At 64.3% G+C, this 115,343-nt stretch carries 86 protein-coding genes, 7 other RNA genes and 3 pseudogenes (1 of these 96 running past the window's edge); 41 read left to right on the top strand and 55 right to left on the bottom strand.

Annotated features, from left to right (window positions below; genetic code table 11):
* The 3 genes from ASF90_RS12805 to ASF90_RS12800 all read left to right on the top strand — a co-directional run.
* Window positions 1-894: the 3' portion of a carbohydrate kinase family protein gene (locus ASF90_RS12805; protein ID WP_005990298.1), read on the top strand. 39 nt of this gene lie to the left of the window's left edge; only the last 894 of its 933 coding nucleotides appear in the window; the start codon falls outside the window, past its left edge; it ends in the stop codon at window positions 892-894.
* Window positions 895-1,220: 326 nt separating this feature from the next.
* Window positions 1,221-1,295, top strand: a non-coding RNA gene (locus tag ASF90_RS22335) — sX9 sRNA.
* Between the two features lie 225 nt (window positions 1,296-1,520).
* A complete protein-coding gene (locus tag ASF90_RS12800) occupies window positions 1,521-3,494 on the top strand; it encodes a sigma-54-dependent Fis family transcriptional regulator (RefSeq protein WP_055850605.1) in 1,974 nt (657 codons plus the stop codon).
* A gap of 622 nt (window positions 3,495-4,116) precedes the next feature.
* Here ASF90_RS12800 and ASF90_RS12795 read toward each other — a convergent pair.
* From ASF90_RS12795 to ubiE, 11 genes are all read right to left on the bottom strand, one after another.
* Window positions 4,117-6,549 carry a TonB-dependent receptor gene (locus tag ASF90_RS12795; protein ID WP_236699267.1) on the bottom strand — a complete coding sequence of 811 codons (2,433 nt, stop codon included), beginning with the start codon at window positions 6,547-6,549 and terminating at the stop codon, window positions 4,117-4,119.
* A gap of 10 nt (window positions 6,550-6,559) precedes the next feature.
* Window positions 6,560-7,666 carry an S-(hydroxymethyl)glutathione dehydrogenase/class III alcohol dehydrogenase gene (locus ASF90_RS12790; RefSeq protein ID WP_055850603.1) on the bottom strand — a complete coding sequence of 369 codons (1,107 nt, stop codon included), beginning with the start codon at window positions 7,664-7,666 and terminating at the stop codon, window positions 6,560-6,562.
* A 35-nt stretch (window positions 7,667-7,701) separates the two neighbouring features.
* Complete coding sequence (locus tag ASF90_RS12785) at window positions 7,702-8,772, bottom strand: beta-propeller fold lactonase family protein (protein ID WP_055850600.1); 1,071 nt, start codon at window positions 8,770-8,772, stop codon at window positions 7,702-7,704.
* Window positions 8,769-9,419 (bottom strand): c-type cytochrome, encoded by a 651-nt coding sequence (locus ASF90_RS12780; RefSeq protein WP_055850597.1) that lies wholly within the window; start codon window positions 9,417-9,419, stop codon window positions 8,769-8,771. The genes ASF90_RS12785 and ASF90_RS12780 overlap by 4 nt, the downstream gene beginning before the upstream one ends.
* A gap of 25 nt (window positions 9,420-9,444) precedes the next feature.
* Window positions 9,445-11,220 carry a quinoprotein dehydrogenase-associated putative ABC transporter substrate-binding protein gene (locus ASF90_RS12775; RefSeq protein WP_055850594.1) on the bottom strand — a complete coding sequence of 592 codons (1,776 nt, stop codon included), beginning with the start codon at window positions 11,218-11,220 and terminating at the stop codon, window positions 9,445-9,447.
* Window positions 11,217-13,232: a methanol/ethanol family PQQ-dependent dehydrogenase gene (locus ASF90_RS12770; RefSeq protein WP_323519027.1), complete on the bottom strand. Its 2,016-nt coding sequence runs from the start codon at window positions 13,230-13,232 to the stop codon at window positions 11,217-11,219. The genes ASF90_RS12775 and ASF90_RS12770 overlap by 4 nt, the downstream gene beginning before the upstream one ends.
* Before the next feature lie 852 nt (window positions 13,233-14,084).
* On the bottom strand, window positions 14,085-14,714 hold the full coding sequence (locus ASF90_RS12765; RefSeq protein WP_055850591.1) for an HAD family hydrolase: 630 nt from the start codon (window positions 14,712-14,714) through the stop codon (window positions 14,085-14,087).
* A gap of 3 nt (window positions 14,715-14,717) precedes the next feature.
* Entirely contained in the window at window positions 14,718-15,437 is a 720-nt protein-coding gene (locus ASF90_RS12760) for a hypothetical protein (RefSeq protein ID WP_055850589.1), read from the bottom strand.
* A gap of 442 nt (window positions 15,438-15,879) precedes the next feature.
* Window positions 15,880-17,829, bottom strand: a complete 1,950-nt coding sequence (locus tag ASF90_RS12755; RefSeq protein WP_193552582.1) for a M1 family metallopeptidase — start codon at window positions 17,827-17,829, stop codon at window positions 15,880-15,882.
* A 110-nt stretch (window positions 17,830-17,939) separates the two neighbouring features.
* Window positions 17,940-18,830 carry a GGDEF domain-containing protein gene (locus ASF90_RS12750; RefSeq protein ID WP_055850582.1) on the bottom strand — a complete coding sequence of 297 codons (891 nt, stop codon included), beginning with the start codon at window positions 18,828-18,830 and terminating at the stop codon, window positions 17,940-17,942.
* Window positions 18,831-19,026: 196 nt separating this feature from the next.
* Window positions 19,027-19,788, bottom strand: a complete 762-nt coding sequence (ubiE, locus tag ASF90_RS12745; RefSeq protein ID WP_046965330.1) for a bifunctional demethylmenaquinone methyltransferase/2-methoxy-6-polyprenyl-1,4-benzoquinol methylase UbiE — start codon at window positions 19,786-19,788, stop codon at window positions 19,027-19,029.
* An 87-nt stretch (window positions 19,789-19,875) separates the two neighbouring features.
* Here ubiE and ASF90_RS12740 point away from each other — a divergent pair, with 87 nt between their 5' ends.
* The 5 genes from ASF90_RS12740 to ASF90_RS12725 all read left to right on the top strand — a co-directional run bounded on the left by ASF90_RS12740 (window position 19,876) and on the right by ASF90_RS12725 (window position 23,881).
* Window positions 19,876-21,525, top strand: coding sequence for an MFS transporter (locus ASF90_RS12740; RefSeq protein ID WP_055850580.1), 1,650 nt, complete (start codon window positions 19,876-19,878; stop codon window positions 21,523-21,525).
* Window positions 21,522-22,610, top strand: a complete 1,089-nt coding sequence (locus tag ASF90_RS12735) for an HlyD family secretion protein (protein WP_055850578.1) — start codon at window positions 21,522-21,524, stop codon at window positions 22,608-22,610. The genes ASF90_RS12740 and ASF90_RS12735 overlap by 4 nt, the downstream gene beginning before the upstream one ends.
* 90 nt (window positions 22,611-22,700) lie before the next feature.
* Window positions 22,701-22,777, top strand: a non-coding RNA gene (locus tag ASF90_RS22325) — sX9 sRNA.
* A 151-nt stretch (window positions 22,778-22,928) separates the two neighbouring features.
* On the top strand, window positions 22,929-23,429 hold the full coding sequence (locus ASF90_RS12730) for a GNAT family N-acetyltransferase (RefSeq protein WP_055850575.1): 501 nt from the start codon (window positions 22,929-22,931) through the stop codon (window positions 23,427-23,429).
* Window positions 23,426-23,881, top strand: a complete 456-nt coding sequence (locus tag ASF90_RS12725; protein ID WP_055850572.1) for a nucleoside deaminase — start codon at window positions 23,426-23,428, stop codon at window positions 23,879-23,881. Before ASF90_RS12730 ends, ASF90_RS12725 begins: the two co-directional genes overlap by 4 nt.
* A gap of 228 nt (window positions 23,882-24,109) precedes the next feature.
* On the opposite strand, the gene hslU is transcribed toward ASF90_RS12725, so the two are convergent.
* The 8 genes from hslU to ASF90_RS12685 all read right to left on the bottom strand — a co-directional run bounded on the left by hslU (window position 24,110) and on the right by ASF90_RS12685 (window position 32,667).
* The gene (gene hslU, locus ASF90_RS12720; RefSeq protein ID WP_055850568.1) at window positions 24,110-25,477 is read right to left on the bottom strand and encodes an ATP-dependent protease ATPase subunit HslU; all 1,368 of its coding nucleotides are present in this window, start codon (window positions 25,475-25,477) and stop codon (window positions 24,110-24,112) included.
* Between the two features lie 110 nt (window positions 25,478-25,587).
* Entirely contained in the window at window positions 25,588-26,139 is a 552-nt protein-coding gene (gene hslV / locus ASF90_RS12715; protein ID WP_005997221.1) for an ATP-dependent protease subunit HslV, read from the bottom strand.
* Window positions 26,140-26,969: 830 nt separating this feature from the next.
* Window positions 26,970-27,878, bottom strand: coding sequence for a tyrosine recombinase XerC (gene xerC, locus ASF90_RS12710; protein WP_055850566.1), 909 nt, complete (start codon window positions 27,876-27,878; stop codon window positions 26,970-26,972).
* A gap of 75 nt (window positions 27,879-27,953) precedes the next feature.
* A complete protein-coding gene (locus ASF90_RS12705) occupies window positions 27,954-28,625 on the bottom strand; it encodes a DUF484 family protein (RefSeq protein WP_055850563.1) in 672 nt (223 codons plus the stop codon).
* Window positions 28,625-29,476, bottom strand: a complete 852-nt coding sequence (gene dapF, locus ASF90_RS12700) for a diaminopimelate epimerase (protein WP_055850560.1) — start codon at window positions 29,474-29,476, stop codon at window positions 28,625-28,627. Before dapF ends, ASF90_RS12705 begins: the two co-directional genes overlap by 1 nt.
* Complete coding sequence (locus ASF90_RS12695; protein ID WP_055850557.1) at window positions 29,466-29,696, bottom strand: lipoprotein; 231 nt, start codon at window positions 29,694-29,696, stop codon at window positions 29,466-29,468. The genes dapF and ASF90_RS12695 overlap by 11 nt, the downstream gene beginning before the upstream one ends.
* A 39-nt stretch (window positions 29,697-29,735) precedes the next feature.
* Window positions 29,736-30,134 carry a YbaN family protein gene (locus tag ASF90_RS12690; protein ID WP_055850555.1) on the bottom strand — a complete coding sequence of 133 codons (399 nt, stop codon included), beginning with the start codon at window positions 30,132-30,134 and terminating at the stop codon, window positions 29,736-29,738.
* Window positions 30,135-30,555: 421 nt separating this feature from the next.
* Window positions 30,556-32,667, bottom strand: coding sequence for a S9 family peptidase (locus ASF90_RS12685; RefSeq protein WP_055850552.1), 2,112 nt, complete (start codon window positions 32,665-32,667; stop codon window positions 30,556-30,558).
* A gap of 109 nt (window positions 32,668-32,776) precedes the next feature.
* On the opposite strand from ASF90_RS12685, the gene ASF90_RS12680 reads away from it, so the two are divergent.
* Window positions 32,777-33,961, top strand: a complete 1,185-nt coding sequence (locus ASF90_RS12680) for a pyridoxal phosphate-dependent aminotransferase (RefSeq protein ID WP_055850548.1) — start codon at window positions 32,777-32,779, stop codon at window positions 33,959-33,961.
* Window positions 33,962-34,458: 497 nt separating this feature from the next.
* On the opposite strand, the gene ASF90_RS12675 is transcribed toward ASF90_RS12680, so the two are convergent.
* Window positions 34,459-36,552, bottom strand: a complete 2,094-nt coding sequence (locus tag ASF90_RS12675; protein WP_055850545.1) for a prolyl oligopeptidase family serine peptidase — start codon at window positions 36,550-36,552, stop codon at window positions 34,459-34,461.
* A 69-nt stretch (window positions 36,553-36,621) separates the two neighbouring features.
* Complete coding sequence (locus ASF90_RS12670; RefSeq protein WP_055850542.1) at window positions 36,622-36,933, bottom strand: hypothetical protein; 312 nt, start codon at window positions 36,931-36,933, stop codon at window positions 36,622-36,624.
* 354 nt (window positions 36,934-37,287) lie between these two features.
* Here ASF90_RS12670 and ASF90_RS12665 point away from each other — a divergent pair, with 354 nt between their 5' ends.
* From ASF90_RS12665 to ASF90_RS24000, 3 genes are all read left to right on the top strand, one after another.
* Window positions 37,288-37,857, top strand: a complete 570-nt coding sequence (locus tag ASF90_RS12665; protein WP_055850539.1) for a lipocalin family protein — start codon at window positions 37,288-37,290, stop codon at window positions 37,855-37,857.
* A gap of 363 nt (window positions 37,858-38,220) precedes the next feature.
* Window positions 38,221-38,982, top strand: coding sequence for a hypothetical protein (locus ASF90_RS23465; RefSeq protein ID WP_153066221.1), 762 nt, complete (start codon window positions 38,221-38,223; stop codon window positions 38,980-38,982).
* A 676-nt stretch (window positions 38,983-39,658) separates the two neighbouring features.
* Complete coding sequence (locus ASF90_RS24000) at window positions 39,659-39,913, top strand: hypothetical protein (protein ID WP_201782830.1); 255 nt, start codon at window positions 39,659-39,661, stop codon at window positions 39,911-39,913.
* Window positions 39,914-40,537: 624 nt separating this feature from the next.
* Here ASF90_RS24000 and ASF90_RS12655 read toward each other — a convergent pair.
* Window positions 40,538-41,503, bottom strand: a complete 966-nt coding sequence (locus ASF90_RS12655; RefSeq protein WP_055850534.1) for a YafY family protein — start codon at window positions 41,501-41,503, stop codon at window positions 40,538-40,540.
* Window positions 41,504-41,781: 278 nt separating this feature from the next.
* On the opposite strand from ASF90_RS12655, the gene ASF90_RS12650 reads away from it, so the two are divergent.
* The gene (locus ASF90_RS12650; RefSeq protein ID WP_055850532.1) at window positions 41,782-42,582 is read left to right on the top strand and encodes a DUF481 domain-containing protein; all 801 of its coding nucleotides are present in this window, start codon (window positions 41,782-41,784) and stop codon (window positions 42,580-42,582) included.
* A 328-nt stretch (window positions 42,583-42,910) separates the two neighbouring features.
* On the opposite strand, the gene hemC is transcribed toward ASF90_RS12650, so the two are convergent.
* The 5 genes from hemC to mdoH form a co-directional block, all read right to left on the bottom strand.
* Window positions 42,911-43,825 (bottom strand): hydroxymethylbilane synthase, encoded by a 915-nt coding sequence (hemC, locus tag ASF90_RS12645; protein ID WP_055850529.1) that lies wholly within the window; start codon window positions 43,823-43,825, stop codon window positions 42,911-42,913.
* Between the two features lie 30 nt (window positions 43,826-43,855).
* The gene (locus tag ASF90_RS12640) at window positions 43,856-44,593 is read right to left on the bottom strand and encodes a LytTR family DNA-binding domain-containing protein (RefSeq protein WP_055851383.1); all 738 of its coding nucleotides are present in this window, start codon (window positions 44,591-44,593) and stop codon (window positions 43,856-43,858) included.
* A 30-nt stretch (window positions 44,594-44,623) separates the two neighbouring features.
* Complete coding sequence (locus tag ASF90_RS12635) at window positions 44,624-45,676, bottom strand: histidine kinase (RefSeq protein WP_055850527.1); 1,053 nt, start codon at window positions 45,674-45,676, stop codon at window positions 44,624-44,626.
* A 4-nt stretch (window positions 45,677-45,680) separates the two neighbouring features.
* Window positions 45,681-46,349 carry an alpha/beta hydrolase gene (locus ASF90_RS12630; RefSeq protein ID WP_055850524.1) on the bottom strand — a complete coding sequence of 223 codons (669 nt, stop codon included), beginning with the start codon at window positions 46,347-46,349 and terminating at the stop codon, window positions 45,681-45,683.
* Window positions 46,350-46,592: 243 nt separating this feature from the next.
* A complete protein-coding gene (gene mdoH, locus ASF90_RS12625) occupies window positions 46,593-48,530 on the bottom strand; it encodes a glucans biosynthesis glucosyltransferase MdoH (protein ID WP_055850522.1) in 1,938 nt (645 codons plus the stop codon).
* A gap of 152 nt (window positions 48,531-48,682) precedes the next feature.
* Here mdoH and ASF90_RS24265 point away from each other — a divergent pair, with 152 nt between their 5' ends.
* Window positions 48,683-49,090, top strand: coding sequence for a hypothetical protein (locus tag ASF90_RS24265; RefSeq protein ID WP_236699266.1), 408 nt, complete (start codon window positions 48,683-48,685; stop codon window positions 49,088-49,090).
* A 191-nt stretch (window positions 49,091-49,281) separates the two neighbouring features.
* On the opposite strand, the gene ASF90_RS12615 is transcribed toward ASF90_RS24265, so the two are convergent.
* From ASF90_RS12615 to ASF90_RS12605, 3 genes are all read right to left on the bottom strand, one after another.
* Window positions 49,282-50,931 carry a M28 family metallopeptidase gene (locus ASF90_RS12615; RefSeq protein ID WP_055850516.1) on the bottom strand — a complete coding sequence of 550 codons (1,650 nt, stop codon included), beginning with the start codon at window positions 50,929-50,931 and terminating at the stop codon, window positions 49,282-49,284.
* Between the two features lie 151 nt (window positions 50,932-51,082).
* A complete protein-coding gene (locus ASF90_RS12610; protein WP_055850513.1) occupies window positions 51,083-52,063 on the bottom strand; it encodes a GGDEF domain-containing protein in 981 nt (326 codons plus the stop codon).
* A gap of 246 nt (window positions 52,064-52,309) precedes the next feature.
* Entirely contained in the window at window positions 52,310-53,797 is a 1,488-nt protein-coding gene (locus tag ASF90_RS12605) for a SulP family inorganic anion transporter (RefSeq protein WP_055850510.1), read from the bottom strand.
* Between the two features lie 211 nt (window positions 53,798-54,008).
* Here ASF90_RS12605 and ASF90_RS12600 point away from each other — a divergent pair, with 211 nt between their 5' ends.
* Both ASF90_RS12600 and ASF90_RS12595 read left to right on the top strand, forming a co-directional pair.
* Window positions 54,009-55,454 (top strand): glycoside hydrolase family 5 protein, encoded by a 1,446-nt coding sequence (locus ASF90_RS12600; protein WP_055850508.1) that lies wholly within the window; start codon window positions 54,009-54,011, stop codon window positions 55,452-55,454.
* Window positions 55,455-55,813: 359 nt separating this feature from the next.
* Window positions 55,814-57,946, top strand: coding sequence for a methyl-accepting chemotaxis protein (locus ASF90_RS12595; protein WP_193552581.1), 2,133 nt, complete (start codon window positions 55,814-55,816; stop codon window positions 57,944-57,946).
* 186 nt (window positions 57,947-58,132) lie between these two features.
* Here the strand turns inward: ASF90_RS12595 and ASF90_RS12590 are convergent, their stop codons facing one another.
* The gene (locus ASF90_RS12590) at window positions 58,133-60,832 is read right to left on the bottom strand and encodes a PAS domain S-box protein (protein WP_082473534.1); all 2,700 of its coding nucleotides are present in this window, start codon (window positions 60,830-60,832) and stop codon (window positions 58,133-58,135) included.
* Window positions 60,833-60,839: 7 nt separating this feature from the next.
* A non-coding RNA gene (locus tag ASF90_RS22305) (sX9 sRNA) lies at window positions 60,840-60,915 on the bottom strand.
* A 515-nt stretch (window positions 60,916-61,430) separates the two neighbouring features.
* On the opposite strand from ASF90_RS22305, the gene ASF90_RS12585 reads away from it, so the two are divergent.
* Together ASF90_RS12585 and ASF90_RS12580 are read left to right on the top strand one after the other, a co-directional pair.
* Window positions 61,431-64,310: a pitrilysin family protein gene (locus ASF90_RS12585; RefSeq protein WP_055850500.1), complete on the top strand. Its 2,880-nt coding sequence runs from the start codon at window positions 61,431-61,433 to the stop codon at window positions 64,308-64,310.
* Window positions 64,311-65,091: 781 nt separating this feature from the next.
* Entirely contained in the window at window positions 65,092-66,009 is a 918-nt protein-coding gene (locus ASF90_RS12580) for a GAF domain-containing protein (RefSeq protein ID WP_055850497.1), read from the top strand.
* Window positions 66,010-66,387: 378 nt separating this feature from the next.
* On the opposite strand, the gene ASF90_RS12575 is transcribed toward ASF90_RS12580, so the two are convergent.
* Window positions 66,388-67,404: a hypothetical protein gene (locus ASF90_RS12575; RefSeq protein ID WP_055850495.1), complete on the bottom strand. Its 1,017-nt coding sequence runs from the start codon at window positions 67,402-67,404 to the stop codon at window positions 66,388-66,390.
* Between the two features lie 222 nt (window positions 67,405-67,626).
* Between ASF90_RS12575 and ASF90_RS24260 the strand changes: the two are divergent.
* Both ASF90_RS24260 and treA read left to right on the top strand, forming a co-directional pair.
* A pseudogene (locus tag ASF90_RS24260) lies at window positions 67,627-68,004 on the top strand (DUF72 domain-containing protein); the annotation flags it as partial.
* Between the two features lie 480 nt (window positions 68,005-68,484).
* Entirely contained in the window at window positions 68,485-70,158 is a 1,674-nt protein-coding gene (gene treA / locus ASF90_RS12570) for an alpha,alpha-trehalase TreA (protein ID WP_055850491.1), read from the top strand.
* 504 nt (window positions 70,159-70,662) lie between these two features.
* On the opposite strand, the gene ASF90_RS12565 is transcribed toward treA, so the two are convergent.
* On the bottom strand, window positions 70,663-72,762 hold the full coding sequence (locus tag ASF90_RS12565) for an NHL repeat-containing protein (RefSeq protein WP_055850488.1): 2,100 nt from the start codon (window positions 72,760-72,762) through the stop codon (window positions 70,663-70,665).
* A 198-nt stretch (window positions 72,763-72,960) separates the two neighbouring features.
* Between ASF90_RS12565 and ASF90_RS12560 the strand changes: the two genes are divergently transcribed.
* Entirely contained in the window at window positions 72,961-73,656 is a 696-nt protein-coding gene (locus ASF90_RS12560) for an AIM24 family protein (RefSeq protein WP_055850485.1), read from the top strand.
* A gap of 158 nt (window positions 73,657-73,814) precedes the next feature.
* On the opposite strand, the gene ASF90_RS12555 is transcribed toward ASF90_RS12560, so the two are convergent.
* Complete coding sequence (locus ASF90_RS12555; protein WP_055850483.1) at window positions 73,815-74,726, bottom strand: CorA family divalent cation transporter; 912 nt, start codon at window positions 74,724-74,726, stop codon at window positions 73,815-73,817.
* Between the two features lie 564 nt (window positions 74,727-75,290).
* Here ASF90_RS12555 and ASF90_RS12550 point away from each other — a divergent pair.
* Window positions 75,291-77,063: an expansin EXLX1 family cellulose-binding protein gene (locus ASF90_RS12550; RefSeq protein ID WP_055851380.1), complete on the top strand. Its 1,773-nt coding sequence runs from the start codon at window positions 75,291-75,293 to the stop codon at window positions 77,061-77,063.
* A gap of 437 nt (window positions 77,064-77,500) precedes the next feature.
* Here ASF90_RS12550 and ASF90_RS12545 read toward each other — a convergent pair whose 3' ends face one another.
* Window positions 77,501-77,716 carry a hypothetical protein gene (locus ASF90_RS12545; protein ID WP_055850480.1) on the bottom strand — a complete coding sequence of 72 codons (216 nt, stop codon included), beginning with the start codon at window positions 77,714-77,716 and terminating at the stop codon, window positions 77,501-77,503.
* A 299-nt stretch (window positions 77,717-78,015) separates the two neighbouring features.
* On the opposite strand from ASF90_RS12545, the gene ASF90_RS12540 reads away from it, so the two are divergent.
* Window positions 78,016-78,786, top strand: a complete 771-nt coding sequence (locus tag ASF90_RS12540; protein WP_055850477.1) for a transporter substrate-binding domain-containing protein — start codon at window positions 78,016-78,018, stop codon at window positions 78,784-78,786.
* Between the two features lie 136 nt (window positions 78,787-78,922).
* On the opposite strand, the gene ASF90_RS12535 is transcribed toward ASF90_RS12540, so the two are convergent.
* Window positions 78,923-79,798 (bottom strand): DMT family transporter, encoded by an 876-nt coding sequence (locus ASF90_RS12535; protein WP_055850474.1) that lies wholly within the window; start codon window positions 79,796-79,798, stop codon window positions 78,923-78,925.
* Window positions 79,799-80,275: 477 nt separating this feature from the next.
* Between ASF90_RS12535 and ASF90_RS12530 the strand changes: the two genes are divergently transcribed.
* A complete protein-coding gene (locus tag ASF90_RS12530; RefSeq protein ID WP_055851376.1) occupies window positions 80,276-81,127 on the top strand; it encodes an MnmC family methyltransferase in 852 nt (283 codons plus the stop codon).
* A gap of 66 nt (window positions 81,128-81,193) precedes the next feature.
* Window positions 81,194-81,727, top strand: coding sequence for a hypothetical protein (locus ASF90_RS12525; protein ID WP_055850472.1), 534 nt, complete (start codon window positions 81,194-81,196; stop codon window positions 81,725-81,727).
* Window positions 81,728-81,873: 146 nt separating this feature from the next.
* Here the strand turns inward: ASF90_RS12525 and ASF90_RS22295 are convergent, their stop codons facing one another.
* Window positions 81,874-82,203: a hypothetical protein gene (locus ASF90_RS22295; RefSeq protein ID WP_115559676.1), complete on the bottom strand. Its 330-nt coding sequence runs from the start codon at window positions 82,201-82,203 to the stop codon at window positions 81,874-81,876.
* A 308-nt stretch (window positions 82,204-82,511) separates the two neighbouring features.
* On the opposite strand from ASF90_RS22295, the gene ASF90_RS12515 reads away from it, so the two are divergent.
* Window positions 82,512-83,054 carry a hypothetical protein gene (locus ASF90_RS12515; RefSeq protein WP_055850469.1) on the top strand — a complete coding sequence of 181 codons (543 nt, stop codon included), beginning with the start codon at window positions 82,512-82,514 and terminating at the stop codon, window positions 83,052-83,054.
* A gap of 4 nt (window positions 83,055-83,058) precedes the next feature.
* Here the strand turns inward: ASF90_RS12515 and ASF90_RS22290 are convergent.
* The 4 genes from ASF90_RS22290 to ASF90_RS12500 all read right to left on the bottom strand — a co-directional run bounded on the left by ASF90_RS22290 (window position 83,059) and on the right by ASF90_RS12500 (window position 86,752).
* Window positions 83,059-83,134, bottom strand: a non-coding RNA gene (locus ASF90_RS22290) — sX9 sRNA.
* A gap of 136 nt (window positions 83,135-83,270) precedes the next feature.
* Window positions 83,271-84,170, bottom strand: a complete 900-nt coding sequence (locus tag ASF90_RS12510) for an NAD(P)/FAD-dependent oxidoreductase (protein ID WP_055850466.1) — start codon at window positions 84,168-84,170, stop codon at window positions 83,271-83,273.
* Window positions 84,171-84,281: 111 nt separating this feature from the next.
* Window positions 84,282-84,761, bottom strand: a complete 480-nt coding sequence (locus tag ASF90_RS12505; RefSeq protein ID WP_055850463.1) for an Rrf2 family transcriptional regulator — start codon at window positions 84,759-84,761, stop codon at window positions 84,282-84,284.
* Window positions 84,762-84,877: 116 nt separating this feature from the next.
* Window positions 84,878-86,752 (bottom strand): GGDEF domain-containing protein, encoded by a 1,875-nt coding sequence (locus tag ASF90_RS12500; protein ID WP_055850461.1) that lies wholly within the window; start codon window positions 86,750-86,752, stop codon window positions 84,878-84,880.
* Between the two features lie 648 nt (window positions 86,753-87,400).
* Between ASF90_RS12500 and ASF90_RS12495 the strand changes: the two genes are divergently transcribed.
* Together ASF90_RS12495 and ASF90_RS22285 are read left to right on the top strand one after the other, a co-directional pair.
* Window positions 87,401-88,492, top strand: coding sequence for a DUF1615 domain-containing protein (locus tag ASF90_RS12495; protein WP_055850458.1), 1,092 nt, complete (start codon window positions 87,401-87,403; stop codon window positions 88,490-88,492).
* Window positions 88,493-88,586: 94 nt separating this feature from the next.
* A non-coding RNA gene (locus ASF90_RS22285) (sX9 sRNA) lies at window positions 88,587-88,662 on the top strand.
* A gap of 5 nt (window positions 88,663-88,667) precedes the next feature.
* On the opposite strand, the pseudogene ASF90_RS12490 reads toward ASF90_RS22285, so the two are convergent.
* Window positions 88,668-90,089: pseudogene (locus ASF90_RS12490) on the bottom strand (GAD-like domain-containing protein); the annotation flags it as partial.
* Window positions 90,090-90,187: 98 nt separating this feature from the next.
* Between ASF90_RS12490 and ASF90_RS22280 the strand changes: the two are divergent.
* Together ASF90_RS22280 and ASF90_RS12485 are read left to right on the top strand one after the other, a co-directional pair.
* Window positions 90,188-90,264: non-coding RNA, sX9 sRNA (locus tag ASF90_RS22280), on the top strand.
* A gap of 386 nt (window positions 90,265-90,650) precedes the next feature.
* A complete protein-coding gene (locus ASF90_RS12485; RefSeq protein WP_055850452.1) occupies window positions 90,651-92,966 on the top strand; it encodes a S9 family peptidase in 2,316 nt (771 codons plus the stop codon).
* Between the two features lie 372 nt (window positions 92,967-93,338).
* Here the strand turns inward: ASF90_RS12485 and ASF90_RS12480 are convergent, their stop codons facing one another.
* Complete coding sequence (locus tag ASF90_RS12480; protein ID WP_055850451.1) at window positions 93,339-95,309, bottom strand: S9 family peptidase; 1,971 nt, start codon at window positions 95,307-95,309, stop codon at window positions 93,339-93,341.
* A 168-nt stretch (window positions 95,310-95,477) separates the two neighbouring features.
* A complete protein-coding gene (locus tag ASF90_RS12475; protein WP_055850449.1) occupies window positions 95,478-95,813 on the bottom strand; it encodes a DUF3817 domain-containing protein in 336 nt (111 codons plus the stop codon).
* Between the two features lie 211 nt (window positions 95,814-96,024).
* Between ASF90_RS12475 and ASF90_RS12470 the strand changes: the two genes are divergently transcribed.
* The 6 genes from ASF90_RS12470 (at window position 96,025) to ASF90_RS12445 (ending at window position 100,373) form a co-directional block, all read left to right on the top strand.
* Window positions 96,025-96,660 (top strand): YiiX/YebB-like N1pC/P60 family cysteine hydrolase, encoded by a 636-nt coding sequence (locus ASF90_RS12470; protein ID WP_055851370.1) that lies wholly within the window; start codon window positions 96,025-96,027, stop codon window positions 96,658-96,660.
* Window positions 96,661-96,937: 277 nt separating this feature from the next.
* A complete protein-coding gene (locus ASF90_RS12465) occupies window positions 96,938-97,894 on the top strand; it encodes an alpha/beta hydrolase-fold protein (protein WP_055851367.1) in 957 nt (318 codons plus the stop codon).
* Window positions 97,891-98,178: a hypothetical protein gene (locus ASF90_RS12460; RefSeq protein ID WP_236699265.1), complete on the top strand. Its 288-nt coding sequence runs from the start codon at window positions 97,891-97,893 to the stop codon at window positions 98,176-98,178. The genes ASF90_RS12465 and ASF90_RS12460 overlap by 4 nt, the downstream gene beginning before the upstream one ends.
* A 3-nt stretch (window positions 98,179-98,181) precedes the next feature.
* The gene (locus tag ASF90_RS12455; RefSeq protein WP_055850446.1) at window positions 98,182-98,667 is read left to right on the top strand and encodes a helix-turn-helix domain-containing protein; all 486 of its coding nucleotides are present in this window, start codon (window positions 98,182-98,184) and stop codon (window positions 98,665-98,667) included.
* A gap of 24 nt (window positions 98,668-98,691) precedes the next feature.
* Complete coding sequence (locus tag ASF90_RS12450) at window positions 98,692-99,621, top strand: CPBP family intramembrane glutamic endopeptidase (RefSeq protein WP_082473532.1); 930 nt, start codon at window positions 98,692-98,694, stop codon at window positions 99,619-99,621.
* A gap of 290 nt (window positions 99,622-99,911) precedes the next feature.
* Window positions 99,912-100,373, top strand: a complete 462-nt coding sequence (locus ASF90_RS12445; RefSeq protein WP_055850444.1) for a DUF4126 family protein — start codon at window positions 99,912-99,914, stop codon at window positions 100,371-100,373.
* Window positions 100,374-100,394: 21 nt separating this feature from the next.
* Here the strand turns inward: ASF90_RS12445 and ASF90_RS12440 are convergent, their stop codons facing one another.
* Entirely contained in the window at window positions 100,395-101,369 is a 975-nt protein-coding gene (locus tag ASF90_RS12440; protein WP_055850442.1) for a glutathione S-transferase family protein, read from the bottom strand.
* A gap of 164 nt (window positions 101,370-101,533) precedes the next feature.
* Here ASF90_RS12440 and ASF90_RS12435 point away from each other — a divergent pair, with 164 nt between their 5' ends.
* Both ASF90_RS12435 and ASF90_RS12430 read left to right on the top strand, forming a co-directional pair.
* On the top strand, window positions 101,534-102,466 hold the full coding sequence (locus ASF90_RS12435) for a hypothetical protein (protein ID WP_153066532.1): 933 nt from the start codon (window positions 101,534-101,536) through the stop codon (window positions 102,464-102,466).
* A gap of 235 nt (window positions 102,467-102,701) precedes the next feature.
* Complete coding sequence (locus tag ASF90_RS12430; protein ID WP_055850439.1) at window positions 102,702-104,291, top strand: SDR family oxidoreductase; 1,590 nt, start codon at window positions 102,702-102,704, stop codon at window positions 104,289-104,291.
* 103 nt (window positions 104,292-104,394) lie between these two features.
* On the opposite strand, the gene ASF90_RS24510 is transcribed toward ASF90_RS12430, so the two are convergent.
* The 3 genes from ASF90_RS24510 to ASF90_RS12425 form a co-directional block, all read right to left on the bottom strand.
* Window positions 104,395-104,715, bottom strand: coding sequence for an excalibur calcium-binding domain-containing protein (locus ASF90_RS24510; RefSeq protein ID WP_115526966.1), 321 nt, complete (start codon window positions 104,713-104,715; stop codon window positions 104,395-104,397).
* Between the two features lie 93 nt (window positions 104,716-104,808).
* Window positions 104,809-104,884: non-coding RNA, sX9 sRNA (locus ASF90_RS22270), on the bottom strand.
* A 90-nt stretch (window positions 104,885-104,974) separates the two neighbouring features.
* Window positions 104,975-105,565 (bottom strand): hypothetical protein, encoded by a 591-nt coding sequence (locus tag ASF90_RS12425; RefSeq protein WP_055851361.1) that lies wholly within the window; start codon window positions 105,563-105,565, stop codon window positions 104,975-104,977.
* 327 nt (window positions 105,566-105,892) lie between these two features.
* On the opposite strand from ASF90_RS12425, the gene ASF90_RS12420 reads away from it, so the two are divergent.
* Window positions 105,893-107,296 (top strand): hypothetical protein, encoded by a 1,404-nt coding sequence (locus ASF90_RS12420; protein WP_236699264.1) that lies wholly within the window; start codon window positions 105,893-105,895, stop codon window positions 107,294-107,296.
* A 168-nt stretch (window positions 107,297-107,464) separates the two neighbouring features.
* Here ASF90_RS12420 and ASF90_RS12415 read toward each other — a convergent pair whose 3' ends face one another.
* Window positions 107,465-108,385: a hypothetical protein gene (locus tag ASF90_RS12415; RefSeq protein WP_055850435.1), complete on the bottom strand. Its 921-nt coding sequence runs from the start codon at window positions 108,383-108,385 to the stop codon at window positions 107,465-107,467.
* Window positions 108,386-108,668: 283 nt separating this feature from the next.
* Here ASF90_RS12415 and ASF90_RS12410 point away from each other — a divergent pair, with 283 nt between their 5' ends.
* The gene (locus ASF90_RS12410; RefSeq protein ID WP_055850432.1) at window positions 108,669-110,798 is read left to right on the top strand and encodes an ankyrin repeat domain-containing protein; all 2,130 of its coding nucleotides are present in this window, start codon (window positions 108,669-108,671) and stop codon (window positions 110,796-110,798) included.
* A 63-nt stretch (window positions 110,799-110,861) separates the two neighbouring features.
* Window positions 110,862-111,662, top strand: coding sequence for a hypothetical protein (locus ASF90_RS12405; RefSeq protein WP_236699263.1), 801 nt, complete (start codon window positions 110,862-110,864; stop codon window positions 111,660-111,662).
* 114 nt (window positions 111,663-111,776) lie between these two features.
* On the opposite strand, the gene ASF90_RS12400 is transcribed toward ASF90_RS12405, so the two are convergent.
* From ASF90_RS12400 to ASF90_RS12380, 5 genes and pseudogenes are all read right to left on the bottom strand, one after another.
* The gene (locus tag ASF90_RS12400; RefSeq protein WP_082473530.1) at window positions 111,777-112,115 is read right to left on the bottom strand and encodes a hypothetical protein; all 339 of its coding nucleotides are present in this window, start codon (window positions 112,113-112,115) and stop codon (window positions 111,777-111,779) included.
* A gap of 759 nt (window positions 112,116-112,874) precedes the next feature.
* A pseudogene (locus tag ASF90_RS12395) lies at window positions 112,875-113,279 on the bottom strand (XVIPCD domain-containing protein); the annotation flags it as partial.
* Window positions 113,280-113,288: 9 nt separating this feature from the next.
* Window positions 113,289-113,696, bottom strand: a complete 408-nt coding sequence (locus tag ASF90_RS22260; RefSeq protein ID WP_082473529.1) for a hypothetical protein — start codon at window positions 113,694-113,696, stop codon at window positions 113,289-113,291.
* Between the two features lie 266 nt (window positions 113,697-113,962).
* Window positions 113,963-114,271: a hypothetical protein gene (locus ASF90_RS12390; protein WP_055850426.1), complete on the bottom strand. Its 309-nt coding sequence runs from the start codon at window positions 114,269-114,271 to the stop codon at window positions 113,963-113,965.
* Window positions 114,272-115,101: 830 nt separating this feature from the next.
* Window positions 115,102-115,343, bottom strand: a 242-nt coding sequence (locus ASF90_RS12380; RefSeq protein WP_156364966.1) for a SymE family type I addiction module toxin, incomplete at its 5' end; no start/stop codon positions are given.

Below are 115,343 nucleotides of genomic sequence, written 5' to 3'. Positions count from 1 at the left end.
ATCATGGTGTTCCCGGACCAGTTCAAGAATCACATCCTGCCGGACAAGGTGCACATCCTGAATGTGTCGTTCCTGGTGCCGCGCATGCGCCGCGAGTTCGGCGGCTGCGCCGGCAACATTGCCTACAACCTGCATCTGCTCGGCGGCGCGCCGATTCCGATGGGCACCGTAGGCCAGGATTTCGGCCCGTACCGCGAACATTTCGAAACGCTGGGCATCGATCTGTCGCGCGTGAAGATCATCGATGACCTGTTCACCCCGCAGGCGTTCATCACCACCGATCACGATAACAACCAGATCACCGCCTTCCATCCGGGCGCGATGATGCGCAGTTACGAGAACCACGTGCGCGACGTGCCGGGCGTGACCCTGGGCCTGGTCGGCCCGGACGGGCGCGAAGGCATGATCCAGAACGCGGAAGAGTTCGCTGCCGGCGGTATTCCTTTCATCTTCGACCCCGGCCAGGCGATGCCGTTGTTCAACGGCCCGGAACTGCGTGAATTCATCGAGCAGGCCGACTACGTGGTGGTCAACGACTACGAGTCCAACCTGCTGCAGGAACGCACCGGCTGGAACGAGAAGGACATCGTGTCGCGCGTGCAGGCCTACATCACTACGCAGGGCCCGAAGGGCGCGCTGGTGCACACGCCCGAGAAGACCTACGACATTCCGCCGGCGCATGAGCGCCGCGTGGTCGACCCCACCGGCTGCGGCGATGCGTTCCGCGCCGGCCTGATCTACGGCATCCAGCACAACTACGACTGGCTGACGATCGGGCGCATGGGCAATCTGATGGGCGCATTGAAGGTGGAACACCCCGGCACCCAGAACCAGCGCTTCGACTTCGCCGAATTCAACGATCAGTTCAAACAGCAATTCGGTTACGCGCTGTAGAAATGCCCGGAGCGGCATCGGTGCGACACCTCGGCTGCGCACCGTCAGCTCCCACGCCAGCGCTTGCTCGGCGCCCGGCCCGCATCTGCGATGCCGGCGCTGGCGCCGGCTAGGTCCCCCTTCTCTCTTCGGAAGAAGGGGCCTCGCAGCGGCAGATGCCGGTCTGCGCGATGCCTCGCGCAGCTCGAACGACACACTCGCTTCGAACGGCGCCACCGCGCCGGCCCGTACTCCGCCTCACGGCGGCCCTCGCGACGCGGGCGCCCCGCTAAAGACTGCTTGCGCAGCCGCCAGGCGGCTGGCGCGGCCAGCGCTCGGTGCGCGCCATACCGCTCGTAGAGTCCGGTTCTAAGCACGCCCTCCACACCCGCCTGACGACCGCTGGCTGCGCTTTGTTAGCCGCTCTCAGCGCTAAATGCGCACGCTCCCTCGCTCCGCCGAGCGAGCTGCGCGTCGACCGAGCTCGACCCTTATCGCCCAAAACGCCGTCATGGCCTCAGGCATCGTCGGCCCTCATCGATGCACGTATTGCGAGCAGCGCGGCGCAGTTTGCTGCAATGCGGTTTGAGCATAGGAGCAGTTTGTGCCTCTACTGACGTTTCGCGTCCACTGAGGAACGCTGGCCCATGTCCGAGCCAAGCGTTGTCGCCGCTCCTTCCATCACGCTGCCGGAGATCGAACCGGATGTACTCCGGCAGATCAGACGGCTGCGCGATATTGCGCCGCTGGCGCCACCGCTGTCGCGGTCGTGGCGGCGTTGCCTGGACGACTACGCGCTGCTGCCCGAGGCAACGCCCGAACCGTTGGTGCACGACGCCCTGCACGTGCGTGAGCGCCAGCAGCGGCTTGGCGAGGTGCTGCGCATCGCCAAGGTGGAAATGGAAAATCTGTACGAACAGATCGCCGGCAGCGGCTATGCGGTGATCTTTGGCGATGCCGACGCCACCGTGCTGCACAGCGTGCACGACTCCACCCTGCTGCGCGAGTTCCGCCAGGCGGGGCTGTTCTGTGGCGCCAGCTGGGCCGAATGCCACCAGGGAACCAACGGTCTGGGCACGTGCGCGGCAGAGCGCACGGCGGTCAGCGTGCATCGCGGCGAACACTATCTGACCCGGCATTTACCGCTGTCGTGCAGCGGCGCACCGATCCTGGACCCGCATGGGGGGCTGCTGGCGGTGCTGGATGCGTCCACCCCCAATGCGCAGGACAGCAAGCAGATCCAGCGCCATACCGTGGCCTTGGTGAGCATGTCGGCCGCACAGATTTCGCGCTCGCATTTCCTCAATCAGTTTGGTCATGCGTTCATCCTGCGCTTTCACAGCCGCCCCGAATTTGCCGGCTTGTTGCACGAGGCGTTGATCGCCATCGGTGCCGATGGCCGCGTGCTGGCGGTCAACGAAGCGGTGCTGGAGCAACTGGGCAAGATCGATCGCAGCCAGTTGGTGGGTCGCGATATCTCGCAGGTGATGCAGCTCGACTTCGACACCATCGAACACCGGGCCGGCAGCGACGCGGGCACCCTGTGGTCGATCCGCTGTGCCTGCCACGGGCGGCGTTTCTATGCGCTGGTACGCCCGCCACGCGCCCGCCCGATGCTACCGGCAGTCGGTGGGCCGGCGCAGGCCGCACCGGATTCCGAATTGCAACCAAGCGAGCACGTCGGTTCGGACCCGCGCATGCGCCACAACCTGGCCAATGCGTTGAAACTGGCCGCGCACCGCGTTTCGATCCTGCTGCGTGGCGACACCGGCACCGGCAAGGAAGAATTCGCCAAGGCGGTGCACCGTGGCTCGCCCTGGGCCAGCGGCGCGTTTGTCGCGATCAATTGCGCCGCCATTCCCGAGGCGCTGATCGAAAGCGAGTTGTTCGGTTACGCACGCGGTGCCTTCACCGATGCGGCGCGCGAAGGACGGCACGGCAAATTGCTGCAGGCCAGCGGCGGCACGCTGTTTCTGGACGAAATCGGCGATATGCCATTGCCATTACAGAGCCGCCTGCTGCGCGTGCTGGAAGAACAATGCGTGACCCCGCTGGGCAGCGAACGTGCGGTGCCGCTGGAGCTGCACGTCATCAGCGCAAGCCATCGCGACCTGGCGCAACGCGTGGCAGCAGGCGAATTTCGCGAGGACTTGTATTACCGGCTAAACGGCGTGGTGTTGCATCTGCCCCCACTGCGCGAGCGCAGCGATAAAGCGGAGTTGATCCGCACCTTGCTGCGCGAAGAAAACGCAGAGCGCAGCGTGCGCATCAGCGAAGAGGCGATGCACAAACTGCTCAGCTACGCCTGGCCAGGCAACCTGCGCCAGTTACGCAATGTGCTGCGCACCGCAGCGGTGTTATGCAGCGACGGCGTCATCCGCCTGCCGAACCTGCCGCAGGAAATCGTCGATGCCGGCAGCGCACCGTGCCTGGTCGATGGCCGTGCCGTGGCGGCCGACGACATGCCGGGCCGGGTGGCGCTGGATCAGGCCGAACGCCTGGTATTGCAGCAACAACTCGAACGCCATCGCTGGAATGTCAGCCGCACCGCCGACGCACTGGGCATCAGCCGCAATACGCTGTATCGCAAGCTGCGCAAACATGGGTTGGATACGGGCTGATGGAGGGGCGGGGATTTGGGATTGGGGATACGTCAAAGCCAAAGCGGTGGCTTGGCGCTGCTATTTAGAGCGATTAACACAATTATTTTTTCGCCATCAGGCGGCACCGCTGTGGCTTGGTGCGCCATGTGGCACGCTACCTGCCGCGATTGCGGAGCGGATGATCTGTGGCTTGGCTGCAGGGTCCTTGCCCGCCCACCATCACGAGACACACCGTGAATCCGTCCCTGGAGGCTCTTACGCGGCATCCATGCCGCGTAAGGTCCCGCGACGGTGGGCGGGCAAGGACCAGCGAAGATGGTCGGTATGCACGGTAGGAGCAGGGCTTGATGCGCGTTGTCGGATCGTGACGCGYCGGCGCAATGTTTGATGTGCAGCGCGCTACAAGCGGCTTTCACGCGACCACCGACCAACGTTCTGGTGCGGTGTCCTCGCCGCTTGCGGGACCGTGTGGCGGCATGGATACCGCCACCGAGCCCCCAGGGACGGGTTCACGGCGTGTCCCGCGAGCGGTGAGGGCACCGCGCCTCCGACCAGCGCGACGCGCGACCCTCCAGATAGCGCGGAGCGCGGCTGGTGCTGACGCCTCATGAATCTCCAATCCCGAATCCCCGCCCCAAACTCACAACGCCCAGCGCAGCCCGATCAAATACTGCCTGGTCACGCCCGGTGCCAGAAAGCGTGCCGGGCCTGTTTCGACGGGCGCGTTCTGCGGGCGGGCAAGTTCGCCATCGGGGAACACATCTTCGGCCACGGCAGCATAGGTGGCGTACTGGCGATCGAACAGGTTGTCGATACGCGCAAAGACCGACACGCGCGTGCTGATGGCCCAACGCGCCTGCAGGTCGACCAGCGCATAGCCGGCGGTGCCGATATCGATGCGCTGCGGTGCGGGCTCGCCCTCGTCGGCATTGTCGACCTGCCCATCTTCGTTGCCGCTGGCCACGCGCCCGGACACCGCGCGCACGCCGGCGCCCAGCGTCAGCGCATCGCGCTGCCACTCCACCCCGAGCTTGAGGTTATGCCGGGGTAGCGCGGCAATCCGCAAACCGGGCCGCAACGTGATCACGCGCTCGCCGGACAGCAGTTCGCCGTCGCTGCGATAGGTCGCGTCCAGATAGCTGTACCCGGCCGACCATTGCCAATCGCCGCTGCGCAGATGCAGCGCAGCGTCGAGGCCTTGATAGCGGGTGCGTCCTACATTATCGAAGTAGCCCAGCTGCGTGTCCGGCGCACGCAAAAACAAGATGTCGTCGCGATTGTCGGCGCGGTACACCGACACGGTGGCGTTGCTGTCGGCCCAGGGCGACCAACGCGCGCCCAGCTCATAGGTTCGCGACACGATCTGCTCCAGGCGCGGATCGGCCTGCAGGCCGGTCGGCAGCCGGCACGGCTGGGTGGGGTCTGCGCACCCCAGTTCGATCGCGGTCGGCGCGCGCGTGTTCTGCGCCACCGAGCCGTACACGGTGAGGCCGGAGTCGAGCCGATGGGTGAGCCCCAGCGATGGGTTGGCCTTGGCGTAGACAAAGCGCTCGCGCGGGCGGTCGCCGTCCTCGGCGGTGGACAGGATGTTGTCGACCACCACCCGGTTCCAGCGCACTGCGGCGGTGAGATGAGTGGCCGCGTCCAGCTCCCAGGTGTCTGCCACAAAGGCGCCCAGCGTTTTGGTGCTGCCGCGCACACCAGAGAAGAACGCACGCTCGACATCGGGATCTGCCAGCACCGACCGGTCCGGCTGCACCCAACCATCGCGGGCGAATTGCCGGTAACGCACATGACCGCGGTCGAAGGTGACACCGGCACTGAGCGCATGCGCTCCCCATTGCTTGCTCAGGTTGATCGCGAGTCCCTGCGCTTCCTGCCGCATCTGGGTGGTGTTGAGGGCGCCGGTATGCAGCGCATCGGCGTCGGCGCGCGCCACCTCGCAATCGGCATCCAGCGCGCTGCCGTCGGCGGCGTAACCGGAGGCGCATTCTTCGACGAATTCTTCGTAGTCCTCGCCGATATCGCCATTGACGGTATCGCGCCGGCCAACGCGCGAATACGCTAGCGCATGCAGCGCGGTGTCCGCATCGAATCGGTGATCTAGCTGCGCTGTCAGCAACGTATTGCGATTGCGGGTGAGATCGGGTGAGGTATACACCGCACGGCGGTCGGCACGGTACAGGCCTGGCTCGGGCCCCTCGTCGGTGTAGCTGGTATCGGGCAACAGTCCATTGCCGATCAGGCGGCTGCGCCCGTGCAGCAGCGACAGACTCCAGTCGGTGTCATCGCCTTGCCGACCGAGCTTGCCGAACACCGTGCCCAGACGTCCTTCGGAGGCATCGCGCCAGCCGTTTTCGTCGAAGCCGGTCACTGCGATAAAGCCATGCCAGCCATCGCCGCCGGCAATGCCATAACTGGCATCCAGCCGCTTGCGCGCGCCGCTGCCGATACTCAGTTCGCCTTGCAGTCCCGGTGCAGTGAGTCCGGATGCGGTGGACAGCACTACCGCGCCGCCGAGCGTATTCGGCCCGAATAACGGGTTGGAACCGGGCATCAGGGTGACGGCGGTGATGGCGGATTCGGGCAGCATGTCCCAGCTGACGATATCGGCGAACGGTTCGTTGACGCGGACGCCGTCCAGATACACCGACACACCTTGCGAAGCGCCCGGCAAGGCCGATGCGCGAAAGCCATGGAAGGTTAGGTCATTCTGAAATGCGCTGCCCTGCACATCGTTGCCATCCACACCGACAAACCGCCGCTGCAGCAGATCGCTGATGTTGTTGCTGCGCCCACGCGACAACTCCGCATTGGTCGCCGATTGCACCATGTACGGCAATTGCGCCGCGTCGATGGTGGTGCCGGGGATGGGCGTGGCAGTGACTTCGATGCGATCCAGCCAGGTGACTTGCGGGGTGCCGTCGGCCAGTGCGGGGCCGATCGTGCCAGCGCACAGCAGCGCTGCACAGGCGCAGGCAAGCCGATGGCGTTGCAGTGCATCGCATCCAGGGCGAGCGGTGCGAAGCGGCGAGGTACTGCGGTGGCCCAGCAAGTCATGCGTCGACGTCATGTCGTCTCCTTCAATACAGCACGATCGATTTGATGCCGCGCGCCGCGCGCAGATCCGCCAGCGCCTGATTGATGTCGTCCAATGCCAGGGTACGCGTGATCAGCGGTGCCAACTGGATCTCGCCATGCAGATAACGCTCCACATAGCCTGGCAACTCGCTGCGTCCTTTCACCCCGCCGAACGCGCTGCCACGCCACACCCGGCCGGTCACCAACTGAAACGGCCGCGTGCTGATCTCTTGCGCATCGTCGGCCACGCCGAGAATGACGCTCTCGCCCCAGCCCTTGTGGCAGCACTCCAGTGCCGCACGCATCGCACCGACATCGCCCACGCATTCGAAACTGTGGTCGGCGCCGCCATCGGTGAGGTCCACGATCACTTGCTGGATCGGTGCGCCGTAGTCGCGCGGGTCCAGGCAATCGGTGGCACCCAGCGCGCGCGCCAATGCGAACTTGCCCGGGTCGATATCCACCGCAATGATGCGCCCCGCCCGCGCCAGCACCGCGCCCTGCACCACCGACAGGCCGATCCCGCCCAGCCCGAAGACCGCCACGCAATCGCCCGGCCGTACATGCGTGCTGTTGAGCACTGCGCCAACGCCGGTGGTGACCGTGCAACCGAGCAGGCAGACCTGATCCAGTGCCGCGTCCGGATGGATGCGCGCCACCGCGATCTCCGGCAACACGGTGTATTCGGAAAACGTACTGGTGCCCATGTGGTGCAGGATCGGACGCCCGTTCAATGAAAACCGGCTGCTGCCGTCGGGCATCAAGCCACGTTCCTGACTGCTGCGAATCGCCTGGCACAGGTTGGTGCGCCCGGAGCGGCAGAACTTGCAGACGCCGCATTCGGGCATGTACAGCGGGATGACATGATCGCCGGCACGCACGCTGGTCACGCCGATGCCCACGTCTTCGACAATCCCCGCGCCCTCCTGGCCCAAAATTGCAGGAAAGCTGCTCGCATGCCCGTGCGCCAGCGCATGCGCATCGCCGTGGCAGATGCCGGTGGCAACCAGCCGCACCAGCACTTCGCCGGGGCGCGGCGGCTGCAGGTCCACCTCTTCGATGGTCAACGGCTGATGCGGGCCCCAGGCGACCGCAGCGCGTGTCTTCATCCCGCCTCCCCGGCGCGTATCGGCATGGCCGGCACTCAGCGCGCGATGACCACGCCCCACGGCAGTTCGCCGACGGGGATCTGTTTGAGTTCGCGCATGCTCGCGGTATCGATCACGCTCACGGTATTGGAGCGGCCATTGGCCACGTACAACTTGTCGCCGGCGGGAGTTAGCGCCGGATTCCAGGGCCGTAATCCGACCGGAATCTCGGCCAGACTGCGTGCAGTGGTGGTATCGATCACGCTGACCGTGCCGGCACCGCCGTTGGATGCATACAGCCGCGTGCCGTCGGCCGACAGTGTCACGCCGGCAGTGCGCACGCCGGCCGGCAAACTGGCGCGGCGCGTACGGGTCTGCAGGTCGATCACATCCACCACGTTGGCAGTTTCCTGCGCGATATAGACGCTGCGGCCATCGGGTGCGAACGCCATGCCGCGCGGATGGCCGCTGGTGGCGACCACGCCGCGCGACTGACGCGTGGCCAGCTCGATCATGTCCATGTCGTTGGAACCTTCGTTGCTGGTGAACAGCCACTTCCCATCGGGCGTGTAAGCGCAATGCTCCGGCGCCTGCCCACGCGTGGCGATGACCTGCTGCACACGGAACTGCGCCGCATCGATCAACATCACCTGGTTCTGCCCTTCCACGCACACGGCGAACTGCGTGCCATCGGGCGACAACGCGATGCCTTCGGCGTTTTCGCCGATGTCCACTTGCCGCAATACCGTGTCCTTGGCGGTGTCGAGTTCGATCAACCGGTGATGCTCGGCATCGATCAAATATAGATGCCCCTGCGGGCCGGGCAACACCTGCTGCAGACGCTTGCCGAGCTGGCCTTGCGCACTGAGCGTGCGCACCACCGTATCGGTGCCGGTGTCGATCACCGACACCGTGCCGCTGCGTTGGTTGGGCACGTACGCCAACACCGGCGATGCTGCCGGCGCCGGCGCCGCACTGGTGGGCGCAGCAGGCGATGCAGTGGCTGCAGCATCCGGTGCGGCCGCATCGCGCTGGCAACCGGCGGCCAACAGCAACGCACCCGATGCAATCACTGCACAGGTGCGCCGCCAGCGACCGATCGCCGAGCGCAGTGCGCCTTGCTTCATTGCGCCTTGCCCGCGGTCTTGTTGATCGAATGGATGAAGGCCAGCAGTTTTTCGGTGTCGCCCGGCTTGAGCACCGGTGCAAACGGCGGCATCTGCCCCACCACTCTTTCATGCCCGATGCGCGTCTTGCCGTGCGTGATCATGGCTGCGGTGCCTTCGCTGATAAGCGTGCGCAGGGTGTCGTCATCGCTGCCGTAGACCCAGATGTCATTGGTCAACGGCGGGCACATGCCGCCGCCACCGGTACCGCCGTGGCAGGCATTGCAGCCGGCAGAGAAATAGATCTTCTTGCCTTCGGCGATCAGCTCAGGAGTGACCTTGACCTCCGGTCCCTTCGGGATCGGCGTCACCGCGGCCGGGGGTGCAGGCGGCGTGGCCGGATCCGGCGCAGGGCCTGCGGCCGGATTGGGCATCGCTGCGGAGGCAGTTGCAGGCGGCGGTGGCGCTGCGGCATCGGCGGCCGGTGCGCTGGCGGCGGGCGATGGCGCCGCGTCGGGCGCCGGTGCCGGCGGAGTCTCTTTTCCGCACGCGGTCAGCAGTGTGCTCAGCAACAACGCGCAGAGCGCTGCGCGCATGGAACGATCGATACAACCCACGGTGGACTTACGCATGAACGAACCTTTCTGATCGGAGGGAACACCGCGCACCCCGTGCACGCGGTGGATGAAACGCTCAGCGTCTGGAAGGGCGCTTGGCCTCGCTGAGCAGTGCAGCCAACGCGGCATCGCCGCGGTCCTGCGCCAACGTCGCGGCGGTCTTGCCATCGCGGTTGCGCGCCGCAGGGTCGGCACCGGCCGCCAGCAGACGCTTGGCGACGTCCTCGCGCCCGGCGGCTGCGGCCAGCATCAAGGCGGTGACACCCGCCTGATTGGCATGTCTCACGTCGGCGCCGCGTGCAACCAGCGCATCGAGAATGGCGGGGTCGTCGCGCGCCACTGCGAACATCACCGGGGTGAATCCGGTGGGATTGGCACGCTTCACATTCGCCCCCGCGGCCAGCAGTGCCTGCACCACACTGGCGTCGGCATACGAGACCGCCAGATCCAGTGCGCTCCAGCCATCGCCGGACACCGTATCGATCGGCGCGCGTTTGCCCACCAGCCGGGTCACGCTATCGGCATCGTTGGCCCATGCGGCTTTCATCAGCGCAGTCCAACCGCTGGCATCGCGCGCATCCAGGCGCGCGCCGGCATCCAGCAACAACCCGACCAGATCCGGTTCCTGATTGCGGATGGCCTGATGCAATGGCGGCTCACCGAGCAGGTTGGGCGTGTTGGCATCGGCGCCATGCCGCAACAACCAGGCCGCACGCACTGCGTCGCCGGCATCCAGCGCATGCGCCAGCTCCTGGTTGGGGTCAGCACCATCGGCGATGCGTAACTGCAACTGCGCCAGCTCCTGCGACGACGCAGCAGGGCTCGGCGCAGTCGAGGCGGAGGTCGGTGTGGCGTACGGCCCATGCGACGGCAGATCGCCAGCCACGATGCACTCGCTGCAACGCACCAGCGGCACGTGATAACTGCGCAAGATCTCGGCGATCTTTACCGCATTGTCTTGCAGTGCAGTGTTCAGCGCATCGCGCAATGCGGCGTTTTTGCGCGACACCGCCCACGCCATCGAGTATTCCAGTACCGCGTCGTCGATGGTGTTCAACGGCACCACGCCCAGATTGCTACGCGCAGCGTAGTAACCGGCCACCGGGCCCCAGGATTCGGCCGCATCCAGTTCATTGGCGGCCACCCGCTCCACCAGCTTGCCCGGATGTTCTTCCGGTGCGGTGGCCGAGTCGTAGAACAGGTATTGCACTTCGCCACTGATGCCGTGCTCGTATAGAGCCTGCCGCGCGGGCGAGCTCTGAAACACGCCCAGCCGCAGTTTTTTCAACGCCGGATCATCCAGCGATGTGGGCACCAGATTCAAACCTTTGCGCGTCACCAGCACATAGGCCGAGCGATACACCGGGCGTGTGGTCAGCCCCTGCTCGAAGTCGCTGTTGAGATCCATCAGCAGATCGCAGCGGCCTGCGTTGATGGTGCTGCGCGCCAGCCCGCGCTGGTAATAGGTGCGCCATTCGTATTCCAGGCGACGGCCCATCGCATCGGCGACGACTTGTGCAATCTTGTTCTGGAAGCCTTCGCCAGCCTTGTTGGACAACGGCATGTTGCCCGGGTCGGCACACACACGCAGCACCGTCGGATCGGGCGCAGGCGGCGGCGTGTTTGCGGGCGTCTGCGCGGAGGCTGACGCTGCAGTGGATGCAGGCGCCGCTGCGGGCGCCACATCGGAATCAGAAGCGCGAGCCGTCGGTGAAGACGGCTCGCGTGTGCAGCCTGCGGCGACGAGTCCGAGGCTGCAAACCACCAGCACCTTGCGCAGGTGCCGGGTCATGCCGCACACGCCGGCAGTGATCTGCCGACGTGTGCGTCCAACGCCTTGCGTGGATCTCATCGTGCAGTCTTCGCTGCTGCATTTGCGGTGCCACCACCGGCGGCCGCAGTAGCGGTTGCCGTGGCGGTCACCGTCTTGCCGGCGCCATCGATACGGAAGGTGTGCACCATGCCACCGAGCGGGATCTTGTCGAAGCCGGCGCCGAACGCCAGCCCGGCAGCACCCAGCGCGCCGTACGGATCGGCAGGATCCAGACCGGCAGCCACCGGCAGACCGATCCAGCCACCAATGCCCGAGAACACCGCCACGTACTGGTGACCATTGGCCTTGTACGCGATCGGGTTACCGATGATGCCGGACGGCAGCTTCATCTCCCACAGCTTCTTGCCGGTGTCCTTGTCCACCGCACGGAACCAGCCGTCGAGCGTGCCGTAGAACACCAGCCCGCCATCGGTGACCAGGGTGCCGCTCCACACCGGGAACTTCTCCTTGATCTCCCACTTGGACTTGCCTTCCACCACGTCGAACGCCTTGACGATACCCAGCGCGCCCGGCTCATTGGGCTTCATCATCACGTTGGCGAACACATACGGCAGGCCCATCATGGTGTTGCCGCGTTCCTGCGGTTCCAGTTCCATGTGCCAGTTATTGGTACCGCAGAAAAACACCGCCGAATTGGCCGGATCCACCGAGCACGGCTGCTGATCCTTGCCGCCCATTGCTGACGGGAATGCCTGCACTTTCTTGCCGCGTTCCAGCGGGGAATGCGCCGCCACTTTTACCGGGCGACCGGTCTTCATGTCGATGCGTTCGGCCCAGTTGGCCGGCACGAACTTGTGTGCGCGCAGCAGGGTGCCGTCGCGACGATCGAGCACGTAGGCAAAGCCGTTGCGATCGAACTGCACCACCGATGGAACTTCCTTGCCGTCGATGGTCAGATCGACCAGGATCGGCTCGTTGATGCCGTCGTAATCCCACTGGTCGAACGGGGTCTTCTGATAGCCCCACACCGCTTCGCCGGTATCGATCTTGCGCGCGAACAGCGTCATCGACCATTTGTTGTCGTGCTCGCCGTTGTTGCACTCCTCATGCGAGGTCTTGCCGCAGCGATACGACGGGCTCCACAGACCGGGATTACCGGTGCCGTAATAGACCAGCTTCAACTTCGGGTCGTAGCTGTACCAGCCCCAGGCCGCACCGCCACCGCGCTTCCATTCGTCGTTGGGGAAGGTCTTGATGCCCAGATCGCCGAGCTGGCCGTGTTGCGGATTGGCCTTATTGAAGTCCGGCCCCAGGCAGATCGCCTTGTCGGTACCGGCGGCATCGCAGGACCATGACTGCTTGCCATCGGACAGGTTGTAAGCCGCCACGCGCCCGAGCACGCCGAACTCGTTTCCGCTGATCCCGGCCACCACTTTGCCATCGGCGATGATCGGCGCCATGGTGATGGTTTCGCCCTTGTCCGGGTGCGCGAGTTTCTGCTTCCACACTTCCTTGCCGGTCTTGGCATCGAGCGCAATCACATCGCCGCTCAGGCTGCCGAACACCAGCTTGCCATCGGCATACGACGCACCGCGGTTGACGGTATCGCAGCAGGCCACCGCCACTGAGCGTTCGTCCTGTTGCGGGGTGTATTTCCACAACACCTTGCCACCGTCCTCCTGCGCGGCCAGGTCGATCGCGAATACGTTGTTCGGATACGCGCTGACCATGTACATGATGCTGCCGATCACCAGCGGCTGGCCTTCGTGGCCGCGCGTGGCGTCGGTCTTCATTTCCCACGACATCTTCAGGTTCTTGACGTTGTCGCGATTGATTTCGGCTAGCGGGCTGTGCCGGGTCAATGCGAAATCGCGACCCACGCCACCCCAGTTGTCGGCATTGCTGGCGTTGGCGGTGAATTCGCTATCGGTATCGACCACGGCGGCGGCTGGCGCCGCGGCGGGAGTGGCTGCAGGTGCGGGCGCCGCGGTTTCTGCCGGCGTTTCTTTTTTGCAACCGGCCAACACAGCGCTCAGCGCAAGCATCAGCAGCGCGCCGCTGCGGACGCTGCGACAGGAAGATTGGTGCATATGCGTCTACCCCTCTCGGTGAACAATCCAATCGAACGAACAGCCACTGGCGTTTGATGCACGCAACGACGGCGCAAACGGGTGGGTACCGCGATAGGACAGAGCACAGCGCGTGCCAGTGCGTTGTTGCGTCGCAACACCTTGCTGTGTCAGGGCTTTGTATGGACGCAGTGAATGCGGCGCGAGAGTTGTATCGGATTTGGCACACTTTGCGTCGAGCGTGCTGTAGCAGCGATGGAACAGATTGGGCGGAGGCGCTTCGGTGGTACGCCGCGGAAACACCTGGTCGGTATGACGCCGGATGTTTTCCGGAGCCTAGGGTTTCTGGAGATGGCGGCGAATGAGATGGCAACGAATTGGCGACGTTGCTGTCCACCAGCAAAGACAAAGACTAAAGACAACGAGCCGAGCACGCCGACACCTGCGTTTGTTTCGCCGTTGGAGAAATGCGCCCGACGGGCGGACGAGGGGTGCCCTGCTACCGCCGTCGATGCGTTTGCCGTCGTGCGCTTTTGAAGCGAGATCCTGGGGATCTGACGGACGGCGCTTGGTCCGTACCCTCACCCCAACCCCTCTCCCGCGGGGAGAGGGGCTAGAGCGCGGCGCCACGCACTTATTCCTCTCCCCTCGGGAGCACGCGCCTGTTCCTTCTCCCCTCGGGAGAAGGTGCCCCGAAGGGGCGGATGAGGGTACGGGCGCAGCCTCATGCAGTTGAAGCAGCACCAGGGCTTCGCCCCCGTACCCTCACCCCAACCCCTCTCCCGCGAGGAGAGGGGCGATTGGTTGATCGACGCGTGCAAGGCGGGTCCAGCGTCATTGCTCTCCCGGCGCCGAGACGCGACTGATGCAACGTCAGCCGTCTACGCGGGCCTGCCAGCGCTGTAACAGTTCGCTGCAATCGCGCAGGCGCCAATCGGCCAGGCCGGGCCAGGGGTCGCCAGGGGTGTTGACCAGCACGGTCGCTGCGCCAGCGGCGCGGCCGCAGGCCAGGTCGTTGTGGTGGTCGCCAATCATGAGCAATGCAGTGGCGCTCACTGCCCACCGCTGCTGGAAATACTGCAGGCCGTCGGGCGCGGGCTTGGGCGCGGCCTCGTCGCGGCCGACAACGTCGTCCCAGGCGAAGGCATCGCCCAGGCCGATTGCCTCCAGCGTTATCTGCGCCAGGCTGCGTGCGTTGCGGGTCAGCACGCCGAGGCGGCAGCCATCGGCGTGCAGCGCGCGCACCACTTCTTGCGCACCGGGCGCCGGCTGCGCCGCTTCAGCCAGGGCGCGCTCGTGCTCCAGCAACCAGGCGTGCTTGGCCTGCGCCTGCTCGGAGGGCAATGCGGCCAGATGATGCAGGATGTCGTCTTCGGGTGGGATCTCCAACTCGCGCCGGATCAACGCGAAATCGTGCACCGGCACAGTGAGCGTGCCATCCATGTCGAACACCCAATGCCGGTAGGCGGACAACGGTAGTCGGGCTGCGCTTGCGCCATCCATGGATTATTTCCAGCCCGGCATCTGGGTGGTATCCAGCCCGCCCACGTCGAACTCCGCAGTCCGCGTGCCGCCGGCCTTGACCGGGAAGGCGATGCTGATGCGCTTGGCGTTGCGCACCACTTTCCACAACGCTTTGTCGTCGTCGATGAACATGGCGATCGCCTCGTCGGTGTCGGGGCGATGCGCGGCCATCGCACGTGGTGCGCCGCCATCGGCGGAGACCTGCACCTTGCAGCCGCCGTAGCAATTGAAGTCGCCGGCCTTGAGCACGAGATAGCTGTGACGCTTCCACTGCGGATGATCGCGGAACACCAGGCTCACCGGCTTGGGCCCGCTGCCATCCACATCCACGCGCTCCTTGGCATCGATCATGGCCGAGCGCTGCGTGCCGCCCTTTGCGGGCACCTGCGAGTACTGCCAGAGCGCCTGCATGCGGCGCAGCTCGCGCGCCTGTTCGCCCTTGGCCTTGATGTCGGCATACCCGGGTTCGATACGCGTTGCGGCCGCCGTACCGGCATAGCCTTCGAGCAAGGCCGCGCCATGTGCACGCGCCATGTCCCAGTTCTGCGCCTGGACGGCTTCGTCGTACTGCTTGGCGAGCGCATCGGCCTGGGTTTCTTTCGCCTGCGCCTGCGCGGTTTCCTGCGCCTTGCGTTGCGCCTCGCGGTCGGTACAGGCACTCAGGGCCGCGACGCACAAGACCGCGCTCAACAGATACTTCATCGTCGACTCCAGGGCGAATTCAGCGATAACGATACCAGCCTGTCCATGTGCGATAGATCGGCAGGGTGATAGGTGTCGCAGTGACTGCACCACCACCGGACCCGTAGGAGCGCACCCGGGTGCGATGGGGCTTTACTGGTAATGCACCATCGCGCCCGGGTGCGCTCCTACGGCGGGGTTTGCGCCGCGACGGGAGGGCGTCCGCAACGTCCTCCCTTGCCATCACGGCTGCGCTGGCATAGCTGGCTTGGCTTTTTCGAAGGCCTGTCCGGCGAATGCACTGCCGTCCGGGGTTTTCAGCACTTCGGCATCGATCGCCACACGTAGGAGCGCACCCGGGCGCGATGGGGCTTTACTGGTAATGCACCATCGCGCCCGGGTGCGCTCCTACGGCGGGGTTTGCGCCGCGACGGGAGGGCGTCCGCAACGCCCTCCCCTGTCATCACGGCTGCGCGGGCGGCGCTGCCTTGGCCTTGGCAATCATCTCGGCCACCGAGGCGGTGGTGATCGGGTGATAGCTGGGCTTGGCTTTTTCGAAGGCCTGTTCGGCAAACGCGATGCCATCCGGGGTTTTCAACAGTTCGGCGTAGATCGGCAACACCAGCTTGCGGCGGCCCACTCGCTCGATGAACTCACCGGCGGCAGGACGTGCGTCGGTGTAACCGCTGCGGATCGCCAACGGATACCAGCGCATCGCGATCTCGCCGTTCGGCGTGCCGGTAAAGTGATAGGCATCGTCCAGCTGCTTGAGCTGTTCGGGCTTCAAGGTGGCGCCCATGCCGCTGAGGAAATGCACCCATTCCTGCGTGCCCCATTCGCTGGTGACCTGCTTGTTGGGTAGCGTGCCGCTACCACTCCAGGCGATACGCGCGGTGTCCACGATCGAGAAGCTGCGCGAGCGTGCCTTGGCCGCAAAGGCCGGGATGCCCGGCTGCTTCAACCAGGCATCCACCTCAGCGGCGCTGACCGTGTTGGGATGCTTGGCGAGCAGGTTCTTCTGCAGATAATCGACGAACTGGTCGGTGGTCGCGCTCTGGAACGCGTGATCGTCGAACCAGCCACGCAGGAACGGGTCGAACACCTCGCGGCCAAAACGCTGCTCCAGGAACTGCAGGAACCACGCGCCCTTGACGTAAGCGACCTGGCTCAAGGCTTCGTCGGGGTCGCGCTGCGCCAGCGGCGGCAGGGCCAGGGTCTGGTCGGCCGGCGGCATATCTTTCACTTCGGCCAGCAGATCGCCCTGGTCGATCTCGCGCTCCATCTCGGCCATTTCCGCGCCGTACAACGCTTCGGTGATGCGGCCCTGCACGTAAGTGGTAAAGCCTTCATTGAGCCAGATGTCCTTCCAGCTGGCGTTGGTCACCAAATTGCCGGACCAGCTATGCGCCAGCTCGTGCGCGACCAGCGACACCAGCGACTTGTCGCCGACGATCACGGTGGGCGTGGCGAAAGTCAGGCGCGGATTTTCCATGCCGCCGAACGGGAACGAAGGCGGCAGCACCAGCATGTCGTAACGGCCCCAGCGATACGGGCCGTAGAGTTTTTCGGCGGCACCGATCATCTTTTCGGTGTCTTCGAATTCCTTGGCGGCCTTGTCGGCCATCGACGGCTCGGCCCACACGCCCGAGCGCGCGGAAATCGGCTTGAACACCACATCGCCGGCGGCAATGGCCAGCAGATAGGACGGAATCGGCTCGGGCATCTTGAAGCTGTAATCGCCATCGCGCGCGGCCTTGGGGTCGTTGTCGGCGCTCATCAGCACCATCACGTCCGGGCGCGAGGTCACGTGCGCGCTATAGGTGAAGCGCACGCTCGGGGTGTCCTGCAGCGGCACCCAGCTGCGCGCGTGGATCGCCTGCGACTGACTGAACATGAAAGGCAGCTGTTTGCCTTCGGTCATCGACGGCTCCAGCCACTGCAGGCCCGACGCGGTCGGCGCAGTGTGATAGGTGATCACGACCTTGCCTGGCTGGTTCGGGGTTTCGATGGTGAGCTTGCTGCCGAAGGTCTTGTCGGCCGGCGCCAGCACAAATTGCAATGGCGACAGGCCGCCCTTGCCATCGTCGGCCTGCACCTGCGCGATGCTCAGTTCGCGCGTGTCCAGCACCAGCTGTTTGGCAGCCTTGTTCTTCCACTCCAGCGTGTAGGTCGCGGTGCCGCCGATCTGCTTGCTGTCGAAATCCAGCTTCAGGTCCAGCGCCAGATCCTTGATGACCACCTGGTCGGGCTGGGCGTAGGAACTTTCGTCGTGGTTGCGGGCGTCTGCTTTCACGGGGGCCTTGGCGGTGGCGGCCGGCGCAGCGGTGGTGGCAGCCGGCGATGTGGATTCGTTGGAACAGCCGGCCAGCGCAATGGAGACGGCCAGGGACAGCGACAGGTACGGGAAGCGCATCGACGGCACCGCAGCAAGGGAATCGGACATTTTAGCGCTCCGCGCCGATGCCTGCCCGTGCAGTCGGCAACAACCGCCTGCAGATTGCCGCTGTACCGCCCCGTCGGCGCTTATGTCACCGGGTGAATGCGCGAGGTGTCGTGGCCGTCGCGCACCAGACGCCGGCCGCCGGAAAACTTGGCGCGATACATCGCCGCATCCGCGCGCCGATACAGCTCGGTGGCGTCCACGCCTTGCTCGCAGACCGCGCTGCCGGCACTCAGATGCAACGGCGCTTCTTCGCCGTCTTCGCGTTCAAGCATCGACAGCCACTGATTGAGCTTGAGCGTGGCCTCGTCTTCGCTGGCGTGCACGCCGATCAGGAATTCATCGCCGCCCCAGCGTCCGATCCAGTCCTGCGCGCCCAGCCAGCCGTAGGCCGACTCCACCAAACGCACCAGCACGCGGTCGCCGGCCAGATGCCCGAAGCGGTCGTTGATCTGCTTGAGGTTGTCCATGTCCAGCACGAACAACACGAACGGCCAACCTTCGCGTTGGGAGGCGGTGACCGAATCGCGCATCGCCTGTTCGCAGCCGCGCCGGTTCAGCGCCTCGGTGAGTGGGTCGAACAGGGCATGCTTCTTGAGATCGCGCATGCCGGCGTCGATCCCGCGCAGGCTGCGATTGATCCCGCGCAGCAGGCGCCCCAGCTCATCGTCGCCATGCTCCGGCAGGCTGGGCAGACGCTGATCGGCGTAGTAGGTATCCAGCGCATCGGCGGCGATGCGCAACGGCGCCAGCAGGCGATACAAGGCAGACAGCGTCAAGGCGGTGCCCGCCAGCGTGGCCAGCAGGGCGACGATGATCACCGACCACAACAGCTGCCCTTCCAGCTCGCTTTGCGATGCCAGCCACGCGATCAACAACAGCAGCGGCAGGTGAATCCCGACAAAGGTCACCGCCAGCAACTTGGCGCTGAAGGAACGGGGAAACACACGCGAGAGCCCGGCGTATAAGCGCATCCAACTCTCCGACAAAAGAGCGCCTAGTGTCGCCGACAGATGGTGGAGCCAACGCGACGAAAGTCTCAGAAATTCGTTGGTGCGCACGTGCCTGCGGGTAGCGAGGCCGTATCAAGCGAACACAAGCGGTGACCCTGAACTACACGACGTGGCACGTGATGCACGCGCCACGTCGGCCATCAGCCGCGGGCGGGATTCAGATCTTGTAACCGGAATGAATCGCCACGATGCCGCCGGTCAGATTCTTGTAGTGGCAGCGCGCAAATCCGGCCTCACCCATCATGCCCTTGAGCGAATCCTGCGGCGGGTGCTTGCGGATGCTTTCGGCCAGATACTGGTAGCTGTCGGCATCGCGTGCGAACAACTGGCCCAGCTTGGGCAGAATCTTGAACGAGTGGAAGTCGTATATCGGCTTGAACCACTCGGCGGTGACTTCGGAAAATTCCAGCACGCGCGCCTGGCCGCCCACCTTCAACACGCGATACATCTCGCGCAGTGCGGCGTCTTTGTCGGTGACATTGCGCAGGCCGAAGGAGATGGTCACCAGATCGAAACTCTGATCCGGGAACGGCAGCGCTTCGGCGTTGCATTGCACGTAGTCGAAGCCGGCCACCAGGCCGCGATTGGTCAGGCGGTCGCGGCCCACCGACAACATGCCGGCGTTGATGTCGCCCAGCACCACGGCACCTTCATCGCCGACGCGCTCCTTGAGCAGCACGGCGATGTCGCCGGTGCCGCCGGCCAGATCCAGCACACGGTCGCCCGGCTTCACCTGCGCGGTCGCCACGAAGTAGCGTTTCCATGCGCGGTGGACGCCCAGGCTCATCAGATCGTTCATCAGGTCGTAGTTGCGCGCGACCGAGGTGAAGACCTCGCCGACCAGCTTCTGCTTGTCCTTGGCAGCGACATCGCGAAAGCCGAAATGGGTGGTGCCGGAGGTATAGGGAGATTCGCTCATGCCTAGATTATCGCACTGCTGACGCCGCCATGACCGCAACGGGACCACAATCGCGAACTCTTCCGCAACCGGCCCTGCGAGCATTGCGTGCCCGACAAGTACGCCCCACGCGACTGGCAGCCCCACGAAAAGCCCACCCTGCCGGGGTCGGCCTCCACGCCGCTGCACCCGACCCGGCGCCGCATCCAATACGGCCTGGTCGGCGTGGTGGTGGCGCTGACCGGCGGGCTGAGCAATGCGCTGGTCACCGCCAACCTGCCGTATCTGCAGGGCACCCTGGGCGCCTACGCCACCGAAATGGCCTGGCTGCCGGCCGCCTACGTGATGACCAACATGTCGGCCAATCTGTTGCTGGTGAAGTTTCGCCAGCAGTACGGGCTGCGCCGCTTCACCGAGATTTTTCTGGCGCTGTATGCGGCCATCGCGCTGGCGCACTTGTTCGTGCACAGCCTGAGCTCGGCGATCACCGTGCGCGCGGCGCATGGGTTGGTTGGCGCGGCACTCAGCTCGCTGGGCCTGTATTACGTGATCCAGGCATTTCCCAGCAAGTACCGACTCAAGGCAGTGGTGCTGGGCCTGGGTGTGACCCAGTTGGCGTTGCCGCTGGCGCGGGTGTTCTCCACCGACCTGCTGGAATTCGGGCAGTGGCAGGGCTTGTACCTGTTCGAATTCGGGCTGGCGATCTTCGCGCTGGCCTGCGTGCTGGCGCTCAAGTTGCCGCCAAGCGACCGCTACCGTGTGTTCGAACCGCTGGATTTCGTCACCTTCCCCCTGTTTGCGGCCGGTGCGGCCGGGCTGGCTGCGGTGCTGTCGCTGGGCCGGCTGCTGTGGTGGACCAGCACGCCATGGCTGGGCGTGGTGCTGGCGCTCTCCATCGTGCTGCTATGCATGGCGGCCTGGATCGAACACAACCGCCGCAACCCGATGATCAACACGCGTTGGCTGGCCAGCGCGGACATGCTGCGGTTGGGGTTGGCGATTCTGCTGATTCGGCTGGTGCTGTCGGAACAAAGCACCGGCGCGATCGGCTTCTTCCAGACCCTGGGCCTGGCCAACGATCAGTTGCAGACGCTGTTCGCGCTGATGCTGCTGGGCGCGGTAACTGGAGTGGCCGCGAGCGCGTGGCTGATCAATCCGGCGCGCATCGCCGAGCATCTGATCATCGCCGTGGCGGCGATCTGTCTCGGCTGCTTCATGGATGCCGATGCCACCAGCCTCACTCGCCCGGAGCAGATGTACGTCAGCCAGTTCCTGCTCGCCTTCGGCAGCACGTTCTTTATCGGCCCGGCAATGGTGGCCGGGCTTGGCCGGGTGATTGCGCAACCCGGCAATCTGATCAGCTTCATCGTGCTGTTCGGCATGGCGCAGAACATGGGCGGGCTGCTCGGCAGCGCCCTGCTCGGCAGCGTGCAGATCCTGCGCGAGAAATACCATTCCAGTCAGTTGGTCGAGCATCTGGTCTTGACCGACCCGCAGGTGGCCGCGCGCGTGCAGGCGTATGCCAGCCTGTATGGCCGCAGCATCGGCGACCCCACGCTGCGCCAGGCGCAGGGCGTGCGTGCACTCGGTAGCGTGGCCACGCGCGAAGCCAATGTGCTGGCCTATAACGACGTGTTCCTGCTGATCGGCTGTATCGCCATCGCCACCGGGGTGTGGATCCTGTCCGTGCTGGTGTGGCGCCGCTATCTGCGTCCTCCCGTGTCACCCTCCCCTCCTGCTTCCACTGCGCGCCCATGAACACATCTACCGATCCCACTGCCGCCGCCGAGCGCGCCCGTCGTCGCCGCCGTCGCATCACCGGCGCGATTGGCTTTGGCGGGCTCGCCCTGATCGGCGTGGCGCTGGTGCTGTACGCATGGCGGCTGCCACCGTTCGTCAGCGCGATCGAACGCACCGAAAACGCCATGGTGCACGGACAGATCACCGTGATCGCCCCGCAGGTCAGCGGCTATGTCACCGACGTCACGGTGCAGGACTTTGCGCATGTCACACGCGGCCAGCTGCTGGCCACCATCGACAATCGCATCTACGCCCAGCAGCTCGAACAGGCCAAGGCGCAAGTGCAGACCGCGCAGGCCAATCTCGCCAACTGGGAGCAGCAACGCCATGGCGCGGACGCGAGCATTGCCGAACAACGCGCAGCGCTGAGCAGCAATCAGGCGCTGCGCGATCGCACCCGCTCGGCATATGCGCGTACGCAACAGCTGGCCAACCAGAAACTGGTATCCGAACAGGACCGCGACACCGCCTTTGCCGCGCGCGCGCAAGCCGAGGCCGGCGTGGCACAGGCGCGTGCGGCGGTGCAGGCCGCCGAAGAAAATGCGCGCAGCGTCACCGTCAATCGCGCAGCGCTGGAAGCCGCCGTTGCCAATGCGCAGGCGGCGGTGCAACTGGCGCAGATCAATCTGGACAACACGCGTATCGTGGCCCCGCGCGATGGTCAGCTCGGCCAGCTCGGCGTGCGTCAGGGCGCCTATGTCACCAACGGCACGCAGTTGATGTCGCTGGTGCCGGACACGCTGTGGATCGTGGCTAATTTCAAGGAAACCCAGATGGCGAAGATCCGCATCGGGCAGCGCGCCAGCTTTACCGTGGATGCGCTGGACAATGCGCGCCTGCATGGCCGCGTGCAGGAAATCTCTCCGGCCGCCGGCTCGGAATTCAGCGTACTGCCGGCCGACAACGCCACCGGTAATTTCGTCAAGATCGCACAGCGCATTCCGCTACGCATCAGCGTCGATCCCGGCCAATCGCTGGCGCCACGCCTGCGCCCGGGCATGTCGGTTGTGGTGGCGGTCGATACCGACAGCGCTGCCGATTGAGCGCTGCCGGCGCCACGCGCCAAGAGCGGCTAACAAACCGACTGCGCAACCTGCCAGCGTGCGCGGCCGGTGCTCGGTGCTCGGCGTGGCATGGACCACCCGTAAACTGCGGTTCTGAGCGCGCAGCCCACACCCACCTGACGACTGCTTGCTACGTGTTCTTAGCGGCTCCAAGCGATCCGACCGGCAGACGCGGCCAGCCTCGAGAACGGCACTATTTGCCTTACGTGTGACGCGCCCGTTCGCCGGCCGCGCCGGTCCTGCGTCTGGCGCGCGCGTCTGTCTGCCGCGCGCAGGCGATGCCGTTATCATGCGTCGATGCCCTCCACACCAACGCATCCCTTGCACTGGCAGCAACTGCGCTTTACGCAGCTGAGCACGATGCAGTTGTACGCGCTGCTGCAGCTGCGCACGGATGTGTTCGTGGTGGAGCAGCAATGCGCCTACCCGGAACTGGATGGCAAGGACAACGATCCCGGCGTGCTGCATGTGCTGGGCACCACCCACACCACTGCGTTGGCGGCCTACCTGCGCGTGCTTCCGCCGGGCCTGAGTTACGCCGAACCCAGCATCGGCCGCGTGGTCATCGCTGCCGCGTATCGCGGCACCGGGCTGGCCCATGCGCTGTTGCGCGAAGGCATCCGCTTGGTGCACACGCACTGGCCGGGCAGCGCGATCCAACTCGGTGCGCAGGCGCACCTGCAACCGTTCTACGCTGCGCATGGCTTCGCGCCATCGTCCGCGCCGTATCTGGAAGACGGCATCCCGCATCTCGACATGCTGCGCCCTGCCGGCGCGGCCACTTTGGAGTCCGCATGATCACCACCCCTGACTACCGCGCATTGCTCGACACCGCCATCACCGAAGCCCGCCAGGGCCTGGCCGAAGGCGGCATCCCGATTGGTGCGGCGCTGTATCACAACGACGGGCGCCTGCTCGGCTGCGGCCACAACCGCCGCGTGCAGGAAAACGACCCGTCAGTGCATGGCGAAACCGATGCCTTTCGCAAGGCCGGCCGTCAGCGCCGCTACAAAGACACCATCATGGTCACCACGCTGGCGCCATGCTGGTACTGCAGCGGACTGGTGCGACAGTTCAATATCGGCACCGTGGTGGTGGGCGAATCGGTCACCTTCCAGGGTGGCATCGCCTGGCTGCGCGAGCACGGCGTCAACGTCATCGACCTGCAAAGCCAGGAATGCATCGACCTGCTGGGCGGCTATATCGCTGCCAACCCGGATGTGTGGAACGAGGACATCGGCGAAGACTGAGCGCACCGGTCAATCGATTGCGCGGCGGCACGCGGTGACAGGCAGTGGGCAATCCAGCTGTCATGCCGAAGCGCACCTGGGCGCTGCGTTGATCCGTCGTTATCGCGCCAACCAGCGCCAAGGCATACGTTGATCTCGGTGCACTGCTAGAAACAAAAGACCCGCCAACTGGCGGGTCTTTTCCATTTGGTACGTTCCAACCAGCGCGCAGCTTGCCGTGCGCTGCGATCAGAGGATGTAGCGACTCAGATCCGGATCCTGCACCAGTTCGCCGAGCTGTGCATCGACATACGCCGCATCGACAGTCACGCTCTGGCCGTCGCGGTCCGGCGCTTCGTAACTCAGCACATCGAGCAGCCGCTCAAGCACGGTGTGCAGCCGGCGCGCGCCGATATTTTCCTGCCGTTCGTTGACCTGCGCCGCAATCTCGGCCAGCCGGTCAACAGCATCCGCACCAAAGGTCAGCGTCACGCCTTCGGTCTGCAACAAGGCTTCGTACTGTTTGATCAGCGCGGCCTTGGGCTCGGTGAGAATGCGCACGAAATCGGCCTTGGTCAGCGCGGTCAATTCCACCCGGATCGGGAAGCGACCCTGCAACTCCGGAATCAGATCGCTGGGCTTTGCCAGATGAAACGCGCCGGAAGCGATGAACAGGATATGGTCGGTCTTGACCGTGCCGTACTTGGTCGACACGTTGGAACCTTCCACCAACGGCAGCAGATCGCGCTGCACGCCTTCGCGACTCACGTCGCCGCCATTGGAGCCGGCTTCGCCACGCTTGGCGACCTTGTCGATCTCATCGATAAACACGATACCGTGCTGCTCGCAGGCTTCGATCGCCGCTGCACGCACGTCGTCTTCGTTGACCAGCTTGCCGGCTTCTTCTTCGATCAGCAGCGGGCGCGCCGCCTTGATGGTGAGCTTGCGCTTTTGCGACTTGCCGCTGCCCAGATTGGAAAACATCTGGCGCAGCTGCTGGCCCATTTCTTCCATGCCCGGCGGGGTCATGATGTCCATGCTGGCGTTGATCGCGACATCCAATTCAATTTCGCGCTCGTCCAACTCGCCATTGCGCAGCATGCGGCGGAACTTGATGCGGGTTTCGTTCTCTTGCGACGAGGGCTCGTTGCGTGCGGCTTCCGGATCAAAGCCAATACCGGCCGCGCGGCGCGGCAGCAGCGCATCCAGGATGCGATCTTCGGCACGCTCTTCGGCCTGGTTGCGCACGCGCACCTTGGCCTGCTCGCGATACAACTTGACCGAGGTGTCGGCCAGATCGCGAATGATCTGCTCGACGTCCTTGCCGACGTAGCCCACTTCGGTAAAGCGCGTGGCTTCCACCTTGACGAACGGCGCGTTGGCCAAGGTTGCCAGACGTCGCGCGATCTCGGTTTTGCCGACGCCGGTGGGGCCGATCATCAGGATGTTCTTGGGCATCACTTCGTTGCGCAGTTCTTCGGGCAACTGCATGCGCCGCCAGCGATTGCGCAGCGCAATGGCGACCGCGCGCTTGGCGTCGTGCTGGCCAACGATATGACGGTCGAGCTCCTGCACGATTTCGCGCGGAGTCATGGTTGAGCTATCGGGATTTGGCATTGGGGAATCGAGAATTGGGAATGGGGAATCGTGGGAGCAAAAATCAGCAGCCTATGTCGTTGGAGTGGAGACGAAACCGCTGTTGCGATTCCCGATTCCCCACTCCCGATTCACAGCTCTTCGACCACCACGTTGCGATTGGTATAGATGCAGATATCGCCGGCGATATTGATCGCCTCGGTGGCGATGGTCTTGGCATCCAGTTCGGTGTGCGCCAGCAGCGCGCGTGCGGCCGACAAGGCGTAGGAGCCGCCGGAACCGATCGCGATGATGCCGTCTTCCGGCTCGATCACATCGCCGGTGCCGCTGATGATCAGCGAGGTCTCTTTATCCGCCACCGCCAGCAATGCTTCGAGCTTGCCCAGGCGGCGCTCGGTGCGCCAATCCTTGGCCAGTTCCACGGCGGCGCGGGTCAACTGCCCGTGCTTGTCGAGCTTGGCCTCGAACAATTCGAACAGCGTAAACGCATCGGCCGCAGCACCGGCAAACCCGGCCAGCACCTGACCCTCGCGACCGAGCCGGCGTACCTTGCGCGCGTTGCCCTTCATGACGGTGTGGCCGAGCGTCACCTGGCCATCGCCCGCGACGGCGACATGCCCACCACGTCGAACCGAAATGATGGTGGTGGCGTGAACGATGTTGGGATTCTGGCTGGGGTCCATGGGTCCTCCGGGGGTTTCCAAAGAGGTGGGGACGCCCCTGCCGGGTTCAAGCGCGCTGCGACGATGGGACGCAGCGATGAGAGTGGTGCAGAGAGGAGTTGGTCATTGGGCCGTTGAGTACATGGGCGAACGGGCGAGGAGCAAGGTGCGTAGTGCGTAGTGCGTAGTGCGAAGTGCAAGGTGCAAGGTGCAAGGCACGAAGTGCGCACTGCGCACACGATACGAGCGGGATACACCGATCACCGCACAACCTGGTGATCGGACGCCACCCGCCTTAGCCCCTCTCCCGCCGGGAGAGGGGTTGGGGTGAGGGTACGGCCACCGCTGTTGATTGCACGCCACAGCGTCAACACGCTCTGCATGCAGGAATGTCTCGGAGCATCGGCGCTTCTCGCAGCCGCCTTTGAAACGTCGCCGTGTTTAACCGCGGTTACCTCACGCGCCGCCTCTGAAGGCTAACTGGGGCGCCCGCGAACTCTGACGCTCTCCAATACCCTTCCCAAGACGCCCAGCGGCATCTGCACAGGAACCCTCACCCCAACCCCTCTCCCGAGGGGAGAGGGGCTAGAGCAGCATTCCCACGAGTTAATTGCCACCTAGGCAACCAGCGTCTTAGCGCTGGACTGGCTTTATCGACTGTAGTGGCTTTATCAACTGCAATGACCATTGCAGCTGTAATGGCTTTACCAGCTGCAATGGCTTTACCAGCTGCAATGGCTCCACTGCACTCGCTTCATAAGCTGCAATGGCTGAACCAGCACCACCACTACCTCCATTACATCAGCCAGAAAATCATGCAGTCGCGCTGATTACATCGCTCACGCACATGCTCACTCGGCAACCTTCTTGCGCTTGGCACGCGGATGCGCGGCGTCGTAGACCTTGGCCAGATGCTGGAAATCCAGGTGCGTGTAGATTTGCGTGGTGGCGATGTCCGAGTGACCAAGCAACTCCTGCACGCCGCGCAGATCACCGGACGATTCAAGGATATGGCTGGCAAAACTGTGCCGCAGCATGTGTGGGTGCACGTCCTTGAACATGCCTTGGCGCACCGCCAATTGCTTGATGCGGATCTGCACCGCACGCTGCGAAATCGCACCGCCGGTGCGGCCGGGGAAGACATGCGTTTCCGCACGCCCGCCACTGTCGCGCTGCCATTCGCGCAAGGCCGCAATCGCATGCGAGCCCACCGGCACCAGACGCTGTTTGCCGCCCTTGCCCAGCACCATCACCAAGCCGCTGGCCAGATCCAGATCGCGCCAGCGCAGCGCGCAGAGCTCGCTCAAGCGCAGCCCCGACGAATAGAACAGTTCCAGCACTGCGCGATCGCGCAACCCCAGCGGCGCATCGGTCGGCACCTCGACCAGGCGCACGGCTTCATCGGCGTCGAGTACCTGCGGCAGCTTGCGCGGGGCCTTGGGCGCACGCAACGACGCTGCGGGGCTGGCGGCGATACGGCCGTGCTTGAGCAACCAGGCGTAATAGCTGCGGCATGCAGACAAGCGCCGCTGCAGGCTCTTGGCCGACAGCCCGCGCCGATGTTCCGACGCGACGAACTGGCGCAGCTGCGGGCTATCCAGCTGAGCGACATCCAGCGCAGTCGCAACACCCGCAGCATCCTTCTGCTCGGCCGCCCAGCTCAGCAGCGCGGCAAGATCGCGTCGATACGCATCCAGCGTGTGCGCCGACACCTGACGTTCGACCTGCAGATACGCCAGAAAGCCTTCGACCGAGGACATCTCAGCTGTCCTGCTGCGGTGGCATCCACACTACGGGACACAGCAGGCCGCGCACTGCATGGCCTGCCGCCATCATCACGCTGCGAAACGCTGCAGCGCCACGCCGAGCGATTCGCCCATCATGCGCAGGAACAAGGTGCCCATGCCCGGATAAAACCGGTTGGCATCGCTGCTGCCGACCGCGATCAAACCGACACCCGGCAATGGCAGCAACGCCGTCGACTGCACAACGTCCGCCTGGTCGGCATACAGCAGTGCGTGTTTTTCAGCCTGCAGCCGGCCGCAGATCGGCTCGCCATCGCTCAAACAATCGCGGAACGGGGCCAGGCGCGCATCGTCGGCGGCAATCACCTGCAGCCAGTCGGCTTCCAGCCCGGCGACCGGTGCGAGCAATACCAGCCGTACCAACTCGCCGTTGAAATCCTCCGCCAACGAGGCGGCCATCGCCTTGAGCGTGTCGGCAACGGTGGTCTGGCGCATCAATGCCAGCGTGAGTTGATGGGTGCGCACCGCCAGCCGTTCATTGACCTGGGCATTACTGCCCAGCTCGTGCAGGCGCCGCGACAACTCGCGGTTCTTGTCGCGCAACACTTCCAGCTGATAGGTCGCCAGCGACGCGGTGGGGCCGTCGTCGCGCGGCACCAACAGGCTCACCGCCAGATCGGGGAATTGCTTGAGAAAGGTGGGATGGCGACGCAACCACGTTGCGACCTCGTGGGCACCGAACTTGTCCGTGTTGTCGCTCATCAGTTCCACTCTCCATCGAAGACGAACACCGCAGGACCAGACATCACCACGTCCTGTGCATCGGCGGGCCAGCGGATCCGCAACTCGCCGCCGGGCAACGACACGCGTACGTCGCGCTCGACACGGCCGCGCTGCATCAGCACTACCGCAGCCGCGCACGCACCGCTGCCGCAGGCCAGCGTTTCGCCGACACCGCGCTCGAATACGCGCAAACGCACATGCGTGGGGTCCACAACCTGCGCAAACCCCACATTGACCGAATTGGGGAACGCCGCGTTTTGTTGCAGCAAGGTACCCACACGCTCCACCGGGGCAGCGTCGACACGGGCCACCTCCAGCACGGCATGCGGGTTACCCATCGACACTGCGCCAAAGCGCACCGTCTCGCCATGCACGGGCAGTGCGTATTCGTCGCGCGCATGCGCAAACCCGGCCAGCGGAATCTGCGTGGGCTCGAACTGCGGCACGCCCATGGCGACCGAATAGGTTCCTGCATCCACGTGTTCCACCGCATGTGCGGTGACCGGGCTGTCGATGATGAAGCGCTCGCCCTGCGCGGTTCCATCGCGCACCAGCCAGGCGGCGACGCAGCGTGCGCCGTTGCCGCATTGACGCGCGGCCGAGCCATCGGAATTCCAGATGCCATAGGCGGCCACGGCGCCTTCGCTGCGCGGAGCCTCGATGGTCAGGATCTGATCGCAGCCGACCCCGAAGTGGCGGTCGGCCAGACGTGCTGCCAGCGCAGCGTCCGGTGGGGGCGTGCCGTCGCGCAGGTCCAGCACTACGAAATCGTTGCCGGCGCCATGCATTTTGGTAAAACGCAGGCGCTCGCTGCGACCGTCAGCGCTCATTGCCGCTGCTAGCGGGCTGGTCGGTAGTGGATGCGGGCTTGGTGTCGGTCTCCGCCGGCGCAGGCGCAGGCGTGGACTCATCCGGCGGCACGGGCTGGGCTTCCACCGGCACCGGCTTCTGCGGCATCACCAGCGGGCCCTTGTTGCCGCAGGCGGCAAGCAGGACAAAGGTCGCACCAACCAGTGCGAGACGAACGGAAGGTCGGGACATGATGCTCATGGAGCGAAGTATAGCCAGAACACCCTGACTGCCGTGCGCTCAGTGCGGCGCTTGCAGCGCGCGCGGCGGCGGCTCCGGACGCAGCCACAACCAGATCGCCACCACCGCCATGCTGCCGATCGACAGGCATTTCACCCAGAACACCGGCACGCACCACAGCATGATGCCGGCGCAGATGGTCATCGTCAGCGTCGCCATCCACTTGGCCTTGCGACTGACCGCCCGATAGGTCTGCCACTCCACGATCGCCGGCCCGAAGCGCGGATGCGACAGCAGCCACCCATGCAAGCGCTCGGAGCCGCGCGACGCCGCCCAGGCCGAGATCAGGATGAACACGGTGGTCGGCAACCCCGGCACAAAGATCCCGACAATGCCGGTCGCCAGGCTGGCATACGCCAGCAACCACCAGGCCCAGCGAAATCGGTTCGGTCGCGTCATGCGCAAATGATACGACCAGAGCGGGGTGAGGTGGTCTGGACTGCGCGTTGCTAGTGCAGCACTGCGGGTGCGTTAGAGGCGTCGGTGACACAGCTGCACCGTTCCGCAGGGAGCCGCGCCAGGCGAGGCACGACGCCAAACTCGCCGCACCCAGAAAAGGCCGTCTGTTCGGCCAAGCGTGCCTGCGGTGCTCAGCGTGCTTTCAAACAACCGGGGAGCAATAGCGACAGCAACGAACCCAAGCGGAAGCAACGGCGGAAGACGGAAAGCGAAGACAAAAGGTCAGAAGGCAGAAGGTAGAAGCACAGGACGGAGAATGGAAACCAACCGCCCCACCCCAACGCACTGCACCAACCACCAAACCCTCAGCCATCCGCTTTGCCGAATCCCAACTCCCGACTCCCCAATCCCCGCCCCTCAGCTACTTCACGCCCAGCTGATCCAGCACAAACGCGTACGACTCCGCCAGCTCGCGGTAACGGCGGAAACGGCCGGACTTGCCGCCATGCCCGGCTTCCATGTTGGTACGGAACACGATCGGGGCCTTACCGGTGTTGTCATCGCGCAGCTTGGCCACCCACTTGGCCGGCTCCCAATACTGCACCTGCGAATCCCACAGACCGGTGCCGACAAACATCGCCGGGTAGGCCTGCTTGCGCACGTTGTCGTACGGCGAATACGACAACATGTAGTCGTAGTAATCCTTGGTTTCCGGGTTTCCCCACTCGTCGTATTCGTTGGTGGTCAACGGAATGCTGGCGTCCAGCATGGTGGTGACCACATCGACGAATGGCACCTGCGCCACCAGCACGCGATAGTCCTGCGGCGCCATGTTGGCCACCGCGCCCATCAACAAGCCACCTGCGCTGCCGCCGGACGCCGCCACACGGTCTTTCGCGGCGTAGCCCTGCGCGACCAGCCCACGGGTGACGTCGACGAAATCGTTGAAGGTATTCTTCTTGTGCAGCAGCTTGCCGTCGTCGTACCACTTGCGGCCCAGTTCCTGGCCGCCGCGGATGTGTGCGATGGCGTACACCACGCCACGGTCCATCAGGCTGATCGCCGACAGATTGAAGGCCGGGTCCATCGACATGCCGTAGCTGCCGTACGCGTACTGGAACAACGCGGCAGTGCCGTCTTTCTTGAAGCCTTTCTTGTAGACCAACGACACCGGCACCTTGACGCCGTCGCGGGCCGTGACCCAGACACGTTCGGTCACATACTTGCTCGCCTCGTAACCAATCACCGGCTGCTGCTTGAGCAACTTGCGCTCGCCGGTCTGGGTGTTGAGTTCGTAGGTGGTGGCCGGAGTGGTCAACGAGGTGTAGCTATAGCGCAGCCACGCGGTATCCGGTTCGGGATTGGTCGACAAGCCCATCGAATACGCCGGCTCGTCGGCCTTGACGTACTCGTGGCTGCCATCGCGCTTGAGCAGGCGCACGCGCTCCAGCCCGCCGGAGCGCTCTTCGATGGCCGTGAATCCATCGAACATCTCGAAGTTTTCGATGTAGACGTTGTCGTCGTGCGCCACCCAGTCGGTCCACTGCTTGCGCGTGGTGGCATCGGTGGGCGCGGTCACCAGCTTGAAGTTCTCGGCGCCATCGGCATTGGTGCGGATCACCCAACGCCCATCGAAATGTTCCACGCTGTACTCCACGTCGCGCTCGCGCTTGGCCAGCAGCTTGAAGCTGTCCGGCTTGGCAGCCAGCGCATAACGCGTCTCCGACGACACCGTGCTTTCCACGCCGATGACGATGTACTTGTCATCGCGGGTACGCCCCATGCCCATGTAGAAGCTGTCGTCCTTCTCTTCGTAGACCAGCACGTCGTCCTTGGACGCAGTGCCCAGGACGTGCTTTTTGACGCGCACGGTGAGCAGCGTTTCCGGGTCGTTTTCGATGTAGAACACCGTCTTGTTGTCGTCGGCCCAGACCACGCTCGGGGAGACGCCCTCCACGGTGTCCGGATAGACCTCACCAGTGTCCAGATTCTTGAAGCGGATCGTGTATTGGCGGCGGCCGATGGCATCGTCGGCCCAGGCAAGAATGCGGTTGTCCTGACTGACCTCCGCCTCGCCCACGTTGAAATAGCCCTTGTCCTGCGCCATCTGGTTGACGTCCAGCAGGATTTCTTCCGGCGCCTCCATGTTGCCCTTGCGACGCGCCTGGATCGGGTAATCCTTGCCGGCTTCGAAGCGGGTGTAATACCAATAGCCGCGTTTGCGATACGGCACGCTGGCATCGTCCTGCTTGATGCGCCCGACGATCTCGTTGTAAAGCGTGTCTTCCAAAGGCTTGAGCGGCGCCATCACCTGGTCGGTGTAGGCGTTCTCGGCGTTGAGATAGGCCAGCATCGCCTTGTCTTCGCGCTTGTCGTCGCGCAACCAGTAGTAGTCGTCGTTGCGGGTGGCGCCAAACGGCGCTTTGACCACATGCGGGTGCTTGGCGACGTCTGGCGGCGACGGGGGAGCGGCAAAAGAGGGAGCGGATGTGGTCATCAGGCTGGCGATCAACAAGGTCAGGACAGGCTTCATCAGATTGGGGTCCGTTGGATGAACGCAATGCCATCCCAGCCACCGAGTGTGGAAGAGCCCGCCGCCAGGCGTCATGTGTCCTAGGTCATGCTGGTCTATCATCTTCGCAATGGACTCCTTGCTTTCGCCCGCGTCGGGCTACAGCCGCCGCAGCCAGGACATCGCGCCGTTCCATGTGATGTCGCTGCTGGCCCGCGCCAATGCGCTCGAACAGGCCGGTCACGATGTGATCCACCTGGAAATCGGCGAGCCCGATTTCACCACTGCCGCGCCGATCGTGGCCGCCGGGCAGGCCGCATTGGCCGCCGGCCATACCCGCTACACCGCTGCACGCGGGCTGCCCGCACTGCGCCAGGCGATTGCCGGGTTTTACGCGCAACGCTATGGCCGCAGCGTCGACCCGGAGCGGATCCTGGTCACGCCAGGCGGCTCGGGCGCGCTGCTGTTGGCCAGCAGCCTGCTGGTGGACCCGGGCAAACACTGGCTGCTCGCCGACCCCGGATATCCGTGCAACCGGCACTTCCTGCGCCTGGTCGAAGGTGCCGCACAGCTGGTGCCGGTCGGGCCGGATACCGACTATCAACTGACCCCGGCACTGGTGGACGCGTGCTGGAACGCCGACAGCGTTGGCGCCTTGGTGGCGTCGCCGGCCAACCCCACCGGCAGCGTACTGTCGCGCGCGCAACTGGCTGCGTTATCGCAGACCCTGCGTGTGCGCGGCGGGCATCTGGTGGTGGACGAGATCTACCACGGCCTGACCTATGGCCTGGACGCGCATAGCGTGCTGGAAGTCGACGACAGCGCGTTCGTCTTGAACAGTTTTTCCAAGTACTTCGGCATGACCGGCTGGCGCCTGGGCTGGCTGATCGCCCCGCCCGACGCGGTGCCCGAGCTGGAAAAACTCGCGCAGAACCTCTACATCAGCGCCTCGACCATTGCGCAGCACGCGGCGCTTGCGTGTTTCACGCCCGAGAGCATCGCCATCTTCGAAGCGCGTCGCGCCGAGTTCCAGCAACGCCGCGACTATCTGCTGCCCGCACTACGCCAGCTTGGCTTCGACATCGCCGTCGAACCGCAAGGCGCGTTCTATCTCTACGCCGACATCAGCGCGTTTTCGGGTAACGCGCAGGCGTTCTGCGCGCATTTCCTGGAAACCGAGCACGTCGCCTTTACCCCCGGCATCGACTTCGGTTTCCACCGCGCCAATCAACACGTGCGCATCGCCTACACCCAAAGCCTGCCGCGGCTGGAACAGGCAGTGGAGCGTATTGCGCGTGGGTTACAACGCTTGTGACCGCAGATCGATCACGTGCGGTGCTCGCACTTGAAGCGAACCCTGCGACGCAACGCATGCAATAGACACCACGTAAAAAGCCTTTCCAAGCACGACGTCTGTTGCGGTTGCTGCAATTGTTGCAGCTGCTGTTTAGGCTAAAGCTAGCGCTGTTGTAGCTGTGCTCATGCATTTCTGCTGTGCACTTTCGGTTGTTGCACTTGCTATTGCTTGTGACTTTCCTCGCCTTAAAGCGAGCCGAGCACAGGTATCGCACCGGATTGCGTCAGGCGACATGGTTTCGGTTACTTTCGCCGAAACAAAAGTAACCCGCGCTGCAAGATGCGGAAGCCTTGCACTTGCTTGATGCACTTGCTTGATTCTTTGGCATACGCCATCGCTCATCGGACAAGCGTCGGCTCAGCGCGCAAGCGTACCCTCATCCGCCCTTCGGGCACCTTCTCCCGAGGGGAGAAGGGCTTGTATCCAAAGCGCGCACTACCAACCGTGACGCTGCGTCAATCGGCCAACCGCTCCCACAGGAAGCTATACGCCAGTGCCGACATATGCGCTGCCTGCGCGTTATTGGCCGCGCCGCCGTGGCCGCCTTCGATGTTCTCGTAGTAGGTCACGTCCTTGCCCGCCTCGATCATCTTGGCCGCCATCTTGCGTGCGTGGCCCGGGTGCACGCGGTCGTCGCGCGTGGAGGTCAGGAAGATCACCGGCGGGTAGGTCTTCTTCGGGTCGAACAGGTGATACGGCGAGAAGGTCTGGATGAATTTCCAGTCGTCGGTATCCGGGTTGCCGTATTCGGCCATCCACGAGGCGCCCGCCAACAGATGGCTATAGCGCTTCATGTCCAGCAGCGGCACCTGCACCACCACCGCACCGAACAGCTCCGGGTACTGGGTGAGCATGTTGCCGGTCATCAAGCCGCCGTTGCTGCCGCCCTGCACACCCAGGTGCTTGGTGGAGGTGATCTTGCGCGCGACCAGATCCTTGGCCACCGCGGCCATGTCTTCGTAGGCCTTGTGGCGGTTCTGCTTGAGCGCGGCCTGGTGCCAGCGCGGGCCGTATTCGCCACCGCCGCGGATGTTGGCCACCACGTAGACGCCGCCCTTGTCCAACCAGGCGCGGCCCAATGCACCGGAATAGTTCGGCGTCATCGAGATTTCAAACCCGCCGTAGCCATACAGCAGCGTCGGCGCGCTGCCATCGAGCTTGAGGTTCTTGGGGCGCACCAGGAAATACGGCACGCGGGTGCCGTCCTTGCTGGTGACAAAGTGCTGCTCGATGCTGTCCTTGCCGGCATCGAAAAACGCCGGCATGGTCTTGAGCGGCTGCGGCGCGCTGCCTACCTCGACCCAGGCCAGTGTGGTGGGCGTCAGGTAATCGGTGACGGTCAGCCACAGTGCGTCGCTGTCGTCGCTGTCCACGGCGCTGACATCGACCGTGCCGAATGCAGGCGCACCGACAAACGCACTCTTTTTCCAACCGTCCTGCGCTGGGGTAATAACACTGAGCCGATTCTTGACGTCTTCCAGCACGTTCAACACCAGGTGCGACTTGGTCCATGCCACGCCGGCCAGCGAGGTGGTGTCGGTGGGTTCGAACAGCACATCGAAGCTGCGCTTGCCGGCCATGAAATCGTCAAAACGCGTGGCCAGCAGCGAGCCGGCCGTGTAGGTCTTGCCACCCACCGTCCACGGCTCGCGCAGCTCCAACGTCAGCCACTGCCGCTTGACCGACTTGCTGGCCGAGTTGGGCACATCCACCTTGACCAGCTTGCCGTCGGCGCCCTTGAGATACAGCTCGTCGTTGTAGAAGGCCAGCGTACGGCTGACGAAATGGCGCTCGAACCCGGGGGTGTCATCGTGCATCGCCGCGATGTACATATCGGTCGGCTTGCCTTCGTAGACCACCGCAGCGGCACTGAGCGGGGTGCCGCGCTTCCACTGCTTGGCAATGCGCGGGTAGCCGGAGCTGGTCATGCTGCCGGCACCGAAATCGGTGAAGACGTAGACGGTGTCCTGGTCGATCCAGCCCAGCCCGCCCTTGGATTCGGGACGGAAGAAGCCGTCCTTGACCCACTGCTTGCCGGCCAGATCGAACTCACGGGTGACGTCGGCATCGGCACCGCCACGCGACAGCGCGATCAGGCAGCGCTGGTAGTCCGGGCGCAGGCAGTCGGCGCCGTGCCAGACCCAGTTCTCGCCCTCGGCCTTGTTGAGCGCATCCAGGTCCAGCACCGTCTCCCACTTGGGCGAGGCCTTGCGGTATTCGTCCAGCGTGGTGCGCCGCCACAGGCCGCGCTCGTGCTGCTTGTCCTTCCAGAAGTTGTAATAGAACTCGCCGATCTTCTGCACGCCGGGAATCTTGGCGTCCGAGTCCAGCACCTCGCGGATGCTGGTTTCCATCTGTTTGAAGGCCGGCGTGGTGGCCAGGCGCGCTTCGGTCTTGGCGTTCTGGGCCTTGACCCAGTCCAGCGGCTTGGCGCCGGTGACATCTTCCAGCCAGGCGTAGGGGTCGTTGGACACGGTGGTTTCCTCTGCAGAGACGGCGCCAGCGGTGATCAGGCCGGCAACCAGGCAGATCGAGGCGAACTTGGGCATGTATTTTTCCGGAAAAACCAATGCCGGAAAACCTACCACAGCCCTTTGCCCGGTCTCCCCTGCCGAAGGTCAGGCCGCCCGCGCCGGTGTCGCTGTCCGCGAAGCGACACGCCGACGCTGCGCCTGCGGACCACGCCGACGCGGCAAGGCCGGCCGCGCGCCCGGCCGGGTCAGCGTGGGCAGCGCGAAGCGGTGCAAGCTCCACCAGGCCAGCATCGGCATGCCCACCAGCCACAGCGGCAGCCAGCCGATCCACTCGCTGTGCCCACGCGCCGCCGGCCACACCAGCACCAGGGCAAGGCCAGCCAGGGCGATCTGCCGCACCGGGCGCAGCACCCGCGGATCGGGACGTTCGGAACGAGAGGAAGGACGATGCGACATGGCGGCACTCCGTGGCAGAAGGAATCAGGACAGGCCGGCAGAATTGCCTGTGTCCATCTCACCGATTGCGACCTGGCAGACGAAAGGTTGAGCCGTGCGGGGTCCGGCGCTGCGGGATGTGCTTTGGATTGGGGATTGGGGAGCGAGGGCTGGGAGTTAGCCGCGCCGGCTTTCAACCCTCTGCAATACCGACTTGCGCCGTACCGGCCACGCCAGACCAACGTCCGTCGCGCTCCGGCCAGCAACGATCTCCTGCCGATGACGCTGTCGACGACGCCAGACCGGGCCGTTGACGCGAACTTGCCCCCTGCATGCGGTAGTGTGCTGCTCCTACTGCCCCTTTGTGATGTTGCGATGCGCCTGACCGTTACGATCGCCCTCGCTTTTCTGCTCGTCCTTGGCCTGCCTGTGGCACACGCCAAGGACACATCAACCACCGAGCCGGCGATCGATCTGTCAAAGATCATGGGCACCTGGTACGTGATTGCGCGCATGCCCAATCCGGTCGAGCGCGGGCACGTGACCAGCCGCGACGAGTACACCCTGGACGAAGACGGCAAGGTGACGGTGCGCTATCTGTATCGCGATGGTTTCGGCGAACCGGAAAAGGAAGTAAGCGCGCGCGCGTCGGTGGATGCGGAAAGCGGCAACCGCGACTGGCGAGTGTGGTTCTACAAGGTGATCCCGGCCAAGCAGCGCATCCTGGAAATCGCACCGGATGGCTCGTGGATGCTGATTTCCTACCCGGGCCGCGACCTGGCCTGGATCTTCTCGCGCAAGCCGGACATGAGCCGCGAGCAGTACCGCACGCTGGTCGATAAGATGCGCGACGACTATTCCATCTACACCGACAAAATCAAGCGCGTGCCGCAGCTGCGCGACCAGGTGGACCGCCTGGGGTTTGAGGTGCCGAATAAGCGTTAGGTCCCAATGACAGTATCAACGCACGCCGATGGCAGCATCTGCCCCGAGGGAACATCATGCGTTCCATCAGGATTCGTTGCTTGCTGTGACGACTTTGCCCAGCAGACGACTAACTGCTACTACGACATCCGGTATGAGTGGCGGCAGGACATTGAGTGCTGGACCATCGCAATTCCAGACAGCGCTGGTGGTGGCGGCATGGAAATCTCGTTTTGCCCACATTGCGGGTTCGGGCTGCTTGGCTGCCAAGCTCCGACTGTTGAGCAGCATGCGTAATATTCATGCCGGCCTATGGTCGGGGCCTAACGACTCAATCAAGCCGAACTGGCTTCGCCAGTCGGCTTATTTCGGGCGTTAGCCCTCATGCTTACTTCCGATGAAGTCGTTGATGGCTATATCGGTGCCCGCGAGCGCTCTGGGGCTCTCCAATCAGGACCTTACGTTTACCCGGAGGATTTCGGTGGGACTGAGACACTGAGCTTCAACGCCTCATGCCCCGAAAGCCTATCAACCGCAAAGAATCGGGTACGCATCGGTCGATGGAGGGAGGCGCTGCCTTGCATGTCGGCAAAGCATTTGGTTCTAGCGGGACCACGGCTAAACCAAGAAGTCTTCGATGCGGCAACTCAAGTCAAGGGACTCGAAATTCTGGTTGTCTATCAGAGCTGCGTTGAAAGCATTGAGTCGATCTCGAACGCAACCAGTCTGGTTGCCACAAGACTTAAAAGCAGCAAGCCAATTTCAAGTTACGACTCGATTGGCCAACTGCCCAGTCTGAGATCACTAACATTGGACAATCCGAAAGGCCTGAGCAAGCTCGACTTCATGACATCCCTGCCTGCGCTTGAAGATTTTTCCATTTTTCACGGCCCAGACAGCTGGCTAACTGTCGATAGTCTTTCGCCGCTACAAGACCTGAAACGACTCCAGCGAATTTTTCTTAGCGGAGTAAAGGTTTCTAAGGGAGGCCTTTGCCCACTTCACGGTCTTCCGCGCCTTGAAAATGCCCTACTCAGTTACGTTTTCAAAGCAAGCGAGTTCGTCGATTTTCGGGCAGCCACTCCCGCGCTGCGCCAAGGGAGCCCCTTCAGAGCAGACCTCATCGCGGAGTTTTGTGATGGCTGACAGTTCATTCAAGCCGATGCCGCTTCGCGGCACCACTTAATTCAAGCGTTAGACCTCAAATGAAGCATCTGCTGCTTTCGACAAGCCTACTGATCTTAGTCGCCTGCAACCCGCAGAGCCTTGCCTCACCCGAAGCATCGGTTTCGGTTCCGCCGCCCCCAAATGTTGGTGAGATCGGTCATTTCTTAAACTGCGCGGCAAAGCCTCGGCGTGAGCTGTCGGATCGCGAGAGTTGCGAGGTGGCAGCATTTCGGTCTCGTTGCACTGTGCTTGATGACTGCTATGTCAGCTGCATCAGCAGCCCTTCGGGATCGTTCGTTGTTGGACGCTGCGCTCACATTTGCACCATGGGTCTTCATCCAGGCGCTCCACCGCCGGACACTCTGGCAGACTGCGCCAACATTGCAGGGCGCTCGGGCGTGGATGTAGAGTGAGGCCTAACAATTCATTCAAGCCGAACCCACTTCGCGGGTCGGTTTAATTCAGGCCTTAGCCACTACGAAGCCATTGGATACGAGGTCACATTACCCGCAAAGAAAACTGGTTCGATGAGGGGCCTAATATTGCCCTTGAGGAATGGCTTGAGTTTGTTCGGTCTGACTCAGAAATACGCCTGGATGGTCACGCCGAAGCAACAGTTGGCGAAGGGGCTGTTCTGAGAATGGAAGATCCAAGCATGTCTGTATGGGTCGGCTACTCCAAACACGGGCAACAGGGGAATATGGCTTGGCTTTGGCATAACCGCGGCAACGTCATAGCAAAGAACCCGGATGAAGAAATTCTTAGAAAAATGAGCCTCATCGCCACGCAATTTTCTGCCAAAGTTCAGGGTGATGAAGGCGAGTTTTATGGGGAAGATGGCAACCCCATTAGTGAAGAGGCTTCAAACCACTCCAACGCAAGTTCAAAGCCATGGTGGCGGTTTTGGTAGTCACCGTGGCGAATAACTCGGTCGAGAGGGCCAATTTGCAAGCTGCGCTTGTAGATTCCCTACCCCGCCTCGCGGCTCCGGCCGCACCTTGCGTCAACGTTAGCGTCTAAGTGAAGCATCCTGCACCCGCACAACAAGAGATCGCTGAGCTTGAGGCAACGATTGGTTATCCGTTGCCACTTGAGCTCGTTGAGCTATATGCCGAACGTGGCAATGGAGGCTTCGGATCAGACTATGGGCTGCTCGGTCTGGGATCTGGGCACGTCACGGATCAAGGTGACACTGCGCTGAGCCTCTACCGCATCTTCAGTCAGTCAGACCCAGAAGATCCAGGATGGGCTTGGCCCAAGCACCTGCTTCCCATCCTCCACGTTGGCTGCGCCATCCACTACTGCATAGACTTGGCTACACACGGCAATCCCTTCGTTCAATTTGACCCCAACGGGTACGGGCCGGGGGACGATTGGGAGGGTGCTTTTTCGGTGGTGCTCCCAAAACTGGAGTCTTGGCTGGGCGGGCTCTAACAATTCATTCAAGCCGACGTCGCTTCGCGGGTCGGCTTAATTCAGGCGTTAGGCGGATGGACCGCATCCCCACGCACAACGACCCAACGGTCGGCCAAGCTCAGTCGTAATTGCTCAGCGCCAGCGACAGCAGTGCCTTGGTCTGCTCGCGCAGCGAGATGGGTTCGACGATTTCCGCGTCCGAGCCGTAATGCAGCACGTCCATCAGCAGCTCGCGCGAGTTGCTGTACGGCAATTTGAGCTCGTAGCGGCCGTCGGGCAGAAAGCGGCCCTGCTGCTTGGAGTGCCAGTGTTCGTCGGCCACCCAGCGCGCGGCCTTGGCGCTGAACACGATGGTCGCCCAGCCCTTGGGTGCGCCCGAAAAGATGCCGTAGCTGGCGGCCAGTTGCTCATCCAGCTCGCTGTCGGGAACATCGCGCGGGGCGGTATCGAGCAGGCGCGCATGATTGATGCGGTCCACCGCAAAGCTGCGCACGCCATCGCGGCCATGGTCCCAGGCATCCAGGTACCAGTTGTCGCGGTAATGGGTGATGCGCTGCGGGGACACAGTGCGCTTGGTCGATTCGTCGGTAGAACGCGCGCGGTAGTCGAAGCTCAGTTGCTTGCGCTCCAGCACACCGGAGGCCACGGTGCGGAAGCTGGCTTCGTCCAGCTTGCGGCCGCGATGCGGGATCACCCGCACCCGGTCCACCGGCCATTGCGAAACGCCGGCCTGCGCCGCCAGCAGCCCTTCGATGCGCTGCTGCAACGGCGCCAGCATCGAGGACAACACCCCGCCGCCGGTACGCGCGAGCAATTGTTGGGACGCCAGCAGGGCATGCAGTTCTTCCGAACTCAGCCACAGGCCGGGCAGCTCGAAGCGATCGCTTTCGCCGGACAGATAGCGAAAGCCCGATTCGCCGTCGCCTTCCACCGGCGCCATCAGCGCGTCGCGCAGAAACGCCAGGTCGCGATACACGGTGGCGCGGGAGCAGCTCAGCTCATCCTGTAGCCGCGCCACCGTGACCGGGTAGCGCGCTGACTTGAGCAGGCGATGCAGGGAGTTGATGCGTTCATAGCGGTCCATGCCCCGATTATGTCCGGTTCTTCGTGCCGCGGGGTGAGCGTCGCTATGCACTCCCGTGCAGAACAAGTCCCTTCCGCGTTGGTCGGGTTGCGCTGGTTGCGAAGACGCCGCGCGCCAGGCCTGCGCGGTGCCCGCGACCGGACGCGACAGCACACTACTCAGGGGCCAGCGCCGGAACCGCCAATGAAGCGCGGCATTCACTTGGTTATGACGTGCCGCACAGTCCGTTATCATGAAATCGCTTTCACCCTCCCGCCCTGCCCTCAAGCGAGCTGCCCATGTCCCGCCGTGCCCCGTTGTCTGCCCTGCTGCCGTTGTTATTGATCACGCCTGCCGTCTGGGCCCAGGCAGTTGCACCGACGCCAGTGGACCCTGCAGCTGCGCTGATGCCCTCCCCTTGGGGCGGCAGTAGCGGCGAGCTGGGCTACGCTGCTGCCCACGGCAACAGCACCACCGATAGCCTCAATGGTCGCGTGCGCCTGCGCTACACCGACGGCGACTGGATCCACAGCCTGGATGCCACCGCGCTGCGTTCGAGCTCGGAGTACACCAATACCAACGACGACGGCAGTACCGAACGCGAGCGCCAGACCACCGCCGAGCGTTACACCGGCAGCGCCGGCAGCGCGTTGCAGTTGGGCGAGCACCGCCAGCTCACCGCCACCGGCCGCTACGAGCACGACGACTTCGCCACCTACGATCGGCTGGCCACCTTCGGTATCGGTTACGGCACGCGCCTGATCAACGCCGACCGGTTCTATCTGGACGCGCAGGTCGGCCCGGGTATCCGCCGCGCGCATAACAGCGACGAAGACCGCAACGAGACCGGCCTGATCGGGCGCGGCCTGTTCGACCTCAAGTACACCGTCACCGACAACACCGATCTGATCAACACGCTGCTGGTGGAATCGGGCGAATACAACACCTACGCGCAGAACGATTTCGGCGTGCAGGTGAGCATGAACTCGCACTTCGCGTTGAAGGCCGCCTGGCAGATGCGTCACAACAGCGACGTCAGCGACGGCGACAAGAAGACCGACACGCTGACCACGGTGAACCTGGTTTACACGTTCAAGTAAGCGATTGGGCGGTTGTGGGGCGGGTTTGATAGCGGAGGCGGGTTATCGGTAATGCCCTCGCGGCCTGGGCCGCTCCTACAGTGAGGCGGCGGCTGCCGGCGATTACGCAATTGCGCGCTTGTAGGAGCGGACCTGGCCGCGACGGGGCTTCCTCGGTAACGCCCTCGCGGCCTGGGCCGCTCCTACAGTGAGGGGAGCGGCTGCCGGCAACTACGCAATTGCGCTCTCGTAGGAGCGGACCTGGCCGCGACGGGGCTTTCCCGGTAATGCCCTCGCGGCCTGGGCCGCTCCTACGGTGCGGCGGCGGAGGCGCGGCGGCGGGTCGGCGTTACAGCTCGGCCAATAGCTGTGCGGCGCCCTTGTCGAACAGGCCTTGCGCGACGCGGCGACCTAATTCTTCGGTGTCGTCGGGGCTGCCGTGCGCATCGGCATGGATCAGGCGTCCATCGCTGGCGCTGCCGACCATGCCCTGCAGGTACAGCCCCTCGCCTTCCCAGGTGGCGAACGCGGCCACCGGTACGTGGCAGCTGCCGTGCAGCGCGCGATTCATCGCGCGCTCGGCTTCCACGCAGACGCGGGTGGCGGGCGCATCCAGCACGGCCAGCAACGCGTGGATGCGCGCATCGTCGCCACGGCATTCCACTGCTACCGCGCCCTGTGCCGGTGCCGGCAACCACTCCGGCGCGTCCAGCCGCGCACTGATGCGCGCGTCAAAACCCAGCCGCTGCAGGCCGGCGCAAGCCAGCACGATGGCGTCGTAGCCGCCGTTGTCGAGTTTGGCAAGACGCGTGTTGACGTTGCCGCGCAGGTCGATCAGTTCCAGATCCGGGCGCGCGGCACGCAACTGCGCCTGACGCCGCAACGACGAGGTGCCCACCCGCGCGCCCAGCGGCAGCGCCTGCAGGCTGGCGTAGAGGTTGGACACCAGCGCATCGGCCGGGTCGCCGCGGCCCAGGATCGCCGGCAGCACGAACGGATCGTCCAGTTCCATCGGCACGTCCTTGAGCGAATGCACCGCGCAATCGGCCTCGCCGCGCAGCATGGCCAGCTCCAGTTCCTTCAGAAACAGGCCCTTGCCGCCGATTGCCGCCAGCGAGCGGTCCAGCACTTCGTCGCCGCGAGTGCTCATCGGCACCAGCACGACCTCCAGTCCGGGATGGTGCTGGCGCAGCGCGGCGGCGACGTGTTCGCTCTGCCAAAGGGCGAGCGGGCTCTTACGGGTAGCGATGCGGAGCGTGGTCATCCGGCCATTATCGCGGACCGGACCGGTAACTCATACATGACGCAGTTGATCGCGCAGGCTGGCCACGCAACGCCGGCTCACTTCCAGGGTCTGCGGCACGTTGCGCAGCACGGCGTGCACCTGTCCATCGCCGCTGCGGCGCAGCTCCACCAGCTCGTCGCGGGCGACCAGGCAATTGCGATGGATGCGCACCAGGCGGTCGGCGAATTCGTCTTCCAGCGATTTCAGCGACTCTTCGATCAAGTCCTCGCCACGGGTGTGGTGGACGATGACGTATTTCTCTTCGGCCTGCAGATAGCGGATATCGCCGATGGCGATCAGCCGCAGACTGCCACGCAGGCGCGCGCACAGATGGGTGCGCAATGGCCGCGGTGCGGCGCCGGGTGCGCGCCCGGCCAGGAACGTGGCCACTTTTTCCAAGGCGGCGGCCAGGCGTTCCGGGCGCACCGGTTTCATCAGGTAATCCAGCGCGGCGGCGTCGAAGGCGGACAAGGCATGCTGGTCGTAGGCGGTGCAGAACACCACCGCCGGTGGCGGCTGGCTCTGGCGTAGCAGCCGCGCGGTTTCCAGGCCGTCGACGCCGGGCATGGCGATATCCAGCAACACCAGATCCGGGTGCAGGTGTTCGCACTGCTGCAGCACCTGCTGGCCGTTTTCGGCCTCGCCGATCACCTCGACCTGCGGATGCTCGCCCAGCAGCATGCGCAGGCGCTCGCGCGCCAGTGGCTCGTCATCAGCGATCAGCACCCGCACTTGCGTGGCCGTCATGGACATCCCCCTCGCTGCAGTAACTCCCCGTCACGGCAGCGGCAATGTGATCTCGCAGGCATAGTAGCCTTCAGCCCAGCTGGCCGCCATCCGTGCCCCGGCACCGAACTGAAACGCCAGCCGGTGCGAGATGCTGGCTTGCGCATGCCCGGCCCCGGCAAGCAACGGCAGCTGGGTTCCCGGTTGCGGGGCCGGGTTGACGATGCGGATCTGCAACTGGCTGCCGCGCTGACGCAGCGACAGATACAGCGTGCCGCCCTCGGGCATCCGCGAGACCCCGTGCAGCACCGCGTTTTCGACCAGCGGCTGCAATACCAGCCGCGGCATCGGCAGCTCCCACGGCAACGGCTCCTGACGGTGCCAGCGCACCTGCAGGCGCTCGCCCAGGCGCAAGGACTCGATGGCCAGATAGCGCTCGGCCAGCTCGCATTCGGCGCGCAGGGTGGACAGGCCTTCGCCGGCGCCGAGCGCGGCGCGAAACAGATCCGACAGATCCAGCACCGCCTGCTCGGCCACCACCGGGTCACGCCGCAGCAGGCTGGCAATCAGATTCATGCTGTTGAACAGAAAGTGCGGGCGGATGCGTGCCTGCAAGGCATCGGCCTCGGCACGCGCGTTGGCCTGCACCTGCGCTTCCCAGCGGTCGCTGACGTAGAAATAGCGCAGCGCCAGCGCGGTGATCAGCACCACCGTAGCCGCACTGCCCAGGGTGAAGCGCCAGAAGCCGACCAATGGGCCGAGCGGGGCCTGCTCCAGTACGGCATACAGCGCGTGCACGATGCCGGCGCCCAGCATCGCCACCAGCGCGGCGATCAGCAGCGCGGCCAGCCCACCCAGCTTGGGCGGCAGCCGCGACAGCCCCGGCCGCAGCACGCACAGCAACACGGTGACCGCCAGCGCCAGCCACAGCGCCAGGCCGCTGGCCGAGACGAAGCGCGACAAGGTGAGGCTGCGCGCGGCGCCGGCGTCGGGCACCAGGGTCACCACCAGCACCACCAGCTCGGCCAAGCCCAGCATGGCGCCCAATCGCGGTAGCCGGCACAGGTCCGGCATCCAGGTGATCTGCGGGGCGCCGGTGGCCATGGGCTCAGGCGGCGGTGAAGCGCGCCTGCATCCAGTTGCGCAGCGCTTCGATTTCTTCCAGACAGACCTGATGGCCCATCGGGTAGGTCTGCCATTCCAGGGCGAAGCCGAGCGCGCGCAGGGCCTGCATGCTGGCCTGGCCGGCAGCGAACGGCACCACCGGGTCGGCGCTGCCATGCGCCATGAACACCGGTTGGCGGATGGCGGCCGGCTGCAACTGGCTGGCGGCCGCTGCCGGGTCCGGCAGGTAGGTCGACAGCGCGATCAACCCGGCCAGCGGCACGCTGCGCTGCAGGCCCACGGCCAATGTCACTGCGCCGCCTTGCGAGAACCCCGCCAGCAGAATGCGCTCGGGCGGCGTGCCACGCGCCTGCTCATGGGCGATCAGGGCTTCGACCTGGGCGACCGATTCGGCGATGCCGACCTTGTCGGCACGGCTGGCGAAATCCATACCGACGATGTCGTACCAGCCACGCATGCGCACGCCATTGTTGATGGTGATCGGGCGGATCGGCGCATGCGGGAACACGAAGCGCAGCGCCGGCCACTGCGGGCGCACCAATTCCGGCACCATCGGCGCGAAGTCGCTGCCGTCGGCCCCCAGGCCGTGCAACCACAGCACGGTCCACTGCGGGTTGGGTCCGGTCTCGCGTTCGATCACTTCCAGCATCATCCAGCTCCGCTTGGGGGCCGGGCATTATGCCTTGCGCACCGGTCCTGACCCGATCACGTGGGCTCGAACGCGCCGGTCACCCGGAGCGCGTGCGGCGATTTGCCGTCGCGCAGTGGCCATGTGTGGGCCGCGCCCTTCGTCAATGCAGACGCTGCCGGCGTAGCACCGGTAACGGCGACACAGCGTGGCCGGCGAGCATCGGCGCAGCACGCTGGGTCCAATCAGGCCAGCAGGCCCAGCCGCTCAGATCAGCGAAGGTTCCAGCGCGGCGGCGCGGCGCAGTTCGGACGCACGCACCAGCACCTTGGGCGGGTCGAGCTCTTCGGGGATGCAGAAAATACCGGCACGGCGCAGCGCCAGGCCGCTGCGACGCAGCGAGGTCAGCGCCACCACCGGGATCGACACCGCCATGCCCACGATCACCGGCCCCATCCAGGCGGCCAGCGACGGCGAGACGGTGTACGCCACCGCGCCCATGAACAAGCCGAACACAGTCAGCCCGCCGTAGCTGCGCAACAGCGCCGGCCACGACAGCTTGCCGTCGTCGCGCACCTGCGCATCCCAACCGGAGTCCTTGCCGGCCAGCACTTCGAACACGCCGCGCGACTGCAGGTACATCACCACCGGCGCCATCAGCGCGGCCAGCACGGTTTCCAGCAGGATGCTCAGCAGCGCACGAATGGCGCCGCCGCAGGCCTTCATCTCGCGCGGGTTGAGCAACAACGCGATATAGCCCAGCAGCTTGGGCGCCAGCAGCACGAACATGGTGCAGATGAAGATCCAGATCGCATTGCCCTGGCTGCTGCCATGCCAGTAGCGCGCAGGCGAGAACGGCAGGTCGCCGGCCAGATCAATGCCGCCGCCGGCCAGCGGAATGCCGATGCCGATCAGCATCAGCAGGCCCCACATCGGCGCGGTGAAGTAATGGCCGATGCCGATCAGCATGTGCATGCGGCTGATCCAGTGCAGGCCCTTGGCGCTCACCACCTTGGCGTGCTGCAGGTTGCCCTGGCACCAGCGGCGGTCGCGGATCAACAGGTCGGTGAGCGTGGGCGGGCCTTCTTCGTAGCTGCCCTGCAGGTACGGCACCATGTGCATGGCCCAGCCGCCGCGGCGCATCAGCGCCGCTTCCACAAAGTCGTGGCTGAGCACGTGCCCGCCGAACGGCTTGCGCCCGCGCAACGACGGCAGGCCGGCGTGATCGGCGAACGCCTGGGTGCGGATGATGGCGTTATGGCCCCAGTAATTGCTTTCGGCGCCATGCCACCAGGCCACGCCGAAGGCGATGATCGGCCCATACACGCGGCCGCCGAACTGCTGCATGCGCGCAAACAGCGTCTGCCCGTTGACCACGGCGGGCAGAGTCTGGATCAGGCCCACGTCCGGGTTGTTTTCCATGCCGGCGACCAGCCGCACGATGGTGTCGCCGGTCATGACACTGTCGGCGTCCAGGATCAGCATCTGCGGGTAGCTGCCGCCGAAGCGGCGCACCCAGTCGGCCACATTGCCGGCCTTGCGCGCGGCATTGTCGGCGCGGCGGCGGTAAAAGATGCGGCCATGCCCGTCGACGCGGTCGCACAGCTCGTTGTAGACCAGTTCTTCGGCACGCCCGATGTGATCGCGGGTGGTGTCGCTGAGCACAAAGAAGTCGAAGTGCTCCAGCTGGCCGGTTTCGGCCACCGATTCGTAGATCGCCTGCAGGCCTGCCAGCAGGCGGCGCGGATCTTCGTTGTAGGTGGGCATCAACAACGCGGTACGCGAGCGCAGCGTGGGCAGCGGTTGCTCGGGGTCGATGCCGAGCTTGCGCCCGGCGCGCGCCACCACGGTGATGAAACCGGCCACGGCGCTGGCAAAGGACATCGCGATCCACGCGAACAGCAGCACGAACAGGCCAAGCAGGCAGCCTTCCAGCACGCTGACGCCGTCGGGCCACAGCACGCTGAGCATCACCCACACCGCGATGGAGGTAGTGACGAAGGTGCCGCCGATCAAATAGAAACGGCGCACGCCGATGCCGACCGGCGAGGTGCGCTGATGGCGCACCTGCAGGCTGCCTTCGCGCAAGCTCTGTTCGGGCATCGCCAACGGCGCTTCCGGTGGCAGCGTGGGCTGGCCGGCGTCGAGGGCGGATAGGGGGGGGATTGCAGTTGGTGCGGGGGGAAGGGTCACGGTGCCGTCCATCAAGGCTGCCCGTCGCACGCGTGCGACAGTGCGGTCTGCAGCGGGAGATCCATCCCCGCCACGCGTAGCGAGCGTACAAAGCGCGTCGCACGGGCAAGGTGCCCGGCGGCGTGCGACCAGGTCGCGGTATTGGCAGCTATGAAACCACTCCGATGCACAAACTCTCCTGGCGGCGACGCAACGTCGCGGCTCATCCTAAAGAATCGACCGTTAAAGGAAACGAAGGCCATCGTGCAGTCTTCGCCCCTCCCGACGAAGACCGCGCGGCAGACTACGCGGTAACGACCGAACGCAACCCCAACAGATTGCAGTCTGGGGCGCGTGCTGTCACGGCCTGCAAATCACGCAATGACCGCTATCGATGCAAACGTTGTGCCATCCGTGGCACACAGCAGTGCAACCGGTTGCAGGATGTCGGGCGTGCCGGAAACGCGATGACGCGGACTATCGAAGCGACGTGCTGCGCAGATCATGCCGCGTGGCGCGATCTCGCGTTGAGCTGCATGGGCATCGGCGCGGCGGTTGTTGGGCCGCTCTTGCGGCTTGCGCTGGAGCCATGACACGCAATGCGATGCGGCGATGCGGCGTATCCAATCCCGCGCTGCGCTGCGGCCTGCCCCACACCAGGTATCGCGTGCGACAAATTCACCGCAGCGCACGGCCTTCTACGTGCCACGTGAAAGGCGACTGCGGCAAGGATGGGCGCGGCGATGCTTGGTCGCACGCTCCTGCCCTGCCGCGTCAACATGGCTTACTTGCGCGCGGCCTCGCTGGCATCGCGGGTGGCGCGGAATTCCGAGTCGCTGCTCCAGTTCGGCCACTGGCGCGAATCGGCCAACTGCTGGCCCAGCGTGTACAGCACGCCCAGATCGCGCGCGGCACCGGCGAAGGTCCAATCCGGCTTCCACTCATCGCCTTGCTGGTGATAGCGCTTGGCGGTGTAGTCGTCCGATGCCGCCTTGCCTGCGGCAATGCCGCCCACTTCCCAATCCTGCCCGGCCGCATACGACAGCGCCGGCACACCACGCTTGGCGAAGGAGAAATGATCGGAGCGGAAGAAATAGCCCGCCTGCGGCTTGGGGTCGGGCGTGTAGCGTAGCTTGGATTGCGCCGCCACGGTCTTGAGCTGATCGAGCAACTCGAGTTTTGCGGTGCCATAGATGCCGAAATCGCGCGAAGGCACGAACGGGTTCATGCCGTCCATGTTGATCACCGCCACCGTGGTGTCCAGCGGATACAGCGGTTTGGAGGCGTAGAACTCCGAGCCCAGCAAGCCCTTTTCTTCGGCAGTGACGGCCAGAAACACCACCGAGCGCTCCGGCTTGGGGCCGCTGGCAAACCCGCGCGCCAGTTCCAGCAACGCCGCCGTGCCGCTGGCGTTATCCAGCGCACCGTTGAAGATGGTGTCACCACGCGCGTCCGGCTTGCCCACGCCGATATGGTCCCAATGCGCGCTGTAGATCAGCGTCTCGTCGGGGCGTTTGCTGCCTTCCAGGCGTGCCACCACGTTGTGCGAGGTGATCACGTCGGACTTGACCTGATAGCTGGCACTCAGGCCCTGGCCCTTGAGCTCCACCGGCTTGAAGCCGCGGGTCTGCGCCTGCTTCTTCAACGCATCGAAATCCAGCCCGGCGCGCTTGAACATCGCGGTGGCCAGATCGCGCTGGATCCAGCCTTCCACGGTGGGATGCGCGGCGCGCGGGTTGTCGCGCACCACATCGAACATGGTGTTGGTGTTGGAGCTGGCCACGGTGTCCCAGCCATAGGAGGCCGGCGCGGTTTCGTGCACCACCAGCACGCCGAGCGCGCCCTGCCGTGCGCCCTCTTCGTACTTATAGGTCCAGCGGCCGTAATAGGTCATGCCGGCGCCATCGAAGGCGCCCTTGCCTGTTTCGAAGTCGGGGTCGTTGATCAGGACCACCGCGATCTTGCCCTTCAGATCCACGCCCTTGAAGTCGTCCCAATCGCGCTCCGGCGCCTTGACGCCATAGCCGACGAACACCAGCGGCGCGTTGGCGATGTCGACCTTGGACGAACCATCCAGCGCAGCGCGGATAGCGATCTCCTTGCCTTGCGTCAGCGCCTGCAGCTTGCCGGCATTGGCCAGCGCAAGCGTCGGTGCACCGACGATATCGGCGCGGCGCAACGGCACCGCCTGGGTCCACAGGCGCTTGCCATCTTTGAGATCGCCGCCGGGCTGCAGGCCCGCGTCGGCAAATTGCTTGCTCAGGTAGGCGATGGTTTTTTCTTCGCCGGCAGTGGCCGGGCCGCGGCCTTCGTAGGCATCGGAGGCCAGCTCCTTGACGTCGCGCGAGATGCGCGCGCCATCGAACGTCGGCGCCTGCGCCATCACTGCGGTCGAGACCGCCATTGCCAAGAGTCCCACGGCAAGTCGCTTCATTGCATACCCCAGATATCAGACAGCCCTGGAGTGTAGCCACCCGCGCGTGCAAGCGGCAGCATGTCGCGGGATGGCCGCCTGCGATGACCGCGCTGCGCCGGACCGGCTGTCGGCACGCCTGCACGCGGTAGGGCGAGGGCGATGCGCGCGCTTAAAACAGGTCCACGCTGCCGGTCTGTTGCATGGTCTGCAGCAATTGCCCGCTGGCGATCAGCTCGGCGTACACCACGGCGCGATTGCGGCCGTGCTGCTTGGCCCAGTACAGCGCCTTGTCCGCTTCGTCCAGCTGCTGGCTGATCAGGCGCCCGTGCGTCAGCTCCACGATGCCGGTGCTGAGCGTGACCTGCCCGACCTGCGGGAACACATGCTCGGCAACGGCAAGCCGAAACCGCTCGAACAGGCTGATCGCAACATCGCGCTCCACGCCACGCAGCACGATCACGAATTCTTCGCCGCCGAAGCGGAACAGCAGATCGTCCTGACGGAACGCGCGCTGCATCAATTGCGCGACCAGCAATAGCACTTCGTCGCCATACAGATGACCGAACGTGTCGTTGACACGTTTGAAATGATCGATATCCACGATGCCCAGCCAGACGCTTTCGTTGGCCGGCGTCTCTGCCCCGCCTGCGAACAGCCGCAGGATCACATCGTCGAAGGTCTTGCGATTGCGCAGGCCGGTCAACGCGTCGCGCTGCGCGTCGTCGAGCAGGCTGCGGTAATTCTGGAAGAAGCGTGCAAAGCCCTGCAGCATCGCCTGTTCGGCGGCACCGGGCGGGCGTGCACCGCCCACCCGCAGGCAGGTGCGGATACCGCGCGCTTCCATCATCGGATAGACCAATAGCGCCTGGCCATTCTGGTGCAGGTGCACCACATCGCCCGGGCCATGCACATCGACCAGCTGGGCGCGCATCTGCGCATCCTTGAGCTCGGCCACCGTCAGCGACAAGCGGCCGTCGTCGTGCAGGCGGGTTTCGGCCATGGTGCGGCCATCCGGGGCGATGCGCAGCAGCGACAGCTCTTCGGCGGTGCAGAGCTCGCGCATGGTGCGCAACAGGCTCAGATCGAGCAGATCGGCATCGCGGATGGCGGTCATGTCCACCATCCGTTCCAGCAACGGCGTGGCGCTCATTGGCGGCTCGGCCGGTACGCAGATGCAGACGCAGGCCCGCCTTGCCGGACACGGCGGGCTGGCGGACAACTGGAGTGGCAATGCGCAGGCTTCACGACAACGACCGGCAATCAGGATGCCGGTTCATCGGCGCCCCAGCCGCAAACTTGAGGTCGGCAGCCGCCAAGGCTCAGCGCGCGGCCAGCCGCCGCTGAGCAGCGGACACGCCCGCCCGCGACACCGCTGGGGACGGCTGCCCTGGAATGCTCAGGGCAGCGCGGATTCCAACGCGTCTTCGCCCAGCGCATGCCGCTGCATCAGGCGGCGGCTGCCGGCATTCAGGCCCTTGACCTGCACGTCCAGGTCGTGATGCCGCAGCCGCTGCACCACTTTGTCCAACGCCGCCACGGCGGTGATGTCCCAGAAATGCGCGCGGCTCACGTCGATCACCACGCCGCGGCCGGGCACCTCGCGCGCGTCGAAGGCGTCGATGAACACATCGGCCGAGGCGAAGAACACCTGCCCGCGCACGCTGTAGGTGCGCACGCCATCTGCGCCATCGCTATGCGCGATCTGCAGCAGCCCGGCCACCTTGAAGGTAAAGAACACCCCGCTCAGCACCACGCCCACCGCCACGCCGGCAGCCAGATTGTGGGTGGCCAGAGTCACCGCCACGGTGGCCAACATCACCACGCTGGAGGTACGCGGGTGGGTGACCACGGTGCGCAGCGAACGCCAGTCGAAGGTCTCGGCCGACACCATCACCATGATCGCCACCAATGCCACCACCGGAACCTGCGATACCCACGGCTTGAGCAACACCATCAGGATCAGCAGAAACACGCCGGCGAACAACGTCGATAGCCGGCCACGACCGCCGTACTTCACGTTGCCAACGGTCTGGCCGATCATGCCGCAGCCGGCAATGCCGCCGAACAGGCTGGCGGCCGTGTTGGCGATGCCCAGCCCGGTGCACTCGCGGTTCTTGTTGCTGGGGGTATCGGTGAGTTCGTCGACCACCCGCGCGGTCATCATCGATTCGAGCAGACCCACCATGGCGATGGCCAACGCCGGCAACGCGATGATGCGCAGCGTCTCCAGCGTCATCGGCACGGCCGGCCATTGCAGGAACGGCAGCGCATTGGGCAGCTTGCCCAGATCGGCCACGGTCTTTAGCGGCAGGTGCAGGGCGCTGCCGGCGATGGTCAGCAGCAGGATGCACAACAGCGGCGAGGGAATCGCCGACAGGCCGGGCACGCGCAAGCGCGGCAGCCCGTAGATGATCGCCAGGCCCACACCGAGCATCACCCAGCTGGTGAGGTTGGCGCCCAGCAGATGCGGCAGCTGTGCGGCGAAGATCAGCACCGCCAGCGCATTGACAAACCCGGTGCGTACCGAGCTGCTGACAAAACGCATCAGCACGCCCAAGCGCAGCAGCCCGAAAAGGATTTGCACCGCGCCGGCCAGCAGCCCGGCCGCCAACAGATATGGCAGCCCGTGCGCCGCCACCAGTGGTGCGGCCACCAGCGCCACCGATCCGGCCGCGGCAGAAATCATCGCCGGGCGTCCACCGCAAAATGCAATCACGATGCCGATAACGAAGGACGCGAACAGGCCGACTTGCGGGTCGACGCCCGCCACGAAGGCGAACGCAATCACTTCGGGAATCAGGGCAAATGTTGCGACCGCACCGGCCATCAGTTCGCGCGCAGGTGAAGCGCGCCATTGCGCCAGTTCGGCACGCAGGAAAGACATTGGGGGACACTCCGGGGACAAAAAGGACAGCCTGCGGACAGCGCGCAGCGACGATAGTGTGCGGGAAAGCGACCGCGCCCGCAGCCCACCTGTGATCTGTGCGCCAATGCGCTTTTCTGTGGCTGCGATCACGCCGCGCGACGCGGACGCAGACCAAGATGCCCCCCTCACCGCGCTCGGGTGTCGAGTTCGGTTATCTAGGGAGATCACCATGTCCATTTTCAGGACCGCAAGTACGCTCGCACTGGCCACCGCGCTGGCCTTGGCCGCCGCCCCGGCGTTCAGCTATTCCATCAGCAACAACCGGGTTGTCGACGACAGCGGCAAGGTGGTGCAGCTCAAGGGCGTCAACGTGTTTGGCTTCGAAACCGGCAACCATGTCATGCATGGCCTGTGGGCGCGCAACTGGAAAGAGATGATCAATCAGATGCAGGGCCTGGGCTTCAATGCCGTGCGCCTGCCGTTCTGCCCGGCCACGCTGCGCAGCGACACCATGCCGAGCAGCATCGATTACAGCCGCAACGCCGACCTGCAGGGCCTGACCTCGCTGCAGATCCTCGACAAGGTGATCAACGAATTCAACGCGCGCGGCATGTACGTGCTGCTGGATCACCACACCCCCGATTGCGCCGGCATTTCCGAGCTCTGGTACACCGGCTCCTACACCGAAGCGCAGTGGCTGGCCGATCTGCGCTTTGTGGCCAACCGCTACAAGAACGTGCCGTACGTGCTCGGCCTGGATCTGAAGAACGAGCCGCACGGCGCCGCCACCTGGGGCACCGGCAACGCCGCTACCGACTGGAACAAGGCCGCCGAACGCGGTTCGGCCGCCGTGCTGGCAGTGGCGCCGAAGTGGATCATCGCGGTGGAAGGCATCACCGATAACCCGGTGTGCTCGACCAACGGTGGCATCTACTGGGGCGGCAACCTGCAGCCGCTGGCCTGTACCCCGTTGAACATTCCGGCCAACCGTCTGCTGCTGGCACCGCATGTGTACGGCCCGGACGTCTATGTGCAGTCGTACTTCAACGACAGCAACTTCCCCAACAACATGCCGGCTATCTGGGACCGTCATTTCGGCCAGTTTGCCGGCAAGTACGCGCTGCTGCTGGGCGAGTTCGGCGGCAAGTACGGCGAAGGCGATGCGCGCGACAAGGTGTGGCAGGACGCGCTGGTGAAGTACCTGCGCAGCAAGGGCATCAACGAAGGCTTCTACTGGTCGTGGAACCCCAACAGCGGCGATACCGGCGGCATCCTGCGCGACGACTGGACCACGGTGCGCCAGGACAAGATGACGCTGCTGCGCACCTTGTGGGGCACCGTGGGCAGCACCACGCCTACCCCGACGCCCACGCCCACTCCAACACCCACTCCGACTCCTACGCCCACGCCGACCCCGGGCACCGGCACCTTCAGCACCAAGGTCATCGTGGACAGCAGCTGGAGCGGCGGCGCATGTAACCGCGTGCAGGTCACCAACACCGGTACCGGAAGCGGTACCTGGTCGGTGACGGTGCCGGTGACCGGCACCGTCAACAACGCCTGGAATGTGGTGTGGTCGCAGAGCGGCAGCACCCTGCGCGCAAGCGGTGTGGATTTCAACCGCACGCTGGCCGCCGGTGCAACGGCCGAGTTCGGCTTCTGCGCAGCAAGCTGATGTGAAAGGCGGCCGCGCGTTGCGTGGCCGCCGTCGTATCGCGCGACCGTCCGCCTGGATGTCCAGGAGATGGCGATACGCCGCGATTGATCGACCAAGCAAATTGATCGACATGTCGTGCCTGCGATCTGTCTAACGACAGCAGGCCGTTGGTAGGAGCGCACCTGGGCGCGATGAGGCCTTATCGGTAACGCCGCATCGCGCCCAGGTGCGCTCCTACGTTGCATGGGCGCTGCGGTTTTTATAAGCAGACGCTGCCGCAATCAGTATTCAACCCGCATGTGAATCAGCCGTTATCCATGACATAGCGCCCTGCGCGGCGCGTTCTGGATGCTGTTGCCATGCCCGTTGTCTCCCTGTTGCGTCGCCATGTTGCCAATCTCCCGCTGACCCGCAAGTTCGTCCTGTTGTGCACACTGTTGACGGTGGGCGTGATCCTGCTGGCCGTTGCCGCAGCGCGTCTGCAATATCTGGATCTGGTCGAGGCGCGCAAACTCAGCGTCAGGACCGAGGTCGAGATGGGCCTCACGGTGATGCAGCATTACGCCGACAAGGTCAAAGCCGGCGAGCTCAACGTCGATCAGGCAAAAGAAGCGGCACGCACGACGCTGGCCGACATGCGCACCAACGATGGCGTGGATTACTTTTTCATCGTCGACCCGCAGATGCGCATCCTGATGCATCCCAAGCGCCCGGTCGGCACCGACATGTCCGATTACAAGAGCGATGCCGGGCAGTACGTGTACCGCGATATCAAGACCGCCATCGACAGCGGCGATGGCTTCAGCTATTACGACGCGCCCAAGCCGGGCAAGAAAGAACAGCTGCCCAAGATCAGCTATGCCAAGACGTTTCCGGCCTGGAACTGGGTGCTGGTGATGGGCGTGTACGCCGAAGACATCCAGGTGCAGGCGTGGGGCTTTACGCGGACGCTGACCTTGATCGGCGGCGCTCTGGTGGCGATGGTGATCGGCCTGTGCTGGTTGATCGCCTCGGCGATGGCCGCACCGTTACGCGCCGCCTCACGCACCGCCGAGGCGATTGCCTCGGGCCGCTTCGACAACGACATCCGGGTGGAATCGCGCGATGAAACCGGGCAGTTGATGCACAGCATGCAGCAGATGCAGAACCAGCTGCAGCGCTTCAACGGCGAGATGCAGACCATGATCCGCCTGCAGCAGGGCGAGAACATCGCGCACCGCATCCCGGAGGATTTCCCCGGCGACTACGGCAGCCTGGCGCATGGCGTGAACACGGTGGTGTTCGAACATCTGGACGCCATCAACGAGGCGATGGATGTCATGAGCGAATACGGCCGTGGCGATCTGCGCCGCGATATGCGCCGCCTGCCCGGCCAACGCGCGACATTGCATGAAGCGCTGGATACGGTGAAGAGCAACCTGTCGGCGATCAACAGCGACATCGCGCGTCTGGCCGATGCCGCCGCGCGTGGCGATTTTTCCGCACGCGGCGAGCAGGCGCGCTATCAGTTTGCGTTTGCGGAAATGGTGCAGGCCTTGAACCGTCTGATGCAGCAGGCCGATGCCGGTCTGGACGATGTGGGCCGCATCATGGCCGCCATCGCCGATGGCGATCTGTCGCAGCGGGTGGAATCGCATTACGAAGGTGCTTTTGGCCGCTTGGCAAATGCCGCCAACCGCACCGCGATCCAGCTGACCAGCATCGTGCAGGGCATCCAGCATTCGGCCGAGATGATCAATACCGCGGCCGGTGAAATCGCCAGCGGCAACACCGACCTGTCTACGCGTACCGAACATCAGGCCGCAAACCTGGAAGAAACCGCCGCATCGATGGAAGAATTGACCTCCACCGTGCGCCAGAATGCAGATAACGCGCGCCAGGCCAATCAACTGGTCAAAGGCACCGGCGATGTCGCCGAAAGCGGCGGCCGCGTGGTGCAGCAAGTGGTCACCACCATGCAGGCGATCACGCAATCGTCAGCACGCATTTCCGACATCATCGGCGTCATCGATGGCATCGCCTTCCAGACCAATATCCTGGCCTTGAATGCGGCAGTGGAAGCGGCGCGCGCCGGTGAACAAGGCCGCGGCTTTGCGGTGGTCGCAACCGAGGTCCGTGCCTTGGCGCAGCGCTCGGCCGGTGCGGCCAAGGAAATCAAACAGCTGATTTCCGACTCGGTGGAAAAGGTGGAACAAGGCTCGGCGCTGGTGCAGCAGGCCGGCAGCACCATGACCGAGGTGGTCAGTTCGGTGAAGCGCGTGACCGAGATCATGGCCGAGATTACCGCCGCCAGCACCGAGCAGAGCGCCGGGATCGAACAGGTCAGCACCACGGTGATGCAGCTGGATGAGATGACCCAGCAGAACGCGGCGCTGGTGGAAGAAGCCACTGCGGCGGCGCGCAGCCTGGAAGATCAGGCAGCGGATCTGACGCGCGCAGTGGCCATGTTCCAACTGGCACCGGCGCAGTCTGCGTCGATGCAGCGCCACGGCGTCGGGCAAGCGGCGTAGCAAGCGGAATAGCGTGTGCGGGTGCGCTTCGCGCAACGCCCCCTCATCCGCCCTTCGGGCACCTTCCCCCGAGGGGAGAAGGAACAGCGCAACACGCTTCGCTGTTCAAGCCCCTCTCCCACCGAGAGAGGGGTTGGGGTGAGGGTGCCCCATCGGCCGATAAAGGAATCGCCGTTACCGCTTTCCTCAACGCGCAGCCTCGCGGCCGTTCATCGCTGCGTCCTTGCTGAAGCGCGCATTCTTTGCGGCATACATCGCTTTGTCTGCGGCATGCATCAGGCTTGCCGCCTCGACCTGGTCGCCGTGCTGCCAGGCGATGCCGATGCTGGGTTGGATCGGTAGCCGCTGCTCGCCAAACAAGGCACCAGCGGACGCCGCATGGCGGATGCGCTCGGCAACCCGGGCGCAGTCGGCGTCGGGCGTCTGCAGATTGTCCAGCAACACCACGAATTCGTCGCCGGCCAGACGCGCCACCAGGTAACGGCCTTCCACCGCGCGCTGCAGACAATGGCCGAATTCCACCAGCACTGCGTCGCCGGCGCGGTGGCCATAGGTGTCGTTGATGCGTTTGAAGCCATCCAGATCCAGAAACATTACCGCCACCGCGCGCTGCAACCGATGCGCCTGCAGCACGGCGGTCTGCAATGCCTCGGTCCAGGCATGGCGGTTGGGCAGGCCAGTCAACGCATCGCGGGTGGCACGCTCGTGCATCAGGCGGTGCAATGTTTTGTGCGCGGTGACGTCCTGCGCCATCAGGAAAAACCCTTGTGCACCGTCCAGCATGCGTCGAGTTTCCGGCACCAGGGTGATCTCCACATCGCGTGCGCTGCCACCCACATGCAACACATGCTCGAAACTGGCGCGTTGCCCGTCGGCCACCTGCGCCAATGCGGTGCGTGCGGTCGCGCTGAGCGACGCGCCCAGCAGATGCGTGATCGGCGCGCCGACCAGGCTGGCCGGCTCCACGCCCAGCCAATCGCGGTGCGCTTCGTTGGCGAACAGGCAGCGTTGGCTGGCATCGAACTGGCTGACCAGCGCCGGGGTGGCATCGCTGATCGCGCGTAGCCGCGCTTCGCTTTCTGCCAGACGTTCGGCAGCGACATGGCGCTCGGTGACGTCCTGGATCTGCGAGACAAAATGCACCGGCGCACCGCTGCCGTCGCGCACCAGCGACACCGACAACTGCGCCCAGATCACCGCGCCTTGCTGGCTGATGTAACGCTTGGCCAGGCTGTAGCTATCGCGCTTGCCGGCGATGAGTTCCTGCACCAGTTGCAGGTCCATTTCCAGATCGTCCGGGTGGGTGATCTGCTGGAAGGTCGTACGCAGCAATTGCTCGCGCGGGTAACCGAGGATGCCGCACAAGGACGGATTGACGTCGCGCCAGGCGCCCTCCAGCGAGACGATGGCCATACCCTGCGGCGCGGTTTCGAAGGCGCCGGTGAAGCGTTCGGCGGCCAGCTGCGCGGCAGCCTGCGCCTGCAGCTCCGCAGTGACGTCGATGGCCATGGCCAGATACCCGGCCAGGCCTTGCTGCGCATCGTGGATGACGTTGAAGCACAGCCGCACTCGGCGCAGCTCGCCGTCCTTGCGCACCAGCGTCCACAGTTCTTCGGTCAGCACATTGCCGGCAGCGGCCGCAGCCAGTTCCACATATGCCGGCGGCGACAACGCCAATGTGGCCATGTGGCGCTCCAGCTCGGCCTGCAGATGGAACCGCGACGGGCAGCTGCCCAGCACTTCGTCGGCCGCGTAGCCCAGCAGTTGTTCGGCACCGGGATTGAACAGCTCGATGCGCCCCTGCGGGTCGAAGGCGATGATTGCCACGTCCTGCGAGGCATCCACCAGCGCCTGCAGCCGCGCGCGCTCGGCAGACAAGGCCGCCGACGCACCCCGGAGCTGGGTGATGTCGTGCATCACGCACACCGCGCCCAACGCAGTGCCCTTGTCGCCGACCACCGGGTCTGCATTGCATAGCACGCTGCGCGGAGGCTGACCGTTGGCACGGATCACCAGTTCGGCATTGCGCACGTGCTCGCCGCGCCAGGCACGCAGCAGCGGAATGGCCTCGGTGGGCAGCAGAGCGTTGCCGTCTGCGCTGTACAGATCGAAATGCTGCGCCCATTGCGCCGGTGGCAGCACGCGGAGGTCGGTGCCATGCCATTGCCTAGCGGCGTTGTTGAACTCGCGCAGCAGGCCGTCGGTGCCGCAGGCCACCACGCCGTCGGGCATGGCTTCCAGCAACATGCTCAACGTCTGCCGCTGCGCCTGCGCATCGCGCCGATCGCGGCGCGCTTCCAGCTGGCTGACCGCCTGCCGCGCGAGACGGATCAGCGCCTGTTTCTGATGTTCGTCGAGCACGCGCGATTTGGTGCTGAGCGTGCACAGGGTGCCGTAGGCATAGCCTTCGCGACCGATCAGCGGCACCCCGACATAGGAGCGCACACCGGGTGCGGCGGTCACCAACGGGTTGTTGACGAAGCGTGGGTCGGCCTCGGCGTCGGGGACCTCCATCAACTCGGTGCCCATCACCGCGTAGGAGCAGAACGACACGCTACGCGGCGTGCCCTCCAGGTCGGTGCCGCAGCGCGCCTTGAACCATTGCCGGTCGGCATCCAGCAGCGACACCAGTGCCATCGGGGCGCCGCTGACATGCGCCGCCAGCCAGGCGATATCGTCGAACTCGGCCTCGGCCTCGGTGTCCAGCACCCCCAGCCGGCGGACCGCGTCCACGCGCAAGGCGTCGTTGGCGGGAATCGGCACGGGCGGCAACAGGACGGTCATGGCGTGATGGGCGGGCGGCGTGTGGGCAAGGTAGGTCGCACCAGGTAACGGCGAGGCGAGGATCAACTTGAGTGCACCCAGCCGGGCGCGCTTGCGGCCGATTAAGAGTGGCTAACAAAACGTAACGAGCAGTCGTCAGGTGGTTATGGACGGCACGGAGGAGCCGACGTGTCCGAGTGGTACATGCCGCACCGCGCACCGGCCGCACGCGCCTGGCGGCTGCACAATCGCCTTGTTAGCTGCTCCAAACCCTTGGCGGTCTGTGGGAGAGAGCCGCAGTGGCGAAACGACCAAGCTGGCGTGTGCACCTGGCCGCTGCAGCCGTGCGTCGTGGGTTTACGTGCGGGCGCGTGGCGGGGCTCGGTCGCCAGCCGTCGTGGCGCCTACGCCGGATCCCGTGGTTTCCGCGTGCCGGTAGCGCTAAGCCAACACGGCCCAGGCGAGCCACTCACCGTGCGGCCTTGCTGTCCGTGGCACCTGTGATGCCAGCGTTGCCCGACCCCCGAGCCAGACGGCTGCCCGCTGCGGCCTGCACGCGCCCGATCTCACGCCACCCATTCAACTCAACATGGCATGCCGTCGCCATGCCCGCCTTCCCGGCAGCCCGCCAGCGCTGCCCACCACCCCCATGCCGAACAGCATTTGCGGCCTCGCCAAGCAGCCACTACCCTCGGTCGATTGTCCTGCTCTGGAGTGTCACATGCTGCGTCCGCTGTCCCTGTTGATCGCCGGTGTGCTCGGCGTCGCCGCCGGTACCGTTGCCCCCGCTGTCGCCGCCGCCCCGGCCAGCCTGTCCAAGACCGCGGACAGCAGCGCCATTCCGGACATCGCCTACACCCGCTTCACCCTGCCCAATGGCCTGACCGTGGTGGTGCATGAAGACCACAAGGCGCCGGTGGTGGCGGTGAGCATCTGGTACCACATCGGTTCCGGCGACGAGCCGGCCGGCAAGACCGGCTTTGCGCATCTGTTCGAGCATCTGATGTTCTCCGGCTCGGAAAACAACAAGGGCAGCTTCTTTGCACCGCTGGAACAGGTCGGCACCACCGACATGAACGGCACCACCTGGTTCGACCGCACCAACTACTTCGAAACCGTGCCGACCACCGCGCTGGATACCGCGCTATGGCTGGAATCGGACCGCATGGGCCACCTACTCGGCGCCATCGGCCAGGAGGAACTCGACACCCAGCGCGGCGTGGTGCAGAACGAAAAGCGCCAAGGCGAGAACCGCCCCTATGGCCGCGTGGACCAGAACATCCTGTCCAATCTGTTCCCGGCCAATCACCCGTACCAGCACGACACCATCGGCTCGATGGAAGATCTGGACGCGGCCTCGCTGGGCGACGTCAAACAGTGGTTCAACGACAACTACGGCGCCGCCAACACCACCCTGGTGCTGGCCGGCGACATCACCGTGGCGCAGGCGCGCGCCAAGGCACTGCAGTACTTCGGCGATATCCCGTCCGGCAAGCCGGTGGCGCGTCAGCAGCCGTGGGTCACACCGCTGGCCGCGCAGAAGCGCGGCGTGCAGCACGACCATGTCTCGCAGCCGCGCATCTACCGCACCTGGGCCGCGCCGCAACTGGGCACCGACGACATGATCCAGCTGGATCTGGCCACCACCGTGCTGGGCGGCGGCAAGACCTCGCGGCTGTATCAACGCCTGGTCTATCAGGACAAGTTGGTCGATGACGTGTCCGCCTCGGTGCAGCCGTTTGCGCTGTCCAGCCAGATGCAGATCCAGGCCGACGTCAAAGACGGCGTGGACCCGGCCAAGGTCGAGGCGGTGATCGACGAAGAACTCAAGAAATTCATCGCACAAGGCCCGACTGCCGACGAATTGCAGCGCGCGCAGGTGGCCTACCGTGCCGGCTTCGTGCGCGGGCTGGAAAAGGTCGGTGGCTTCACCGGCAAGGCCGTGCTCCTGGCCGAGGGCCAGGTCTATCGCGGCGACCCGGGTGCCTACAAAAAAGATCTGCAGCGCGGCCAGGCTGCCACCGTGGACAGCGTCAAGCAGGCCTCCGCCACCTGGTTCGGCAAGGGCGACTATCTGCTCACCGTGTTGCCGGCGAGCAAGGACTTCGACCCGGCTGCCGAAGACAAGGCGGTGGTCGCGCGCGCCGCCGAACCGGGCAAGCCGGCGCCCAAGCTGCCCGCCGCCGGCAAGTACAAGGTCACCGCTTCCACCGTGGACCGCAGCACCGGCGTGCCCAAGACCACTCAGTTCCCTGACCTGAGCTTCCCCAAACTGCAGCGCGGCAAGTTGAAGAACGGCATCGAAGTGGTACTGGCCGAGCGCCACACCATCCCGGTCACCCAGGTCGAGTTGCTGTTCGACGCCGGTTACGCCGCCGACCAGGGCAAGAAGCTCGGCACCGCCAGCTTCAGCGCCGCCCTGATGAACGAGAGCACCGCGTCGCTGGATTCGGTGGAAGTGGCGCAGCGCAAGCAGCGCCTGGGCGCGATCACCGGCGTCGGCTGCGATCTGGATAGCTGCAGCGCCTCGCTCAATGCGCTCAACGACCAGCTGCAGCCGTCGCTGCAATTGTTCTCCGACATCGTGCGCAACCCGGCATTCAAACCGTCGGACATCGAACGCATCCGTGGCCAGTGGCTGGCCGGCATTGCGCAGGAAAAGACCAAGCCCACCAGCCTGGGCCTGCGTGCGCTGCCGCCGCTGCTGTACGGCGACAAGCATCCGTACGGCATTCCGCTCACCGGCAGCGGCACCGAAGCGGCGATCAAGAGCCTCAATGCCAAGGACCTGCAGGCCTTCCACGGCCAGTGGCTGCGCCCGGACAACCTGCGCATTCTGGTCGCCGGCGACACTACGCTGGCGCAGATCATCCCGCAGCTGGATGCCGCATTTGGCGATTGGAAGGCCCCGGCCAGCCCGCTACCGAAGAAGAACCTGGTCGACGTGGCCGTGCAGCCCAAGCCGCGTGTGTACCTGATCAACCGGCCGGATGCCCCGCAGTCGGTGATCCTGGCCGGCCTGCTGGCACCGTCGACCAAGACCCAGGACAACCTGGCCATTGGCGTGGCTGACGATGCGTTCGGCGGCACCTTCACCTCGCGGTTGAACATGAACCTGCGCGAGAACAAGCGCTGGGCCTACGGTGCCGGCACTCGTCTGATGGATGCGCAGGGCCAGCGGCCGTATCTGTTCTCAGCACCGGTGCAGACCGACAAGACCGCCGAGTCGGCCAACGAAATCCTCAAGGAAGCCCGGGCCATCGTCGGCGACAAGCCGTTGACCGGCGAGGAGATCGAAAAGATCAAGAACCAGAGCATCCGCGCCCTGCCCGGCAGCTACGAAACCACCACCGCCGTGCTCGGCGCGATCGAAGGTATCGTGCAGTTCGACCGCCCCGACGACTACGTGCAGACGCTCAAGCCGCGCCTGGAAGCGATCGACCAGCCGGCCGCGCAGAAGGCCATCGCGCAGATCATCAAGCCCGACGCGATGACCTGGGTGATCGTGGGCGACCTGAAGAAGATCGAAGCCCCGGTGCGCGCGCTCAAGCTCGGCGAAGTGCAGGTGCTGGACGCCGACGGCAAGCCGGTCAAGCGCTGAGTTTTCGCTAATGCCCTGCACCCACCCGCTTGCGATGCGCAGGCGGGTGGGTGCGGGCAAGCTGGGCGAGATGCACGTGCTCGATACCGACGGCAAGCCGGTCAAGTGCTGAGTTTTCACGGCTGCCCTGCACCCACCTGCTTGCGATGCGCAGGCAGGTGGGTGCAGGGTAGCTGCGCGTTGCTGGGTGTGCGGTGGTTTGGGTGATGCGCCGATCGATTGTTCGATTGGTCGGTTGTTCGTTTGCTTGGTCGGTACTCCGGTCGATTGATTGATTGATTGATTGATCGGTCGGTCGGTCGGTCGGTCGGTCGGTCGGTCGGTCGGCAAGTTGACCGCTTGGTTGACCGAATGCACGTTGCGGACTGACCGCCGGCTCGAGTGGTCGAGCGTTTGGTTGACCGGCTGTGAACTCGCCGATTGGCCGAAAGCCGAAGATCGAATGTTGGTTATCCGGTTATTCGATTGCCCGGCTGTTCGCATGGCCGATTGATTGGTCGGCCCACGGTTTGCAGTCGGCTCGGTCCGTTGTTCGCGCTAAACCGCAACGGCTGGCCGGTTGTTTGATTGGTCGATTGATCGTTGATTGACGGTTGGCCGCAGCAACAACTGAACCATCGGCAGATGGCAACACAGTTCGCTAGGCCTGATCAACAGCCCGCAGCCCGCGCGTCACGTCAGCACGTCAATTTCCGGCGGCGGCAACTCTCATATCGACGCCATGTTATCGGCCATTCCGGTAAGGTTGGACCCTCTCCTCGACAGGTGCTTGGCTGATCCGATGAAAGAGATGCCGACGGCAGATGAAGCCTCCCGCCAGCAGGTCCTCGATGGTTACCGCATCGTCGACAGCCTGCCCGAAGATACGTATCAGGACATCGTGCAGGTGGCCGCATCGCTCTGCGATACGCCTATCGCGCTGATGTCGTTGGTAGACCGCGACCGCCAATGGTTCAAGGCGCAACTTGGCCTGGGGTTGCAACAGACCGACCGCAGCCAGGCCGTTTGCGACCACGCCATCCGCGACCCCGGCCACCTGATGGAAGTGCCGGACCTGACCCAGGACCCGCGTTTCCGCGATATTTCCGTGGTCACCGGCGACACCGGCGCACGCTTCTACGCAGGCATGCCGTTGGTGACGACCGAAGGCGTGGCGCTAGGTACTGTGTGCGTGCTCGATACCGAACCGCGCTCGCTCAACGAACTCCAGCGCACCGGTTTGCAGGCGCTGGCTCGCGTCACCATGAACCTGCTGGATGGGCGTCAGGAAGCACTGCAACAAGAACGCACCGCCATCCTGCAGCCGGCCGCTGCCGCGGATACCCAGACTCCGTACCGGCTGGTGATCCTGGAAGTGCAGGAACTGGCCGCCTTGGCAGAACGCCAGAGCGAGCGGCTGCTCGGCCGTACCTTGCAACAGCTCGACCAGGCGTTTGCCGCACTGGTGCAGGGGCCGGGCAACAGCATCGACCGGGTCACCGACAGCGCGGAATTCATCGCCGTCCTGCGCGACCCCGATGCCGAACGCACGTTGCAACACCTGCGCGACGTCGCGCAGTTGCAACATGCGCTGGGCCTGACCGTGTTACTCGGCGAAGCACAGGCCACCCGCGCCGACGAACCGATCGGCCAGGTCTTTTTACGCGCGGAAATTGCGCTGAGCGCAGAGAAGGATCGCTACCGGCAGAGTCTGGCCTAGGCCGCTGCTTCGCTGCCCGTACCCTCACCCCTCTCCCGCCGGGAGAGGGGCTTCACGGCAGCGATCGGCGGACTGCCTTCCCCCGCCTGCGGGGGAAGGTGCCCAAAGGGCGGATGGGGGCCAGCCGTTGGCCGATCCAGCCAGCTGTTCTCACCCTGATGGGCACAACACCTTTGCAAGGTGGAGTTCAGTGTTGGGTGCGCGGCTTGAGCGGTGAGGGGTGTCCTGGCGCGTTTCCAGCGCATGCCTACGCTGTGCTCAGATGGCGGTCTGTCACCGTGCCCTTACCCCGACACCATGAGCTCTCCCGCAGGCGGGAAAGTGGCTTGAAGCGTATGACGGTCTCTAACGCGGAATGGGGCACCGCAAACACCCCACCTACCCCACCGCGCACTGCTTCAATTGCCGGTCGGCATACCACAGCGCGCGGCGTGCCAGGTCGTAGGCGCTGTCGGCCTGCCGTGGCAACAGCTGCGCAGCCAATACCGGGTCGGCACCATTATTGAGCGCGTGTTCGGCACGCTCCAGGTCGGACAGATGCGTGCGGACCGGCGACAGCAACGATTTACGCTTGGACGCGTCGCAGCGTGCACTACGTTGTTCTAGCGTTGCCAATGCCTCGCGGATGCGGCGGCTGGCTTCGCCCTTGAGGTCGGGCAAGGTTTCGTGTGCGATCGGCGCAGCCTTGTACGCATCGCCTGTGGCTTCGCTGCCCATTTCGGCCTGATTTCCGGCCAATGCAGGATTGAAGCGCACGTCCGGCGGCGGCCGCGCCTTGGCCACCTGCGTCTGCGGCCCGTTGAGCATGTCGTTGAACTTTTTCATGCCGCGATTCATTTCCTGCATCGCCACATCGCCCAGCGTGCCGTCGCTCTTCCAATCCTTGGCAAAGCGCGTGTCCTGGTACTGCACCGGGTTGACCCGCTCCATCACGTTGCGCGCCTTGGCCTGCGCCCGTGCGTCGGTCATGCCCGGCGGCACTGCGTCGCCTTGCGCCATCGGGTCCACCTTGGTCTCGAGCGGCATGCGCAGACGGCCTTCGCGGGTATACAGCTGCGCTGCCATCGATGCATCGGCCGGCGCGTTGGCGGCAGCGACCTGGCGTTGCGGCGGCGGAGTGCGCGTGGGCGGTGGCGCACGACGAGCAGCCGATGCGGAAGCGGCGGTGGCGCGCTGTTGCCGCTTGGGCTGCTCCTGCGGCGGCGGCTCGACCGGCGCCGGCGGCGTCACCTGCGGACGCGGCAGGAAATACACCTGCAGGCTTTCATCCTGCTGCACGGTCAGACGCGGAGCTGGCATGTACAGCAACAGGCACGCAAGAAAAAACAGGATGGCGCCCGTGCATGCGGCTGCAGCAACATGCGGGACAAGCGCTTCCTTCCTGCGGGTAATCACAATGCGGGAGACCGATAAGAGAAGAGACGGGCACCGCACCACCAACCCCGGTCCGGAGCGCGCAAATCTAGCCGGCGCGGCGTTTACGCGCGTTTGAAATTCGTTGTCTGCTCAATAGGGACCAGCCGCCATTCACATTGAGCGCATGCCTGGGCTGAACGTAACGCCTCACCGGCTGGCGTGCGCGATTGCCGCCCAGCGCCACCTTCGATGCACGGGTGGCGGCGCTGGCAGGGCGCTGTGGTCTGCGAGCCGCGCCACGCCAGATTGTTCCTGCCACCCGCGGTGGCGCTGCTGACGCGCCACCGCATCGCGCGCTGCGCCGCCGACCCTGCGCAAGTACCCCAGGCAGCAGCACCGGACACGAGCGTCGGCCCGTCTTGATGGCGCTGGCATGGCAGCCCGCGCGTCTACTGCAGCAGCTACGAAGAGCGCGCGCTGCAGGCGCTGGACGATGCGGTGTGCGCTGCGCCACACGTTGCGCGGAAGCCGCCAGCCGGACGCTGGGTGATCTTCGACAATACCGCCGCCGGCCTGGTCGTGCCCAACGCGCGCAGGCTGCAGGCGCTGTTGGGGATAGAACAGGGGGCGTGGGTCTGAGGCAGTGCCCGCTGCATGCCGGGCGTCACCCGCCACGACGCTTCGGCGTCGTCGCCGGCCGATGCTTGTTGCATGTCGGCACGTCGGACCCAGCCGCACAGACCAGCGCGTCAGGGTGACTACCGCTCAGGTCCTACATGCGCCCGGTCACTGCCACGCAGACCACGGGTGCGGCGGATGGTCCCAGTGTCTCCATTGACGGCGCCCCCGATGCCGGCGCAGTAACGCTGGCCGCTGCCATGCCCTGGCGCGCTTCTTGCAGCGATGGCACCTAACTCAGTGCACCATCGCTGCACTCAAGCTGCCTGGATCCGCGCCGATACGCATGGATTGGCGCTCGTTGCGGCGGTGCGCCGGATCACCTTGCTGAATCCCGTTGTCACCGCGCGAAGTCTGTCGGCGTTCCGGCATCTCACGCAGTCCCGCCCGCCACTTTGGTCGTTTACCATGCCCTACGCCACTGCCCGTTCTGGAGATGCCATGAGTTCTGCCGCGCCCCCGTGTTGCACGTCGCTGCTTGGCCTGTCGCTGAGCATGTTTGTTGCGCCGTGCACGCTGACTGCCGCGCCGCTGGATACTCCGGTCGTCAACGCGCCTGCGTCCACGCCGCCGACGCCCGATGTGGCCTACCCGGAACTGTTCCAGGCGGTGCAGAGCGGCGAGCTGTTCGACGACCAGAAACATTTCGTCGACTTTTTGCCGCTGCGCGACCCGGCCCTGATCAACGCCGACTATCTGGCGCAGCACGATCACCCGGGCTTTGATCTGCGCAAGTTCGTGGATGCCAATTTCGAAGAGTCGCCGCCGGTGCAGACCGACGCCATCCGCCAGGACACCGCGCTGCGCGAGCACATCGATCTGTTGTGGCCGAAGCTGGTGCGCAGCCAGAACCACGTGCCGCCGCACAGCAGCCTGCTGGCGCTGCCGCACCCGTACGTGGTGCCGGGCGGCCGCTTCCGCGAGGTGTACTACTGGGATTCCTACTTCACCATGCTGGGCCTGGTGAAGAGCGGCGAGACCACGCTCAGCCGCCAGATGCTGGACAACTTCGCCTACCTGATCGACACCTACGGGCATATCCCCAACGGTAACCGCACCTATTATCTCAGCCGCTCCCAGCCGCCGTTTTTCTCCTACATGGTGGAACTGCAGGCCGGCGTGGAAGGCGAGGCGGTCTATCAGCGGTACTTGCCGCAGCTGCAAAAGGAATACGCGTACTGGATGCAGGGCAGCGACGGGCTCAAGCCTGGCGAAGCCGCGCGTCATGCGGTGCGCCTGGCCGACGGCAGCGTGCTCAACCGCTATTGGGACGAGCGCGACACGCCGCGCCCGGAAGCCTGGCTGCACGACACCCGCACCGCCGCCGAAGTGAAAGACCGCCCGGCCGCCGAGGTCTACCGTGACCTGCGTGCCGGCGCCGAAAGTGGCTGGGATTACACCAGCCGCTGGCTGGCCGATGGACAAAACCTGCGCACCATCCGCACCACCGCCATTATCCCGATCGATCTCAACAGCCTGCTGTATCACCTGGAGCGCACCCTGGCCCAGGCCTGCGCGCAGCCGGGCGCCGAGTGCACGCTGGATTACGCCGCACTGGCGCAGCAGCGCAAGCAGGCCATCGACGCGCATCTGTGGAATGCGGCCGGCTACTACGCCGACTACGACTGGCAGACGCGCACGCTGAGCGACCAGGTCACTGCCGCCGCGCTGTACCCGCTGTTTGCCGGCCTGGCGTCGGACACGCATGCCAAGCGCACCGCCACCGTGGTGCGCGCGCGTCTGCTGCGCCCCGGCGGCCTGGCCACTACCGCGGTGAAGACCGGACAGCAATGGGATGAGCCCAATGGCTGGGCGCCGCTGCAATGGGTGGCGGTGGACGGCCTGCGTCGCTACGGCGAAGACGCGCTGGCGCGCACCATCGGCGAACGTTTCCTCACCCAGGTGCAGGCGCTGTTCGCACGCGAGCACAAGCTGGTCGAAAAATACGGCCTGGACGCTGCTGCGGCTGGCGGCGGTGGCGGCGAATACGCACTGCAGGACGGCTTCGGCTGGACCAATGGCGTGACTTTGATGCTGTTGAATCTGTATCCGGGTACCGACAGCAAAGCCACGCCTGCAAAACGCGTGCGCAAGCCGGAAACGGCGACACGCTGAGTGTGCCGTCGTCATGCCGGGTAATGCTCGGCATGACGGCGCTATCGGGTTGTGGATCGCAAGCAGGCCAGCAGATGCTTGTCACAACCAGCCTGCACGCGCGCCTACTCTTCGCCTTGATGCGGCAACATCGCTTGAAACAGCGATTGCACGCGGCATCAGTCCGCATACCCAGGCGCTAACCAGCAATCAGACGCAGGCTTGCCGGAGCGCCGACACCTTGCAGCGGCTGTTGTCGGCATGCGTCCGGCGCGGGCCGCAGTAGCGCCACGCATCTTTCACGGGGTGCTGTTCAACGCAACATCTGCGCCCGGCAGCCAGCGGTGCAACTGCGTGCACAGAGCGACTGCATCAACGAGGCGACACCAGAGCGGGGCGAGACACCAGCGCCAAGCATTGAATTAAATCTAATTGAATTGAATTGAATTGAATTGCACTGCACTGCACTGCACTGCACTCAGATCATCCCGCGTGGCCGACGATCACCGCCGCCATCGATGCAGATCATTCCACCCGCACGCGCAGATCCCGATTGGTCATCGCTGTATTGCCGCTGTAATCGCGTGCGGTAATGCGCAGCGTGTAGTCGCCCGGTGCCAACGCACCGGCCTGCCACTGCCCGTTGCCGAGACGGCCATCGCGCACCGTGTTGCTGACCAGATAGCGGAACCGCGTCACCGCGCTGCCATGCACGGTGATGCCGCTGTCGGGCGCATAAGCGGTGAGTACCGCAGCCGGATCGGCGGGCATGCGGTCGAACACGATCGTCATGCGCGGCGCGGCCTCGCCCGGCAGTGCCACGCCCTGCGCATCCAGCACTTGATAGCCCAGTGCGTACAGCCCCAGCCGGCGCCGCGGCAGATTGCGATCCACCTGATCCCAAGCCTCCACCACGATCTGCACCGCCGCCGCGCGCGGCACCTGCACCACGCCGTTGGTCACCGGTAATGGCTGACCCGCAGCATCGAGCAGGCTCACCTTGTCGATGCGCGGCGCCACATGATCTGCGTAGCCCACAAACCCCAGCTGCACCGCATTGCGCTCGAAGCCGTTGGCGCCCACGGTCAGATGCACATGCGCCATGCCATTGAGCGTACCCAGCGCATCGCCGGCGCAAAATCGCGTGCCGCGCAGTACGCGCATGCGTTCGGGCTTGCCGTCCACATCGCTCACCAACTGGAGACGTTGCGAGTCCAGCGGCTTGCCTTGCGCGGTGCGGCCCACGCGCAGATGGATGTAGCCGATTGTGTCCAGCACCATGCCTTCGCCCAGTTGCTCAAGCCCCCAACTGGCATTGGGGCTGGACACCTTGGCATCGGCAATCGCGAAGACCGTCTGACCGACATCGCCGCGGATATCCAGGCCCGCATGCAGATGATCGCGGCTGAGTCCCTGGTAGTTGCCGCGCACTTCGCCGAGCGTGCCGACCACCTCGTGCCAGCCGGCCTGCGGTTGCAACGGCCAGCGGCCTTGGGTGATGGGCAAGGGCTGCGCGTCGGCCGGCCCGACCACGGGCGTGTCGTCAACGTTCGTCGCCGTTGCCGGCACCAGCCGATGCACGCGTGCGCTTCCCGCATCGCTGACATACACCGCGCCCTGCGCATCCACCACAATCCCCGCCGGGCGCGACAGGCGTTGCATCACATTCTCGCCGCTCATCGTCACCACATGCCCGGCGCGCGTCACCTGCAACACGCGACCGCTTGCATCGCCCACGTACAGCACGCCGTCGTGGGTGATGGCGAGTGTCATCGGTCGATACAACAGCGGGCTGAGGTCGGCAGGATCGCCGCCGACCAAGGTACTGACGCTGCCATCGGCGTCGATACGGCGGATCGCATCGTTGCGCATGTCCGCCACCCACACCACACCGTGGGCATCCACCTTGAGATCGGTCGGGGTATCGAAGCGCGCTTGGTCGCCGACGCCATCGGCCATGCCGGGCAAGGCGCCACCGGCTAGCGTGCGCACCTGACCGCCAGGCTCAATGACGCGAATGCGGTCGTTGTAGGTATCGGCGACATACACGCGCCCCTGCGCATCCACCGCCACGCCGATCGGCCCATTGAAGCGCGCCTGCGCCGCCGCACCATCGCGAAATCCTGCACTGCCGTCGCCAGCGAGGGTGGTCACCACGCCTTGCGGCGTGCGCTTGCGGATCGCGTGATTGCCGGTATCGGCGATGTACAGATTGCCGGCCGTGTCGAAGGCGATCCCCGAGGGCGTATTGAACGCTGCGGCCGTGCCGATGCCATCGGCAAAACCTTCCCGCCCGCCAGCAAGGGTCTGCACGCTGCCGTTGGCGAGCACGGTGCGGACACGGTTGTTGTCGCCACCGTCGGCGATGTACAGCGTGCCGTGCGCATCGATCGCAAGACCATAGGGGTCGGCAAACTGCGCGTCGGCCGCGCGGCCATCCTGCGCGCCACGCACTCCGTTGCCGGACACCCACTGCAGCCGTGCCGACCAACCCAACGGCGTCGCAGCCGGACCCTGTACTTGCGGCACTGCCGTTGGCGCCGGCATCCACCACCAGCTCGCCAGCACTGCGGTCGTGGTTGCTACCAGCACTGCACAGATCCACAGCTTGCGTCGTGTTGCCATGCCAGTCGCGTGCGTGAGAGGAACCGCACTTTAAACGCGTTCGGCAACGTGGAGCGCAGCGCCACGCGTGCGCCGAGGCAGCGCACTCAACGCTGCGTCGACCTGCGGCAACCGCAAGCAGCAGGCGTGCGCACGCAGAAGCCGCCGACACGCAGGCCGCGTATCATGCGCACTCTTTCACGTACTAGGGATGGACCCATGGCCGTACGCACGCTCAACGAATTTCTCGCCCACTCCAAGGAAAAGGACATCAGCCCCGATCCGTTCGAGCTGGAAAACCCGCATCTGCTGGAAGTGCGCCTGGATGGCATGGTGTGGTCCAAGGCCGGCGCCATGGTTGCGCGCACTGGCAACGTCAAGTTCACCCGCGAGGGTTTGCTGGAACAGGGGCTGGGCAACCTGCTGAAAAAAGCGGTCAGCGGCGAAGGCATGCAGCTGATGAAGGCCGAAGGCCAGGGCCGCGTGTATCTGGCCGACCTCGGCAAGCTGGTCACGCTGCTGCGTTTGAATGGCGAGGCGATCTTCGTCAACGGCAACGATGTGCTGGCGTTCGAATCCGGCGTCGAGCACAAGATCACGATGATGCGCAAAGTGGCCGGCATGCTCTCCGGCGGCCTGTTCAACGTGCGCCTGAGCGGCCACGGCATCGTGGCGATCACCTCCCACTACGAGCCACTGACCCTGCCGGTAACTGCCGCCAGCGGCCCGGTGTTTACCGACCCCAACGCCACGGTGGCGTGGTCCGGCACATTGACCCCGGAGCTGGTGACCGATGTGTCGATCGGCACGCTGTTCGGTCGCGGCTCGGGCGAAAGCCTGCAGATGCGCTTCGCCGGCGAAGGCTGGGTGGTGGTGCAGCCGTACGAAGAAGCCAGTTTCCAGGCCAAGGGCTGATCGTATGGTGCCCAGCCGCGCGGTTGCGTGGCTGGCACTTCATGCGCATGCGCAGTGCGTTGGTGGCGCATGTGTTGTAGAAGCGCAGTTGGACGCGATGTGGGTCTATCGCCACTGCCCTCGCGCCCGGGTGCGCTCCTACGAGGTAGTGGTGTGCATCACACCCAGCCGCGCTTGCGGAACCATGCCAGCGGAATCACCACGCTCAGTGCGATGACGCCCAGCGCCCAGAAATACGCGTCGTGCCCCTTGAGCTCGGGCATGTAGGCGAAGTTCATACCCCAGATGCCGACCAGCACGGTAGGCGGAATGCCAACCACCGACGCCACCGCCATCACCTTCATCACGTTGTTCTGATCCATGTTGATCATGCCCAGCACGCTGTCGAGCAGGAATTCGATGCGGTCGTCCATGTGCTGCTGAAATTCGCTCAAGGTGGTCAGGTCCTTGTGCAGCATTCCGATGCGCTTGGCCGCATCGGCGGCGAACCAGTCCGGCGCGGCGCCGTCCAGATAAGTAATCAAACGCAGCATGCCCTGCCCGGCGTTGTGCAGCCCGCCCAGCTGGCGGCCCATGCCACCCACCTGGTGCAGCATGCGTTCCAGATCCTTGGTGGTGTGCGGGTTGTCGAACACCTGCCGCGTGGTCTCGGTGACCTGGGCTTCGAGCGCTTCCAGGCGGTCTGCCAGGCGCCCGACCAATTGATCGAACATGCGCAGCAGCAAGTCGTCGGAACTGTGGCAGGGCTCGTGCTCCAACCGCGCGACCAACGCGTCCAGCGAGCCGATGCGCTGCTCGCGCTGGGTCACCAGCATGCTCGGCGACAGCGCAAACCCTAGCGGTGCGGTCGGGCCATCGTCGTCCTGGAAACGCGGCACATTGAGAAACAGCACATCGCCCTGGCGGCGCACCCGGCTGCTGAATTCGATCTCGCCGATAGCCGCACGGTCGGGCAGCGCAAACCCTACCTGCTTGGCGGCGTCGGCCAACTCTTGCGGACTGGGCTGGCACAGGTCGACCCAGTAACCTTGTGCGTGGTGGGTTCCGGCAATCGGGTGGGTCGTGATCATGCGGCAGGCCGTGGCAGTGGATGGCGGCGAGCATCCGGCCCCGCCTCATCGGCGTCAACGCCAACGCACCGGCACGCTCAGCTGACAGTGGCCTTCATCGCGGCGACGTGCAGCCACTCAAGCAATGGAATCGCATTGCGAAGCCTGCTTTGCGGCACAGATCGAGCGAGCCAACCAGATTCGCTGCCTGCGCGCGGTGCACGGCCTGTTGCATGTGCCGTAGGCGTGCTTCGATGCGAGCGCCGAAACCTTCGGCGTCAGTGGCATTGCCATGCGCCGCCGCTGCACTACGCTGCCGGCCCACAGGTTCACCGACTGTCATCCAGCATTACAGCGTGTGGCTGTCATGCAATCACCAGCAGCCGGTCATACGCCGGCCATCCGGTACGACCATGCCGAGCCAGATGACATTGGTGCGGCATCTCGCACAAACAGCGATCCCCATTCCAGTGCGACCGTCTGCTCACGGTGGCATACATACTCCCGTCCGCTTCCTTGACTGCGCGCACGGACCGGGCGTGGCAATTGCTGATCTCCTGCGCAGCCGTCACCCAGGAGACTTTCATGCAAACTCGCACCCATCTATTGCTCGCACTCGCATTGCTGGCTCCCGTGACCGCGCTGGCCGTGCAGGTCGATCCGCAGGGCCGACTTGTCGATGCGCAAGGCCAGACGCTGCAGATTCGCGGGGTGACCTGGCCCGGTTTTGACCGCACTGCGCTGGCAGCTGCCGGTTTGCGCGACAGCACGCTGGCCCAGGTACTGGATCAGATGCAGGCCGCCGACATCAACGCCGTGCGCCTGCCAATCTGCGCGGCGGCGCTACAGCCCACGCCAGTGGCGGCTGCAGACGTTGCCGGCGACCCGGCATTGCGCGGTTTGACTGCATCGCAGCTGCTCGATGCGGTGGTGCGCGCCGCATCCCAGCGCGGCATGCAGGTGATGTTTGCGTTTGCCGATGGCCGCTGCGATGACAGTGCACCGCAGCTGGGCACGCAACAGCAGGCATGGATGCGCGGCCTGACCAGGCTGGCACGTGACTACCGCGACACCGCGGGTGTTATCGGCATCGATCTTGGCAGTAGCGGGTATCGCAATGCCAACTGGGCCGGAAACGCCGCAGAGGCGGACTGGAATCGTGTTGCAGCGCGCGCAGCAACCGCCGTGCTGGCGCAGGCGCCGCGCTGGGTGGTGGGCGTGGAAGGTGTCGGCAGCAATGCACTGTGCAGCGATTCCGCACGCAAGGCCGCTGGCAGCAATCTGCAGCCGCTGGCCTGCGCGCCGCTGCGCATCGCATCGCGACACCTGGTGTTGATGCCCAAGCTGGCCGGCCCGGATCGCGATGCGGCCACTGCGTTTGCCGCACCGGATTTTGCACAGGCGTTGCCTGCCACGTGGCAGCGCGACTTCGGGCAATTTGCGCGCAACCACGCCGTGGTTCCGGTCAGCATCGGCGGGGGTCTGGGCGATGGCGATCCACGCGACCCGGCATGGCAAACCGCGCTCAGCGCCTATCTTGCCAACAGCGGATTGCGCAGTGCGTTTCTCGGCAGCTGGGAGGTGGGCAATGCCAACAATGGCGGCCTGCTGGCGCGAGATGGCAGTCCGCGTGCAGACAAGCTGCAGGTGTTGCATCAGGCCTGGGGCATCGCACCTGCAGCGTCGGTAACTGCATCGGCACCGCGTGCTGGCGCAAAGAATGTCAGCAAGGCCACGACGTGGGACAGCACCTTCACCGGCACCGCGACGTATACCGGTTCCGGCTACTCCGGCGGTGCGCTGCTGCTGGATCCGATCCCGAGCACCGCGTTCATCACCGCACTCAACCCGACGCAGCTGAACTTCGGCGGCGTCAAAGCAGCGATGGCCGGCGCCTATCTGGAAGTGACCGGTCCCAAGGGCAAGACCACCGTATATGTCACCGACCTGTATCCGGAAGGCGCTTCCGGTGGTCTGGACCTGTCGCACAACGCCTTTGCAGCGATCGGCAACATGGTGGACGGGCGCATTCCGATCAGCTGGAAGATGGTGCGCGCCCCGGTCACCGGCAATGTGCAGTACCGCATCAAAGAAGGCAGCTCACGCTGGTGGGCGGCGATCCAGGTACGCAACCACGCCTACCCGGTGGTCAAGTTCGAAGTGAAACAGGGCAGCACCTGGAAGAGCCTGCAGAAGATGGATTACAACCATTTCCTCGGCGAACAACTGGGTAATCAGCAGCTGTCCATCCGCATCACCGATATCCGCGGCAAGGCGATCCTCGACACGATTCCCGCGCTCTACGAAGACGGCAGTCACCCGGCATATTTCAAGCCTGGCAGTGTGCAGTTTCCGTGAGTGGGGAGTCCGGAGTTGGGACATGTAGTGACGTAATGGGTGGCTGACGTGCTGCGCGCTTAATGGTCGCGTGCAAATGCGTGACTCACCATAGCTCCGCAGCACAACCTACATGCGGCGAAGCGATCGAAGCCCCTCTCCAGCCGAGGCGAGGGGCCCCTGCTTGCGCCGCTGGCTCGCAAACGTGGGAGCGCCCGCGCCACACGCGGGCCGGGGCCCCACGCGGGAGTGCAGTGAGAGGCAGGACGAAGCATCTGCACTTTCGCCGGTGGCCGAAGTCGTCCCTGCTCACTTCGTAAAGGCGCCTTCCACGCAAAACCTCTTGATTTGGCGACATCACAGCAAGCGCCGCATCAAGAGCTCAATTAGCCCGGCAGAGCACCACTGACCCGCTTCAACCTGCCATCGGCATGCCTACGCAGCTTGCCATCACGCCCTCACCCACCAGCAAGGCCACCGCCAACACGACCGGGTAGCGCGTTGCTGTCATCCTCTTCGAGATTGCCAACCTCCTCGCGCAATCCGCCTTGTTGCGGCGGCTGCTCTTCGACCGGGATCTCGTCCCCGTTCGTATCCGGATCGGGGGTGCCATGGGCCGGCATGTCTGCCGTAAAAGCGCTCATCGGGCGAGCAGTGCGTGGGTTGAGGTGCATGAATGGCTCCGTGTGATTCGAGTGATGCATCGACGCTAGGCCGCGCGGTGCTACCGGGTTGTGATCCAGACGGCGGTGACCGTAACGCCGTGTTGACGTCGCTCAGCAACGAGGCGCGGCGGCCACGCACAGCGCAGGCAGCAATGCGTTCGCCTCTCGTCTCTGTGGATACTGCGGTAACCGGCAGCAAGCAGCGCTCAGGCGCAGACGCACCAAATGCCACCGTCTGCGTCGCAACGATCCAGCGCACTGCCCTGCCGACCATCGCTATCATGCGTGCTCATCTTCGAGGCCATGCCATGCGCTGTCGCATCTTGCTCGCATTCCTGCTGACCTGTGGTGTCGCGCATGCCGCCACGCCGGTGTCGCGCCTGGACGCAGTGCTGCACGCCGGCGTAGTGCGGGTGTGCACCACCGGCGACTATCGCCCCTATACTTTGTTGCGCGACGACGGCAGCTTCGAAGGCAGCGATATCGCGCTGGCGCACTCGCTGGCCGATAGCCTCGGCGTACAGGCCAAGTTTGTGCGCACCAGCTGGCCGCAACTGCTACCGGACCTGCTGGCCGACCGATGCGACATTGCGGTTGGCGGCATTTCGGTGACCTTGCAACGGCAGCGCCAGGCCAGCTTCAGCACGGTGCTGGATGTGGACGGCAAGATCCCGCTGGTGCGCTGCGCCGACCAGGCGCGCTATCGCAGCGTTGCGCAACTCAATCGCCCCGAGGTGCGCGTGATCGAACCGCCGGGCGGCACCAACGAAGCCTTTGCACGGCGCGAATTGCCGCGCGCGCAGCTGCGCCTGTTTGCCGACAACACCACCATCTTCCAGGAGCTGCTGGACCAGCGCGCAGACGTCATGATCACCGACGCGTCCGAAGCACTGTACCAGCAAGCCCGGCTGCCCGGCCTGTGTGCCATCGCTCCCGAGCAACCGCTGCAATACAGCGAAAAAGCCTTCCTGCTTCCGCGCGACGACACGGCATGGAAAGCCTACGTCGACCAGTGGCTGCATCTGAGCAAGGCCAGCGGCGAGTATGTTCGTCTTGTTGAGCCCTGGCGGAGGCCTTGAATCGGGAATCGGGAATCGGGAATCGCAAGTGCAAGAGCAAGTGCTTTAGCTCACTGCGACACGAGCGCAGCCGCGCCGTTGCGATTCCCCATTCCCCATTCCCCATTCCCCATTCCCGCGGCGCACCGCGCCGCCCTCAGACGATCTTGGTGCGGCGCCACCAGCGCGATACCTGTTCTTCGCGGATCAAGGTAAACAGGCCAGCCCCTAGAATCAGCGCGATGCCCACGCCCATCGGCCAGTCCAGATGGTCGTGGAACAGAAAGTAGCCGAATGCGATCGCCCACAACATCTGGCTGTATTGCGTGGGCGCCACCACGCTGACCGGTGCCAGACGCGTGGCGTACATCATGCAAATGGCAGCCAGCCCCGCGAGCAGGCCGTAGCCGGCCAGCAGGCCCCACTGATACAGCGACGGCCATACGAAGCTCGGCAGCATCAGGATGCCGCCCATCACCAGCGGGCCGATCACGCCGGCCCCATACAGCGTCAAGCGTTTTTCGCTATGCCCGGCCATGCGCAGGGTGATCACCGAGATCGCACCGACCAAGCCGCACACGATGGCCGCGACATGTCCGTGAGTGAGATGCCGAAAGCCGGGACGCAGCACGATCAGCACGCCGATGAAGCCGATGATCACCGCCGTCCAACGCCGCCAGCGCACTTCTTCCTTGAGAAACACCACCGATAGCACGGTGACGAAGATCGGCATCAGGAAGATCAGCGCGAATGCCTCGGCCATCGGCAAAGTGGTGAAGGCGATCACCGAGGTGAGATTGCCGATGGCACCAGTGAGCGCACGCAGCAGCCACAATGCCGGCTGCTTGGCCATGACCAGTTCGCGCAGCTGGTCATCGGGCTTCTTCAGGAAGGGCACCGCCAACAGCATCAGCAAGGCGCCGAGGAACAGTACCTCGTAGACCGGCAGCGTTCCTTCGAGCAGTTTTACGAAGGCATCGCTGATCGAATAAGCCGCATAACACGCAAAACCGAGCAGCACACCTTTGAGCATCACGCGCCTCTTGAATTCGATGACACCCCTCGCGGAAGGAGCGCGGGGAACGGACGCATTATGCAGTGCGACTGCAGCCTGCTGGCCGGAGGATCCCGCGACCGGCTCACAACGCCTCCAAGCTCGATCCTGCCAACACCCCTGGCTCATGCGTCGCACCGCACCTCGCGGCCAGACAGACAGCGGTCTGCTGGCAAGACCACGTTCCACAGATCCTGGGCGGAGTTCGCGCCAGGGCTGCGCAGGCGCGAGGTCCTTGCGCGCGACGGCCGTCATCGCAAGCCGGAGCCGTCATCGCTGGGCCAAGCCGGGCGCATGTGTCGCCCGCGCCCCGGTCAGCGCCGGCAACCGTGGGGCTGCATCGCGCATGCTTCATCGCGTTTTTAACTCGTGGCGCCGTCGGTTACGATGCCTTGCGCCTATCCTCTCTTCATTCGACACGCCGCCATCGGCGGCAAGCGACAACATAGCGACCACGTGACCCACTATTCCGGACCGTTGCTCACCCTTCCCGATGCCCAGGCGCTGCTGGCAGCACGCAGCGCCGGTCTCGCCACGTGGACCGGGTCGCTGGATCTGGGCCGCAGCAGCGATAGCGTGCAGCTCGATGCACAGACTTGGCAGTGGCGCGGCATGGGCTTCCCCTATCCGGGCAAGCTCAAAGACCGCACGGTGTATTTCTGGGGAGGCGATGATTTCGCGCCGATCTCGCGCTTTGGCAGTGCGCTGATCAAACTGGTGCCCACCGAATGGGGGGCGCCCACCTTCGAGATCGATGGCATCAAGATGCTGCCGTCTGCGCAGATCTCGCCGTTCGAGGATGCGCGCCGCAAGGTGGCGCTGGTGAACCCGCGCGGCAAGATCGTGCTGGACACCTGCGGCGGCCTTGGGTATTTCGCGGCCTGCGCGCTGGAAGACGGCGTGGCGCAGTTGCTTTCCTTCGAAAAGAACGCCGACGTGCTGTGGTTACGCACGCTCAACCCCTGGTCGCCGAATCCGGAGGCGGCCGATGCCGGCGGGCGCCTGCACCTCACGCATGCCGACGTGTCGCAGCAGATCGCCATGCTGGCGGACGATTCGGTCGACGCCATCCTGCACGACCCGCCGCGTTTCGGTATTGCCGGCGAGCTGTATTCGCAGGTGTTCTACGATCACCTGGCGCGCGTGATGCGCCGTGGCGGGCGGCTGTTTCATTACACCGGCGCACCCAACAAACTCACCAGCGGGCGCGATGTGCCCAATGAAGTGGCCAAGCGACTGACCAAGGCCGGCTTCGCCGCCCAACTCGCGCTGGATGGCGTGCTCGCCACCCTGCCTGTGCGGCGCTAGTCTCCTCGCCCGGCATTGCCGCCGGGCGGATCTGCGATACTGCACCGCCCTCAACACGGACGTTGCATGCGCACTCACCTCGGTACTTTCTCTTTGGCCGCGTTGTTGATGGCGCTGTGCGCGCCGGCCTGTGCGCAGACTGCGCCGGCACAGCCCATGTCGGAGGTCACCACGCGGTATCCGGTGACCACGGCAACGTTGGCGGGGCGACTGATCCGGCTGGGCGAGCGCGATGGCAAATGCGCCGTGTTGCGCGACGACGCGGTGCTGCCACTAGGCGTGCACGCCCCGTGCTACTTCAGCATCAACCGTGAGCACGGCGCGCAGGTCCATCACTTCAATGGCAGCGACATCGTGCTGGTGCAGCATGCGCGCCCGACCGCGCGCGCAGATTGGGACGTCGCACGCGATGGGCCTATCTGCGCATTCGAGTCGCAAGCAGTGCGGGAGGTCGATGGGGTGCTGGAGCCGGGCATCGTTGCCAACTCGTGGCATTGCGATCCCACCGCTGGTGCCGACCAGAAGCAATTTGTCTACAGCTACGACATCTGGCCCAAACGCGACGCGCAACCACCTGCGCGCAGGCAACGCACGCCCTAAGGGCGGCGACATGCACGTGTGCGCTGCGGCAACGCACCTGCCGCGTTCGCGTGCCGCATTGGTTGCCACCGCCAACAGATGCATGCATCCCTGCAACACATCACTGCAACCGACACGTCACGCGCAGGCGCGTGCTGGCGGGACGATCACCGCGCTCGCCGGCGTTGACGGCGGTGCGACTTCCAGCCCGCGTAAGCGAACCAGACGATAAGTGCCAACAGCGTGCCGGTCAGCGCGGCATCCCAGCCGATGGATATCCAGAACCGCTGCGGATCGCTGTCGGCATAAAAGATCCTGGTCGGGCGACCGCGGAGGACGCTGACATAGCGCTGCTTGAAGACCGCATCCAGCAGCAGCCAAAGCCGTCCAACACAAGCGCTCGCCACCGCCAGCACCACTGCGCGCACCAGCCATGTCTGGATGGTCGAGTCCGCACGCGTGGGCGCCGGTGGCGAGACAGTGCGACGCTTTTTCACCCTGATTCCAGAGATGTGCGGGGTGCGCAGTGTACGTGGGGCAGCGCAAGCGACGCGTCCGTTGACGGTTGTCTGTGCGTGTTGGCAGCGATACGCGCCGCCACTGACCTGTCGTTACAACGCGCTTGCACAAGGTGTGCCGCTATACTGATGGCGCAGCGCACGCGACCGCGTGCATGGAACGCACCACGCTGCATTCGTCTCAAGGAAGATGGCCTGCAACACCGCGATGCCGATGTCCGGACGCTTCCTTGAGTTACTGCGGGTTTGCCACTGCATGGCAACCGCGTTGTATCAAGGATCTCCCTTTGAAGACGTTCACCACCCTTTTGCTTGTCTCTCTCGGCCTGCTGCTTTCGGCGTGCGGCGGCGGCGCCACGTCCGGCGCATCCAAGCTCTCTTCCAGCGATTACCTGCTGCACAACGTGTCGGTCTGGAACGGCGCCGTGACCATCATCGACCCGTGGGTGTCGGGCGATCGCGGGCAGAGCCTGATCACCGATGCCGTCGCGCACAAGCCGCTGGACAGCTACAAGACCGCACTGGGCAGCCAGCGCAAGGCATTGGCTGCCAATGCGCAGGCCAATACCGCCATGGCCTCGGGCGTGCCGGACAACGCCAAGGACCTGGACACCAAACTGTCGGCGTATCTCAAGAGCGCCGACGCGATGATGGCCGCGCTGGAGCGCGTCGCCGCGTTGCCCAATGGCTACACCAACGCCGAACTGGAGCCGTTGGCCAAGGATCTGGAAGCGGTCTCCACTCAGCTCAACATCGATATGGAAGCCTTGAATACCGCACAGCGCGCGTATTCCACCGAGCACAAGATTCCGCTGCGCGAATCCCGCTAAGAGTGGCTGACAAAACCTAGCGAGCAGTCGTCAGGCGGGTGGGGACGGCGCGGAGGAACCGGAGTGTACGAGTCGTACATGCCGCACCGAGCACCGGCCGCACCCGCCTGGCGGTGAGCACAGTCGGTTTGTTGGCTGATCCAAGAACACCTGCGGCCATCGGTTGCCGCGCAGGTCAGCACGGCCTGCGCAGTTGACCGATGGCCGCGTTAGCGATCAGTGGCGCAAACCGAACATCAGCGTGCGATGGGTCGCACCACCGGCCATGGCGCCGCTGGCAACAGCAAATGCCACCGATGCCGCCGGGCTGGCGATGTCGCCGCAGCCAAACACTCCCGGCACGGTGGTGGCTTGCATCGCGTCCACGGCAAGATGGCTGCCCAATGGCCCGTCGCTGGTACCGCATCCGAGCTGTGCCACCAACGGACTGATCTCGGTCTGCGGGGTGATGAACACCCCGTCCAGCGCAAAGGTCTGTCCGTCTCGCAGTACCAATTCAAGCGTGTCGCCCTCGCCTTGCAGCGCCGTCACCGCGCCGTTCACCAACTGCACGCCGCGCGCCTGAAGTTGCGCGTGTTGGGCCTGATCCAGCACGAGCGTGTCGTTCAAAAACAACTGGGTTGCGCCCCAATCCGGCAACATGCTGGCCTGGTGCGCGGCAAACGCCGTTGTCGCCACGACGCCGATGCGTCCCTGCTGCAGCTCGTAGCCATGACAGTACGGGCACACAAACGCCTGCCGGCCCCACCGTTCTGCCAGGCCTGCAAGCGCAGGCAAACGGTCGACCATGCCCATCGCCAGAATCAGCCGCCGCCCGCTGTGAACGCTGCCGTCGGCAAGCGTGACTTCGAATGCATCCGCCTGGCCACGCAGCTGCGCCACCGTTCCATCGGCCCATCGCACGCTGGGATAGGCGAGCACCTGGGTTCGCGCCTCATCGGCGATCTGCGCAGGCGATGCCCCATCGCGGCCCAGAAAGCCGTGCGAGGTGGCGGCAAACCGGTTGCGTCGCTGGCCACTGTCCACCAGCAGGACGGTGCGCCGCGCGCGCGCCAATTGCAGTGCGGCCGACAGCCCCGCGTAACTACCTCCAATGATGATGACCTCATGCTGCATAGCGTATCTCCGCTGCATCTCTTTATGTACTTTTAGATGTTACATGAAAAGACAAGCGACTCACTACCGCATACACCGATGCGCGACACACTGCTGCCGTGCTTCAGTGCTTCAGTGCTGCTGCGTGCGCTTGCGCTTACCGGTGGCCTTACCGGCAGGTGGCGCGCCAGCGCTGCACAGGCTGTCGAACTCGCTGGCCAGTGCGGCCAGGGTCACGCTGCCCAGGCGCTGCAGCAGCAATGCCTCGGCTTCGGCCAGTGCATCGGCAATCGCTGCGTTGACCACGCGCTCCACCGCGCACTGCGGGTTGGGATGATCGGCGCCGATCGCGAACAGATGCGGGCCGCCGACTGCGCGATGCACATCCAGCAGCGTCACCTGGGCCAGATCGCAGGCGATCTGCCACCCCCCGTTGTGTCCCTTGCTCGATTGCACGTAACCGGCGCTGCGCAACCCGGCCATGGTCCGGCGCACCACTACCGCATTGGTCGCCAGCATGCTGGCGATCTGCTCGGAGGTCATCGGTTGCGCGCTTCTGGCCATGTGCAACAGCACATGCAACATGCGGGAAAGGCGGCTATCGGTTCGCACGCGGTCTTCGGCTTCGCTCGATCGGTTCAGAGGGACGGCATGCCGTCGTCACGCCTGGATTGTGCCGTAGCGTTACCTAATTGTCGCAGCGCAGATTCAAACGGTGCGCCGCAGGCTCAGCACACCGCCCATTGATCGCGCCCGGCAGTCTTGGCGGCATACAGCGCCAGATCGGCCTGGCTCAACAGCACGTCCAGTCCTGCCGCCGGGGTCACGCTCACCGCGCCCAGGCAGAACCGCACCGGCTGTTCTGCGGGCAAGCCAGGGATCTCGATCGCAGCCACCGCATTGCGCAAGCGCGCGAACACCGCCGGAATTTCGTCCGCGCCGCAGCCCGGCAGCACCAGCAGGAATTCTTCGCCGCCCAGCCGGCCCAGGCGATCCTGGGCGCGCAACGCCAGCAGCGAGGCACTGGCCAACGCGGTGAGCACCGCATCGCCGCTGGCATGGCCGTGCACATCGTTGATCAGCTTGAAGTGATCCAGGTCGATCAGCGCCAGCATGCAGGGCGTGTGGGTGCGCAGGGCATGGTCGATCTGTTGCTGCGCCTCGGCGCGGATGGCGCGTCGGTTCGGCAGGCCGGTGAGCTCATCGCGCATGGCCAGCCGCGAGAGTTGTCGGCGATGGCGTGCGACAAACGCCAGCACGATCAACGCACCCACCAGCAGCAGGCACGCAGCGCACAGCGCGATCCACAAGGCGCGCTGACCGGCTTCGCGCGCCTGCAATGCCAGCTGCGCGGTTTCGCTGCGTCGGCGCAACTCGGCATTTTCCGCCTCGCGCCGCGCGTCTTCATAGCGGGCCTGCAGCCGCAGCATCACCGTGTCGCGCTGGCGGTCAAGGTTCTGCGCGCGCAGCGCGTTGGCGCGCTGCAGCTCCTGGTAGGCCTCCGCATAACGCCCTTCCACCGCCAGCGCCTGAGCGATGGCATCGACCAACTCCGCACGCCCGCTCAAGGTTAGGTTCGGGTCGTCGGCCGCTTTGGCCGCGATGATCGCGCTGCCCAGGCTGGACGACTGCAGCGCGGTCAAGGCCTGTAACAGGATGGCGTGGCAGGCAGCCACCCGGCCGATATTGCCCTGCGCCTGCATCAACGGCAGCGCCTCGCGCGCCATCGCCAGCGCCGCTGCGGCATCGCCGGTCTTGATCAAGGCTTCGCTGGCGCTGGTCAGCGCTGCCGCCACGCCGGCCTGATCGCCCAGCTCGCGGCTGAGCGCCAGCGCGCGCCGGAAGTGCAGCAATGCGGCGGCGGGTTGCTGCACTGCCAGCGTGGCACCGTATTCGTATTCGATCAGGCTGCGCTGAAAGCGCGCCGGTTGGTCGTGCAGGCGCGCCAGGGCGCGCTGCAGGTAATCCTGCGCATCGTTATCGTCGGCCACGCGGCCTGCGACGCGGCTGGCCAACGACCCCAGCTGGGTCAGGCCATCCAGCTCAACGCTGAGCAGGTGTTCGCGCACGGCGCATTGGTAGCTGGTCTGCGCGGCGCTCCAGGCCTCGTCGCTGCTGCCGGAGGCCAGCATGCTCCACATGTCGACCGCTTCGATTTCGCACAACAGATCGCTGCGCCGCAGTGCGCGCGCCTGCTGACGTAAGCCGTTCAGCCGCGCCACCATGCTGCGATTGGGGTTTTCGCGCACGTCGCTGAGCGCCTGCACGATGTCCAGCCACAACTGCGCCTGCGCCACATTGCCATGCAATTGGTCCAACAGTCCGTGGGCCTCGGTGAGCGCGGCCAGGCGCGCCTCGCTGTTTTCCAGCGAGATCAACACGCGCGACTGCGCCAACAGCGCCCAGAACTGCGCATCGCGGTCGCCATCGACGCGGGCCTGTTGCAGCGCACGCTGGGACATCTGCAACGCCCGCATCGGGTCGTCGAGCGTGGCCAATTCGATGGCTTTCCACGGTTGCGGCTGTGCCCAGGCCACAACGCCGAACGACAACAACAAGCACGCAGCGAGCAGGCGGCGCCAGACCATCGCAGGCATGCTCATCGGCGTATCACGGGGAGGGTGGACCACACTGCATGCGCACGCTCTCCACGGCACTGCACCTGACCTGGCCGGGGCTAGCTGTTTGCTGCGGCATCTGAAGGCACTCCCGTGGTCGGACAGCGGTGGAATCGCGTGAGCTGCGCGGCAATGCGCGCGCTCGATGTCGTACGGCTGCAAGGGTGACCGGCGGACACGGCAGACGCCGTGATCGCTTTTGATGGTCGAGCCCGTTATCGGCCGGGATGCGCAAGTCTTGAATCAGCTGGATGACGCAGTTGGGCGCGCGCGGTGGCCGGCAGGCCGAGCGGGCAGGCGTTCGGCGCCCGGGATGCAACGGCGTTGCGAGTGGGCGCGCTGTTGGTTTGCGACGCGCAGTCCCAGGTGGCCGTTCTGCCAGCGCTGCGTGCCTGCAAGCGCTGCGTGGGCCGCAGTGGATGCGGGACGAGCGCTTGGGATCGATGCAGGCTTGCTGCCGCACGCGATGCCGATGCCATACCCGGCGCCACGATCAGGCGGCCACGGTCTGGCGACGATGGCCACGCCACAGCACGCGGCCTTCCGCCGCTTGGCAGCCACATGACGGACGCCACGGCGCGGCCACGTAAACTCCGGCACGGCAGCTGCCGCCCCTGATCGTCTGGAGACGCCGTGACCTTGCCCCTGCCCCGCCTGCTCACCCTGATCGCCATCGCGCTGCTGTCGGCCTGCGCCACCCAGGCGCCGCGTGCGCCGCAGCGCTCGCCGGAGGCGGTCAAGGCCGATATCGTACGGCGCCTGCCGGCCAACCTGTCCGATCGCAGCGACTGGGCCAACGATGTGTATGTCGCGCTATCGTCGCAGGCACTGGACACCAGCGCCGAGCACATCTGCGCCGTGCTGGCGGTGACCGAGCAGGAATCGACTTACCAGGCAAACCCCGCGGTGCCCAACCTGGGCAAGATCTCGCGCGCGGAAATCGACCGCCGCGCCAGTGCGCACCACATCCCGGCTTTCATGGTCGATGCGGCCCTGCGCATCACCTCGCCGGATGGCCGCAGTTACGCCACCCGTATCGCTGCGGCGCGTACCGAGCAGGAACTGAGCCACATCTTCGAAGACTTCACCGGCAGCGTGCCGCTGGGCGCGCGCCTGTTCGACGGGCTCAATCCGGTGCATACCGCCGGGCCGATGCAGGTGAGCATCGCCTTCGCCGAACAACATGCCGCGCGCTACCCGTATCCGCCCGACAGCTCGGTCCGCCACGAGGTGTTCAGCCGCCGTGGCGGGCTGTGGTTCGGCACCACCCATCTGCTGGGCTACCCTACGACCTACGATGCGCTGCTGTATCGCTTTGCCGACTTCAACGCCGGTTGGTATGCCAGCCGCAATGCCGCGTTTCAGGCCGCACTGAGCAAGGCCAGCGGCATCGCGCTCGCACTGGACGGCGACCTGCTCGCGCCCGGCGCCAGCCTGGAGTCACCCGGCGGCACCGAGCGCGCGGTGCGCTCGCTGGGCAGCCAGCTGGCGCTGAGCGACCGCCAGATCCGCAGTGCGCTGGAAGCCGGCAACACGCTGGAGTTCGAACAAAGCGCGCTGTATCGCCAAGTGTTCGCGCTGGCCGAGCGCAGCGCCGGCAAGGCCTTGCCGCGCGCGGTGCTGCCGGGCATCACCCTGGACAGCCCCAAGATCACCCGTACGCTGACTACCGCCTGGTTTGCGCAGCGGGTCAACGCGCGTTGGACGCGCTGCATGAGCAAGTAAGCGGCTGATTTGCCGCGCTGCGCGTGGTGCCTGCGCTGCGTACCAGCATCTCATTCCCCACTTAGAGCAGCTAACAAAACTRCTCGGAATCCTCATGTACCACCCGTACACTCCGGTTCCTCCGCGCCGTCCACACCCACCTGACGACTGCTCGCTACGTTTTGTTAGCCGCTCTTAGGCGACTGGTCAACACATCGCCGACAACAGGACCATCTTCCAGCTTGCCATCGCTACCGCGTTGATAGTTGATGCCGACCCGACAGGCTGCAGGGTGCATCTCCCAGACCCAGCCATACAGGGCGCGCCCCGTGTCTGGCGGCGAGCGCAGCGGCATGTTCATGCGCAGGCCATCGTCTTGGCCTCGGTCCAGTGTGCACATGACGGTGCCGGCGCCGTCGTCCTCAGCGTCGGGGTCGACGTCGTCCACATGGGTGATGGTGGCGATGATCGCTTCGGCATTCACCCGTTGCTGTAACGCGCGTGGAAGATCGGCAAGCGGCGGCGCAGCGCGTCCATCGGATGGCTCCTCGACAAATGCATCACTCAACCTCACCTTGCGAAAGTAATACTCGCTGCGGCCCAGCGTGTTCGAGCCATCCATGGCCGTTGCCATGTCTGCCAGCTCGTCGGCGCGCAGCAGGAACATGTCGGTCCCCGAGCGCATGACCACCAGCTGCGCATCGTTGGCATCGCTACCACTCGAGTCGGGCCGCAACCGGATGTCCAGCGTCACGTGCTCGTCGCCCATCTCGGTATGCGTCACCGCATAGCGGCCCGCATACGCACGCACATTGGTGCGTGCAAGACTGCGATGATGGATTTTCCAGAACAGCAGGCGATACTGGCCGTTGGGCTCGAGCGCCAGCATGCGATGCCAGTCGATATAAGACGACAGGTACACGCCGTGCAGGTCGTTGCTGGACTGTGGCGCGTTGAAGATGCCCTCGAACAGAGAGCGCTGCTCTGCGGGCAATGCGTCGCCATTGCTCGTCGGTGCATCGGCGACGGTTGCAGGGCCGTCGACAGCATCGCGAAGCCGGGTGTGCAGCGCCAAGGCATCGACCTTGTTGACCTGCAACATCTGCATCGAAAACAGCATCTGATCGATCTCGTAGACCTCGCCCGCAGCCAGTGCGCCGCACTCTTTGCGCGCGGCGGCGAGCAGGGCCGATGGGATCAGGGAGTCGCAGAATTCCGCCTCGCACAGGGACTGGTTGAAGAAGTCGTCCAGGCTCCAGCTCAGGTCAGCGGCGGCTTTGGAGACCGGGTCCAGGTAGACCACGTCTTCGTCGGTGGCGGTCAGCTTGCGGTAGTACAGCAGTGCGCCGAAGGGGGTGAGCGCAATCGGAATACGCCGCACCGCATCGGGTGGCGAGACGATCCAGCGATCCAGCACCGGTTGCCATTGCCGGGGGTCGATCAGCGCGAGTTGCATGTCGCCATAGTGCCCCAGTCCTTTTTGGCGCCAGAGTTCAAGCAGGCTGGCAGGCAGCACCGGCGCATAGGCGGCAATCAGATCCGCGGGGGCAGGCTGCGTCTTGCGCGGCGGGTGCGCCTTGATAAAGCGGGACAGTGCCAAGCGGCGGAACCATGACATCAGACGGCCTCCAGTCAACGTTGCGTGCGGTCAGTAAGAGCAGCGAACAAAACGACTGTGCTCACCGCCAGACGGGCGCGGCCGGTGCTCGGTGTGGCACGGTCCACGCGTACACTCCGGTTCTGAGCGCGCCATCCGCACCCACCTGACGACTGCTCGCTACGTTTCGTTAGCCGCTCTAAACCCAGATCGTGCCGCATGGTCCTGTGTGGACGCCGAGAAGCGTAGTGCATAGCGTGACAGTCCCGTCGTCAGTGGCTGGCCGATCACCGGCGTGCGTGCGGTCCACGGGTGTGATCTGCCTCGGTGGCATCGAGCTCGACGAACCTCATCGGTCACGCTGTGCCGGTGCCGGGCCGGGCGACCTGCTCGGCAACCGCTCGATCACAGGTCCGCCCCGCGTCGGTCACGCCCACTCGGTTGCCGAAACGCGTGCGGCCTGCCACCGTCGACAACGGCGCAGACACGACTTCTGGCAGAGGCACCCGGCCCACGTGGCGGGTAGCATCGGACGGTCGCGCCGACCGCATTGCGCGCTCCTTTCGTCCCGGAGAGTCTTTCATGCCCACCCCGTTGCCGATACGGCAGCTGTTCGCCACCCTCGCCCTGGCCGTCCTGCCGGTCATCGCCAGTGCGCAGGCACCCAGCGTCACCGAGGCCGACTATGCCCGCGCCGAACGCCTGATCGGCTACCTCACCCAGCCATTGGTCGATCACACGGCCTCACGCATCGACTGGCTGGACGCCACCCACCTGGTCTATGTCGACCACGATGCCAAGGGCGACAGGCTGCTGCAGCTGGATACCGCCACCGGCAAGACCGCACCGATCTTCAAACAGTCCGCGCTGGTCGCTTCGCTTAACGCGCTATTGAAGACCGGCGACAAACCGCTCAAGGCCGACACCTTCGCGCCGGTGGTCAAGGTCACCGCCGATGGTCGTTACCGCCTCAATGTGCGCGATACCGCCGTGGTCTGCGATGCGCGTGCGCGTTGCAGCAAACTGTACGCCAAGGACAAACCGGAACCTGGCGTCTTGTCGCCGGACAAGCGCAGTGAAGCCTTCATTCGCGACTGGAACCTGTGGCTACGCGATCTGGCCAGCGGCCAGGAAACCCAGCTCACCCGCGATGGCGTGGAAAATTTTGGCTACGCCACCGACAACGCCGGCTGGCAGCACAGCGATCGCGCCATCGTGGCGTGGTCGCCGGACTCGCGCAAGATAGCGACGTTCCAGCAGGATCAGCGCAAGACCGGCGACATGTACCTGGTCAGCACCAAGCTCGGTCATCCCGAGCTGCAGGCGTGGAAATACCCGCTGGCCGGCGACAAGGACGTGACCATGATCGAGCGCGTCATCATCGATGTGCCATCGCGCAGCGTGGTGCGTTTGAAGATGCCGCCGGACCAACACCGCTCCACCTTGTGCGATGACGTCAGCTGCGACGGCGCCTGGGACGATGCGAAATGGTCGCCCGACAGCAAGACGCTGGCATTCGCCTCCACTTCGCGCTTCCACAAGCAGACCTGGTTCCGTATTGCCGATGCCGCCACCGGCGAGGTCCGCACCGCGTTCGACGAAACCGCCAAGACCTATTACGAAAGTGGGCAGGTGGCCGCCAATTGGGCGTATCTGCCGGGCAGCGATGAGGCGGTGTGGTTTTCCGAACGCAGCGATTGGGGGCAGCTGTTTCTCTACGACCTGCGCACCGGCAAGCCCAAGCACGCCATCACCACTGGCGAAGGCAACGTCACCGAGCTGTTGCGCGTAGACCCGGCGACACGCACCGCCTGGTTCATGGCAGTCGGCCGCTCGCCGGGCGTGGATCCGTATTACCAGCAGCTGTGGAAGGTGAGCCTGGATGGCGGCGCGCCGGTATTGCTGACGCCGGAAGTGGCCGACCACAGCGTCGTGCTATCGCCCGACGGCGCGCGCTTTGTCGATACCTATTCCACCTCGCTGACGCCACCGGTCACGCTGCTGCGCGACGCCGCCGACGGCCGCAGCATCAGCACGATAGCCACTGCCGACATCACCCGCCTCAAGGCCGCCGGCTGGGTGCCACCGGAGCCGATCACGGTCAAGGCGCGCGATGGCAAGACCACGCTGTACGGGTTGATGTTCAAGCCCAGCAACTTCGACGCCAGCCGCACGTATCCGGTCATCGATTACATCTACCCCGGCCCGCAGACTGGCTCGGTCCGCGGTCGCCGCTTCTATGCCGGCCATGGCGACAATCAATCGCTGGCCGAACTCGGTTTCATCGTCATCGCCATCGACGGCATGGGCACGCCGTGGCGCTCCAAGAGCTTCCACGACACCTGGTACGCCGACATGGGCGACAACACACTGCCCGACCAGGTGGCCGGACTGAAGGAACTGGGGCAGCGCTACCCGTGGATGGACCTCAACCGTGTCGGCATCTGGGGGCACTCCGGCGGCGGCAACGCCTCCACCGGCGCGATGCTGCGCTACCCCGACTTCTTCAAGGTGGCGTGGTCGGAAAGCGGCAACCACGACAACCGCGGCTACGAAGACGACTGGGCGGAGAAGTATCACGGCGAGCACATCGTCAACAAAGACGGCACCTCCAACTACGACGACCAGGCCAATGCCACGCATGCCAGCAAGCTCAAAGGCAGGCTGATGCTGGTGCACGGCACCCTGGACGACAACGTGCCGCCGTATCTCACCCTGTTGGTGGCCGAAGCGCTGATCAAGGCCAACAAGAACTTCGACATGCTGATGCTGCCCAACGCCAAACACGGCTACGGCGAGATGACCCCATATGTCACCCGCCGCCGCTGGGACTATTTCGTGCAATACCTGCTCGGTGCCACGCCGCCGGCGCAGTACCAGATGAAGCCGATGCCGTAGAAGTGAGTGGTGCTGGACACGGCATCGTCGACCATCGACGGTGCCGTGCTGCCAAAGCAATTAAAGGGGGGAGTGCACAGAAAGCGGTGATGCAGCTGCTTGCTCCGTCGTGCAGCAGCTGTCTAATGCGCAACACGAGATTCCCAATGCACCCGAGCATCGCTCGCACAAACCTGCAAAGCCCCAAAAAACGTAGGAGCGGCCCCGGCCGCGATGCCTTACCCGTAGACCCGCAAACCCAGCAACACGGCAGCGCGAAAGATTGCAGGCGCAATGCGCAAGGCAGTTAACGCATCAAGCTTCACGCACCACCACAGCAAGCGCTCTTGATAACGCGTCCCATCAGGCAACACCTGGTGGGACGCCAACCGATTACTTCGCCGTCGCACCACCCAGCTGCTTGCTCAAGAACGCCAGCAAGCGCGTGTAGTACTCGCGTCGATGCGCTTCGGTGTAGAAGCCGTGGCCCTCGTTGGGGAAGTACAGCGACTCCACCGGCACGCCGGCGCCTTTCAACGCGCGCTCCATGGCCTTGGTATGTTCGATCGGCGCGCGCTCGTCCTTGCCGCCGGCCGCCAGAAACACCGGCACCTTGATCTGCCGTGCCAGGGTCACCGGCGAACGCGCAGCCAAGGTGTCGCGTGCGCCCAGCCAATCGACCGTCCAGTTCTTTGCCCAACGCGCGGAGCGCCCGGTATCGCGCGCCATCATGTCCAGATCGTAGACACCCACATAACCGGCCGCGCAGCGATACAGCGCCGGCTCCTTGGCCACGCCCATCAGCGCTGCATAGCCGCCGTAGCTTGCGCCATAGATGCAGATGCGCGATGCGTCGGCAATGCCTTCGCCGATGGCCCAGCGGGTGGCATCGGTGACATCGTCCTGCATGCGTCCGCCCCACTCCTTGGCACCGGCCTGGGTAAACGCGTAGCCATAATTGGCCGAGCCGCGGTAGTTGACGCGCAGCACCGCGTAACCGGCTGCCGCCAGCAACTGAGTGTCGTCATCGAACTCCCACTTGTCGAAGATCCCGAACGGGCCGCCATGCGGCATCACGATCAACGGCAGCGGCTTGCCGGCTTGCGCATGCAAGGGCTGGGTCAGGTAGCCATGCAGCACCAGGCCATCGCGCGCCTTGAAGCTCACCTGCCTGGTCGCCGGCACTCCATCGGGCGGGAACCATTCGCGACGGCTAAACACGCGGTCGGCCTTCTTGCTGACCGTGTCGAACAGATAGTAATCGCCGTTGTTGCGATCGCTCCACACATACGCCAGCACCATGCGGCGGTCGCTGGTGGCTGAGGTGATGTAGACCGCGTTGCCGTCGAAGGCTTTTTCCAGGCTGCGATACAACTTGGCGGTGGGCGCTGTTTCGTCGAAGAAGCGATTGCGCACGCGATCGCTCATATACGACGCACCGATCGGCGTGGTGCCGTCCAGATCGCGCAGGATGTGGTACGGGTCCACGGTATCGTCGTGCAGGAGCGGTGTTGCCTTGCTGGTTGCCGGGTCCCACGCCACCAGCACATCGGTGCCGGTGGCCTGCTCCACCTGCAGATAAGCGCGACTGCCATCGGCGGAAAAACCCAGCGGGAATTCGCGATGCTTGCTGGTGGCCGCATCGTTGATCAGCCGCCACGGTGCGTCGTCGTTGTCGCGGTAATACAGCTTGCTGATGTTGCTGATGTCCAGGCCGTTGGCAAAGCGGATCCGCCCTTGCTGGTCGGTCACAAACCCTGCCCGACGGACCGGCGAGGTGGCCACGGTCGTGCGCCGGCCGGTCTGGATATCCAGCTTGTCGATGCGGACATTGGGATCGCCCACGAACGGAACCGCGGACACCAGGATGTTGCGTGCGTCGCCCGGCAAGGTGTCCAGCATGTAGGTGGCCGGGTCCAGATCCATCTTCAACTGCGCGCCGTTGATATCCGGATTGGTGCCGTACGGGCTGGCCAACAGGCGACCGTTCTTGCCGTCGGCATCGATGGCATGCAGCTGGCCGATGGCCACCGGCTCGTCGCGCGAGCCCAGCCGCTGCGCCATCGACACCACGATGCGCTCATCGCTGGCCCACCAGAAATCGTCCACCACGCTGTTGACGCCGCCGGTGACCTTGGCCGTGGCCACCTTATCCTGCCGCCGCACGATGCCCGGCACGGTGCGATCTTCCAGCGGCATGGTCAGTGCGAGATAGGCACCGGACGGCGAGATCTTGATCCGCTCGAACTGGTCGCTCTTGAGATATGGCGCAAGATCCATGGTTTCCGGCGCGCTCTGCGCGACTCCAGGGCTTGCCACTCCCCATGCCAGCACACTCAGCACGCCTATCGTCCAACCACGCATATCGCCCCCACGACCTGTCCTTGAGAGGTGCATGGTGGCAAACGACTGCCGCCGCGTCCATGTCCCCATCAGCGCAATCGGTGATGCTGCAAACCTGCGACTGGCTGGCCTAATGCGCTCGAACCTACTGCGGTCGATGACGCAAGCGGCCTAAACGCATGCTCCGCATCAACCGACAGACGGCGGCCGCTGGCCAAGCAAGCCGATGCGCCGGAACCACATTTCCAACGGCACCGTCACCAACGGCGGCAGCGCGGCCAGCAGGCTCAGCCCCCAGGCCCACCACGGCCAACGCAGCCGCAGTGCGGCAAGCACGCTCACCACCACGTAGAAGAGAAAGGCGCCGCCGTGCAGGCGACCGAACAGCCACACCACGACCTCGGTGGTTTGTGTGCCGTACTTGAGCACCATGCCGAGCAACAGCCCGGCCCAGGTCACGCCTTCGATCAAGGCGGCAACCGCAAACAGCCGACCCATCGGCGACAACGCAGCAGCAGAACGCATGCAACACTCCAGTGGACACTCAAGGATTGCCGCGACGCGATGGCGGCGGCGACGCCCGCTGGCAGCAGCAGTTTACAGGCAAGGCCAAGTGAACCGGCGCGTGGCGCTGCCAGTACACGTCCCGCGCTTGCTGATGGTTGCGGCACGCACGCAGCGTCCTACGGCTCGGCGCATTCACCCGCATCCCGGCGATAATGCCGACACTGTTGTCCTGACGCCCCACACCATGCGCATCGCTCTGCTGCTTTTACTGCTCACTGCCTTACTACCCGCCACCGCAATGGCACTAAAGGTGCACGATGGCGACCTGCTATTCGTCACCGCAGCGCGCAGCGGCCTGAGCGGCGCCATCGACGACGCCACCGCCACACAGGGCGAACGCAGCTTCGACCATGTCGCGCTGGTGGCACATGACGGCGATACCGAGGTGGTACTGCATGCCGACGAACAAGGCTCGCGCGAGCAACCGCTGCAGGCATTTATCGATGAGGCCACCGCCAAGCAGCGGCAGATCGTCGTGTACCGGCTCACCCCCGCGCATCGCCCCGCCATTGCCGACGCCATCGCGCAGGCGCGGCGCATGCTCGGCAAACCGTACAACCAGACCTACGTGCAGGACGACAACAGTTACTACTGCTCGGACTTCATCGAGCGCGCCTTCCGCGCACATCAGGTGTTTGCGCTGCAACCGATGAACTTCAAAAACCTGCAGACCGGCAACGTGTCGCCGTACTGGACCGACTTCTATCGCAACAGAGGCATGGCCGTGCCGCAGGGCCTGCCCGGCACCAATCCGAACGATATGGCCAAGGCAGCGGCATTGCGCGTGGTTGGTCCGTTGAACTGAAGGCATGTTTTCCCGCGGTTTTAGCTGGTTGGGAGCGCTGCGCCGTTCGATCATCGAAGACTTTGGACCCAGGCGTGGTGTGCGGTACCAGGTGCCTAACGCTTCTTTCAGGTCGACTGACATCATCGATATCTACACGCATCCAACGCCACAGAGCAGGTACGCGCGGTTCGCCGCGTCTCCTCGTCTAGATGTCATCTGCACTACTGCAACAACATTGCGCTCTAGCGCCACACAGGAGGCTGTCTTGAATAAGCTGTTATCAGCAGGATTGGGAATATTGCTTCTGGCTGGCTGCGGCAAGGCACCAGCACCAGCACCAGCACCACCGCCAACACCGGCTACTGCAGCGACGCCACAGCCAACGGTGTCAGCGCGTAAGCCCGCTCACGCACCCGGTAGCCAGCGTGGCGAGGGCCAACCGTATGAACTGGCCGATACGCAGGTCTGGGACGTGCCCGATCCGGCGACAGGTCGCACCTACCAGGTCTTCGTCGCCCTGCCACGTGGCTATGCGGACAATCCGCAGCGCCGTTACCCAGTGTTGTATGCCACCGATGGCGACTATGCGTTTCCACTGGTCAAGCAGATCGCGCGTCGCTTGAACGGCGAAGGCCCAGCCATCGAGGATTTCATTCTGGTTGGGCTGTCCTACGCACTCGGCGACGAGCCCATGCCGAGCCGCAGACGCGATTACACGCCCACACCGGAAGATGGCCCAACCGCAGCGCCCGTTGCCACCCACGGCAAGAGCGCCGACTACATCCGCTACCTGCGCGATCGCGTGCTGCCGTTCGTTGCCAACCGCTACCGAACCGACGAACAGCGCCGCCTGTATCTGGGGCATTCGTACGGCGGCCTGCTGGGCACGCAGATCCTGTTGAGCACACCGGAGATGTTTGCCGGCTACATCCTGGGCAGCCCATCGTACTGGTACGGCGAGCACGCGATGGTGGCGCAGGAAAAAAGCTTTGCCGCCTCGCATACCGACCTGCCGGCACAGGTGTACATGTACGTCGGCGAGTACGAGCAGGTGCGCTATCACCAGAATTACGACATGGTCATCGACGCACAGCACATGGCACAGGCACTGCGCGCGCGACACTATCCGTCGTTACAGGTCGAGCTGGACGTTCTCAATGACGAGGACCACCTGACCATCGGGCCACGCGGCGCCACCCACGGCTTGAAGGCCTTGCTCGGGATAAAGACTTCTGATCGGAGCGAGCGGTGAAACATCGGGTGCTGGCCGGATGCAAGGTCCCGATGTCGCTACTGGCAATTGCGCTGCTGGCACTCGCACCGTGTTCGCTGATGGCCGCAGCGCCAACATTGCCGGGCGCAGGGTTCGAGCTCGAGCGCTATCACGTGCAACTCCACCCGGATCTCTCCACCACCGCACTATTCGGAAAACAGCGCAGCAGCCTACGCAGCACCTCCGACCACCTCACCCAGCTGACGTTGATGCCCCCCCACTTCCAGCACATGGCGCAAATGCAACAGCGCTTATACATTTGATTCATGAGCGCAGCATCTCCAACCCTAGGCACCCTGGTCCGTCACCTGATCGAGCTGCTTGATGGCGATCTGGAAGCGGTCTATGCCGCTGCAGGGCTGGACTGGCGGCCGCGCTACACACCCGTCCTGCGCGTCCTGCTGCGATCAGGGCCGCTGCCTATCAAGGCTCTAGCGCAGGAGATCGGCATCACCCACTCCGCTGCCAGCCAGACCGTTGCGCAGATGACCAGGCAACGGCTCACCGTGTTGAAGCCAGGTGCCGACGCGCGCGAACGCATCGTGGCACTGACGCCGAAGGCAAAGAAGATGGTGCCTGCGTTGCAACAGCAATGGGCCGCGACCAACGCAGCAGCCGCACAGCTCGATCAGGAGCTGTCCGTTGCGCTCTCCGCTGTCCTTGCTGAAGCCATTGCCGCCTTGCAGCACCGCTCATTCGCGACTCGTATCGCAGCTGCCTCAGACGCGTCATTCCGTTCGACCACCCGCTAGCAACCACCCCACAGGACGTCACCCATGCACGCACCCACGCCATCGGTTGCCAGTAGCGCAGTGGCCACGCACAGCCAAACGCCCCACCGGATCGCGCTGGGCGAGCGTAAATTCCTGCATCCCGGCCGCCTACGCTGGCTGCGAGCGATTGCCTGGGCGGTCCTGCTGCTGGTCGTGGTCGCCACGCTGGCGCCCATGGCCGGCAGAGGCATCGGCAGCCTGCTACCCAAGGACTCCGGCCCCCTGCAACTGGTCGCCAGTCTGATCGGCGTCGCGGTTGGATTGGCGGTCTACGTGTTGGCGGTGCGCCTGGCCGAAGGGCGCAGCGCCAGCGAGCTTGCGCTGCGCCCGATGCTGCCGCAGCTGACCATCGGCTTGGTGATCGGCGCGGCCATGTTCGCCGCAGTCATGAGCATCATGGCGCTGTTCGGGCTGTACGACATACAAGCGCTGGGCCCGGCGCCAGCCTGGACGGCGGTACGCAAGGCATTGCAGGCCGGGGTGATCGAAGAGCTGTTGTTCCGCGCCATCTTTCTGCGCCTGGTATGGCGCGCGTTCGGCCCGTGGGTGGCGTTCGCCGCCTCTGCTGCACTGTTCGGCTTCGGCCATATCGCCAACCCGCATGCAACGACGTTTGCGGCGATTTGCATCGCACTGGAAGCCGGCATCCTGCTTGGCGCGTTCTATGCCTTGACCGGCCGCATCTGGATGTCGATCGGCGTGCATATCGCCTGGAACTTCACCCAGGGCTATCTGTTTGGTGCAGCGGTTTCCGGAACCGACATGGGCCCGGCCATCGCCCGCAGCACGGCCCGTCCCGGATTTCCCGAATGGCTCACCGGCGGCGCCTTCGGCCCGGAGGCCTCGCTACCCGGCGTACTGATCTGCCTGGCGGTGGGTCTGGCGGTGTTGTGGATGGCGTGGCGCGCGGGCAGCTTTGCAAAGCAACCCTGACTCGTCTTGGCGATGGCAATACGCTGCCGCGTCTGCATGGTCGGGCAGCGTCATGGCGCACCCACCGCATCGCCGTTTCATGGCGGCACGACTACCCCGGCATGCATCGCGCACCGCGTGATGCCACACGTCAGGCAAGGTCGTCACGCCTGGACGCCAGCACACATCGCCATGGCGCCGCCTTGTCATCGCGCAGACATCCAGCCTCCTAGGCTCTGAGCACCAACAACCTGATGCGCGCCTGCTGGCTCCACGTTGGAGTCCGTCGGCGCGCCCTTGCAGAGGTGCACATGGCGTTGATCCACTCCATTTTGATGAGCGCCGTCGCCGGCATGCGCTCGATGACCCCGCTGGCTGCAGTGGCCAACGCTGCACGCACCGGCAAGCTTCCTGCCGACAACGGCGCGCCGGCGTTGCTTGCCAATCCCCTGGCATCGGCTGGCATGCTGGCACTGGCTGGCGGCGAGCTGGCCGGCGACAAGATGAGAACCGCCCCGGACCGCATCGTGCTGCCCGGCATGATTGCCCGCATCGCCACAGGCGTCATCGTCGGCACCGCTTTGGCACCGCGCGAACAACGTGGGATTGCAGCATTGCTCGGCGCTACAACTGCGGTTGCCGCGGCCTATCTCACCTTCAATGCGCGCATGCGTGCGATCGAACGCTATGGCCAGACCAGTACCGGGGTTGTCGAAGACACCATCGCGGTAGGTGCGGCGACGTTGATCATTCGGGATGCAGCCAAGCGTTAGTCCAAACCGGGCAGCTGCGTCTCAACCACCGCGCCCATGCGCTGCATGCAGATCCAGCACCGGCCCCATCGGCACGATAGCGGCCGGGTTGATGCTGTCGTGACTTTGGTAGCAATGCCCCTTGATGTGCTGAAAATTCACGGTGTCTGCAATACCAGGCATCTGATAGAGCTCGCGCAGAAATCCCGACAACTGCGGATAGTCGGCAATCCGTCGTAGATTGCATTTGAAGTGACCGACATACACCGCGTCGAACCGGATCAGTGTCGTGAACAGCCGCCAATCAGCCTCGGTGAGCGTGGCACCGCAGAGATAGCGTTGCTCACCCAGGCGCGCCTCCAGCCAATCCAGCGTCTCGAACAGCGGCACCACCGCTTCTTCGTAGGCAGCCTGCGTGGTGGCAAAGCCGGCCTTGTACACGCCGTTATTGACGGTGTCGTAGATGCGCGCGTTGAGCGCATCGATCTGCTCGCGCAACGGGGCCGGATAGAAATCGCCTTCGGCCGCACCAACTTCATCGAAGGCGTTATTGAACATGCGGATGATATCGGCTGACTCGTTACTCACCACCATGTTGCGCTCGCGATCCCACAATACCGGCACGGTCACGCGCCCGGAGTAATGCGGGTCGGCATTGAGATACACCTCGTACAGGCGCGCGGCGTGGTGAATCGGATCGGCCACCACACCCGGGCCTGGATCGAACGTCCAACCTTGGTCGCGCATCAACCAATTCACTACCGACACATCGATCAGCGGCTCCAACCCCTTGATGCGGCGAAAGATCAAGGCGCGATGCGCCCACGGGCACGCCAACGACACATACAGGTGATAACGCCCCGCTGCCGCCTGGAATCCACCGTTCCCGTGCGGCCCCGCTGCGCCGTCGCACGTCACCCAATTGCGAAATTGCGATTGCGAACGCTCAAAGCGCCCATCGCTCTTATCGGCGTCATACCAACGGTCTTGCCACTTGCCATCGACCAGCAGGCCCATGGTGTTTCCTCCATGCACATCACATGCTTTCACCGTAGCTCATACGATTTGGAGAATGCGTGAGAGGCCGACGTCCCCACACTCGTAGTGAAGCACCCCAAAATTCCAATAAGCTATGTGGAATGGAGGAAAAACCTACCTTCATCCATCTCCCGAGGATCGTTATGCGCCCCTGGCACACATTGCGGTACACGACGATTTTCGTTGCATCTCTTCTATGCACGCCGCTTGCGTTGGCAACAAAACCAAGACCGATTGATTGCGAGAAGGCGCAGTCGATCAAACCTGGCTGGACAGCCAAACAGGTCACCAGGGCACTTGGGAAGCCTTACATCATTCAATTTTCGCGTGAGGCGATGGGATATGGATGGGTGAATGACGATGGCACTGACAAAATCGATGTGAAATTCGACCCCGCGAATCGAAAAATTGACTTACGTACCGTCACCGAAATTGAAGGAATTTGTGGCGGCAAGCAGATTGATGCCCACCTTTCCCCGACATCCATTCTTGCCAATATCGAAATACCCGGGGTTCCAAGACGGATCGAATTCGAAGGAACCATTTTTTATGTTGGCTACATTTCCGAATCGCGTGAAAACTCACTTCGTTATGTTGAATATATCCCACAGGGACAAAGCCTGAACAAGTGGAGCACCATGGTTGCCGTTTTCCATCACTTCGACGGCAGCACTCCAGAAGCCAATATGGAACGGGTACGTCAGACCGGAGAGCGCAGCGGAAATCCACATTTCAAGCAAATTCATGTCTCTCCCAGCAAGAACGAGACGGCAGCTGCTATCCCACAAATGCGCGACGACGCAGTGGAGTACCAAGTTGCACACTGGCAAACGGCGCCGGGAGGCACGCTCGCAAAAGTTTACTTCAGCCGAAGCTACAAGGATGACGCCGGCAAGGTCGACCGGGACACGTTTATCGCTAAAGAAGAAGCAAGAATCCCCGAGCATCTTGCTGCGCTGCGCGGACTGCCCTCCATCACGCCGCCAGAGACTGGACGCTCGGGAACACTGACCCTAACCGTCGACGGCACCGACAATGGCGAGGTCATTGTGCCCACGGCATCTACTGCCAACTAGGCAATCGATCAGGCGAGCACCAGTCGCCCAGCTTGCCGGCATCTGTTGAGTTTTTCGCAATTCAGGCGCGCCGGTCCGTAGATCCTAGCGCCCACCCGCCAGAATCGGCGAAAATAGTCATTGTCGATAGCGTCAGTCCAGCCCCGCACGACGCGCGATACCGCAACGTCGCGCTATTTTGGTCGCTGCCTGTTGCCTTTAGCTTCGATCTCCACTGCTACTTTTCGGATCTACCTTGAACACCACGACTCCCGCACCCCCGCCCACCGACGACCTGCCCCTGACCGACCGCCTGCGCGCCGCGCTGGATCTGCTGGAGGCGATCGAGGCCGACCGCAGCGTGCTCGACGCATTGCCCGAGGCCGACCGCGTGCGCCTGCACCAGGTGGTGGCCAAGGTCTATCACCCCGAGCCGAAGGCCCGCCGGCAGCTACTCAAGCAGCGCGAGCGCGAGCGGCATCAGGAGAAAGTGCGTAAGGCAGAGGCGCTGCTCGAACAGCGTGGTATCCGTGCGTTGCGGCGCAAGCCGGTGTTCAGTACACCGAACGTCTTCCCGCCGCACGCCGCTGGCCTGCACGACGCCCACAACGGCGAGAACGCATCCGAGACGCCGGAGCCGATGCATTCGCCCGAGCTGCGTCACTGCTATGTGTGCAAGCAGAAGTTCACCCAGCTGCATCACTTCTACGATCAGATGTGCCCGGCCTGTGCCGAACTCAATTTCTTCAAGCGCACCGAAACCGCCGATCTGCGCGGCCGCGTGGCGTTGCTCACCGGCGGGCGGGTCAAGATCGGATATCAGGCCGGCTTGAAGTTGTTGCGCGCCGGTGCCGAGCTCATCGTCACCACGCGTTTCCCGCGCGATTCGGCCGCGCGCTACGCGGAAGAACCGGATTTTGCGCAGTGGGGTCATCGCCTGCAGGTGTTCGGCCTGGATCTGCGTCACACGCCCAGTGTCGAGGCGTTCTGCAGCCAGTTGCTGGCCACACGCGAGCGGTTGGATTTCATCATCAACAACGCCTGCCAGACGGTGCGCCGCCCGCCGCAGTTCTACGCGCACATGATGGCCAACGAAACCGCCGCACTGGATGCACTGCCGGACACCATTCAAAAGCTCGTTGGCCATTACGAAGGCCTGCGCACGCCCGAGCTGTTGCGCGAAGCTTCGGCCACCGCGCTGCCGGCCGTGCACGGACGCGGCCTGGCCGATGCCGATGGCCTCACCCGCGCCGCCGAACTGTCGCAGGTAGCACTGCTGGACGACGAGCTGGTCGGGCAGGAGCACCTGTTCCCGGAAGGCCGTCTCGATCAGGATCTGCAGCAGGTCGATCTGCGCGGCCGCAACTCCTGGCGCCTGCTGATGGCCGAAGTGCCGTCGGTCGAGCTGCTGGAAACGCAACTGGTCAACGCCATCGCGCCCTTCATCATCAACGCGCGGCTCAAGCCGCTGATGCTGCGCACGCCCGAGCGCGACAAACACATCGTCAATGTCTCGGCGATGGAAGGGCAGTTCTATCGCAACTTCAAGACCACCCGTCACCCGCATACCAACATGGCCAAAGCCGCGTTGAACATGATGACGCGCACCTCGGCCGCCGATTATCAAAACGACGGCATCCACATGAACAGCGTGGACACTGGTTGGGTCACTGATGAAGATCCCGCCGACATCGCTGCGCTCAAGGTGCAGCAGGAACGCTTCCACCCGCCGCTGGACATCGTCGACGGCGCCGCCCGTATCGTCGACCCGATCATCCACGGCGCCAACACCGGCGAACACGTGTGGGGCCAGTTTTTGAAGGATTACGCGCCGACGGATTGGTGAGTGGTGATACTGGGCCACGCATCCAGGACAGATGCGCGGCCCATGCTCGCAATACGTATGCGCCGCACGTGGCAGTGATCAGCACGCAGGGTGACGTGGTGCATCAGCGCCGACGCGACGGCTCGCATCCCACGCCATCATGGTCGCGATCCAGATGTGGGCCATATCCTGGATCGCCACGCCGCACCGGTGCAGCACCAGCTGCGCGTGCTTCTGCGCAATTGCGGAAGACCGCCCCGGTCCATGGGGTCCACTGGGACCGATCAAGCGGCTCGGCCGCGGCCGTCGGTTTGCGTTCGCCACTGGCCGAGCGATGACAGTGGTATCCACCGTTCTTGCGATCGTTGTGGCAGCCCTGCTTGTTCAATCCACCCGGATGCGCGACAGCCGCAGGGGTTACCCAGGCAATTGCGGCGATACACATCGCCAGCACTAACGGGCGTGAGGGGATTCGATCAAGCATTCGTAAATTGCCACGGCCAATCGTGCAGCGCTTGTGCTGCACCTGTTTTAGAGTGGCTAACAAAACGTAGCGAGCAGTCGTCAGGTGGGTGTGGACGGCGCGCAGGAACCGGAGTGTACGAGTGGTACATGCCGATTCCGAGCACCGGCCGCGTCCGCCTGGCGGATGCACAGTCGTTTTATTAGCTGCTCTTATTTCTGCTGCGCCGATGTGATGCAATTTACTTGCAGTCTTTTGCAACCGGCGCAACATCAACCGGACTGACCTGACCGTTCGCATCCACACGATTGACGGCCAGCGTGCAAACCGAGCTCCGAAAATCCAGGTTCAAGGCCACCTCGTAATCTGCGCCAGGTTCCGGAACAAACGTAGAAGCAAGCAATGCGCCGCAGCTCCAGCCAATGTGATACCCAGGCGACTGACTCCAATGCGCTGGCGAGCTCGCACCCGCCTCCACAACGACCGGCTTACCAGGCTCGATCGTGTATTCCTTGTAGAACGGCTTGGAACCGATCATCTTCCGGTCGCGCAGATGACGCGTATTTTCTGTCTCCGGGATGCCGATCGACTCATTCTTCACCGAGCCCATCAACGACCCGAAAGCGCTTTTCAGCGAACCGGATGCGCGCACCTTCTCGCCATACTTGGCCGTGCACACCGCATCCTTGTACAGCACGATACCAACACCATTTTGACCAAACATCCGGATGCGCGCGCCGGTACCATCGGTGGGCGAGGACGCAGGCTCTGCGGCCATGGCGGGTACCGCAGACGCCAGAGACAAGAGCAGCAATCGAGTCAATTTGTTCAACGCATTCTCCACGATCGCAATCCAGCGACTTCATTGAGCTGGTAGTAGCGGCGCGACGTGACAGTTCTTGATAACAAACGACGCACTCATATGGAAAGTGCGCAACAGCGCACGAACAGGCATGCTGATCCGCGCCAAGCGTCAGGAGTTCCACCCTGCGACTCCAGCTCACCCGGTTGCCCGAACCGCTGGCATGATGACGCGTGGATGTTTACCGCTGATGCAAAGGACGCCCGGATGTCACAACACGCTATTGAGGATTGGGTCGAGCGCTGCATCCATTTGGTCGATCGCAGCACCTTGCGTAGCGCGCACAAGGCAGCGCTCATGCGTAGCCTGCTTCGGCTGCAGGCGCGCTACGACACCGGCCTGACTTGGTTCCGGCTGCACACCGAGTTACTGCGTCATGGCGTACTGGTGCGCACAGCGGCCGAGGAGATCGACGACGTGAACTTGCGCGCGCAGGCCTTGGCCGCCGAGGCGCCGGGTTGGCTCGAAGATGCACAGGGCGAGGTCTATCTGGAGTCGCAAGACCAGGCACGCGTGGTTTACCGCCAACCAGACATCGGCCAAACGCTGCCGCTGGCAACTGTGTTCGGTGATCTTTTGATGCTCGCAGATCAAGCCGATGACAGCGCGTTGTTCGCCGACTGCTACGGGCTGTTGGTCAACGGCTGGCTGGACGAGACCTTCGACGCTGCCGACGGCATCGCCTCCACCCTGGACGGCCTGCTCGCTTCCGACACGTTGCGCGCTATCCGTGCGCTGGCTGCCCACCGCGGGCTCAAGCCTCGGCGTGGCGCGCCCGAAGACCTGGCCCTGCCGCGACCGGACGACAACGCTGTACTCGGCGAGATCGATCGCGTGATCGGCCTGCGTTTTTTCCTGCAACCAAAGCGCACACCAACAGCGCTGCGCGCAGCGCGCGACAAGGCCCAGCGTCAGCAGGCACGTGTCCGCGGGTTGCTCCCGCTGCTAGTCGAACAACGCCTGGGCGCACCGCTGCAAACCGCTGGCTGGTCGCCCGTGCCAGTTGAACAGGAGCATCGCTGGCAATGGATCCGCGACCGTGGTGGCAGCCGTCAGTGTCTGTGGACCATCTATGAACCGGATCTGGGTGAGCTGATCGTCCAGGTGGGGATGCAGCATGCACGTCTGCTGGCCTGGCAGCAGCGTGCGGCGACCACGCAGCTGCACGATCTGCATTTTGTTGATACCGCAACAGCCTTCATGGGCAAGGAAATCCTGGACAGCGCGGACGTGGGCGCCTATGGCGGATGGGTGCTGAAACAGGCCCACAGCGACGCGGCGCTAAGCGCCGGACTGGACCGCCTGGCGGCTGCGCTGCCCCACCTGGATGCGCGGTATTTCGGCCTCATTGACGAACAACTAGATGACCCCTGGTTCCAGCAGTCCGCCGATACTTGGCTGCAACGGATGGAAGGCGACCAAAACGGTGTGGTTCCGCCTGAGGTGTTGTTCGCCAGCCCCGAGAGCGTGCTGCTGGCGTTCGCGTTCTACCACCTGGAGTGCGATGAACAGCCACGCGCGCAGGCAATGGTCGAACAGTTGCGCGCACGGCAAACCGAACGCAGCCAGCGAAGTGTCTGGTATCGCCTGGTGCTGGCGCCGTTTTTTCAGCAATGGGAACAAGGGCTGCGCAACCTGCCGATGCCACCGGTACTGCACCCGCCGCTGCTCGCTCACCTGTGCGCACAAGACAGCGCCTGATTGCAACGCTGCGGCACGTCTGCGGGTGCGCAGGCGAGTGAAACCATGCAGAGCGATCCATCCATCACCAACGTGAGCACATCGGCGCGGCGCATCAAGCACGGCGACGCATGCTGCCGCTTGGTCAGCTTACAAGCTCTGCAGCGCGCAGGCGTTTTGCACAGCGGATCAATACCGCAGCGCCTCCGCCGTGGGTGCAACCGGCGCAAACCGCGCATTGCTGAAGTCATGCAGCAGCCGAACCACCTGCTCGCCGTCCTCCGGATAGCGCCGAAAATCGCTTTTGCACAGCCGATACAGGCAGCCGCCACGCGCAAACACCAGGTCGCCGCCATCCCAATCGGCCCAGTCGGTGCCGGGCAAGTCCGCCAGCACGGCACCATCGCGATCCAGCACGCGGTGATCCAGCGCATACCACGCATCGTTCTGACGCCCCACGGCATGCAGCCGCGATTGCAGCCGACGCCCGCCACTGCCGTCCTTCTCCCACACGCGCGGGCGCGTGAAGCGGTAGAGCACCCCGCTCCGCAGGCCGCCCCGCTCCACCTCACCGGCGTCGATCACACGCCAACCATCGCGCTGCCGCAGCACGCTGTCGATCGGCTCGTCTTCGCCACCGCCAGACCATTGCCCGAATGGCCGCACCGCCATCGTGTGCTTCAGCTGAAAGCCTGTCGGTAGCGGAAACGGCTCGCGACCTTCCTGCGGGCGATGATTCAGCAGCAACGTCTGCTCATCTTCGAACGCACCGCCGCCGCCCCAGGCATCGCCCTTGGGCCAAAGCGCCAACGCCGTCAGAAACGGCGGGCGCGACAATGCCGTCCAGGTGCCGAAATAGCCTTTGTGCTTGGCCGCGAAATACACCAGCAACCGCCCCGACGGCGACAGATCGCAACGCCGCTCGTAGATGCGGCCCTTGAACCATTGCCCGTGCTCGAAGGTGTCGGTGGCGCGATCCCAGCGGATGAGCTGCACCTGCTTGGTGGGCCCACGCCGAAAGATCACGCCGGTGCGCGCTTCTCGCGCCAACAGCGCGTAGAGCCGTGTGCGCGAAGCCAGGCGATCCTGGTGGTGGGATGTCGGGTCCATGCGAGTACCTCCGTACTGCCTATCCTACGCAACCGTGCGACACCTGCGCCGCCCCTGCCCCACCCGCGGCCAGGGATCGCCCAGGGTTCGAGCGCAACGCAGCACCTGCAGCGGCCGCCTGGCCGACACCCCAACCCGCGCCCGCAGCTGATGCGGCAAAGCCTTGTCGCGCGTTTAGCATTGCTGCGTGCATCCTTGCTCGCAGACGCCTCGCCCCGTCGCCAGACGCAAGGAACCGCTTCTGATCACGCTCTCACGCCGCAAGCTTCTCGAGGCCGGCCTTATGGCCCTGGCCACCTCCACATTGCTCGGCGCCTGCACACCACAGGACACCGCCCTGCAGACACGTTGGACCCTGTGGCAGGCGAAATGGCGCTGGATGGAAGCCATCGCCCGCAAGCGCGACTGGCAGGTGACGCATCTGCAGATCGCCCCGCCTGCGACCGAACGTCAGCTGCTGTCGCTCGAACGCCGTCACCACCTGCCGATCCCGACACAGCTGCGTCGTGTGCTGCGCGAGCTGTCGGCAGAGGTGAGCTTCGGCTGGTACGTGCCCTCGCACCTGCGCGCGATGGAGCAGCAAGACCTGCCGTCCATGAGCTGCAACCGCGACGCGGTGTGGAGCCTGACCCACATCGACACGATGGCCCTGCCCGTGTTTCTGGACTGGAAGCAGGAGCTGGCCGATCGCGACCTGTCCGAAGCACCCAACAGCCCTGCACTGTGGGAACACCAGTTCGCCTTCTACACCCTCATCAATGGCGACTGGCTGACCATCGACACCACGCACCCGGATCCCACCAGGCAACCGGTGCGCTATTTTTCGCACGAGCTGGAAATGCTGCACGGCCTGGCGCTGGCCCCGGATTTCTTCAGCTTCATCACCCAGATGTCGGCGTTAGGCATGGCCGGCACCGAATGGGCCTCGTGGATGCGCTTCGGCAATGGCCAGAAAAACGACACCTTCTACCTGGATGCCGGCAACGAGGGCGCCAAGGCGTGGCTTGCCTGGCTGGAGCGCGACCCGGCACAGCCCGACAACGACACACCGCCAGTGCCGGTAGTGGAGCGCAGTGCGGCCGATCGCGCATTGCTGGACGCAGCACGCGCCAATTCGCTCGTCGGTATAGAGGCGGCATTGCTGGCAGGCGCCGTACCCGATTGCACGCCGGACAGCGACTGGCTGAGCGAGCACATCGCGTCCGATCAGGAATTTTCCACCGCCATCAACTACGCCACCCGGCACGACAACACGGCCATGATCGCGCGCCTACTCACGGCCGGCGCAACGCTCAACACACGGTTGCTACCGCTCAATACGGCGGTCAAACACAGCACGCTGACCACCGTGCGCTGGCTCATCGCCCACGGCGCACGCGTCAACGGCTGGACCAATCAGCGCTATTGGCCGCTGCATGATCTGGTGGTCACCCGCGGCCCGATCGCCGCAATGACCCGCGCCCAATACCGTCAGCACCTGGTCGACAGCATCAGCATCGGCAGCCTCGACTCGCTGGATGCCATGATCGCCCACGCCAAGGATGCACAGACCCGCGAGCGCTATCGCGCCGCCAAGCATGCCCTGCAGCAAGCCAGCAAGGAGGCGGTGAAAGAGGTCGACAGCAAGCTGCGAAACCACCTCAGCCTGCAGGACTATCTGGACATGCTGGAAGCACTGCTGGATGCCGGCGCCGATCCCAACGCACGCTGGGACAACGGCACCACCATGCTCGACTGGGGCGGCGTCGCCACCGCACGCGTGCTGCTGGCACACGGCGCCGATCCCAACGCGCGCGACATCCACGGCACCACTCCGCTGCACACAGCCAGCACTGGCGAGAAAGTGCGTGTGCTGGTTGCCGGCGGCGCCGACATCAACACGCAGGCCATCGCACAGAAGCCCGACGACTCGCTGCACTACACTCCGCTGCAATCGGCCCTGCTGTCCCACACGCTAGACGCCGATAGCCCCATCACCGCGCTGCTGGAACTGGGTGCGGACGCTACTCGCACCGCAGCCGATGGGCGTTCGTCGCTGGCCTACTGTTTCCAGCCAGACCTGGTCCGCCTGATCATGGCCAAGGGGCTGGACCCACTCGCCCTGCAACCGGGCCAGCAAACCCTGTTGCACAATCTCACCTCCCATCATTGGTTACCGCGCCATACGTTTCCAAAGGAAGTGGCCTTCCTCGACTTTCTGCTGAGCCTGGGCATCGACATCAACGCCCGCGATGCGCGGGGCCGCACCCTGCTGCACTACGCCGCCGAACAGGAAAGCAATGACGAGAGCGCGCCCAATTACGCGCTCGTGCTGGCCAGGGGTGCAGACAAGACCATCAAGGACAACGATGGCAAGCGCGCCGTTGACCTGTTTGCCGCTTCGCTGCAGACGGTGCGGGCGGCATTGCGGTGATGTGCATCAAGGGTGATGGCAATGTACATCGCTCGATAAACTCAGGGACGCCACAGCAGACGCATGGACAGGAAAAACAAGATCTCCCTTCTGACAATGACATGCCTTGCATCTACGGCATTTTCCACCGCCATTTGTCTCGCGCAGCCGCCTGACGGCGCGCCCGAACCCGCAGCGATCTTGGACCACCCCGCAGCAAGCCTCGCTCTTGTGCCCGGCGAATACATCACCGAAAAGGGATGGGGGCATCTGCGACTGACTAGGCACAAGCAATCGCTACGGTTTTCTTTGGAAAGCACTAACGGCCAAGCCATGTGCTTTCTAGAAGGCGTGATCGATGGAAGCCAAGGCATCGCCACAAGCGAGATGGGTCCCACAGATTGCAAAGTGCAGTTTGCGGGCAACGCCGAAGGTATCGACGTGACCACCACCACGCCGGTCGAATGCAAGTCTCTGTGCGGCTATAACGGCGGTTTCGAAGCCCCCTACCTGCGGGCCATAGCCTGCTGCAGCGGTAACTCCCTAGTGCGCACGCGCACGGCATTTCAGCAGTATTACGACCGCAAGGACTACAAGACAGCATTGGCCACCTTGTCCCCGGTACTGGCGCAATGTGCGCCGACACTGGAATGGGAAGAAGAGGGAGATATCCGCAATGATCTGGCAATCACCCAGTACAAAAACGCGCTCTATGCGCAGTGCCTGGAGACCTTGAATGCCTACGCGGAAGACGCGGCGACAGAAGACGAAGCGGTGATGGAGAACTGGCCACCGATCCTTGCGGACCGCTATCTGGCAATCGTGCGCGCAGCGCGAACCAATCTTGCCCTATGCAGGAAAGGGCTAGCCAGGGAAAAGAACTAAAGCATTAAATTCAACCGGCATTACTTCGAGCGCGGCTCAACGCTTCGCAATACCAAATTGCACATGGCGCAATCTCACGTCTGGCGCCCGCAGATCCGCAAATTCGACCACAGCTTATCCTCCCTGCGCTGCGTTCTGAAACTCGATAGGTGCTTGATAGCCCGGATACTTCTTCTTGATCAGGATGCGATCGGATGGCGTGACACAGCTATCTTCCAGGGAATTGGCCACATGGGCCTCGTCCACGAAGAAATCTTCATAAGGCAACGGCAGCACGGATGTCTCTCCGTCGCGATCGAACTTCAGCAACAGGCTGTCATCGCGTTCGAAGCACAGCGTCTTCCAAGGAAAATCGGTCAACTTGCCGGCTTCGACCACAGCCGAATCCTTGCCGGCCAGCAGCGTCACAACATGCTCGGAGAACTGTTTTTTTGAGATCGGCGGCTCGGTCATGGCGCATCCTGCAAAAGTGGCAACGACCACTGCGGCCGATGCCGAAACGTAAGAACGGAAGATAGCGAATGGCATACGGCGCTGCTCTTTCCTGCGGTAGAGCGATGTTTTACCAGAAGCGCAAGGCACGCGCATCCTGGCAGTGATCGCGACTCTTTACCCTAATAAAATTCAGACCCACCTACTTAGCAAGTCATTGAAATTCCGCTTAGAAAACTACATTAAATTTGAGTAGTCACCGATCTGATTACAGATCTCTGAGGGTGGATCATCCACCTTGACGACTCTTCGCAATCCTTTATCGGACTTTCTTTTAGGATCCACGACATGGTAGACAAGATAGAACTCTTGTCGACTTTCCCAGAGGCTAAACGTCGACATTTCGGAGAATCGAAAAACTCGTCCATTCGAATCAGTTGCCTCAAAGCTACATTCAGCATATGCACCGAATCCACAACTGGCATCCAGATGGCGCAGCCCCTTTCGCCCACCGAGATCAAAGCGATAAGACCGGCCGTTCTCGTCTTCGACAATCTGTGGCGTCACTCGCAGCGCCCGAGGTGCGCTTATGCGCTCCCAGTCCAGGACCTCTGAACACAGCGAGGGGCCGGACCGCTTATCCATACCAATTTGAGCGAACCTGTAAGTGCAACCGGTTGTAGCGAGCAACCAGAGCACGGCGTACGTCAGTGAATCTTTCACCAGCTTCTCATCCTCCGTCGCACTCAGTGAAAGCCGATACCGACGACATGAAATATCTCAGCGGGCTATTGATGGCCCCGTCTGGATAACAGATTGCTGCGGCTGCTCCAGCGCCTGCTGCTGTTCGCGCGCCTGGGCCTGAGTCTGGTTGATTGCCTGCAGGCGGTCGAACGATTGCGCCTCTAGCGCCTGCACGGCGTCCACCGTCGGCATATGTGCGCGCTGGTGTGCCGGGTCGTTGAGAGCACCCTGGACGATGAAGACCTTTTCGCCGCCGGCCAACTGCGGTGTCGGGTTATTGAGCACGACATGATCCACCCGCGACAGCCCTTGCTCTTTTGCCATCGCAAGCAGGCTGGCCGTCATGCGTTGGCTCGATGCATCCCACTGCCTGCCATGCTGGGCGTCTAGCTGCATCACGCCACCCTTGATCTGCTGATACAGCGCGTGGTCCGCATGGCCTGCTTTATCTTAAAGTTTGCTGATCGAAATATAGCTTAGGCGTGACTGATCTTCCGTCAGACCAAAAATGACTTTGGTGCCGTTAACTGTCATCTCCCAATAGGCTCTGGAATCTCGCGCATCTGGACGAGGTTGGTAAGGAATAGCGTCTACCCAGGGAGACTCAATAAAATTCGGGCCAGGTGACGAGAAATCGATAACCAACTTTCCGCGCGATGGATCATCTATTGCACTGATGAACTCAACACGCTGCACCTTTTCACCTGCCAGCACGCCTTGCTCGCTTACCCGAAGCTCTCTTTCTCCATCTAGGTGCCGTGGTCCAAATTGAGCTTGAAGCTGAGTACTGACGGCGGCGACATCCTGGAAGTCTGTTGCGATCAAACGATCGACGTCTTTTTTAAGGCGTTCCGTCACGTCTTTGCTCCTGGTTTCAGCGGAGGGCTTTGCAGCCGCTATGGCTAACTGATCGCGTGGAGTGCTCGGGGCACACCCCGCATGAAGGGTGCATAGTGCGAGCAGCGCAATCGGTAACAATGTTGTCCGAGGTGAGTCACTACGTGCATTGTTACCTTGCCTGCCAAGGGATTCCCCAAGGTGAAGGGCCATCTCTTTAGATCCTGGGCTAAGAGTGTCGCTGAAATCTAACACGGCAATGATTTTGGATCAGGCATCGGCAGCAATCAATTCAAGTAGTTCTGAGGCTGCAAGGTCAAATCGCCTGCCGCGGCATGCTTGCCGTTGGAATCATTCGCCAGCGCTGCGAGCGGCAAATGAATTTCCTGATCGCGTGGATCATAGATGCCTCCTGCATGCGGGTCGCTTAACGGTGCGAAGCCTTTCAACACCTTTTTCTGCACCGCCTCGTTGATCTGGCGGGTCAACTCGGGCGAATCGTTCAGAACCCGATTGAAGTTGTCCAGATGCTCACGCGTGACACCTGGTTGCTGACTAAATGATGCCACCACGGCACTTGCTTCTTGGCTCAACATGTCCGCTCCTTGGACTAGCGAATTTGAACCCATTCGACGCACTGATGAGTGGCGCGCTCTGGGGGTGCGTCAGCTTCACCACGCGGAAAGAGCTCTACGCGCATCCCTGGGCGCTGGAAGATCTCANACCCATTCGACGCACTGATGAGTGGCGCGCTCTGGGGGTGCGTCAGCTTCACCACGCGGAAAGAGCTCTACGCGCATCCCTGGGCGCTGGAAGATCTCACTCATCCATCGTCCATCCTCGACAACGTTGCGCTTCCGCGAAAACCCCATTTTCTCTAGGTGTGCCGCATACGTCTCGAAGTCGATCTGGCAGATATCCGACATAGAGGGAGACGCTTCTGGCGGGTTAGGCAGGAACAGGAACTCGAACCATGCCCCCTTCACTTCGGTTTTGTTGACACCAAACCCGTAGTTCCAGTCTCGGGTTAGCACTCCGCTAGCCCCGAACCGCCCGGAACCATCATCGCGATGCTGCACCGGCTGGCCCATTGCTCGAGACACATGGTCGGCAGTGAACGACTCAATGCTGGCGCTTGTGCGGATCAGCTCCAACACCCGTTCCAATGCTTCCTTCGCGGAACGCGGTCCACTTTTGGAAGGATCTGCAGGTACGTGATCGGCTGAGGAACTCATGGCAGATGTCTCCGTGACGGTTGCCGGGACTGGGGTGGCCGCCGTGTGGGCGCATGCGCCCAAAGCGAGGGTGGCGAGCAAGGCGTAAAGGGGGCGCGCGATCATGAAGCGTCCGTTGTGCGCTGGTGTGGCTGCGACGCTAGTGGCATCCGGCACCAAGGTCAATCGCAAGGGGTCTGGCAACCGCACCATCATCGCCGCACGCTTTGCGCCTTGGCGGGCACCTCCACTGGCGGCAACACCTCCATCAACAGCTGCCCCGCGCTGGCGGTGATGCGCAGCTTGGTGCCGATGGCAAAGCCCAGTTGTTCCAGCCATAGGCCACTGAGGCGCACATGGGGTACGTGCTGGTCGCCGCCGTGATTGTGGGCGCCGGGGTAATGGGTATAGCTGACGGTGCATTGGCGCGGGCGGCGGGCGCGGCGGGGTGCGC

The organism is Xanthomonas sp. Leaf148 (assembly GCF_001423585.1).
In the GTDB taxonomy this organism is placed as follows: Bacteria; Pseudomonadota; Gammaproteobacteria; order Xanthomonadales; family Xanthomonadaceae; genus Xanthomonas.
The sequence above is the reverse complement of the archived record's forward strand: the minus strand, read 5'-3'. Positions and strand labels throughout refer to the sequence as shown.

Bases quoted from the DNA above. Each gene is read 5' to 3' on its own strand.
- ASF90_RS12800 (WP_055850605.1), top strand. From the start codon at position 1,521: ATGTCCGAGCCAAGCGTTGTCGCCGCTCCTTCCATCACGCTGCCGGAG.
- hslU (WP_055850568.1), bottom strand. From the start codon at position 25,477: ATGCCAAATCCCGATAGCTCAACCATGACTCCGCGCGAAATCGTGCAG.
- ASF90_RS24510 (WP_115526966.1), bottom strand. From the start codon at position 104,715: ATGTGTATCGCCGCAATTGCCTGGGTAACCCCTGCGGCTGTCGCGCAT.
- ASF90_RS12775 (WP_055850594.1), bottom strand. From the start codon at position 11,220: ATGAGATCCACGCAAGGCGTTGGACGCACACGTCGGCAGATCACTGCC.
- dapF (WP_055850560.1), bottom strand. From the start codon at position 29,476: ATGAGCGCTGACGGTCGCAGCGAGCGCCTGCGTTTTACCAAAATGCAT.
- treA (WP_055850491.1), top strand. From the start codon at position 68,485: ATGAGTTCTGCCGCGCCCCCGTGTTGCACGTCGCTGCTTGGCCTGTCG.
- ASF90_RS12560 (WP_055850485.1), top strand. From the start codon at position 72,961: ATGGCCGTACGCACGCTCAACGAATTTCTCGCCCACTCCAAGGAAAAG.
- ASF90_RS12485 (WP_055850452.1), top strand. From the start codon at position 90,651: ATGCCCACCCCGTTGCCGATACGGCAGCTGTTCGCCACCCTCGCCCTG.
- ASF90_RS12785 (WP_055850600.1), bottom strand. From the start codon at position 8,772: ATGAAGCAAGGCGCACTGCGCTCGGCGATCGGTCGCTGGCGGCGCACC.
- ubiE (WP_046965330.1), bottom strand. From the start codon at position 19,788: ATGAGCGAATCTCCCTATACCTCCGGCACCACCCATTTCGGCTTTCGC.
- ASF90_RS12475 (WP_055850449.1), bottom strand. From the start codon at position 95,813: ATGCGTTCTGCTGCTGCGTTGTCGCCGATGGGTCGGCTGTTTGCGGTT.
- ASF90_RS12440 (WP_055850442.1), bottom strand. From the start codon at position 101,369: ATGGGCCTGCTGGTCGATGGCAAGTGGCAAGACCGTTGGTATGACGCC.
- ASF90_RS12630 (WP_055850524.1), bottom strand. From the start codon at position 46,349: ATGATGCTGGAAGTGATCGAACGCGAGACCGGACCCAACCCGCAGTGG.
- ASF90_RS12670 (WP_055850542.1), bottom strand. From the start codon at position 36,933: ATGTCGCATCGTCCTTCCTCTCGTTCCGAACGTCCCGATCCGCGGGTG.
- ASF90_RS12540 (WP_055850477.1), top strand. From the start codon at position 78,016: ATGCGCTGTCGCATCTTGCTCGCATTCCTGCTGACCTGTGGTGTCGCG.
- ASF90_RS24000 (WP_201782830.1), top strand. From the start codon at position 39,659: ATGTCTGTATGGGTCGGCTACTCCAAACACGGGCAACAGGGGAATATG.
- ASF90_RS12450 (WP_082473532.1), top strand. From the start codon at position 98,692: ATGCACGCACCCACGCCATCGGTTGCCAGTAGCGCAGTGGCCACGCAC.
- ASF90_RS12725 (WP_055850572.1), top strand. From the start codon at position 23,426: ATGATCACCACCCCTGACTACCGCGCATTGCTCGACACCGCCATCACC.
- ASF90_RS12695 (WP_055850557.1), bottom strand. From the start codon at position 29,696: ATGAGCATCATGTCCCGACCTTCCGTTCGTCTCGCACTGGTTGGTGCG.
- ASF90_RS12610 (WP_055850513.1), bottom strand. From the start codon at position 52,063: ATGAGCGCCACGCCGTTGCTGGAACGGATGGTGGACATGACCGCCATC.
- ASF90_RS12555 (WP_055850483.1), bottom strand. From the start codon at position 74,726: ATGATCACGACCCACCCGATTGCCGGAACCCACCACGCACAAGGTTAC.
- ASF90_RS12565 (WP_055850488.1), bottom strand. From the start codon at position 72,762: ATGGCAACACGACGCAAGCTGTGGATCTGTGCAGTGCTGGTAGCAACC.
- ASF90_RS12480 (WP_055850451.1), bottom strand. From the start codon at position 95,309: ATGCGTGGTTGGACGATAGGCGTGCTGAGTGTGCTGGCATGGGGAGTG.
- ASF90_RS12790 (WP_055850603.1), bottom strand. From the start codon at position 7,666: ATGAAGACACGCGCTGCGGTCGCCTGGGGCCCGCATCAGCCGTTGACC.
- ASF90_RS12770 (WP_323519027.1), bottom strand. From the start codon at position 13,232: ATGCACCAATCTTCCTGTCGCAGCGTCCGCAGCGGCGCGCTGCTGATG.
- ASF90_RS12760 (WP_055850589.1), bottom strand. From the start codon at position 15,437: ATGAAGTATCTGTTGAGCGCGGTCTTGTGCGTCGCGGCCCTGAGTGCC.
- ASF90_RS12690 (WP_055850555.1), bottom strand. From the start codon at position 30,134: ATGACGCGACCGAACCGATTTCGCTGGGCCTGGTGGTTGCTGGCGTAT.
- ASF90_RS12585 (WP_055850500.1), top strand. From the start codon at position 61,431: ATGCTGCGTCCGCTGTCCCTGTTGATCGCCGGTGTGCTCGGCGTCGCC.
- ASF90_RS12795 (WP_236699267.1), bottom strand. From the start codon at position 6,549: ATGACGTCGACGCATGACTTGCTGGGCCACCGCAGTACCTCGCCGCTT.
- mdoH (WP_055850522.1), bottom strand. From the start codon at position 48,530: ATGGACGGCACCGTGACCCTTCCCCCCGCACCAACTGCAATCCCCCCC.
- ASF90_RS12665 (WP_055850539.1), top strand. From the start codon at position 37,288: ATGCGCCTGACCGTTACGATCGCCCTCGCTTTTCTGCTCGTCCTTGGC.
- ASF90_RS12420 (WP_236699264.1), top strand. From the start codon at position 105,893: ATGCGTAGCCTGCTTCGGCTGCAGGCGCGCTACGACACCGGCCTGACT.
- ASF90_RS12445 (WP_055850444.1), top strand. From the start codon at position 99,912: ATGGCGTTGATCCACTCCATTTTGATGAGCGCCGTCGCCGGCATGCGC.
- ASF90_RS24265 (WP_236699266.1), top strand. From the start codon at position 48,683: ATGCACAAACTCTCCTGGCGGCGACGCAACGTCGCGGCTCATCCTAAA.
- ASF90_RS12435 (WP_153066532.1), top strand. From the start codon at position 101,534: ATGCGCCCCTGGCACACATTGCGGTACACGACGATTTTCGTTGCATCT.
- ASF90_RS12390 (WP_055850426.1), bottom strand. From the start codon at position 114,271: ATGTTGAGCCAAGAAGCAAGTGCCGTGGTGGCATCATTTAGTCAGCAA.
- ASF90_RS23465 (WP_153066221.1), top strand. From the start codon at position 38,221: ATGCTTACTTCCGATGAAGTCGTTGATGGCTATATCGGTGCCCGCGAG.
- ASF90_RS12655 (WP_055850534.1), bottom strand. From the start codon at position 41,503: ATGGACCGCTATGAACGCATCAACTCCCTGCATCGCCTGCTCAAGTCA.
- ASF90_RS12685 (WP_055850552.1), bottom strand. From the start codon at position 32,667: ATGAAGCCTGTCCTGACCTTGTTGATCGCCAGCCTGATGACCACATCC.
- hemC (WP_055850529.1), bottom strand. From the start codon at position 43,825: ATGACCACGCTCCGCATCGCTACCCGTAAGAGCCCGCTCGCCCTTTGG.
- ASF90_RS12405 (WP_236699263.1), top strand. From the start codon at position 110,862: ATGGACAGGAAAAACAAGATCTCCCTTCTGACAATGACATGCCTTGCA.
- ASF90_RS12415 (WP_055850435.1), bottom strand. From the start codon at position 108,385: ATGGACCCGACATCCCACCACCAGGATCGCCTGGCTTCGCGCACACGG.
- ASF90_RS12640 (WP_055851383.1), bottom strand. From the start codon at position 44,593: ATGACGGCCACGCAAGTGCGGGTGCTGATCGCTGATGACGAGCCACTG.
- ASF90_RS12500 (WP_055850461.1), bottom strand. From the start codon at position 86,752: ATGAGCATGCCTGCGATGGTCTGGCGCCGCCTGCTCGCTGCGTGCTTG.
- ASF90_RS12680 (WP_055850548.1), top strand. From the start codon at position 32,777: ATGGACTCCTTGCTTTCGCCCGCGTCGGGCTACAGCCGCCGCAGCCAG.
- ASF90_RS12600 (WP_055850508.1), top strand. From the start codon at position 54,009: ATGTCCATTTTCAGGACCGCAAGTACGCTCGCACTGGCCACCGCGCTG.
- ASF90_RS12730 (WP_055850575.1), top strand. From the start codon at position 22,929: ATGCCCTCCACACCAACGCATCCCTTGCACTGGCAGCAACTGCGCTTT.
- ASF90_RS12545 (WP_055850480.1), bottom strand. From the start codon at position 77,716: ATGCACCTCAACCCACGCACTGCTCGCCCGATGAGCGCTTTTACGGCA.
- ASF90_RS12650 (WP_055850532.1), top strand. From the start codon at position 41,782: ATGTCCCGCCGTGCCCCGTTGTCTGCCCTGCTGCCGTTGTTATTGATC.
- ASF90_RS12615 (WP_055850516.1), bottom strand. From the start codon at position 50,931: ATGAAGCGACTTGCCGTGGGACTCTTGGCAATGGCGGTCTCGACCGCA.
- ASF90_RS12525 (WP_055850472.1), top strand. From the start codon at position 81,194: ATGCGCACTCACCTCGGTACTTTCTCTTTGGCCGCGTTGTTGATGGCG.
- ASF90_RS12550 (WP_055851380.1), top strand. From the start codon at position 75,291: ATGCAAACTCGCACCCATCTATTGCTCGCACTCGCATTGCTGGCTCCC.
- ASF90_RS12455 (WP_055850446.1), top strand. From the start codon at position 98,182: ATGAGCGCAGCATCTCCAACCCTAGGCACCCTGGTCCGTCACCTGATC.
- ASF90_RS12750 (WP_055850582.1), bottom strand. From the start codon at position 18,830: ATGCGCTTATACGCCGGGCTCTCGCGTGTGTTTCCCCGTTCCTTCAGC.
- ASF90_RS12635 (WP_055850527.1), bottom strand. From the start codon at position 45,676: ATGGCCACCGGCGCCCCGCAGATCACCTGGATGCCGGACCTGTGCCGG.
- ASF90_RS12765 (WP_055850591.1), bottom strand. From the start codon at position 14,714: ATGGATGGCGCAAGCGCAGCCCGACTACCGTTGTCCGCCTACCGGCAT.
- ASF90_RS12535 (WP_055850474.1), bottom strand. From the start codon at position 79,798: ATGCTCAAAGGTGTGCTGCTCGGTTTTGCGTGTTATGCGGCTTATTCG.
- xerC (WP_055850566.1), bottom strand. From the start codon at position 27,878: ATGTCCTCGGTCGAAGGCTTTCTGGCGTATCTGCAGGTCGAACGTCAG.
- ASF90_RS12735 (WP_055850578.1), top strand. From the start codon at position 21,522: ATGAACACATCTACCGATCCCACTGCCGCCGCCGAGCGCGCCCGTCGT.
- ASF90_RS12400 (WP_082473530.1), bottom strand. From the start codon at position 112,115: ATGACCGAGCCGCCGATCTCAAAAAAACAGTTCTCCGAGCATGTTGTG.
- hslV (WP_005997221.1), bottom strand. From the start codon at position 26,139: ATGGACCCCAGCCAGAATCCCAACATCGTTCACGCCACCACCATCATT.
- ASF90_RS12510 (WP_055850466.1), bottom strand. From the start codon at position 84,170: ATGCAGCATGAGGTCATCATCATTGGAGGTAGTTACGCGGGGCTGTCG.
- ASF90_RS12580 (WP_055850497.1), top strand. From the start codon at position 65,092: ATGAAAGAGATGCCGACGGCAGATGAAGCCTCCCGCCAGCAGGTCCTC.
- ASF90_RS12755 (WP_193552582.1), bottom strand. From the start codon at position 17,829: ATGCGCTTCCCGTACCTGTCGCTGTCCCTGGCCGTCTCCATTGCGCTG.
- ASF90_RS12605 (WP_055850510.1), bottom strand. From the start codon at position 53,797: ATGTCTTTCCTGCGTGCCGAACTGGCGCAATGGCGCGCTTCACCTGCG.
- ASF90_RS12705 (WP_055850563.1), bottom strand. From the start codon at position 28,625: ATGAGCGACAACACGGACAAGTTCGGTGCCCACGAGGTCGCAACGTGG.
- ASF90_RS12410 (WP_055850432.1), top strand. From the start codon at position 108,669: ATGGCCCTGGCCACCTCCACATTGCTCGGCGCCTGCACACCACAGGAC.
- ASF90_RS12675 (WP_055850545.1), bottom strand. From the start codon at position 36,552: ATGCCCAAGTTCGCCTCGATCTGCCTGGTTGCCGGCCTGATCACCGCT.